The sequence below is a fragment of the Streptomyces sp. CB03234 genome, from assembly GCF_001905885.1.
In the GTDB taxonomy this organism is placed as follows: domain Bacteria; phylum Actinomycetota; class Actinomycetes; order Streptomycetales; family Streptomycetaceae; genus Streptomyces.
In genome coordinates this window covers 1,293,116-1,405,524 of sequence record NZ_LIYH01000001.1, presented here as the reverse complement: position 1 = coordinate 1,405,524, position 112,409 = coordinate 1,293,116, and the positions used below count along the sequence as shown (strand labels likewise).

105 protein-coding genes and 3 pseudogenes (2 of these 108 running past the window's edge) are annotated in these 112,409 nt (G+C 71.8%); 43 read left to right on the top strand and 65 right to left on the bottom strand.

Annotated elements, in window-relative coordinates; genetic code table 11:
- The 4 genes and pseudogenes from cobO to cobC form a co-directional block, all read left to right on the top strand.
- A protein-coding gene (cobO, locus tag AMK26_RS06335; RefSeq protein ID WP_073752760.1) for a cob(I)yrinic acid a,c-diamide adenosyltransferase crosses the window boundary here: on the top strand, positions 1-441 show its 3' portion. Its footprint begins 168 nt before the window's first position; the window shows 441 of its 609 coding nt (coding positions 169-609); its start codon lies off the left edge, out of view; it ends in the stop codon at positions 439-441.
- Entirely contained in the window at positions 435-1,772 is a 1,338-nt protein-coding gene (locus tag AMK26_RS06330; protein WP_073752758.1) for a cobyrinate a,c-diamide synthase, read from the top strand. Before cobO ends, AMK26_RS06330 begins: the two co-directional genes overlap by 7 nt.
- Positions 1,718-2,158: pseudogene (locus tag AMK26_RS37610) on the top strand (cobalamin biosynthesis protein); the annotation flags it as partial. The gene AMK26_RS06330 and the pseudogene AMK26_RS37610, both read left to right, overlap by 55 nt.
- Positions 2,159-2,266: 108 nt before the next feature.
- A complete protein-coding gene (gene cobC, locus AMK26_RS06325) occupies positions 2,267-3,322 on the top strand; it encodes an Rv2231c family pyridoxal phosphate-dependent protein CobC (RefSeq protein WP_241837798.1) in 1,056 nt (351 codons plus the stop codon).
- A gap of 99 nt (positions 3,323-3,421) precedes the next feature.
- On the opposite strand, the gene AMK26_RS06320 is transcribed toward cobC, so the two are convergent.
- The gene (locus AMK26_RS06320; protein ID WP_073752756.1) at positions 3,422-4,363 is read right to left on the bottom strand and encodes an SCO1860 family LAETG-anchored protein; all 942 of its coding nucleotides are present in this window, start codon (positions 4,361-4,363) and stop codon (positions 3,422-3,424) included.
- 335 nt (positions 4,364-4,698) lie between these two features.
- Here AMK26_RS06320 and AMK26_RS06315 point away from each other — a divergent pair, with 335 nt between their 5' ends.
- Positions 4,699-6,801 carry a penicillin acylase family protein gene (locus tag AMK26_RS06315; RefSeq protein ID WP_073752754.1) on the top strand — a complete coding sequence of 701 codons (2,103 nt, stop codon included), beginning with the start codon at positions 4,699-4,701 and terminating at the stop codon, positions 6,799-6,801.
- Positions 6,788-7,357, top strand: coding sequence for a GNAT family N-acetyltransferase (locus AMK26_RS06310; RefSeq protein ID WP_073752752.1), 570 nt, complete (start codon positions 6,788-6,790; stop codon positions 7,355-7,357). The genes AMK26_RS06315 and AMK26_RS06310 overlap by 14 nt, the downstream gene beginning before the upstream one ends.
- On the opposite strand, the gene AMK26_RS06305 is transcribed toward AMK26_RS06310, so the two are convergent.
- Complete coding sequence (locus AMK26_RS06305; RefSeq protein WP_073753107.1) at positions 7,354-8,439, bottom strand: amidohydrolase family protein; 1,086 nt, start codon at positions 8,437-8,439, stop codon at positions 7,354-7,356. The two genes, AMK26_RS06310 and AMK26_RS06305, sit on opposite strands and share 4 nt — an antisense overlap.
- A 73-nt stretch (positions 8,440-8,512) precedes the next feature.
- Here AMK26_RS06305 and AMK26_RS06300 point away from each other — a divergent pair, with 73 nt between their 5' ends.
- Entirely contained in the window at positions 8,513-9,616 is a 1,104-nt protein-coding gene (locus tag AMK26_RS06300; RefSeq protein ID WP_073752750.1) for an aminotransferase class V-fold PLP-dependent enzyme, read from the top strand.
- Positions 9,617-9,737: 121 nt separating this feature from the next.
- Here the strand turns inward: AMK26_RS06300 and AMK26_RS06295 are convergent, their stop codons facing one another.
- The gene (locus AMK26_RS06295; protein WP_241837797.1) at positions 9,738-10,850 is read right to left on the bottom strand and encodes a LysR family transcriptional regulator; all 1,113 of its coding nucleotides are present in this window, start codon (positions 10,848-10,850) and stop codon (positions 9,738-9,740) included.
- Between the two features lie 474 nt (positions 10,851-11,324).
- Between AMK26_RS06295 and ectA the strand changes: the two genes are divergently transcribed.
- From ectA to thpD, 4 genes are all read left to right on the top strand, one after another.
- On the top strand, positions 11,325-11,870 hold the full coding sequence (gene ectA, locus AMK26_RS06290) for a diaminobutyrate acetyltransferase (protein ID WP_198943995.1): 546 nt from the start codon (positions 11,325-11,327) through the stop codon (positions 11,868-11,870).
- A gap of 64 nt (positions 11,871-11,934) precedes the next feature.
- A complete protein-coding gene (gene ectB, locus AMK26_RS06285; protein WP_073752746.1) occupies positions 11,935-13,203 on the top strand; it encodes a diaminobutyrate--2-oxoglutarate transaminase in 1,269 nt (422 codons plus the stop codon).
- 32 nt (positions 13,204-13,235) lie between these two features.
- Positions 13,236-13,634 carry an ectoine synthase gene (locus tag AMK26_RS06280; RefSeq protein ID WP_073752744.1) on the top strand — a complete coding sequence of 133 codons (399 nt, stop codon included), beginning with the start codon at positions 13,236-13,238 and terminating at the stop codon, positions 13,632-13,634.
- Positions 13,635-13,637: 3 nt separating this feature from the next.
- Positions 13,638-14,498, top strand: coding sequence for an ectoine hydroxylase (gene thpD, locus AMK26_RS06275; protein WP_073752742.1), 861 nt, complete (start codon positions 13,638-13,640; stop codon positions 14,496-14,498).
- Between the two features lie 195 nt (positions 14,499-14,693).
- Here thpD and AMK26_RS06270 read toward each other — a convergent pair whose 3' ends face one another.
- Both AMK26_RS06270 and AMK26_RS06265 read right to left on the bottom strand, forming a co-directional pair.
- Positions 14,694-16,244, bottom strand: coding sequence for a glycoside hydrolase family 53 protein (locus AMK26_RS06270; protein ID WP_073752740.1), 1,551 nt, complete (start codon positions 16,242-16,244; stop codon positions 14,694-14,696).
- Positions 16,245-16,282: 38 nt separating this feature from the next.
- Positions 16,283-18,304, bottom strand: a complete 2,022-nt coding sequence (locus AMK26_RS06265; RefSeq protein ID WP_073752738.1) for a beta-galactosidase — start codon at positions 18,302-18,304, stop codon at positions 16,283-16,285.
- 214 nt (positions 18,305-18,518) lie between these two features.
- On the opposite strand from AMK26_RS06265, the gene AMK26_RS06260 reads away from it, so the two are divergent.
- From AMK26_RS06260 to AMK26_RS06245, 4 genes are read left to right on the top strand one after another with little or no spacing between them, the layout of a single operon-like run.
- On the top strand, positions 18,519-19,838 hold the full coding sequence (locus AMK26_RS06260) for an ABC transporter substrate-binding protein (protein ID WP_073752736.1): 1,320 nt from the start codon (positions 18,519-18,521) through the stop codon (positions 19,836-19,838).
- The gene (locus AMK26_RS06255; RefSeq protein ID WP_079277451.1) at positions 19,835-20,809 is read left to right on the top strand and encodes a carbohydrate ABC transporter permease; all 975 of its coding nucleotides are present in this window, start codon (positions 19,835-19,837) and stop codon (positions 20,807-20,809) included. Before AMK26_RS06260 ends, AMK26_RS06255 begins: the two co-directional genes overlap by 4 nt.
- Positions 20,806-21,723, top strand: a complete 918-nt coding sequence (locus AMK26_RS06250) for a carbohydrate ABC transporter permease (RefSeq protein ID WP_073752734.1) — start codon at positions 20,806-20,808, stop codon at positions 21,721-21,723. The genes AMK26_RS06255 and AMK26_RS06250 overlap by 4 nt, the downstream gene beginning before the upstream one ends.
- A 22-nt stretch (positions 21,724-21,745) precedes the next feature.
- Positions 21,746-22,774, top strand: coding sequence for a LacI family DNA-binding transcriptional regulator (locus AMK26_RS06245; protein WP_073752733.1), 1,029 nt, complete (start codon positions 21,746-21,748; stop codon positions 22,772-22,774).
- A gap of 10 nt (positions 22,775-22,784) precedes the next feature.
- Here the strand turns inward: AMK26_RS06245 and AMK26_RS06240 are convergent, their stop codons facing one another.
- Complete coding sequence (locus AMK26_RS06240) at positions 22,785-23,864, bottom strand: alkene reductase (protein WP_073752731.1); 1,080 nt, start codon at positions 23,862-23,864, stop codon at positions 22,785-22,787.
- A gap of 122 nt (positions 23,865-23,986) precedes the next feature.
- Between AMK26_RS06240 and AMK26_RS06235 the strand changes: the two genes are divergently transcribed.
- The gene (locus AMK26_RS06235) at positions 23,987-24,634 is read left to right on the top strand and encodes a MarR family winged helix-turn-helix transcriptional regulator (RefSeq protein ID WP_198943994.1); all 648 of its coding nucleotides are present in this window, start codon (positions 23,987-23,989) and stop codon (positions 24,632-24,634) included.
- Here the strand turns inward: AMK26_RS06235 and AMK26_RS06230 are convergent.
- Positions 24,586-25,629 carry an aminotransferase class V-fold PLP-dependent enzyme gene (locus tag AMK26_RS06230; RefSeq protein WP_073752729.1) on the bottom strand — a complete coding sequence of 348 codons (1,044 nt, stop codon included), beginning with the start codon at positions 25,627-25,629 and terminating at the stop codon, positions 24,586-24,588. The genes AMK26_RS06235 and AMK26_RS06230 overlap by 49 nt on opposite strands.
- A 154-nt stretch (positions 25,630-25,783) precedes the next feature.
- Between AMK26_RS06230 and AMK26_RS06225 the strand changes: the two are divergent.
- A pseudogene (locus AMK26_RS06225) lies at positions 25,784-26,414 on the top strand (class I SAM-dependent DNA methyltransferase).
- Between the two features lie 53 nt (positions 26,415-26,467).
- On the opposite strand, the gene AMK26_RS06220 reads toward AMK26_RS06225, so the two are convergent.
- Entirely contained in the window at positions 26,468-27,028 is a 561-nt protein-coding gene (locus tag AMK26_RS06220; protein WP_073752727.1) for a dihydrofolate reductase family protein, read from the bottom strand.
- A 100-nt stretch (positions 27,029-27,128) separates the two neighbouring features.
- Between AMK26_RS06220 and AMK26_RS06215 the strand changes: the two genes are divergently transcribed.
- A complete protein-coding gene (locus AMK26_RS06215; RefSeq protein ID WP_073752725.1) occupies positions 27,129-27,605 on the top strand; it encodes a DUF1877 family protein in 477 nt (158 codons plus the stop codon).
- Here AMK26_RS06215 and AMK26_RS06210 read toward each other — a convergent pair.
- Entirely contained in the window at positions 27,602-28,678 is a 1,077-nt protein-coding gene (locus AMK26_RS06210) for a class I SAM-dependent methyltransferase (protein ID WP_073752723.1), read from the bottom strand. The genes AMK26_RS06215 and AMK26_RS06210 overlap by 4 nt on opposite strands.
- A 98-nt stretch (positions 28,679-28,776) precedes the next feature.
- Positions 28,777-29,073 (bottom strand): annotated as a pseudogene (locus tag AMK26_RS06205) (helix-turn-helix domain-containing protein); the annotation flags it as partial.
- Positions 29,074-29,088: 15 nt separating this feature from the next.
- Between AMK26_RS06205 and AMK26_RS06200 the strand changes: the two are divergent.
- Positions 29,089-29,820, top strand: a complete 732-nt coding sequence (locus tag AMK26_RS06200) for an MFS transporter (RefSeq protein WP_443333142.1) — start codon at positions 29,089-29,091, stop codon at positions 29,818-29,820.
- Here AMK26_RS06200 and AMK26_RS06195 read toward each other — a convergent pair.
- Complete coding sequence (locus tag AMK26_RS06195; protein ID WP_073752721.1) at positions 29,759-30,370, bottom strand: DUF1349 domain-containing protein; 612 nt, start codon at positions 30,368-30,370, stop codon at positions 29,759-29,761. The two genes, AMK26_RS06200 and AMK26_RS06195, sit on opposite strands and share 62 nt — an antisense overlap.
- A 5-nt stretch (positions 30,371-30,375) precedes the next feature.
- Entirely contained in the window at positions 30,376-31,905 is a 1,530-nt protein-coding gene (locus AMK26_RS06190; protein ID WP_073752719.1) for an aldehyde dehydrogenase (NADP(+)), read from the bottom strand.
- A 107-nt stretch (positions 31,906-32,012) separates the two neighbouring features.
- On the opposite strand from AMK26_RS06190, the gene AMK26_RS06185 reads away from it, so the two are divergent.
- The 7 genes from AMK26_RS06185 (at position 32,013) to AMK26_RS06155 (ending at position 38,212) form a co-directional block, all read left to right on the top strand.
- A complete protein-coding gene (locus tag AMK26_RS06185; RefSeq protein ID WP_073752717.1) occupies positions 32,013-32,783 on the top strand; it encodes an IclR family transcriptional regulator in 771 nt (256 codons plus the stop codon).
- Positions 32,783-33,253, top strand: coding sequence for a GNAT family N-acetyltransferase (locus AMK26_RS06180; RefSeq protein ID WP_073752715.1), 471 nt, complete (start codon positions 32,783-32,785; stop codon positions 33,251-33,253). The genes AMK26_RS06185 and AMK26_RS06180 overlap by 1 nt, the downstream gene beginning before the upstream one ends.
- Positions 33,254-33,331: 78 nt before the next feature.
- Positions 33,332-34,267, top strand: a complete 936-nt coding sequence (locus tag AMK26_RS06175; protein WP_073752713.1) for a hypothetical protein — start codon at positions 33,332-33,334, stop codon at positions 34,265-34,267.
- Complete coding sequence (locus AMK26_RS06170) at positions 34,264-35,514, top strand: sensor histidine kinase (protein WP_073752711.1); 1,251 nt, start codon at positions 34,264-34,266, stop codon at positions 35,512-35,514. The genes AMK26_RS06175 and AMK26_RS06170 overlap by 4 nt, the downstream gene beginning before the upstream one ends.
- Positions 35,511-36,176: a response regulator transcription factor gene (locus tag AMK26_RS06165; RefSeq protein WP_073752709.1), complete on the top strand. Its 666-nt coding sequence runs from the start codon at positions 35,511-35,513 to the stop codon at positions 36,174-36,176. The genes AMK26_RS06170 and AMK26_RS06165 overlap by 4 nt, the downstream gene beginning before the upstream one ends.
- 77 nt (positions 36,177-36,253) lie before the next feature.
- Complete coding sequence (locus AMK26_RS06160) at positions 36,254-37,702, top strand: penicillin-binding transpeptidase domain-containing protein (protein ID WP_073752707.1); 1,449 nt, start codon at positions 36,254-36,256, stop codon at positions 37,700-37,702.
- Positions 37,703-37,813: 111 nt separating this feature from the next.
- Entirely contained in the window at positions 37,814-38,212 is a 399-nt protein-coding gene (locus tag AMK26_RS06155) for a hypothetical protein (RefSeq protein WP_198944010.1), read from the top strand.
- 3 nt (positions 38,213-38,215) lie between these two features.
- Here the strand turns inward: AMK26_RS06155 and AMK26_RS06150 are convergent, their stop codons facing one another.
- On the bottom strand, positions 38,216-39,649 hold the full coding sequence (locus tag AMK26_RS06150) for an NCS2 family permease (RefSeq protein WP_073752703.1): 1,434 nt from the start codon (positions 39,647-39,649) through the stop codon (positions 38,216-38,218).
- A 157-nt stretch (positions 39,650-39,806) separates the two neighbouring features.
- Between AMK26_RS06150 and AMK26_RS06145 the strand changes: the two genes are divergently transcribed.
- Entirely contained in the window at positions 39,807-40,835 is a 1,029-nt protein-coding gene (locus AMK26_RS06145) for a LacI family DNA-binding transcriptional regulator (RefSeq protein WP_073752701.1), read from the top strand.
- Here AMK26_RS06145 and AMK26_RS06140 read toward each other — a convergent pair.
- Together AMK26_RS06140 and AMK26_RS06135 are read right to left on the bottom strand one after the other, a co-directional pair.
- Complete coding sequence (locus tag AMK26_RS06140; RefSeq protein WP_073752699.1) at positions 40,795-41,271, bottom strand: hypothetical protein; 477 nt, start codon at positions 41,269-41,271, stop codon at positions 40,795-40,797. The genes AMK26_RS06145 and AMK26_RS06140 overlap by 41 nt on opposite strands.
- A 158-nt stretch (positions 41,272-41,429) precedes the next feature.
- Positions 41,430-42,146: a hypothetical protein gene (locus AMK26_RS06135; RefSeq protein WP_073752666.1), complete on the bottom strand. Its 717-nt coding sequence runs from the start codon at positions 42,144-42,146 to the stop codon at positions 41,430-41,432.
- A gap of 270 nt (positions 42,147-42,416) precedes the next feature.
- Here AMK26_RS06135 and AMK26_RS06130 point away from each other — a divergent pair, with 270 nt between their 5' ends.
- On the top strand, positions 42,417-43,565 hold the full coding sequence (locus AMK26_RS06130; protein WP_107420860.1) for a GH12 family glycosyl hydrolase domain-containing protein: 1,149 nt from the start codon (positions 42,417-42,419) through the stop codon (positions 43,563-43,565).
- A 193-nt stretch (positions 43,566-43,758) separates the two neighbouring features.
- Here the strand turns inward: AMK26_RS06130 and AMK26_RS06125 are convergent, their stop codons facing one another.
- From AMK26_RS06125 to AMK26_RS06045, 16 genes are all read right to left on the bottom strand, one after another.
- Entirely contained in the window at positions 43,759-45,666 is a 1,908-nt protein-coding gene (locus tag AMK26_RS06125) for a hypothetical protein (RefSeq protein WP_241837796.1), read from the bottom strand.
- Positions 45,667-46,101: 435 nt separating this feature from the next.
- A complete protein-coding gene (locus AMK26_RS06120; RefSeq protein ID WP_073752662.1) occupies positions 46,102-47,499 on the bottom strand; it encodes a glycoside hydrolase family 6 protein in 1,398 nt (465 codons plus the stop codon).
- A 92-nt stretch (positions 47,500-47,591) separates the two neighbouring features.
- Positions 47,592-49,745 carry a cellulase family glycosylhydrolase gene (locus AMK26_RS06110; RefSeq protein ID WP_274536107.1) on the bottom strand — a complete coding sequence of 718 codons (2,154 nt, stop codon included), beginning with the start codon at positions 49,743-49,745 and terminating at the stop codon, positions 47,592-47,594.
- Between the two features lie 180 nt (positions 49,746-49,925).
- The gene (locus AMK26_RS06105) at positions 49,926-51,209 is read right to left on the bottom strand and encodes a pectate lyase family protein (RefSeq protein ID WP_073753097.1); all 1,284 of its coding nucleotides are present in this window, start codon (positions 51,207-51,209) and stop codon (positions 49,926-49,928) included.
- Positions 51,210-51,217: 8 nt separating this feature from the next.
- Positions 51,218-52,027 carry a rhamnogalacturonan acetylesterase gene (locus tag AMK26_RS06100; RefSeq protein ID WP_073752660.1) on the bottom strand — a complete coding sequence of 270 codons (810 nt, stop codon included), beginning with the start codon at positions 52,025-52,027 and terminating at the stop codon, positions 51,218-51,220.
- A gap of 432 nt (positions 52,028-52,459) precedes the next feature.
- Positions 52,460-53,797, bottom strand: a complete 1,338-nt coding sequence (locus tag AMK26_RS06095) for an ABC transporter substrate-binding protein (protein WP_073752658.1) — start codon at positions 53,795-53,797, stop codon at positions 52,460-52,462.
- Between the two features lie 16 nt (positions 53,798-53,813).
- Positions 53,814-55,862, bottom strand: a complete 2,049-nt coding sequence (locus AMK26_RS06090) for a pectinesterase family protein (protein WP_073753095.1) — start codon at positions 55,860-55,862, stop codon at positions 53,814-53,816.
- 28 nt (positions 55,863-55,890) lie between these two features.
- Positions 55,891-57,438: a glycoside hydrolase family 43 protein gene (locus AMK26_RS06085; RefSeq protein WP_073752656.1), complete on the bottom strand. Its 1,548-nt coding sequence runs from the start codon at positions 57,436-57,438 to the stop codon at positions 55,891-55,893.
- Positions 57,435-58,265, bottom strand: a complete 831-nt coding sequence (locus AMK26_RS06080) for a PmoA family protein (RefSeq protein ID WP_073752654.1) — start codon at positions 58,263-58,265, stop codon at positions 57,435-57,437. Before AMK26_RS06080 ends, AMK26_RS06085 begins: the two co-directional genes overlap by 4 nt.
- On the bottom strand, positions 58,262-59,383 hold the full coding sequence (locus tag AMK26_RS06075) for a Gfo/Idh/MocA family protein (RefSeq protein ID WP_073752652.1): 1,122 nt from the start codon (positions 59,381-59,383) through the stop codon (positions 58,262-58,264). Before AMK26_RS06075 ends, AMK26_RS06080 begins: the two co-directional genes overlap by 4 nt.
- Positions 59,380-60,942 (bottom strand): pectate lyase family protein, encoded by a 1,563-nt coding sequence (locus AMK26_RS06070; RefSeq protein WP_079277450.1) that lies wholly within the window; start codon positions 60,940-60,942, stop codon positions 59,380-59,382. Before AMK26_RS06070 ends, AMK26_RS06075 begins: the two co-directional genes overlap by 4 nt.
- Before the next feature lie 107 nt (positions 60,943-61,049).
- A complete protein-coding gene (locus AMK26_RS06065; protein WP_073752649.1) occupies positions 61,050-61,961 on the bottom strand; it encodes a carbohydrate ABC transporter permease in 912 nt (303 codons plus the stop codon).
- Entirely contained in the window at positions 61,958-62,896 is a 939-nt protein-coding gene (locus AMK26_RS06060; RefSeq protein ID WP_073752648.1) for a carbohydrate ABC transporter permease, read from the bottom strand. Before AMK26_RS06060 ends, AMK26_RS06065 begins: the two co-directional genes overlap by 4 nt.
- Positions 62,897-62,991: 95 nt before the next feature.
- Positions 62,992-64,707 carry an L-arabinonate dehydratase gene (araD, locus tag AMK26_RS06055; RefSeq protein ID WP_073752646.1) on the bottom strand — a complete coding sequence of 572 codons (1,716 nt, stop codon included), beginning with the start codon at positions 64,705-64,707 and terminating at the stop codon, positions 62,992-62,994.
- Positions 64,704-65,606: a dihydrodipicolinate synthase family protein gene (locus AMK26_RS06050; RefSeq protein WP_073752644.1), complete on the bottom strand. Its 903-nt coding sequence runs from the start codon at positions 65,604-65,606 to the stop codon at positions 64,704-64,706. Before AMK26_RS06050 ends, araD begins: the two co-directional genes overlap by 4 nt.
- A 34-nt stretch (positions 65,607-65,640) precedes the next feature.
- Complete coding sequence (locus tag AMK26_RS06045; RefSeq protein WP_073752642.1) at positions 65,641-66,294, bottom strand: GntR family transcriptional regulator; 654 nt, start codon at positions 66,292-66,294, stop codon at positions 65,641-65,643.
- Between the two features lie 182 nt (positions 66,295-66,476).
- On the opposite strand from AMK26_RS06045, the gene AMK26_RS06040 reads away from it, so the two are divergent.
- Positions 66,477-66,803, top strand: a complete 327-nt coding sequence (locus AMK26_RS06040; RefSeq protein WP_107420882.1) for a hypothetical protein — start codon at positions 66,477-66,479, stop codon at positions 66,801-66,803.
- Positions 66,800-67,285, top strand: a complete 486-nt coding sequence (locus AMK26_RS06035) for a hypothetical protein (RefSeq protein ID WP_073752638.1) — start codon at positions 66,800-66,802, stop codon at positions 67,283-67,285. Before AMK26_RS06040 ends, AMK26_RS06035 begins: the two co-directional genes overlap by 4 nt.
- A gap of 39 nt (positions 67,286-67,324) precedes the next feature.
- Here AMK26_RS06035 and AMK26_RS06030 read toward each other — a convergent pair whose 3' ends face one another.
- Positions 67,325-68,503: a hypothetical protein gene (locus AMK26_RS06030; RefSeq protein ID WP_073752636.1), complete on the bottom strand. Its 1,179-nt coding sequence runs from the start codon at positions 68,501-68,503 to the stop codon at positions 67,325-67,327.
- Complete coding sequence (locus AMK26_RS06025) at positions 68,500-69,429, bottom strand: 5-dehydro-4-deoxyglucarate dehydratase (protein WP_073752634.1); 930 nt, start codon at positions 69,427-69,429, stop codon at positions 68,500-68,502. The genes AMK26_RS06030 and AMK26_RS06025 overlap by 4 nt, the downstream gene beginning before the upstream one ends.
- Before the next feature lie 249 nt (positions 69,430-69,678).
- On the opposite strand from AMK26_RS06025, the gene AMK26_RS06020 reads away from it, so the two are divergent.
- The 3 genes from AMK26_RS06020 (at position 69,679) to AMK26_RS06010 (ending at position 72,696) form a co-directional block, all read left to right on the top strand.
- Positions 69,679-70,488: an NAD-dependent epimerase/dehydratase family protein gene (locus AMK26_RS06020; protein WP_073752632.1), complete on the top strand. Its 810-nt coding sequence runs from the start codon at positions 69,679-69,681 to the stop codon at positions 70,486-70,488.
- A 78-nt stretch (positions 70,489-70,566) separates the two neighbouring features.
- Positions 70,567-71,763, top strand: coding sequence for a TerD family protein (locus tag AMK26_RS06015; RefSeq protein WP_198943993.1), 1,197 nt, complete (start codon positions 70,567-70,569; stop codon positions 71,761-71,763).
- A 165-nt stretch (positions 71,764-71,928) separates the two neighbouring features.
- Positions 71,929-72,696: an SDR family NAD(P)-dependent oxidoreductase gene (locus AMK26_RS06010; protein WP_073752628.1), complete on the top strand. Its 768-nt coding sequence runs from the start codon at positions 71,929-71,931 to the stop codon at positions 72,694-72,696.
- Positions 72,697-73,010: 314 nt separating this feature from the next.
- On the opposite strand, the gene AMK26_RS06005 is transcribed toward AMK26_RS06010, so the two are convergent.
- Positions 73,011-74,486, bottom strand: a complete 1,476-nt coding sequence (locus AMK26_RS06005; RefSeq protein ID WP_073752626.1) for a hypothetical protein — start codon at positions 74,484-74,486, stop codon at positions 73,011-73,013.
- Between the two features lie 197 nt (positions 74,487-74,683).
- On the opposite strand from AMK26_RS06005, the gene AMK26_RS06000 reads away from it, so the two are divergent.
- Complete coding sequence (locus AMK26_RS06000; RefSeq protein ID WP_073752624.1) at positions 74,684-76,540, top strand: endonuclease/exonuclease/phosphatase family protein; 1,857 nt, start codon at positions 74,684-74,686, stop codon at positions 76,538-76,540.
- Between the two features lie 48 nt (positions 76,541-76,588).
- Here AMK26_RS06000 and AMK26_RS05995 read toward each other — a convergent pair whose 3' ends face one another.
- The 4 genes from AMK26_RS05995 to AMK26_RS05980 form a co-directional block, all read right to left on the bottom strand.
- Positions 76,589-77,251: an antibiotic biosynthesis monooxygenase gene (locus AMK26_RS05995; RefSeq protein ID WP_073752622.1), complete on the bottom strand. Its 663-nt coding sequence runs from the start codon at positions 77,249-77,251 to the stop codon at positions 76,589-76,591.
- A gap of 173 nt (positions 77,252-77,424) precedes the next feature.
- Positions 77,425-77,730, bottom strand: a complete 306-nt coding sequence (locus AMK26_RS05990; protein ID WP_073753080.1) for a DUF4235 domain-containing protein — start codon at positions 77,728-77,730, stop codon at positions 77,425-77,427.
- 5 nt (positions 77,731-77,735) lie between these two features.
- The gene (locus AMK26_RS05985) at positions 77,736-77,993 is read right to left on the bottom strand and encodes a DUF3618 domain-containing protein (protein ID WP_073752620.1); all 258 of its coding nucleotides are present in this window, start codon (positions 77,991-77,993) and stop codon (positions 77,736-77,738) included.
- Positions 77,990-78,379: a phage holin family protein gene (locus AMK26_RS05980; protein WP_241837795.1), complete on the bottom strand. Its 390-nt coding sequence runs from the start codon at positions 78,377-78,379 to the stop codon at positions 77,990-77,992. The genes AMK26_RS05985 and AMK26_RS05980 overlap by 4 nt, the downstream gene beginning before the upstream one ends.
- Positions 78,380-78,523: 144 nt before the next feature.
- Between AMK26_RS05980 and dapA the strand changes: the two genes are divergently transcribed.
- Entirely contained in the window at positions 78,524-79,426 is a 903-nt protein-coding gene (dapA, locus tag AMK26_RS05975; RefSeq protein ID WP_073752616.1) for a 4-hydroxy-tetrahydrodipicolinate synthase, read from the top strand.
- On the opposite strand, the gene AMK26_RS05970 is transcribed toward dapA, so the two are convergent.
- From AMK26_RS05970 to AMK26_RS05905, 14 genes are all read right to left on the bottom strand, one after another.
- Positions 79,402-79,626 (bottom strand): hypothetical protein, encoded by a 225-nt coding sequence (locus AMK26_RS05970; RefSeq protein WP_073752614.1) that lies wholly within the window; start codon positions 79,624-79,626, stop codon positions 79,402-79,404. The two genes, dapA and AMK26_RS05970, sit on opposite strands and share 25 nt — an antisense overlap.
- A 112-nt stretch (positions 79,627-79,738) precedes the next feature.
- A complete protein-coding gene (dapD, locus tag AMK26_RS05965; RefSeq protein ID WP_073752612.1) occupies positions 79,739-80,722 on the bottom strand; it encodes a 2,3,4,5-tetrahydropyridine-2,6-dicarboxylate N-succinyltransferase in 984 nt (327 codons plus the stop codon).
- 143 nt (positions 80,723-80,865) lie between these two features.
- Positions 80,866-81,870 (bottom strand): hypothetical protein, encoded by a 1,005-nt coding sequence (locus tag AMK26_RS05960; protein WP_143608465.1) that lies wholly within the window; start codon positions 81,868-81,870, stop codon positions 80,866-80,868.
- On the bottom strand, positions 81,863-82,471 hold the full coding sequence (locus AMK26_RS05955; RefSeq protein ID WP_073752608.1) for an RNA polymerase sigma factor: 609 nt from the start codon (positions 82,469-82,471) through the stop codon (positions 81,863-81,865). Before AMK26_RS05955 ends, AMK26_RS05960 begins: the two co-directional genes overlap by 8 nt.
- Positions 82,472-82,532: 61 nt before the next feature.
- The gene (locus tag AMK26_RS05950; protein WP_073752606.1) at positions 82,533-83,090 is read right to left on the bottom strand and encodes a TetR/AcrR family transcriptional regulator; all 558 of its coding nucleotides are present in this window, start codon (positions 83,088-83,090) and stop codon (positions 82,533-82,535) included.
- Positions 83,090-83,410 carry a DMT family transporter gene (locus AMK26_RS05945; protein WP_073752604.1) on the bottom strand — a complete coding sequence of 107 codons (321 nt, stop codon included), beginning with the start codon at positions 83,408-83,410 and terminating at the stop codon, positions 83,090-83,092. Before AMK26_RS05945 ends, AMK26_RS05950 begins: the two co-directional genes overlap by 1 nt.
- Positions 83,411-83,525: 115 nt before the next feature.
- Positions 83,526-83,864, bottom strand: a complete 339-nt coding sequence (locus AMK26_RS05940) for a metal-sulfur cluster assembly factor (protein WP_073752602.1) — start codon at positions 83,862-83,864, stop codon at positions 83,526-83,528.
- Positions 83,861-84,325, bottom strand: coding sequence for a Fe-S cluster assembly sulfur transfer protein SufU (gene sufU / locus AMK26_RS05935; RefSeq protein WP_073752600.1), 465 nt, complete (start codon positions 84,323-84,325; stop codon positions 83,861-83,863). Before sufU ends, AMK26_RS05940 begins: the two co-directional genes overlap by 4 nt.
- Before the next feature lie 8 nt (positions 84,326-84,333).
- Complete coding sequence (locus AMK26_RS05930) at positions 84,334-85,590, bottom strand: cysteine desulfurase (RefSeq protein WP_073752598.1); 1,257 nt, start codon at positions 85,588-85,590, stop codon at positions 84,334-84,336.
- Positions 85,587-86,351 (bottom strand): Fe-S cluster assembly ATPase SufC, encoded by a 765-nt coding sequence (sufC, locus tag AMK26_RS05925; protein WP_073752596.1) that lies wholly within the window; start codon positions 86,349-86,351, stop codon positions 85,587-85,589. The genes AMK26_RS05930 and sufC overlap by 4 nt, the downstream gene beginning before the upstream one ends.
- Positions 86,352-86,358: 7 nt before the next feature.
- On the bottom strand, positions 86,359-86,676 hold the full coding sequence (locus AMK26_RS05920; protein WP_073752594.1) for a non-heme iron oxygenase ferredoxin subunit: 318 nt from the start codon (positions 86,674-86,676) through the stop codon (positions 86,359-86,361).
- Positions 86,676-87,857, bottom strand: coding sequence for a Fe-S cluster assembly protein SufD (gene sufD, locus AMK26_RS05915; protein ID WP_073752592.1), 1,182 nt, complete (start codon positions 87,855-87,857; stop codon positions 86,676-86,678). The genes AMK26_RS05920 and sufD overlap by 1 nt, the downstream gene beginning before the upstream one ends.
- A gap of 139 nt (positions 87,858-87,996) precedes the next feature.
- Entirely contained in the window at positions 87,997-89,412 is a 1,416-nt protein-coding gene (sufB, locus tag AMK26_RS05910) for a Fe-S cluster assembly protein SufB (RefSeq protein ID WP_073752590.1), read from the bottom strand.
- Positions 89,409-90,131 (bottom strand): helix-turn-helix transcriptional regulator, encoded by a 723-nt coding sequence (locus AMK26_RS05905; protein ID WP_073752588.1) that lies wholly within the window; start codon positions 90,129-90,131, stop codon positions 89,409-89,411. The genes sufB and AMK26_RS05905 overlap by 4 nt, the downstream gene beginning before the upstream one ends.
- Positions 90,132-90,428: 297 nt before the next feature.
- Here AMK26_RS05905 and AMK26_RS05900 point away from each other — a divergent pair, with 297 nt between their 5' ends.
- The 3 genes from AMK26_RS05900 to AMK26_RS05890 are packed head-to-tail and all read left to right on the top strand — an operon-like array spanning position 90,429 to position 93,134.
- Positions 90,429-91,355, top strand: coding sequence for an ABC transporter ATP-binding protein (locus AMK26_RS05900; protein ID WP_073752586.1), 927 nt, complete (start codon positions 90,429-90,431; stop codon positions 91,353-91,355).
- A complete protein-coding gene (locus AMK26_RS05895) occupies positions 91,352-92,119 on the top strand; it encodes an ABC transporter permease (RefSeq protein ID WP_073752584.1) in 768 nt (255 codons plus the stop codon). The genes AMK26_RS05900 and AMK26_RS05895 overlap by 4 nt, the downstream gene beginning before the upstream one ends.
- Before the next feature lie 34 nt (positions 92,120-92,153).
- Positions 92,154-93,134 (top strand): COX15/CtaA family protein, encoded by a 981-nt coding sequence (locus AMK26_RS05890; RefSeq protein ID WP_073752582.1) that lies wholly within the window; start codon positions 92,154-92,156, stop codon positions 93,132-93,134.
- Here AMK26_RS05890 and AMK26_RS05885 read toward each other — a convergent pair.
- The 3 genes from AMK26_RS05885 to AMK26_RS05875 form a co-directional block, all read right to left on the bottom strand.
- Positions 93,131-94,210, bottom strand: a complete 1,080-nt coding sequence (locus tag AMK26_RS05885; RefSeq protein WP_073752580.1) for an amidohydrolase family protein — start codon at positions 94,208-94,210, stop codon at positions 93,131-93,133. The two genes, AMK26_RS05890 and AMK26_RS05885, sit on opposite strands and share 4 nt — an antisense overlap.
- A 69-nt stretch (positions 94,211-94,279) precedes the next feature.
- On the bottom strand, positions 94,280-94,627 hold the full coding sequence (locus AMK26_RS05880) for a hypothetical protein (protein WP_073753078.1): 348 nt from the start codon (positions 94,625-94,627) through the stop codon (positions 94,280-94,282).
- A gap of 57 nt (positions 94,628-94,684) precedes the next feature.
- Complete coding sequence (locus tag AMK26_RS05875) at positions 94,685-95,626, bottom strand: heme o synthase (RefSeq protein ID WP_073753076.1); 942 nt, start codon at positions 95,624-95,626, stop codon at positions 94,685-94,687.
- Positions 95,627-95,988: 362 nt separating this feature from the next.
- Here AMK26_RS05875 and tkt point away from each other — a divergent pair, with 362 nt between their 5' ends.
- Genes tkt through pgl form a run of 5 tightly spaced genes read left to right on the top strand, consistent with a single transcriptional unit; the run spans position 95,989 to position 102,604 of the window.
- Positions 95,989-98,076: a transketolase gene (gene tkt / locus AMK26_RS05865; protein ID WP_073752576.1), complete on the top strand. Its 2,088-nt coding sequence runs from the start codon at positions 95,989-95,991 to the stop codon at positions 98,074-98,076.
- Between the two features lie 35 nt (positions 98,077-98,111).
- Entirely contained in the window at positions 98,112-99,230 is a 1,119-nt protein-coding gene (tal, locus tag AMK26_RS05860) for a transaldolase (RefSeq protein ID WP_073752574.1), read from the top strand.
- A gap of 4 nt (positions 99,231-99,234) precedes the next feature.
- Positions 99,235-100,767 carry a glucose-6-phosphate dehydrogenase gene (gene zwf, locus AMK26_RS05855; protein WP_073752572.1) on the top strand — a complete coding sequence of 511 codons (1,533 nt, stop codon included), beginning with the start codon at positions 99,235-99,237 and terminating at the stop codon, positions 100,765-100,767.
- Positions 100,764-101,825 (top strand): glucose-6-phosphate dehydrogenase assembly protein OpcA, encoded by a 1,062-nt coding sequence (gene opcA / locus AMK26_RS05850; RefSeq protein ID WP_073752570.1) that lies wholly within the window; start codon positions 100,764-100,766, stop codon positions 101,823-101,825. The genes zwf and opcA overlap by 4 nt, the downstream gene beginning before the upstream one ends.
- Positions 101,822-102,604 (top strand): 6-phosphogluconolactonase, encoded by a 783-nt coding sequence (pgl, locus tag AMK26_RS05845; protein WP_073752568.1) that lies wholly within the window; start codon positions 101,822-101,824, stop codon positions 102,602-102,604. Before opcA ends, pgl begins: the two co-directional genes overlap by 4 nt.
- 82 nt (positions 102,605-102,686) lie before the next feature.
- Here the strand turns inward: pgl and AMK26_RS05840 are convergent, their stop codons facing one another.
- From AMK26_RS05840 to AMK26_RS05795, 10 genes are all read right to left on the bottom strand, one after another.
- Positions 102,687-103,535: a poly-gamma-glutamate hydrolase family protein gene (locus tag AMK26_RS05840; RefSeq protein WP_073752566.1), complete on the bottom strand. Its 849-nt coding sequence runs from the start codon at positions 103,533-103,535 to the stop codon at positions 102,687-102,689.
- Positions 103,536-103,591: 56 nt separating this feature from the next.
- Positions 103,592-105,136, bottom strand: a complete 1,545-nt coding sequence (locus AMK26_RS05835) for a PH domain-containing protein (RefSeq protein WP_073752564.1) — start codon at positions 105,134-105,136, stop codon at positions 103,592-103,594.
- Positions 105,133-105,633 carry a PH domain-containing protein gene (locus AMK26_RS05830; protein ID WP_073752562.1) on the bottom strand — a complete coding sequence of 167 codons (501 nt, stop codon included), beginning with the start codon at positions 105,631-105,633 and terminating at the stop codon, positions 105,133-105,135. Before AMK26_RS05830 ends, AMK26_RS05835 begins: the two co-directional genes overlap by 4 nt.
- A gap of 3 nt (positions 105,634-105,636) precedes the next feature.
- Positions 105,637-107,289 (bottom strand): glucose-6-phosphate isomerase, encoded by a 1,653-nt coding sequence (gene pgi / locus AMK26_RS05825; protein WP_073753074.1) that lies wholly within the window; start codon positions 107,287-107,289, stop codon positions 105,637-105,639.
- Between the two features lie 173 nt (positions 107,290-107,462).
- Complete coding sequence (locus tag AMK26_RS05820; protein ID WP_003957010.1) at positions 107,463-107,798, bottom strand: RNA polymerase-binding protein RbpA; 336 nt, start codon at positions 107,796-107,798, stop codon at positions 107,463-107,465.
- Between the two features lie 110 nt (positions 107,799-107,908).
- Positions 107,909-108,139 (bottom strand): preprotein translocase subunit SecG, encoded by a 231-nt coding sequence (gene secG / locus AMK26_RS05815; RefSeq protein ID WP_064073089.1) that lies wholly within the window; start codon positions 108,137-108,139, stop codon positions 107,909-107,911.
- Positions 108,140-108,254: 115 nt separating this feature from the next.
- Positions 108,255-109,031 carry a triose-phosphate isomerase gene (tpiA, locus tag AMK26_RS05810; RefSeq protein WP_073752560.1) on the bottom strand — a complete coding sequence of 259 codons (777 nt, stop codon included), beginning with the start codon at positions 109,029-109,031 and terminating at the stop codon, positions 108,255-108,257.
- A gap of 6 nt (positions 109,032-109,037) precedes the next feature.
- A complete protein-coding gene (locus tag AMK26_RS05805; protein WP_073752558.1) occupies positions 109,038-110,249 on the bottom strand; it encodes a phosphoglycerate kinase in 1,212 nt (403 codons plus the stop codon).
- A gap of 113 nt (positions 110,250-110,362) precedes the next feature.
- Positions 110,363-111,367 (bottom strand): type I glyceraldehyde-3-phosphate dehydrogenase, encoded by a 1,005-nt coding sequence (gap, locus tag AMK26_RS05800; RefSeq protein ID WP_073752556.1) that lies wholly within the window; start codon positions 111,365-111,367, stop codon positions 110,363-110,365.
- Positions 111,368-111,599: 232 nt separating this feature from the next.
- Positions 111,600-112,409: the end of a M14 family metallopeptidase gene (locus tag AMK26_RS05795; RefSeq protein WP_073752554.1), read on the bottom strand. Its footprint extends 2,154 nt past the window's final position; only the last 810 of its 2,964 coding nucleotides appear in the window; its start codon lies off the right edge, out of view — the gene reads right to left on this strand; its stop codon occupies positions 111,600-111,602.

Below are 112,409 nucleotides of genomic sequence, written 5' to 3'. Positions count from 1 at the left end.
CAGTTCGTCAAGTCCGCCAAGTGGAAGGTCGGCGAGGAGAACGCCCTCAAGGCGCTCGGCGAGACCGGCAAGGGCGGGACCGTGACCTGGAACAAGATGGGCGAGGGCTGGTCCTGGATCCAGCGCGACCCCAAGGACGGAGAGCAGTCGCACGAGGACAAGGCGCGCGAGGGCTGGGAGCAGGTCAAGCGTGACCTCGCCGAGGAGAAGTACAAGTTCTACGTCCTCGACGAGTTCGCGTACCTGCTGCACTGGGGGTGGATCGACACCGCCGAGGTCGTCGAGGTGCTGAAGAACCGGCCCGGCCAGCAGCACGTGGTGATCACCGGTCGCAACGCGCCGCAGGAGCTGCTGGACTTCGCCGATCTGGTCACCGACATGTCGAAGGTCAAGCACCCGATGGACGCGGGTCAGAAGGGCCAGCGGGGCATCGAGTGGTAGCACGTCTCGTCATCGCCGCGCCGTCGTCGGGCGCGGGCAAGACCACGGTCGCGACCGGCCTGATGGCCGCGTTCGCCGGCCGTGGTCTCGCGGTGTCCCCGCACAAGGTGGGCCCCGACTACATCGACCCGGGCTACCACGCGCTCGCCACCGGCCGCCCGGGCCGCAACCTCGACGCGTACATGTGCGGTACGGGCCTGGTCGCGCCGCTCTTCGCGCATGGCGCGCGCGGGTGCGACCTGGCGGTCGTCGAGGGCGTGATGGGGCTGTACGACGGCGCCGCCGACCAGGGTGAGCTGGCGTCCACGGCACAGGTGGCCAAGTTGCTGAAGGCACCGGTGGTGCTGGTGGTGGACGCCTCGTCGCAGTCGCGGTCGGTGGCGGCGCTGGTGCACGGGTTCGCGTCCTGGGACCCGGAGGTGCGGATCGGCGGGGTGATCCTCAACAAGGTGGCCACCGACCGGCACGAGCACCTGCTGCGCGAGGCGCTGGGCGAGTCGGGCGTGCCGGTGCTGGGCGTGCTGCGGCGGGCGCCTGCCGTGTCGACGCCGTCGCGGCACCTGGGGCTGGTCCCGGTCGCCGAGCGGCAGGCGGCGGCGGTGGACGCGGTGGCGGCGCAGGCGGAGCAGGTGCGGGCGGGGTGCGACCTGGAGGGGCTGCTGGCGCTGGCGCGGTCGGCGCCGGAGTTGCGCGCGGAGGCGTGGGAGCCGGTGATCGAGCCCGTGGCGGGGCGGCCGGTCGTGGCTGTCGCGGGGGGTGCCGCGTTCACGTTCTCGTACGCCGAGCACGCCGAGTTGCTGACGGCGGCGGGCGCTCAGGTCGTGGCCTTCGACCCGTTGCGGGACGAGGAGCTGCCCGAGGGGACGAGCGGGCTGGTGATCGGCGGCGGGTTCCCCGAGATGTACGGGGCCGAGCTGTCGGCCAACGCACGGCTGCGGAAGGCGGTCGCCGAGCTGGCCGCGTCCGGGGCACCCGTCGCCGCCGAGTGCGCCGGACTGCTGTACCTGGCGCGCTCGCTGGACGGGCAGCCGATGTGCGGTGTCCTGGACGCGGACGCGCGGATGTCGCAGCGGCTGACGCTCGGCTACCGGGACGCGGTGGCCGTGAGCGACAGTCCGCTGGCGGCGGCCGGGACGCGGATGCGGGGGCACGAGTTCCACCGCACGGTGATCGAGCCGGGCGCGGGGCCGGTGGCCGCGTGGGGGCTGCGGCAGCCGGAGCGCCGGGTGGAGGGCTTCGTACAGGGTGGTGTGCACGCGAGTTACGTGCATACGCACTGGGCGGCCGTGCCGGAGACGGCGCGGCGGTTCGTGGAGTACTGCGCGCGGTGACGCTGGTGGTCGGTGTGGGGGCCGGGCGGGGCGTGTCCGCCTCGGCGGTGCTCGGGCTGATCGAGGAGACGCTGCGGGAGGCGGGGCTTTCCGTGTCCGAGGTGGGCGAGTTGGCGACGGTGGACGCCAAGGCGGGCGAGGCGGGGATCGTCGCGGTGGCGGCGCGGCTGGGCGTGCCGTTGCGTACGTACGCGGCACGCGAGTTGGCGCTGGTCGCCGTGCCGCACCCGTCGGAGGTGGTCGGGGCGGTGGCGGGGACGCCGTCGGTGGCGGAGGCGGCGGCGCTGGCGGGCGGGGGCGAACTCCTCGTACCGAAGCGGAAGTCGGGGAAGGGGCGGGTGACATGTGCGGTGGCGCGCAGGCGGTTGTTGAATGTGGGTCACGGGTACATCGCTGGGGAGACACCGGAGTGTTAGACCCTGGTCATGGAGCGCTACCGGGAGGCCGTAGGCCTCCCGTCCCCCACCCCCCACTTCACCCACACGCTGGCGGCCATGTATACGCACACCGACACTCACGATCTGCGGCACCACGGTGACGCGGAGGTCCGGGACGAGAAGCTGACCGATCTCGCGGTCAACGTCCGGACGAACACCCCGCCCGACTGGCTGCGGGAGCGCATCGCCGCTTCGCTGACCGGGCTCGCCGCCTATCCGGACGGGCGGGCCGCGCGGGCCGCCGTCGCGGCGCGGCACGATCTGCCGGCCGAGCGGGTGCTGCTGACGGCGGGCGCGGCGGAGGCGTTCGTGCTGCTGGCGCGGGCGCTGCCGGTGCGGCGGCCGGTGGTGGTGCACCCGCAGTTCACGGAGCCGGAGGCGGCGCTGCGGGACGCGGGGCACGAGGTGCGGCGGGTGGTGCTGCGCGAGGAGGACGGGTTCCGGCTGGATCCGGAGGCGGTCCCGGAGGACGCCGACCTGGTGGTGGTCGGCAATCCGACGAACCCGACGTCGGTGCTGCATCCGGCCGCGCTGCTGGCGCGGCTGGCCCGCCCGGGGCGGACGCTGGTGGTCGACGAGGCGTTCATGGACGCGGTGCCCGGTGAGCGGGAGGCGCTGGCGGGGCGGACGGACGTGCCGGGTCTGGTGGTGCTGCGCAGCCTCACCAAGACGTGGGGCCTGGCCGGGCTGCGGATCGGCTACGTGCTGGCCGATCCGGGCACGGTGACGGCCCTGGAGCGGGCGCAGCCGCTGTGGCCGGTGTCCACGCCGGCGCTCGCGGCCGCCGAGGCGTGCATGTCGCGGGCGGCGCTGGCGGAGGCGGAACTGGCGGCGCACCGGATCGCGGTGGAGCGTGCGCATCTGCTGGCGGGGCTGGCGGAGTTCGACGAGGTGCGGGCGGTGACGGCGGCGGAGGGGCCGTTCGTGCTGGTCCGCATGGAGGGCGCGGACGTGGTACGGGAGCGGCTGCGGTCGCTGGGCTTCGCGGCCCGGCGCGGCGACACGTTCCCGGGGCTGGGCCCCCAGTGGCTCCGGCTCGCCGTCCGGGACCGCGTGACGACGAACCGGTTCCTCCAGGCCCTGGACCAGGCGCTGGTGGCTGTGGGCCGCTGACGGAACCATGGTGGGGCGCCCAGGACGGTGTGCCGGGCGCCCCGGCCCGTTCACGCGTGGGCCGGGGCGCCCGGCACCCGGGAGCGGGGCGCCCGAGTGTCAGCCGCGCTCGCGGGTCGTGCGGGCGCGGCGGGTGAGGGCGAAGGTGGCCGCGCCGGCGGTGAGGAGGGCGAGGGAGCCGCCGGCCAGGTACGGGGTGAGGGAACTGCCGCCGGTTTCGGCGAGGTTGGCCTGCTGCGGTTCTCCGGCCGATTGGGGCTGTACGCCGGCGGACCTGGCCTCGGCGGGCTTCGGCGGGGCCGTGGGGGACTCGCAGGTGGCCTCGGCGAGGGTGACCGTGCCGGTGACGTCCGCGACGTTGGCCTTCAAAGGGTTCACCGACACCGTGAGCGCCAGGGCCGTGGCGGCGGCGGTGCGGGAGGTGGTGCGGGTCGTGGACAGGTCGAGCGTCACCTCGCCGACGCCCGGGACGTCGACCTTCGTCGGGCCGCCGGCCGTGAGCGTCACGCGCTTGCCGAGGACGGTGACGCGGCCGAGCAGGTTCGCCTCGGCGACCGGTTGCTCGCCGGCCTCGCAGACCGCGCGGGAGGTGACCTTCTCGACCTCGATCAGCGACAGCAGCGGCAGCCCGGGGACGTGCAGCGTGGCGTGGGCGAGGTTGGTGTGCCCTTCCGCGCGGCGCGCGTCGGCGGTGGCCTTCGCGGTGGCGACGTCGGCCGTGAGGACGCTGACCGGCCTGCCCTGCTCGACGCCGTCCAGGGTGACGGTGAGCGCGGTCTTCCGGGCGCTCGCGGGGGCCTGGACCTCGTTGAGCGTGGCCTTGAGCGGCACGTGCACGGTCTTGTCGAGCAGGGACACGTCCAGGTCGGTACGCAGGACGACCGCGCTCGCGCGCCCCTCTCCCCCGCCGGTGGCGTGCGCCATGGGCGCGGCGAGGAGCGCGGGCCCGGCGGCGAGCGCCACGGCGGCCGCGGCGGTGGAGAGGGCGCGGCGGCGCGCCGCGGGCAGGCGGGCGGGCAGGCGCACGGTGTTGCTGTTCACGGTGGTGGAACCCCCACAGGAGACATGGCGTCGCCGACCCCTGCCCATGGGGACACATGGGCGGCGGCGACGTGGGACACCGGAATCTTTACGCACGGAGAGTGAACCGACGTATGCCTGACGTGAGTTCACCCCAAAGTGGGCTTTCCGTTCCCATATTCGAATCTTTCGGCACGGGCGTTCGCCGAAATCCCAGCCGTTGCGGGAGAACGGCAAAAATGGTCAACGAGGGGAGGGCCCCGGCCGTCACGGGGCGTCAACACCACCCCCGGATTGCTTCTGGCACGACCGTGCTTTAAGTTAGGGCAGCCTAACCTAAAGAGATCGGGACAAGAGTGAGCATCGAGGTCTACCGGGACACCTGGGGCATCCCGCATCTCCGCGCCGCCGACGCGCACGAACTCGCCCACGCGCAGGGCCGCACCACCGCCCTGGACCGCGCCTGGCAGCTGGAGGTCGAGCGGCACCGTGCCCAGGGCACCACCGCCGCCTTCCTGGGCCCCGAGGCCGTCGGCTGGGACGTCTTCGCCCGCCGCTCCCGGCTGGCCGACACCGCCCGCCGCTGCTTCGACGCGCTGGACGAGCCGACCCGTACCTGGGTGTGCGCGTACGTGGACGGCGTCAACGACGGGCTGACGCGCGGCGCCCGCCGCTCGCCCGAGTTCGCCGCCACCGGACTCGCCCCCGGCCGGTGGGAGCCGTGGACGCCGCTCGCCGTGTGGCTGTCGACGCACATCCTCTTCGCGGGCTTCCCCACCAAGCTGTGGCGCGACCACGTCGTCCGGCACCTCGGCGAGGAGCACGCCGAGCTGTTCGCCACCGACGGCCCCGGCACCTCCGGCAGCAACGGCTGGCTGGTGACCGGCGAGCGCACCGCCACCGGCGCGGCACTCATCGCGGGCGATCCGCACCGGTTCATCGAGGCGCCCGGCGTCTACCAGCAGATCCGGCTGGCCTGCCCCGAGTTCGACGTGGTCGGGCTCGCCGTGCCCGGCGTACCCGGCCTCGCCCACTTCGGGCACACCGGCACGGTCGCGTGGGCGATCACCAACGCCATGGCCGACTACCAGGACCTGTACCGCGAGCGGCTGCGGCGCACCGACGAAGGCGGGGACGGGGACGGGGACGGGGACGGCGGCGTCGAGGCGCTGGGCCCGGACGGCTGGGCGCCCGCCCGCGTCCACACCGAGACCGTCGAGGTCAAGGGCGGCGACCCGGTCGTCGTCGAGGTCGTCGAGACCGAGCGCGGGCCGGTGATCATCGACGAGCCGGACGCCGTGATCAGCCTCCGCTACCCGCCGCGCGTCACCCACGAGCTCGGTTTCGCCACCCTGCCCGCGCTGCTCGCGGCCCGTACCGTCACCGACGTGGACCGGGCGTTCGACCGCTGGGTGGAGCCCGTCAACGTCGTCCAGGCCGCCGACACCGAGGGCGGCACCCTCCACCGGGTCGCCGGTCACGTCCCGCTGCGCCACCGCGACAACCGGCTGCGCGTCGTCCCCGCCTGGGAGCCCGGCCACGAGTGGACCGGCCACCACGACCCGATGCCCCGCGAACCGGTCGCCGACGTGGCGGTGATGGCGAACGCGCGCGGCCTCGCCTCCCCGCTCGGCGTCGAGTTCGCCGCCCCGCACCGGGCGAACCGTATCGCCCACCTGCTGAACGAGCGGAAGGGCTGGACCGCCCCCGACATGGCGGCCGTCCACACGGACACCCACCTGGCCTCCGCGCGGCCCCTGCTGGCCCTCGTCGCCGCCCAGCCCGACCTGGGCCTGGAGGCCCGCGAGGTACGCGACCGGCTGCTGTGCTGGAACCGCCGCATGACGGCCGACAGCACGGACGCGGCGCTGTTCGCGGCCGTACGCGGCGCGGTCGTGCGCCGCCTCGCCCAGCACCCGGCGCTCGCCGTGCTGGCCGAACCGCCCGCGTACCCCGCGCTGTTCCAGCCCTGGCTGGCCCTGGTGCCGCGGGTCGCCTACGCCCTGGAGACGCTGCTGACGGGCGGACCGGTACCGGAGGCCGACCGGCTGGCCGCGGTCCGCGCCGCCCTGGAGGAGGTGGCCGCCGCTCCCCCCGCACAGCCCTGGGGCGCCACGCACCGCCTGGCGCCCTGGGCGGCGCTGCCCGACCCCGGCCCCGACCCCGAGCACGACGCCGACTGGCCGGGCCTCGACGGCGACCACGACTGCGTCCTGTCCACGTCGTCCGTACCCGGCCTCACCGACCGCAGCGCCCGCGGCCCGGCCGCCCGCTACGTCTGGGACCTGGCCCGGCGCGAGGACAGCCTGTGGGTGGTGCCCTTCGGCGCCTCGGGCGTCCCCGGCGACCCGCACCGGCGCGACCAGCTGCCCCTGTGGCTACGGGGCGGGCTCGCCCCCGTCATCACCGACTGGAACCAGCTCACCGAGGAGCACGAGGAACACCATGACCACCGCTGAGTGCGTGTACGAGCAGACCGTCGACGGTTTCGGGACGGTCCGTATCGTCCGCGTCGACCCGGACCGGGACGCCGAGCTGCTGCACGGCTGGGTCAGCGAGGACCGGGCCCGGTTCTGGGGCATGCGGGAGACCACCGTCGACGACGTACGGGAGATCTACGCGCACCTGGACTCCCTCACCACGCACCACGGCTACCTGGTGCACCGGGACGGTGAGCCGGTCGCGCTGTTCCAGACGTACGAGCCCGGGGCCGACCGGGTCAGCGAGTGCTACGAGGCCCGGCCGGGCGACATCGGCGTGCACCTGCTGATCGCGCCGGCCGACACGCCCCGGCGCGGGTTCTCCTCGCACCTGCTGGGCGTGCTGACCCGGTTCGCGCTGAGCGGCGGCCGCGACCGGATCGTCGCCGAGCCCGACGCCGCGAACGACAAGGCGATCGCGCTGCTCGTCCGCAACGGCTTCGAGCCGGGGCCGGAGGTGGTCCTGCCGGAGGTCGTGCTGCCGGAGGTCCACATCGCGGAGAAGCGCGCGCGGCTGCTCTTCTTCACCCGCTAGTCGATGACGCGGCCGCGCAGGACCACCCGCCGCGGCGCCGCGAGCACGCGGACGTCCGCGCGCGGGTCCTCGTCGTAGACCACCAGGTCGGCCGGGGCGCCCTCCTCCAGGGCGGGCCGCCCCAGCCAGGCCCTGGCCCCCCATGTCGTCGCCGACAGGGCTTGCAGGGGCGGAATGCCGGCCCTGACCAGTTCGGCGACCTCGGCGGCGACCAGGCCGTGCGCCAGCGAGCCGCCCGCGTCGGTGCCGACGAAGACGGGGATGCCCGCGTCGTACGCGGCGCGCACGGTGTCGTACCGGCGCGCGTGCAGCCGCCGCATGTGGTCGGCCCAGCGCGGGAACTTGGCCTCTCCGCCGTCCGCGAGCTTCGGGAACGTGGCGATGTTGACGAGCGTCGGCACGATCGCCACGCCGCGCTCGGCGAACAGCGGGATGGTGTCCTCGGTCAGGCCCGTGGCGTGCTCGACGCAGTCGATCCCGGCCTCGACGAGGTCGGCCAGCGACTCCTCGGCGAAGCAGTGGGCGGTGACGCGCGCGCCGAGCCGGTGCGCCTCCGCGATGGCCGCCTCCACCTCGGCGCGCGGCCAGCAGGCGCCCAGGTCGCCGGTGCCCCGGTCGAGCCAGTCGCCGACGAGCTTGACCCAGCCGTCGCCGCGGCGGGCCTCGCGTCCGACGTACGCGACGAGGTCGGCGGGCTCGATCTCGTGGGCGTAGTTGCGGATGTAGCGGCGGGTGCGGGCGATGTGGCGGCCCGCGCGGATGATCTTCGGCAGGTCGTCGCGGTCGTCGATCCAGCGGGTGTCCGCCGGGGACCCGGCGTCGCGGATCAGCAGCGTGCCGGCGTCCCGGTCGGTGAGCGCCTGCTTCTCGCTGGTGGCCTCGTCGACGGCCCCGTGGGCGTCGAGCCCGACATGGCAGTGCGCGTCGACCAGTCCGGGCAGCGCCCAGCCCGTCACCGTCCTGACGTCCCGCGCGGCGGACGGCCGGTCGTAGGTGACCCGCCCGTCGACCACCCACAGCTCGTCGCGTACGTCGTCCGGGCCCGCCAGTACCCGCCCCGTCACATGCAGCACCACGCTCATGTCCAGCACTCTACGAGGGCGGAAGTACCCTCGGCGAAGCAGTCCGTACGTGAAGCGAGAAGAGAGCCGCCCCGTGTCGCACCCCCTCCTCGATCTGCCCCCGCTGACCGCCGACCGCTTCGCGGCCATCGAGCGGCGCGTGGCCGCGCTGCTCGCCACCGAGCAGGACGTGGTGATCACGCAGGGCGAGGCGCTGCTGCCGCTGGAGGGCTGCATCCGCGCGGGCGCGCGGCCCGGTTCGACCGCCCTGAACGTGATCACCGGGCCGTACGGGCAGACCTTCGGCAACTGGCTGCGCGACTGCGGCGCGACGGTGGTGGACCTGGAGGTGCCGTTCCACACCGCGGTGACGGCCGACCGGATCGGCGAGGCGCTGGAGCGGAACCCGGAGATCGACTTCGTGTCGCTGGTGCACGCGGAGGCGGCGACCGGCAACACCAACCCGGTCGCCGAGATCGGTGAGGTGGTACGGGCGCACGGCGCGCTGTTCCACCTGGACGCGGTGGCCTCGGTCGGCGCGGAGCCGGTGCTGCCGGACGCCTGGGGCGTGGACCTGTGCGTCATCAGCGCGCAGAAGGCGATGGGCGGCCCGGCGGGGGTCTCGGCGGTGTCGGTCAGCACGCGCGCGTGGGAGCGGTTCGCGGCCAACCCGGCCGCGCCGCGCCGCTCGTACCTCTCCCTGCTGGACTGGAAGGAGCGCTGGATCGACGCCGGCCGCACGGCGCTGCCGCACGCGCCCGCGCAGCTGGAGATGCTGGCGCTGGAGGCGTGCCTGGAGCGCATCGAGGCGGCGGGCCTGGACACGCTGATGGCCCGCCACGCGTCGGCCGCGGCGGCCACCCGCGCGGGTGCGCTCGCGCTGGGTGGCGGCCTGGAGCCGTACGTGTACGAGGCGAAGGACGCCGCCCCGGTCGCGACGACGCTGCGCGCCCCGGCCGGGGTGGACGCCGCCGAGCTGGTGGCCGCCGCCCTGGCCGCCGACCCGTCGCTCCCCCTGGCGGCGGGCGGCGGGGCGCTGGCCAAGGAGATGGTCCGGGTCAACCACTACGGGCCGGACGCCGACCGGGCCGTGGTGGAGGCCTCGCTGACGGCCCTCGGCGCCGCCTTGACCGAGCTGACCGGCTCGGCGGCGGACGTGCCGGCCGCCCGCCGGGCGGTCACCGCGACATGGACCTGACGGCGGCACCGGTCACCGCCCCGACGGGCACCGTCCGTGCGGTCACCGCACCGTGGACGTGACCGCCCCGGCGGCTGCCGTTACGGTGGGCGCCGCCGCGCGCGGGCGCCCGCCCCGGCGCTCAACGGACCGCAGACGTGACCGCCCCGGCCGGCGCCTTCCCCGTGGCCGTACCGGTGGGCGCCGTACCCGTGGGCACCGTACCCGTGGGCACCGTCCCCGTGGGCGCCGTACCCGTGGGCACCGTACCCGTGGGCGCCGAGCCCTTGGGGGGCGTCCCGGCAGGGGGTGGGGGCGTGGTGGTGGTTGCCAGGGCTTCCAGGAGGGCTTGGACCGGTGGGGTGGGTGGGCGGCCCGAGGGGATGGCCAGGGAGACCGGGACCGTGAGGTCCGGCAGCGTACGGAAGGTGATCCGGGGCATCGGCGGCAGCGGGCCCACCGGGTGGAACAGCGCCCACGACGGCTCCGGGTGGGCGGCCAGCTCGGTGAGCGTGTCCTGGAGCGTGGTGAACGGCGGCCCGGGCGTCCACTCCGGCAGCGCGGCCGTGACCAGGTCGTGCAGGGCCGGGTCGGCGGCGCGCGGCGCCAGCCGCAGGGGCAGCCGCGCCAGCCGGTCGAGGCTCGGGGCCTCGCCCTCCGCGAGGCCGAGCGCGAGCGCGTGCGAGGCGGGCAGCGCGGCGACCAGCGGCTCGGACCACAGCGGGTGCAGGGCCACGCCGTCGGCCCGCCGCAGCGTGCGTACGAGGGCGGCGTCGAACGTTCCGGAGCGTACGGCCGCGAGGCGGGCCTCCTGGGGCGCCCGCTCCAGCCGTACGCGCAGCCCCGGGCGGCGCGCGGCCAGGGTGTCGAGGGCGCGGTAGACGCGGTCGGCGAAGGCCCGGGTGGTGCCGAGCCGTACCAGGCCCTCCGTCCCCGCGGTGATCCCGGCGGCGGTGTCCCGCACCCGGGCGGCCGCGGCCAGCGCGGCACGGGCCTCGGGCAGCAGCCGCTCGCCGGCCGCCGTGAGGCGCACCCCGTGCCGTACGCCGTGCCGGTCCGAGCGGTCGAACAGCCGCAGCCCCAGCTCGTGCTCCAGCCGCGCGATCTGCCGGCTCACCGATGCGGGGACGGTGTGCAACCGCTCCGCGGCCCGTCCGAAGCCGAACTCCTCGGCGACCGCGACGAAGTACTCCAGCTGACGCAGCTCCACTCCTGGCCCCCACCCATCGCCGTTGATGATCACTGTGCTGGTCAACCGCTTCCCTGTCCCGTCTTCTTCCCGTACCGCCGTGGCGCCTACGCACATGTAGGCACAGGTACGGGGCAAGAGGCCGGAACGACTCAACCGGCGGGGGCGGCGGCCGAGCGGGAGCATCGCCGAAATGGCGAACACGGAATGGACCGGGAATACTTCACCGAATTCCTGGCACTGCTTTAGGGAGGGCACCTTCCCGGGCAGCTTGCCCCATTCTTCTGCCCCGTATCCCGGACCCTAAACGCAAAGATTTCATAAGGATTCGGCGGGCAATTCGGGCAGGTGTCAAGCCGGTTACTCCAGTGTGACCGACTCCACATCACGCCCGTTTTGCGCGTACATATCCGGGCAAATATCGGCGTTCGGCGAGCGGTCGCCCGTTGATCTCGCGCCCGCGCGATAACACAGGTCAGGCGCTCACCCAACCCCTCACCCCGATGCAATTTCAGAAATTGCTGGGTAAGTTCAATCCGCATGACCGCCGCACAAGCAGACCTTGCACGTGCCCGAAACGAATTCCGCCGACCGGCCACGCCGGCCATCGGTATCGACACCCCGCGAGTGGAGGACGGAGCCGCGATCTGGCGCATTGCCCGCGACTCCGAGGTCCTGGACCTCAACTCCTCGTACAGCTATTTGCTGTGGTGCCGCGACTTCGCCGCCACCTCACTGGTGGCGCGCGGCGCCGACGGAGAACCGATCGCCTTCGTGACGGGGTACATCAGGCCCCAGCGCCCGCACACCCTCGTCGTCTGGCAGGTCGCCGTGGACCACGACCACCGTGGCCAGGGGCTGGCCGGCGTGCTGCTCGACGCGCTGACGGCGCGCGTGGCCGGACAGGGCGTCCACACCGTGGAGACCACGATCACGCCGGACAACACGGCGTCGGACCGGCTCTTCACGGCGTACGCGGAGCGCCGTGGCGCGTCACTGGAGCGTGAGGTCCTCTTCAACGGGGGGCTGTTCCCCGAGGGGACGCACGAGCCCGAGGTGCTCTACCGCATCAGCCCCGTCGCCTGAACGCGCCACCGACCGAACGCCGCCCGACACGCCTGAGACACCCGCACCGAGGAGACGAACCGCTGTGACCATCACCCCGCCCGCCCTGAGTGTCTTCGAGACCCTTGAGTCGGAGGTGCGCAGCTACTGCCGCGGTTGGCCCGCCGTGTTCGACCGTGCGCAGGGCGCACGCCTCACCGACGAGGACGGACACACCTACCTCGACTTCTTCGCCGGCGCCGGCTCGCTCAACTACGGCCACAACAACCCCGTACTGAAACGCGCCCTGCTCGACTACCTGGAGCGCGACGGCATCACCCACGGCCTCGACATGGCGACGACCGCGAAACGCGCGTTCCTGGAGTCCTTCCAGAACGTGATCCTGCGGCCGCGCGACCTGCCCTACAAGGTGATGTTCCCGGGCCCGACCGGCACCAACGCCGTGGAGGCCGCGCTGAAGCTGGCCCGGAAGGTGAAGGGGCGCGAGTCGATCGTGTCGTTCACCAACGCCTTCCACGGCATGTCGCTCGGCTCGCTCGCCGTCACCGGCAACGCGTTCAAGCGCGCCGGGGCCGGTATCCCGCTGGTGCACGGCACCCCGATGCCGTTCGACAACTACCTCGACGGCCAGGTCCCGGACTTCCTGTGGTTCGAGCGGCTCCTGGAGGACCAGGGCTCCGGCCTGAACAAGCCGGCCGCCGTGATCGTGGAGACCGTGCAGGGCGAGGGCGGCATCAACGTCGCCCGCGCCGAGTGGCTGCGCGCGCTGCGGGCGCTGTGCGACCGCCAGGACATGCTGCTGATCGTCGACGACATCCAGATGGGCTGCGGCCGCACGGGTGCCTTCTTCTCCTTCGAGGAGGCGGGCATCACCCCGGACATCGTCACCCTGTCGAAGTCCATCAGCGGCTACGGCCTGCCGATGTCGCTCTGCCTGTTCATGCCGGAGCTGGACGTGTGGGGCCCCGGTGAGCACAACGGCACCTTCCGCGGCAACAACCCGGCCTTCGTCACGGCCACCGCCGCGCTGGACACCTACTGGGCCGACGGTCAGATGGAGAAGCAGACCATCGCGCGCGGCGAGCAGGTCGAGCAGGCGCTGCTGGCGATCTGCGACGAGAACTCCGCCTACGGCGCCCACTTCCGGGGCCGCGGTCTGGTGTGGGGCATGGAGTTCACCGACAAGTCGCGTGCCGCGGCGGTCTGCGCACGCGCCTTCGAGCTGGGGCTGCTGGTGGAGACGTCGGGCCCGCAGAGCGAGGTCGTCAAGCTGCTGCCGCCGCTGACGGTCACGCCCGACGAGCTGGACGAGGGGCTGCGGACGCTGGCCCGCGCGGTCCGCGAAACCGCCTGAATCTTTCCCGTACGAAAGGAAGTTGCACCACCGTGATCGTCCGATCGTTCAAGGACATCGAGAACACCGAGCGCCATGTGAAGGCGGCCTCTGGCACCTGGGAGTCCAAGCGCATCGTGCTCGCCAAGGAGAAGGTCGGCTTCTCCCTGCACGAGACCGTGCTGTACGCGGGGACCGCGACCTCCATGTGGTACGCCAACCACATCGAGGCCGTGCTGTGCGTCGAGGGCGAGGCCGAGCTGACCAACGACGAGACGGGCGAGACGCACTGGATCGAGCCGGGCACGATGTACCTGCTCGACGGCCATGAGCGCCACACCCTGCGCCCGAAGACCGACTTCCGGTGCGTGTGCGTGTTCAACCCTCCTGTCACCGGACGGGAGGACCACGACGAGAACGGTGTGTACCCGCTGCTGACCGAGGAGGGCTGAACAATGCAGGATCTCTACCCCACCCGAGGCGCGTCCGAGGTCGTCACCCCGCGCCAGGACCCGGTCGTCTGGGGGCCGGTGTCGTCGCCGGAGCTGGCGTCGTTCGAGCGTGACGGCTTCCTCGCCGTCGACCAGCTGATCACGGACGACGAGGTCGCCGTCTACCGGGCGGAGCTCGACCGGCTGGTCACCGACCCGGCGGTCCGCGCCGACGAGCGCTCGATCATCGAGCCGAAGTCCCAGGACGTACGGTCGGTCTTCGAGGTCCACCGGATCAGCGAGGTGTTCGCCCGGCTGGTGCGCGACGAGCGCGTGGTGGGCCGGGCCCGCGAGATCCTCGGCTCCGACGTGTACGTCCACCAGTCGCGGATCAACGTGAAGCCGGGCTTCGGCGCCTCCGGCTTCTACTGGCACTCGGACTTCGAGACGTGGCACGCGGAGGACGGGCTGCCGCGGATGCGGACGGTGTCCGTGTCGATCGCGCTGACCGAGAACCTCGACACCAACGGCGGCCTGATGATCATGCCGGGGTCGCACACGTCGTTCCTGGGCTGCGCGGGCGAGACGCCGAAGGACAACTACAAGAAGTCGCTGCAGATGCAGGACGCGGGCACGCCCTCGGACGAGGCGCTGACCAAGTTCGCCGACGCGCACGGCATCCGGCTGTTCACCGGCAGGGCCGGCTCGGCGACCTGGTTCGACTGCAACGCGATGCACGGCTCGGGCGACAACATCACGCCGTACCCGCGCAGCAACGTCTTCATCGTGTTCAACAGCGTGGAGAACACGGCGGTGGAGCCGTTCGCGGCCCCGGTCCGGCGACCGGAGTTCATCGGCGCGCGGGACTTCACGCCGGTGCGGTGACCCCGCTGCCGGGGGTCCGGGGGTCGTCCCCCGGGAGACGCAGCATCGGCGCGCGGGACTTCACGCCGGTGCGGTGACGCGTCCGGCACACACGCGGAGGGGCGGGACCGGGGTGCGGTCCCGCCCCTCGCGGGTGCGTCGGCGCGGTGCTGTCCGCAGGGGTGCCGTCAACGCGGCGCCCTCGGCGGCGTGCCGTCAGCGGTGGCGGAACCAGTTCGCGGCCGGCAGCAGCCTGCCGTCGTAGTCGAACACGGCCTGGTTCTCCCAGGCGTTGCCCGACGCCGGGTCGGCCGGGTCCCAGCCGCTGCCGGTCACCGCGGTCCAGGCGGGCTCCCAGTAGACGACGCCGAGGCCCCGGCCGTTCGGCACGGCCTCGACGACGTTCATCACGTCCCGCAGGTTGGCGGCCTGGCCCGCCGGGGTCGCCGGGTAGCCGGGGGCCAGAGTGTCGGCGGTGGCGACGTTGTTCTCCAGGAAGTCGTCGTTGGCGAGCGTGTGCGCGTACGCCGTCTCCGCGACCAGCACGGGCTTGCCGTACCGGGCGGCGGTGTCGTCCAGGTTGGCCTGGAGGCCCGAGAGCGGGCCGTGCCAGTAGCCGTAGTACGACAGGGCGATGACGTCGAAGGGCACCTTGTACGCGACGGCCTGGTCGAACCACCAGCGGGTGCCCGCGTTGTCGCCGCCCTTCGCCAGGTGCAGGGCGACCTGCGTGGAGGACGAGACGGCCTTGGCGGCGTTCGCGCCGGAGGTGACCAGCCCGGCCAGCTGCGACCAGTTCGACGTGCGGCCCTCCTCCCACAGCATCCCGGCGTTCAGCTCGTTGCCGATCTGGACCATGTCGGCCGTGGTGCCCTGCGCCTTGAGGGCGCCGAGGACGTCGTACGTGTGGTCGTACACGTCCTTCCTCAGCTGCTCGTACGTGTGCGAGGACCAGGCCGCGGGCTTGTACTGCTTGCCGGGGTCGGCCCAGGTGTCGGAGTAGTGGAAGTCCACCAGGACCTTCATGCCCTGGGCCTTGGCGCGCTTGGCCATGGCGAGGACCTTCGCCTTGTTGTTGTAGCCGTCGGCGGGGTTCACCCACACCTTGAGGCGTACGTAGTTCATGCCGGCCGCCTTGAGGATGGCCATCGCGTCGCCGCTCGTGCCGTTCGCGTACCGGTAGGACGCCCCGTACGCCTCGTTCTTCGGGAGCGTCGACAGGTCGCCGCCCTTGATGGCGAGGCCGGTCGTCCCGGGCGTGAAGGTGACGTCGTCGAAGTTGGCCCACTGGCCCGCGTGCGCGTCGGAGTTGAAGCTCACCGTGCACTGGCCGCCGGTGACCTTGACGGAGGTCACGATCCGTATCCAGGCGCCGTTCGCGGTGGGCGGCAGGTCGGTGCGCTGCTCGGGGCTGCCGCAGTTGCGCAGCGCGATGTACGCGGCGTTCTGCCCGCCGCTGGAGCGGACGCGGGCGCTCAGTGTGTACGTACCGTCCGTGAGACCGGACAGGTACTGGTAGGTCTCCACCTTGTAGGCGCCGGAAGCCCAGTGGGAGAGGCGGGTGCTGCCGCTCGCCCCGCCGGCCTCGGTGAACGAGGCGCTGTTCTGGCCGGTGGCGGAGTAGGTGGACCAGCCGGTGGCGCCGCTTTCGAAGCCGGGGTTGGTGAGCGTGGCCGCGGCGTCGGCCGTGGTCGCGGGCAGCCCGGCGAGGAGCAGGCCCGCGGCGGCGATGACGGCGGCCGTGGCCGCTCTGGTGGTGCCGTACATGTCGCGTCCCTTCGACGATGTGTGTGGCGTTGCGGGGGTTACGCGAGCCGGACGACGCAGACCGCGCCCGCCGGGACGGCGAGGTGGCCGGCGACGGGCTCGCCGCTGAGGAGTTCGGTGCCGGGGGCGTCCAGCGGCACCTTGGCGTCGTGCGCGGTGTGGTTGAGGGCGAACAGGTAGGTGCCGCTGTCGCCGGTGCGGCGCACCACCTCGACGTCGCGGGGCAGGTCGGTGCGTGGCGCGATGCCCGCGTCCTCGCAGGCCGCGCCGATGACCGCGTCCAGGGCGGGCGGGGCGAGGCGGGTGGAGACGTACCAGGCGGTGCCCTTGCCCAGGCGGTGGCGGGTGACGGCGGGGTGGCCGGCGGCCGGGCCGTCGGCGTACGTCCAGATGGTCTCGGCGCCGCGCGGGACGACGAACTCGGTCCACACGTCGCCGGTCAGCGCCCCGTCCCCGGCCGCCTCCGTGATCCGTACCGTCTCGCCCTCGCCCAGCGGCGACCACTCCTCCACCGTGAGGCCGAGGACGTCCCGCAGGGCGCCCGGGTACGCACCGGGGTGGACGGCGTCGTGCTCGTCGACGATGCCGGAGAAGTAGGAGACGACGAGGGTGCCGCCGTTCTCGACGTAGGCGCGCAGATTGCGGCCCGCGGCCTCGGTGGTGAGGTACAGAGCGGGGACGACGACCAGGGGGTGGGCGGACAGGTCGGCCTCGGGGTGGGCGAAGTCGACGGTGAGGTGCCGGTCGTAGAGGGTCTCGTAGAAGCTGTCGGCGCGCTCGCGGGCGTCGTGGTCCCGGCTGGGGCGCCACTCCAGGTTCTGCGCCCACCAGGAGTGCCAGTCCCACACCATGGCGGCGTCCGCGACCGTCCGCGTACCGCGCAGCTCGGCCAGGGCACCGAGGTCGGCGCCGAGCTGGACGACCTCGCGCCAGACGCGGGAGTCGGTTCCGGCGTGCGGCACCATCGCGGAGTGGAACTTCTCGGCGCCGCGCCGGGACTGGCGCCACTGGAAGAACATGGCGCCCTCGGAGCCGCGTGCGATGTGGGCGAGGGAGTTGCGGGCCATCTCGCCGGGGCGCTTGGCGGGGTTGCGCGGCTGCCAGTTGACGCCGCTGGTGGAGTGCTCCAGCAGCAGCCAGGGGGCGCCGCCGGCGACGGAGCGGGTGAGGTCGGCGGCCATGGCGAGGTTGACGTGCGTACGGCGGCCGTCGGTGATCAGGTAGTGGTCGTTGGTGACCAGGTCGACCTCACGGCCCCAGGCCCAGTAGTCGACGCTGTCGCACTGGCTGAGCGCGGTCATGAAGTTGGTGGTGACGGGGACGCCGGGGGACAGCCGGTGCAGGATGTCCCGCTCCATCGAGAAGTTCTCGCGCATGGTGGCGTCGGCGAAGCGGCGGTAGTCGAGCGCTTGGGCGGGGTTGCCGACGGTGGGCGTGGCGCGGGGCGGGTCGATCTGCTCGTACGCGGTGTAGTGCTGGCCCCAGAAGGCGGTGCCCCAGGCGTCGTTGACGGCGTCGATCGAGCCGTAGCGGGCGTCCAGCCAGCGGCGGAAGTGGTCGGCGCAGGTGTCGCAGTAGCAGGCGCTGACCGGGACGCCGTACTCGTTGTGGACGTGCCACAGGGCGAGGGCGGGGTGGGCGCCGTAGCGGCGGGCGAGCTGTTCCGTGATGGTCGCGGCGGCGGCGCGGTACGCCGGTGAGCTGTGGCAGATGGCGCCGCGCGAGCCGAAGGCGTACCGCGTGCCCTCGCGGGTGACGGGCAGCGCGTCGGGGTGGGCGCGGTAGAACCAGGCGGGCGGGACGACGGTGGGCGTGCCGAGGTCGGCGCGGATGCCGTGCTCGTGGAGCAGGTCCAGGAGCCGGTCGAGCCAGCCGAAGTCGTAGGCGCCGGGCTCGGGTTCGAGCCCGGCCCAGGAGAAGATGCCGACGCTGACCATGGTGACGCCGGCCTCGCGCATCAGCCGGACGTCCTCCTGCCAGATGCTTTCCGGCCACTGTTCGGGGTTGTAGTCCCCGCCGTAGGCGAGCCGGCGCAGGCCTCTGGGAGTGGTCTCCGGCATGGGGTTTCTCCTGGTTCCTCGGGAAAGCTTCCCACCGCGTTCCGAACAAGTGGGAACGTGCACACACTCGGCGTGCCGTCGGAACGCAACATAACCGCACAGCAACAACCATTGACAAGTGTCTGGGATGTTTCTCTACTGTGAACGCTCACAGAAGCATGGCAGGCCTCCCACTACGGCGGAGGCCGCCCCCCTCGGTCAGGGAGAAGCCCCCATGCCGCACGCGCTGCACCGCCGCGTTTCCGCCATCGCCATCGCCACCGCCGTCGCCCTCGGCGCGACCGCCCTCACCGGGTGCGGGTCGTCCTCGGACGACGGCGGGGGCGCCGCATCCGGCCCCGTCTCGCTCACCTACTGGGCCTGGGCGCCCGGCATGGACAAGGTCGCCGCCCTGTGGAACAAGAAGCATCCGGACATCACCGTCACGGTGAAGAAGCAGGCCTCCGGCGACGACCTGGTCACCAAGATCATCACGGCGGCCAAGGCGCACCAGGCCCCCGACCTCGTCCAGGCCGAGTACCAGGCGCTGCCGACCCTGGTCAGCAATGACGCCCTCGCCGACATCTCCAAGGAGGCCGGCGACGCCGAGAAGGCGTACGCGCCGGGCGTCTGGCAGCAGGTCACGCTCGGCACGGACGCCGTGTACGCGCTGCCCCAGGACTCCGGGCCGATGATGTTCTACTACCGGGCCGACCTGTTCAAGCAGTACGGGCTGACCGTCCCCACCACCTGGGACGAGTTCGCCGCCACCGCCCGCGCCCTGAAGAAGAAGGCCCCGGACAAGGCGCTGACGACCTTCTCCTCCAACGACTCCGGGCTGTTCGCCGGACTCGCCCAGCAGGCCGGCGCGAAGTGGTGGACGACCGAGGGCGAGAAGTGGAAGGTCGGCATCGACGACGCCGCCACCAGGAAGGTCGCCGGCTTCTGGGGCGGCCTGGTCAAGGAGGGCGCCATCGACAACCAGCCGATGTACACCCCGGCGTGGAACAAGGCGCTCAACACCGGCAAGCAGATCGCCTGGGTGAGCGCGGTGTGGGCGCCCGGCACCCTCACCACCGCCGCGCCCGACACCAAGGGCAAGTGGGCCATGGCCCCCCTCCCCCAGTGGACCGAGGGCACGAACACCACCGGCAGCTGGGGCGGCTCCACCACCGCCGTCACCACCGACTCGAAGCACAAGGCCGCCGCGGCCAAGTTCGCCACCTGGCTGAACACCGACCCCGAGGCGCTGGCCGCGCTGGTGAAGGAGAGCGGCATATACCCGGCCGCCACCGCCGCCCAGACCGGCGGCGCGCTCGCCACCGCCCCCGCGTTCTTCGCCAACCAGCCGGACTTCTACACCCGCGCCGCCGAGATCGCCGAGGGCACCGCGCCCGCCGCCTGGGGCCCGAACGTCAACGTCGCGTACACCTCCTTCAAGGACGAGTTCGGCAAGGCCGCCAAGGCCAGGTCCGGCTTCGACGCGGCCCTGACCGCGATGCAGCAGGCCACGGTCGCGGACCTGAAGAAGCAGGGCTTCGAGGTCGCCCCGTGACCAGCACGCGCCGGAAGGCGTACGGGGTGCAGGGCGCCCCGTACGCCCACCCGTCTCCCACCACCACCCTGAAACGAGCGCGAAGCGCCCCCTATCTTTTCCTCCTCCCTGCCACGGTCCTCTTCACGCTCTTCTTCGCCCTGCCCATCGGCTACGCGGTCTGGCTCAGCCTGCACAAGATCGAGGTCCAGGGGCTGGGCCTCGGCAGGGGCGCCCGCGAGGAGGTCTGGGCGGGCCTGGCCAACTACACCGCCGCGCTCACCGACTCCGAGCTCGGCCGAGGCGCGCTGCGCATCCTCGGGTACGGCGCGATCGTCGTCCCCGTGATGCTCGGCCTGGCGCTGCTGTTCGCGCTGCTGCTGGACACCGAGCGGGTGCGGGCGCGGTCCTTCTCGCGGCTCGCGATCTTCCTCCCGTACGCCATCCCCGGTGTCGTGGCGGCGATGCTGTGGGGGTTCCTGTACCTGCCCGACGTCAGCCCGTTCCACTACGTACTCGACGCTCTCGGCCTGCCCCGGCCGGACCTGTTGGACGGCGGGCCGCTGTTCCTGGCGCTGTCGAACATCGCCGTGTGGGGCGGCACCGGGTTCAACATGATCGTGATCTACACGTCGCTGCGGTCCATCCCGGCGGAGGTGTACGAGGCGGCGAAGCTGGACGGGGCCACGCCGCTCCAGATCGCGCTGCGCATCAAGGTCCCGATGGTGGCGCCGTCGCTCGTACTGACCTTCTTCTTCTCGATCATCGCGACGCTCCAGGTCTTCAGCGAGCCGACCACCCTGCGCCCGCTGACCAACGGCATCCCCACCACCTGGAGCCCGCTGATGAAGGTGTACAACGACGCCTTCGTGGGCGGGAACGTGTACGCGGCCTCGGCGACCGCCGTCGTCCTCGCGGTGGCGACGTTCGTGCTGTCGTTCGGCCTTCTGAGGGCCTCCAACTCCGGAAGGAAGCAGGGACGTACCCGATGACCGACCTCACCGCTCCCCCGCTACGCACCGCGCCCCCGGCCGCCGGAACGTCCCGGGGCCGGCCCGTCCCCGGGGCCTCGCGCCCGCGCCGGACCGCCCTGCTGCCCACCGCGGCGCTGCTGCTCGGCGCGCTGTACTGCCTGCTGCCGGTCGCCTGGGTGGTGGTGGCGGCCACCAAGTCGGGTACGGAGCTGTTCTCCACCTTCACCTTCCTGCCGGGCAGCGGCTTCGGCGACAACCTGGCCGACCTGGACGCGTACCGGGACGGGATCTACTGGCGGTGGATGGCCAACTCGGCCTTCTACGCGGGCTTCGGCGCCGTCCTGTCCACGGTCGTGTCGGCCGTCTCGGGGTACGCGCTGGCGATCTACCGGTTCCGCGGACGCGAGGCGGTCTTCAACGTCCTGCTCACGGGCGTACTGATGCCGCCGGTCATCCTCGCCATCCCGCAGTACCTGCTGCTGGCGAAGGCCGGTATGGCGGACACGTACCTGTCCGTGCTGCTGCCCCTGGTCCTGTCCCCGTACGGCGTCTACCTCGGCCGGATCTACGCCGAGGCGGCCATCCCCATGGAGCTGGTCGAGGCGGGCCGGATGGACGGGGCGGGCGAGTGGCGGATCTTCTGGCGGATCGCGGTCCCGATGATGTCGCCGGGGCTCGTCACGATCTTCCTCTTCCAGTTCGTGGCGATCTGGAACAACTTCCTGCTGCCGTACATCATGCTCGGTGACGACGAGAAGTTCCCGATGACGGTGGGGCTCTACACCCTGCTCGCGCAGGGCTCCGCGACGCCGGCGCTCTACACGCTGGTGATCACCGGTGCCATGCTGGCGGTCGTCCCGCTCATCGCCCTCTTCCTGGTCATCCAGCGGTTCTGGAGCCTGGACCTGCTGTCCGGGGCCGTAAAGTCCTGATGACACGAGGGGAACGCAGAGCATGAGCCGCAGCACCGAGGGCAGGCGTCGGCCGCCGACCATCCATGACGTGGCCCGGGAGGCGGGGGTCTCCCGCGGCACCGTCTCGCGCGTCCTCAACGGCGGGCACTACGTCAGCCCCGCCGCCCAGGACGCGGTCAACGCCGCGATCCGCAAGACCGGTTACGTCGTGAACCGGCACGCCCGCTCGCTGATCACCGGCAAGTCGGACTCGGTGGCGTTCCTGCTGACCGAGCCGCAGGAGCGGTTCTTCGAGGACCCCAACTTCAATGTGCTGCTGCGGGGCTGCACCCAGGCGCTGGCCGACCAGGACATTCCGCTGCTGCTGATGATCGCGGGCACGGCCGACGAACGCCGGCGCAACCTGCGGTACATCGAGGCGGGCCATGTGGACGGGGTGCTGCTGGTGTCCAGCCACTCCGGCGACCCGGTGGTGACGCAGCTGCGCCGGGCGGACGTTCCGCTGGTGGCGTGCGGGAAGCCGCTCGGCCAGACGTCGAAGGTCAGTTACGTCGCGGCCGACGACCGGGAGGGCGCGCGGGAGATGGTGCGCCATCTGTACGCGACGGGCCGCCGCCGCATCGCCACGGTGACCGGCCCGCCGGACACCCCGGGCGGGGTGGAGCGGCTCGCGGGGTACCGGGAGACGCTGGCCGAGTGCGGGCTGCCGGCCGACGAGGGGCTGATCGTGCCGGGCGACTACAGCCGGGCGAGCGGCGAGGCGGCGGCCGGGCTGCTGCTGGAGCGGGCGCCGGACGTGGACGCGGTGTTCGTGGCGTCGGACCTGATGGCGCAGGGTGTGCTGGACACGCTGGCGCGGGCGGGGCGGCGAGTGCCGGAGGACGTGGCGGTGGGCGGTTTCGACGACTCGCCGGCCGCGGTGGCGTCCCGGCCACCGCTCACCACGATCCGCCAGCCGTGGGACCGGATCAGCGCCGAGATGGTGCGGATGCTGCTGGCCCGCATAGGCGGGGAGGAAGCCGCCGCGGTCATCCTCCCCACCGAGCTGGTACGCCGCGAGTCGGCGTGAGGCTTCGGGCTCAGCCGACCAGCGCCGGGTAGTCCGTGTACCCGCGGTGGTCGCCGCCGTAGAAGGTGGCGGTGTCCGGGGTGTTGTACGGGCCGTTGGCCTTCAGGCGGGCCGGCAGGTCGGGGTTGGCGAGGAACAGGGCGCCGAACGCCACCATGTCGGCCGTGCCGTTCTCGATCAGCGCGAGGTCCTCGGCGCTGGTCGGGCCCTCGGTGGCCGGGTTGAGGACGAGGGTGCCGGAGAACCGCTTGCGCAGGCCAAGGGTGAGCTCCCGGGAGGCCGGGGAGCTCTCCAGGACGTGCAGGTAGGCGATCCCGAGCGGCTCGAGGGCTGCCACCAGCGCGGTGTACGTCTCCTCCGGCTCGGGCTCGTCGATGTCGTTGAACGGGTTCCCGGGCGAGATCCTGAGGCCGGTGCGCTCGGGACCGATCTCGGCGGCGACGGCCGTGACGACCTCGACGGCGAAGCGGATGCGGCCCTCGGCGGAGCCGCCCCAGGCGTCGGTGCGCACGTTCGTGTTCGGTGCCAGGAACTGGTGGATGAGGTAGCCGTTGGCGCCGTGCAGCTCGACGCCGTCGAACCCGGCGGCCACGGCGTTGCGGGCGGCGGCGACGAAGTCGGCGATGGTGTCCCGTACCTCGGCGTCGGTGAGCTCGCGCGGGGTGACGAAGTCCTTGGGGCCGTCGGCGGTGTAGACCTGGCCCTGGGCGGCGACGGCGGAGGGGGCGACCGGGTGGAGGTCGCCGGGCTGGTCGGCGAGCAGGTCGGGGTGGCCGATGCGGCCGGCGTGCATCACCTGGGCGAAGATCCGGCCGCCCTCGGCGTGCACGGCGTCGGTGACCTTGCGCCAGGCGGCGGTCTGCTCGTCGCTGTGCAGGCCGGGGGTGTCGGGGTAGCCCTGGCCGACCGGGGAGGGCTGGACGCCCTCGGTGATGATCAGGCCGGCCGAGGCGCGCTGCGCGTAGTACTCGGCGGTGAGGTCGGTCGGGACCCGCCCGGCACCGGCCCTGCTGCGGGTCATCGGGGCCATGGCGATGCGGTTGGCGAGCTGCGTACCGGACAGGTCGATGGGGTCGAAAGCAGTAGTCATCGTAAGGCTCCCAGAACATATGTGGTCGGCCAAGCATTTCTGCCTGACGCCACTGTAGCGCATTCGTTGGCCGACCAAGGTAAAATTGGAATCGTCATCCGGACGCCCACAAGGAGACCCCGATGTCAGCCCCCCAGCACTCCGAGGCGGGCGCCGAGACCGCCGCCTGTACCGACGCGCTGCCCCCCGGCGCGCTGTCCCCCGACGCACTGCCCCCTGAGGCACTGCGGCCCGACGCACTGCGGCCGGACGCGCTGTGCCCCGACGCGCTGCCCTCGGCGGCACGCGGCGGCCCCATCAGCCACACCCTGGCGCGGGTGGCCCGGCTGCACCGCATCACGGCCGGCAAGTTCCTGAAGGCGGCCGGGATCTACCCGGGCCAGGAGTTCGTGATGATGTACCTCTGGGACGCGGGGCCGGTCCGCCAGTCGGAGCTGATCAAGGTCGTGGACCTCGACCCGTCGACGGTCACCAAGATGCTCCAGCGGCTGGAGCAGACCGGACACGTACGCCGCTCACCCGACCCCGCCGACCGGCGGGCGGTCCTCGTCGAGGCCACCGGCGCCAGCTGCTCGCTGCACGCGCAGGTCAGCGGCGCCTGGGCCGGCCTGGAGGAGCACACGCTCGCCGGGCTCGACGCGCCGGAGCGCGCCGAGCTGGCACGGCTGCTGGGCAAGGTGGAGGCCAACCTGTGCGGCGAGGCCGCCGGCTGTCCCGGCACTCAGGACAGGACGTCCAGCACGCGGTCCACGTCGGCGGCCGAGTTGTAGAGGTGGAAGGCGGCACGGAGGTTGCCGGCGCGGGCCGAAACGGCGACGCCCGCCGCCGCCAGCTCGGGCTGCCGCCCACCCAGGCCCGGGACGGCGACGATGGCCGACTCGCCCGGCACCGGGTGGTGGCCGAGGCGGACCAGGCCGTCACGGAAGCGGGCGGCGAGCGCCGTGTCGTGGGCGTGCACGGCGTCGACGCCGATCTCGCCGAGGAGCGCCAGAGACTGCTCGGCACCGTGGTACGACAGGAACGCGGGCGGCTCGTCGAAGCGGCGGGCGGTGTCGGCGAGCCGGGCGGCCGGACCGTACGGATCGCTCAGGTCGTCGGCGGCGAACCAGCCCGCGTGGATGGGCACCAGGGACTCCTGGGCCTGCTCGGTGACGGTGAGGAACGACGCGCCCCGCGGGCACATCAGGAACTTGAACGCCCCCGTCACGGTGTAGTCGTACGCCCCCGCGTCCAGCGGCAGCCACCCGGCCGCCTGGCTCGCGTCGACAAGCGTGCGGGCCCCGTGCGCGGCCGCCGCCTCCCGTACCGCGGCCAGGTCGGCGACGCGCCCGTCCGCCGACTGGACGGCCGAGAAAGCAACGAGCGCCGTCCCGGGCCGTACCGCGTCCGCCAGGTCCTCCAGCGGCACGAACCGCGCCTTGAGGTCCCCGCGCACCGCGAACGGCGTGATCAGCGAGCCGAAGTCGCCGTCCACGAACAGCACCTCCGCCCCGGCCGGCAACGAGTTCGCCACCAGCCCCACATGGACGGCGACCGAACTGCCCACCGCGACCCGGTCCACGCCCACCCCCACCACCCGCGCGAACCCGCGCCGCGCCCCGTCCACGGCCTCGAAACTCCCCGACCCGCCCGCCGTCCCCGCGGCGACCCCCTCCGCCAGTGCCGTCACGGCGGCCACGGTACGCCGGGGCAGCAGCCCGCAGCGGGAAGTGTCCACGTACGTCTGCGCGGGCGCGAACTCGTCGCCGCCGAGAGGGGTTTCCATGCCCCTACCCTGCGCGCGGGCAACGCCCGGGTCAACACGCCCCGTCCACACCACAGCCCGCCACCGCCCCCACGTCGCCGTGTGACGACAAGGTCCCCGACTGCCGCTGATCCGGCATTGATGTTCCTGCCACCCCCACAGCCAGGAAAGCCCGTTGCCCGCACGACACGACATCGACGCCGAACGCGAACTCTGGGACGCCTTCGCCGAGAGCACGAAGAACACGATGTTCGAGCCCGACCCCGTGTTCTGCTGGACCCAGTACTCCGGCCACGGCCCGGGCCCGAAATTCTCGGCACGCCGACAACCGCCCTCGAAATCGGATGCGGCACCGGGCGGGCACTCGCCTACCTGGCACAGCAGGGGGTCAAGATGACCGGCCTGGACCTCTCGCCCTCATGGTGGCGAACGCCATCGAGCGGTGGGGACCGTTGGGGGCGCGATTCGTATGTGCCGAAGTCCTGGACCATCTCCGCGAGAGCACCGAGACGTACGACGCCATCCATTCCGTCTTCGGCGCGGACTGGCTCGCCGATCCCGCCAAGCTCCTGCCGCTCGTCGCGCAGCGACTCAACCCCGGTGGCATCTTCGCGTTCTCCCACCCGCCCGCCATTCCCGGGGCGTACGGCCCACAGGGCATGTACAGGTATCGGTAGGGCTACACCCCGCGCAGGTGGGCCGGCTTCCTGCTCGAAGCCGGGTTCACGGATCCGGACGTACAGATCCTCGACGCTCCCACGCCCGGTCACATCGGCACCCTGATCGCTCGCGCCACCAGGCCGTAGCCACTGCCCCTTCGCCCCGTCCAAGCGGTCTCCCCGAGCCGCGTGGGCGGGGATCATTCCCGCTCGTACCTCAGGAGCACCACCCCGTTGCCGAAGGCCCGCGTCTCGACGAGCCGCAGGCCGGTCTCGGTGTCCGCGTCCTGGAACAGGGGCTTGCCCCGGCCGATGAGGACGGGGTGGACGTAGACGCGGTACTCGTCGATCAGGTCGTGCCGCCTGAACGCGGCGGCGAGGTCGGCGCCGCCGAGCGCCAGGCCGCCCGGATGGTGCGTTTTCAGCGCCGCGATGTCCTCGGGGTCCACGTCCCGGATGACGGTGGCGTTCCCGCCGGCCTCCTGCAGGGTGCTGGAGAACACGTACTTGGGCTTCTCCCGCCAGATCCCGGCGAACTCCCGCATGGGCCCGGTGATGGCGGGATCGGAGTCGGCCGTCGACCAGAACCCCTCCATCAGCTCGTAGGTGACGCGCCCCTCGACGAAGGCGCCCATGCCCGCGAGCTGCTCGTTGAAGTGGCTGTGCAGTTCGTCGTCGACCCGGTGCCAGTCGAGCTCACGGTGCGGCCCCTCCATGAAGCCGTCCAGGGACACCGACATGAACAAGACGATCTTTCCCATCGCGATACCTCGCCTCCTGTGCTTGCGGATTGCGTACGGATGCGCACGCGGTGTCAGTGGTGGCCGATACGGTCGGTGTACTGATCGAAAGGGCGCTGCCGTGAGCTATCACCTGCATTTCCGTGCCGTGCCGGAAGGCGATGTACGGGACGACCTCGCCTGGCTGGAGTCGTTCATGTCCGCGGCCTGGGACGACCATCCCGCCGAGTACCGGGCGGGCCTCGCCACGTCCATCGAGAAGGACTTCGGCCTTGTCGACCAGCTCTACGCCACGGCCGGGTGCGTGGACCGGGAGCTGCCCGTATACGGCGGCCGCCCGGTCGAGTATCCCGACGGTGACCGGCCACCCTTCCTCGTCCTCCCGCCGGACCAGGTGCGGTCGGCGGCGGACTTCCTCGCCGGTGCGTCGTTCGAGGCCCTGTGGGAGACGGCCGGGGACAAGATACGCGCGGTGTTCGCCGGGTGGGACGAGGCGGTGGTGAAGGAGATACTCCTCGGCCACCACCGGGACCTGTGCGCCTTCTACCGGCGCACAGCCTCGGCCGGCCATGCCGTGGTCAAGGCCGCCTGGTTCTAGGCGGGGGCGGTGGTGGCGGTGGTGGCCACGTAGTAGACGTTGAGCGGGTCCCCTTCGACCGACCGGACCTGGATGTCCGTGAAGCCCGCCTCGCCCAGCATGCGGCGGGCGGTCTGCTCGCCCCAGACCGTGCCGAGGCCGGCGCCGCCGGTGCTCAGGGAGGTGGTCATGCAGTAGAAGACGGAGAAGCCGAAGAGGGCGGGTCCGAAGGGGTGGTCGACGTTCTCCTCCAGGTTGCTGGAGGCGGCGATGTCGCCCATCAGGAAGGTCCCGCCGTCGCGGAGGGACGCGGCGATGGCGTCGAGGGTCTGCTGCGGCCGGGCCAGGTCGTGGATGACGTCGAAGGCGGTGATCAGGTCGTACCGGCCGGGGATCTCGGTGGAGTCGGCCACCGTGTAGCGGAGATTGTCCAGGGAGAGCCGCTCGGCCTCCCGGCGGGCGGCCGCGATGCCGTCCTCCGACCGGTCGAGGCCGTGGAAGCGGCTGCGTGGGAATGCCTGGGCCAGGACGAGCGGGGCGTGGCCCTGGCCGGTGCCCACGTCCAGGACGTCGATGCCGTCGCGCAACCGCTCGGTGAGGCCCGGGACCAGCGGGACGATCGTGTCGACGAGGGCCGCGTCGTACACACGGGCCGTCTCCTGGGCCTGGAGCGCCTGGAAGCGGGGGTACGCCTCGTACGGGACGCCGCCGCCGTCGCGGAAGGACGCGACGACCTGCTGCTCCACCTCGCCCATCAGGGCGATGTAGGGCATCATCCCGGCGAGGTTGTCGGGCCCGGCGGCCGTGGTGAGCGAGGCGGCGTGCTCGGGCGGCAGCGTGTACGTCGCGCCGTCCGGCTCGTACTCCACGATGCCGCCGACGACCATCCCGCCGAGCCACTCGCGTACGTACCGCTCGTCGAGGTCCGCCGCCTGGGCGATGCCGGCGCTGGTGGCGGGAGGCAGGGCGCTCATGGTGTCGAACAGGCCGGTCTGGTGGCCGACGCTGATGAGGAGGGCCAGCACCCCCTTGTTCAGCACGTCGACCATCAGCTCGGTGAAGGCCTCCTGGCGGGCAACGTCCGGGGTCGTCATGGTCCTCCTCAGAAAGGCACGCTTTAATCTTGTTCGTCACGTTACGCCGCGATCGGGCCCGGAACCTCACGGCGCGGTGACGGCGAGCCGGAGCGCCACTACCGGGGCCCGGGGGTGGTTGCGAGGCGGGTGAAGGTGGCGCGGTAGGCGCTCGGGGTCAGGCCGGTGCGGCGCACCATGTGGGCGCGCAGCGAGTCGGCGGTGCCGAGGCCGCACGCCCGGGCGACCTGGTCCATGGGGAGTTCGGTGGTCTCCAGGAGTTCCCTGGCGCGCTCGACGCGCTGGTGGAGCAGCCACTGCAGGGGGCTCATGCCGCTCTCGGCGTGGAAGCGGCGAGTGAGGGTGCGGACGCTGACGCCCGCGTGCCGTGCCAGGTCGTTCAGGGTGAGCGGCCGCACCCGCATCCGGTGGTGCCGCTGGGGCTGTTCCGGTCCACGACGGTGGCGGTGGCGGTGGCGGCCGGGTCGGCGGCGAGCGTCGCCTTCTACGGCATGGTGTTCGTCTTCAGCCTCTTCTTCCAGCAGGTGCGGGGGCTTTCACCGCTGGGCGCGAGGCTGATGTCCCTGCCGATGACGGGGCTCCTCGCGGCCGTGAACGTGCTGTCCGCGAAGGTCGCCGCGCGGCACGGTGCCCGGCTGCCGATCGTGGCGGGCCAGGTCGTCGCGATCACCGGGATGCTGCTGCTCCCGCTGTACGTGGACGACGCCACGCCCCTCGCCCTGGTGGCCGTGCTGCTGGTGCCCCTCGCGCTGGGCTGCGGCCTCGCCCTGCCACCGCTGATCGCCGCGATGATGGAAGCGGTCCCCGCGGAACGGGCGGGTACGGCGGCCGGGTTGCTGAACGCGGTGCGGCAGACGGCGGGGGCCTTGAGCATCGCGGTGTTCGGGTCGCTGGTGGCAGGGGGGTTCGTGCACGGGATGCGTGTCAGTCTCGTCCTGAGCGTCGTACTGATGACGCTCACCGCGCTCGCGTCCACCCGCCTCGCGCCGGGTTCCGGTACCGGCCGGGAGCGGTCCGGTACCGGCCGGGGGCCGTCCGGTACCGGCCGGGGGCCGTCCGGTACCGGCCGGGAGGCATGGGTCAGGAACCGTCGCGCAGGCCGTCCGGCCAGCTCGGGCGGTACGCGATCCGGTCGAAGGTGACCACGCACCCCTCCCCCACCGGCGACTGGGCCATGAACCCGACCAGCGCCGCGCCCGCCCGCTCCTCGTCGCCGAGGGCGAAGATCCGGACGAAGGTCCAGTGCTCGCCGTCCGTCGAGGCGTGGAACGCGAACGCCCTGCCCGTGCGGCTGACCCGCAGCCACACGCTGTCGCCCTCCACCACGAAGGAGTTGGCGTCGTCGGAGTGGCCCCGGGTGACGACCGTGCAGACGGTCGGCCGGTCCGGGGACAGCTCCAGGCAGAGCTTGGCCCACTCCCGCTCCCCGACGTGGACGTACAGCACGCCCGCGTCGAAGGCGGCCGCCAGGTCGGCCCTCACGCGGGCGATCAGCTGGAAGTCGCCCTCCGGCGCCGCGCCGAGCAGGCGCGGCGCGTCGGAGACCGGGTCCAGCGCGTCGCCCGTCGGGGGGACGAAGCGGTCCTGGCGGGGGCCGGCCCAGCCGGTGAGCACCCCGTCCTCGTAGGACCAGCCGGCGTCGGGGCCGTACGCCCGTAGCGGGAAGGGGAGTTCGGGCAGCTTGAGATCCATGGGGGTCAGTGTTCCAGCCGCCCGTCGACGCGGCGGGGAAGACCGAGCGGGTTGTCGTCGCGCAGCTCGGGCGGGAGCAGCGCCTCGGGGGTGGACTGGTAGGTGACGGGCCGCAACCAGCGTTCGACGGCGGTGGAGCCGACGGAGGTGGAGGTGGAGGTGGTGGCCGGGTAGGGGCCGCCGTGGTGCTGGGCGGGGGCGACGGCGACGCCGGTGGGCCAGCCGTTGACGAGGACGCGGCCGGCGAGCGGGGTGAGTTCGGCGAGGATCTCGGCGCCGCGGCCCGCGCCGGAGGCCTCCTCCGAGGAGAGGTGGACCGTGGCGGTGAGGTTGCCGGGGAGGCGGGACAGGACGGCGGCGACCTCGTCGTCGCCGTCGTACCGGGCGACGACCGTGACGGGGCCGAAGCACTCCTCCAGCAGCAGGTCGTGCGCGCCCTCGGTGGCCAGCCTGGCGGCGGGCACGGTCAGGAACCCGGGGCTGACGGTGTGCTCGTCGCCGGCGCCGGGGGCGACGGGGGCCTCGACGTCGGGGAGCGCGGCGCGCTCGGCGACGCCCGCGACGAAGTTGTCCCGCATGCGGTGGTCGAGGAGCACCCCCTGGGCTACGTCCTTGACCGCGCCGGCGAGGGAGGTGACCAGTTCGTCGCCGTCCGCGCCGGTGGGCGCCAGCACCAGGCCCGGCTTGACGCAGAACTGGCCCACCCCGAGCGTCATCGACCCGGCGAGCCCGGTCCCGATCTGCTCGGCGCGCTCGGCGGCGGCCGCCTCGGTGACCACGACCGGGTTGAGGGAGCCGAGTTCGCCGTGGAAGGGGATGGGCACGGGGCGGGCGGCCGCCGCGTCGAAGAGCGCCCGCCCGCCGCGTACCGAGCCGGTGAATCCGGCGGCCGCGATCAGCGGGTGCTTCACGAGCGCGACGCCCGCGTCGAAGCCGTGGACGAGGCCGACGACGGCCTGCGGGATGCCGTGGTGTGCGGCGGCCTGACCGAGGACGGCGGCGACCAGCTCGGAGGTGGCCGGGTGGTCGGGGTGGGCCTTGACGACGACGGGGCAGCCGGCGGCGAGCGCGCTGGCGGTGTCGCCGCCGGGCACGGAGAAGGCGAAGGGGAAGTTCGAGGCGGAGTACACGGCGACGACACCGAGCGGCACCTTGTAGCGGCGCAGGTCCGGGATGGGCGGGGTGGCGGTGTCGTCGGGGTGGTCGATGATCACGCCGAGGAAGGCGCCCTCGTCGACGATGTCGGCGAAGGCCCGCAACTGGAAGCAGGTACGGGCCAGTTCGCCGGTCAGGCGGGGGGTGCCGAGTGCGGTCTCGGCGTCGGCGGCCGCCACCAGCCGGTCCCTCGCGCCGTCGAGCAGATCGGCGGCGGTACGCAGGAAGGCGGCGCGCACCGCGCGGTCGGCGAGGGCGCCCCGGGCGGCGTGCGCGGCGCGTACGGCGCGGTCGACGTCCTCGGCCGTGGCTTCGACGGCAACCTCTTCACGCCGCTTCCCGGTTCGGGGGTCGACACTCCAGACTTGTGCTGCTGACACCGCTACGTCCTTCCCGCCTTGCGTGGTTGTTCGGTATTCTGAACAGCGTTCCTGATGATGAATGGGACTCTATTAACGGGCGCGGCGTGTTTACAAGAGGGGTGCTGATGCCAGCTACCGAATCCGGCGGGGCACAGGTCAAGTCCGCCGTCCGCACGGTGGAACTGCTCGAATACTTCGCGGGCAGTCCCGGCATGCACTCGCTGGCCGCCGTGCAGGAAGCCGTCGGCTACCCCAAGTCCAGCCTGTACATGTTGCTGCGCACCCTGGTGGAGCTCGGCTGGGTGGAGACGGACGCCACGGGCACGCGGTACGGCATCGGCGTGCGCGCGCTGCTGGTGGGCACCTCGTACATCGACGGTGACGAGGTCGTCGCCGCCGCCCGCCCCACCCTGGACCGGCTCTCCGACGACACCACCGAGACCATCCACCTGGCCCGGCTGGACGGCACCAACGTCGTCTACCTCGCCACCCGCCAGTCCCAGCACTACCTGCGTCCCTTCACCCGCGTCGGCCGCCGGCTGCCCGCCCACTCCACCTCGCTCGGCAAGGCGCTGCTGGCCACGTACGGCGACGAGCAGGTCCGCAAGATGCTCCCGGAGACGCTGCCGGCGCTCACCGAGCACACCATCACGGACCGCGAGAAGCTCATCGAGGAGCTCCACACCGTCCGCGAGCAGGGGTACGCCGTGGACCGCGAGGAGAACACGCTGGGCCTGCGCTGCTTCGGCATCGCGATCCCGTACCGCACCCCGGCGCGGGACGCCATCAGCTGCTCCGTGCCGGTCGCCCGGCTCACCCCGGCACACGAGCAGATGATCAAGGATGCGCTGTTCGACGCCCGCGACCGGCTGACGCTCGCCACCCGACGGCTCTGATGGACGTGACCTTGCGGAACGTACGGGAGAGCGACCTGCCGGTGTTCTTCTCCCACATGAGCGACCCCGAGGCCGGCCGGGTCGCGGCCTTCACCTGCGAGGACCCCACCGACCGGGCGTACTTCGACGCCCACTGGGCCCGGGTCCTCGCCTCCGACGCCGTCGTACGGACAGTGCTCGCCGACGGGCGGGTCGTCGGCCACGCGGCGGTGTACGGGCCGCCGGACGAGCGGGAGGTGACGTACGTCATCGGCCGCGCCCACTGGGGGCGGGGCATCGCGACCGCCGCCCTGCGCGCCCTGCTCGGCGTCGTACCGGTGCGGCCGCTGCACGCCCGCGCCGCCGCCGACAACACGGGCTCGATCCGGGTCCTGGAGAAGTGCGGCTTCACCGTCGCCGGCCATGACCGGGGCTTCGCGCACGCCCGGGGCGAGGAGACGGACGAGGTGGTCCTCATCCTGCCCGCCTGACCGTCTCCGCCGCGCGGCGGAGACGGTTCGCCGTCGGGCAGGAGGCGCGGGTCCCGCCCCGGACGGGAGCGTGGGGGCATGACAACGACCTCGCCCACCAGGGTCCGCCGGGTGCTCCGCGCCCTCGCCATCGCCTCATGCGTCCCGTACGTCTCGCTCAAGATCGCCTGGCTGTCCGGCAGCCGCGTCGGCATCCCCGACGGCAGCGCGTTGCTGGACAACCCGGACATCATGGCCGCGCTCAACGCGGCGACGGTGCTGATGGACGCGGCCGTGGTCGTCCTGGCGCTGCTGTTCACCCAGCGCTGGGGCCTCCGGATCAGGCCGTGGCTGACGGCGTTCCCCATGTGGGTGGCCACCGGACTGCTCGGGCCCATCATGGTGGGCTTCCCTGCCCAGTTGGTGGCCGGGCGGAACGCGGCCCCCGAGGAGCCGTTCCTCGACGCGTGGGTCTTCTCCGTCGTCTACGGCGGTTTCATCGTCCAGGGCCTCACCCTCGGCACCCTGTTCGCGCTGTACGCCCGGGACCGCTGGAGCCGGGTGTGGCGGGGCAGCGTGCGGGAGTTGTCCCCCGCGCTGTTCCGGCCCGTCGACCGGGTGACGGCCGTGGCCGCGGCCGCGCTCCTGCTGGCGCCGTCCGCGCTGCGTGTGCTGTGGATCTCCGGCTCGACGCACGGGCTGCCGGCGGGGCGGATCGCGGAACGCTCCAGCGACTTCGCCATCCTGGAGGGCGTACGTCTGCTCTTCGCGGCCGCCGCCATGGCGGGTGTGCTGATGCTGGTGTTCCGCCTGGGACGGGCGCTGCCCGTGAAGGTGCCGCTGGCGCTCGCCTGGACCGGGACCGGCGGTGTCGGGTGCTGGGGGGGCTGGCTGCTGCTCTCCGTACTGGTGCCGCAGACCGATCCCGCCAACGAGCCGACGGCACCGATGACCCTGGCCTACGCTGGCGAGATGATCACGGGCGTGTTGCTGGCCTGCCTCGTGGCCGCCTTCCTGCGGCGGCGAGGCGCGTGAAGGCCCTGGGTACGGCGCTGCTCGGGCGCCGCGCACGGCTGCGGTGGGTGCATCTGATCCTCGGCGGCGCGCTGCTGATGCCGTACTGGCTGCTCGGCACGCTGGTCGTCGCGCCCTTCGTGGACGGGGCCGGGATGTTCACCGCCTCCCCGGTGGTGCAGTTCGGGGCGTACGGCGTGGCCCTGCCGCTCGCCGCCGTGACGGCACTGTTCCCGCTCGCCCGGCCCATGTCGGTGGCGGCGGCGCGGACGCTGTGCGGGGTTCCGGCGGAGCGGTTCGCGGACGGGCCGGCGAGGTCGCGGGCGGCGAGGGCGCGCACAGCCGGGTGGTTCACGTTGCATGTGGGGCTGGGCGGGCTGCTCAGCGGGGCGTCGCTGGCGCTGCCGCCGTTCGCGGTCACCGTGATGGTGGTGCCCCTCTCGCCCGCGCTGCGGGAGTCGGCGCTCGCCGCGTTCTGGTCGCTGGACCAGCGGTGGCTGGTGTACGGCGGGGTGCCGGCGGGGCTCGCGATGCTGGTCGCGCTCGCGGCGGCGGCCGCCGGGGCCGGGGCGCTGCTGGCCCGGCAGGCGCCGCTGCTGCTCGGGCCGACGCCCGCGGACCGGCTGGCGGCGGCCGAGCGGCGCGCCGCCGAGCTGGCCGTACGCAACCGGCTCGCCCGGGAGCTGCACGACTCGGTGGGGCACGCCCTGAGCGCCGTCACGCTCCAGGCGGGCGCGGCGCGCACGGTGCTCGACAGCGATCCCGGCTTCGTACGGGAGGCGCTGGCGGCGATCGAGGAGACGACGCGCCGCACGGTCGGTGAACTGGACGCGGTGCTGGGCCTGTTGCGGCAGGGTGAGGACGACGGGGAGCTGACGGGGCGGCCGGGCCTGGAGACGCTGGACGCGCTGCTGGCCGCGACCGGCCGGCATGTGTCGCTGACCGTCGAGGGCGGCGACGTGACCGGCGTACCGGAGCCGGTGTCCCGCGAGGCGTACCGGATCGTGCAGGAGGGGTTGACCAACGCGGCCCGGCACGCGGCGGGCGAGCCGGTGTCGGTGACCATCGTGCGGTACGAGGACGAGGTGGAGATCACCATGGAGAACCCCCTGCCCACCCGGCCCCCGGTGGCCCGCCCCGGCGGCGGCCTGGGCCTGCGGGGCGTCGGCGAACGGGCCAGGCTGCTGGGCGGCACCGCCGGGGCCCGCCCGGTGGACGGCGTGTGGCGGCTGACGGCCCGCCTGCCGCTGGGGAAGGCCGACCGATGATCCGGATCGTCCTGGCGGACGACGAGCGGATGGTGCGTACCGCGCTGCGCGTCATCCTGGACGCCGAGCCGGACCTGGAGGTGGCCGGCGAGGCGGCGACCGGTGCCGAGGCCGTGTCCGTGGTGCGCGAGGTGCGGCCGGACGTCGTCCTGATGGACGTACGGATGCCGGAGGTCGACGGGATCCGCGCCACCGAGCGGATCCTCGCCTCCGTGCCCGAGCCGCGCCCCCGGATCGTGGTGGTGACGACCTTCGAGAACGACAGCTATGTGTACGACGCGCTGCGCGCCGGGGCGGCCGGGTTCCTGCTGAAGCGGGCGGCGGCGGAGGACCTGGTGGGCGCGGTCCGGCTGGTCTCGCGCAGCGACTCGCTGCTGTACCCGGCGGCGCTGCGGGGCCTGGCGGCCGCGTACGCGCCCCGCCGCCCGGCGGCCGCCCCGCCGTGGGTCGCGCGGCTGACCGAGCGGGAGGCGGAGGTGCTGCGGCTGATGGCGACGGGCCTGACGAACGCGGAGATCGCCCGGCGGATGGGGGTCGGCCCGGCGACGGCGAAGACGCACGTGGCGGCGGTGCTGGCCAAGACCGGGGCCCGGGACCGTACGCAGGCGGTGATCGCGGCGTACGAGTCGGGCTTCATCACCTCGGCCGGCTCCCCTCGATGAACGCCCGGATGAACGTTTCCTGAGAAACAGGGCGTCCTGGAACCCGCCCCTCCCCCTCACTCGTCCTTGTGTGCGGGATGAACAAGACGATCAGAAGAGCCGCCGTCTTCTCCCTGCTGCTGGTGTTCGCCCTGCTGCTCCGGGCGACCTGGGTGCAGGCGTACGAAGCCAAGGCGCTCGCGGACGACAAGCACAACCGGCGGAACGTCATGGAGCAGTACGCCCATCCGCTCGGGGACATCGTCGTGGCCGGTTCGCCGGTCACGGGCTCGAAGGAGACGAAGGGCGGCGACCTCCGCTACAAGCGCACGTACAAGGACGGCGCGCTGTACGCGGCCGTGACCGGTTACAGCTCGCAGGCGTACGGGTCGAACCAGCTGGAGGGCATCTACTCCTCCGTGCTGGACGGGACGGACCCCCGGCTGAAGAACCCGCTCGACGCGCTCACCGGCAAGCGGACCGGGCCGGGTGATGTGCTCACGACGATCGACCCGGCGGTGCAGAAGGCCGGGTTCGAGGCGCTGGGTGATGTGAAGGGCGCGGCCGTCGCGATCGACCCGAAGACGGGGCGCGTCCTGGGCATGGTCAGCACCCCGTCGTACGACCCGTCGACGATCGCCGGGATGACGGACGGCGACGCCTGGAAGAAGCTGACCGACGACGAGGACAAGCCGCTGGTGAACCGGGCGATCCGGCAGCCGGTGGCGCCGGGCTCGACGTTCAAGCTGGTCGTCGCGGCGGCCGCGCTGGAGAACGGTCTGTACGCATCGGTCGACGAGCCGACGAGGAGCGAGAACCCGTACCGGATGCCGGGCACCGTCACGGACCTGGAGAACGAGAACCCGTCCGCGCCCTGCGAGAACGCCTCGATCCGGGTCGCCCTCCAGTACTCCTGCAACAACGTCTTCGGGAAGATGGCCGTCGACCTGGGCAAGGACAAGGTCCGGGCGATGGCGGAGAAGTTCGGCTTCAACGACGACGAGCAGGACGTGCCGGTGCGCGCCTACGCGAGCGTCTACCCGTCCGCGATGGACAAGGCGCAGACGGCGCTGTCCGGCATCGGCCAGTTCGATGTGACGGCCACGCCGCTGCAAATGGCCATGGTGTCGGCCGCCATCGCCAATGACGGGATGCTGGCGGCGCCGCACATGGTGTCCAAGGTCGTGGACGCGGACGGCGAGACCCTGGAGTCGTACGAGGACGGGGAAGCGCGGCGGATCGTGTCGTCGTCCACCGCCGAGCAGCTGCGCAGCGCGATGGTCACGGTCGTCGAGGACGGCACGGGCTCCAACGCCAAGGTCGACGGCGCGGAGGTGGGCGGCAAGACGGGCACGGCGCAGCGCGGTGTGGAGAACAGCGAGAAGCCGTACGCCTGGTTCACCTCGTACGCCAAGGACGCCGGGACCGGCAAGGAGGTCGCGGTCGCGGTGCTGATCGAGGACTCCAACGCCGAGCGCGCGGAGGTCAGCGGCAACGGGCTGGCGGCGCCGGTGGCACAGAAGATGATGGCGGCGGCGCTGAAGTAGCCCCCGGTGGGCGGTGGTTGGTGGCCGCACGGTATGCAGGTCCCGACCCTGTGCGTAGGAGGACCCGCCGTGCGACCGCTGCCCCGTCCGCGTTCCCTGTCCGGCTGGACCATGGCGGTCTTCGGGCTGCTCGCCACGGCGCTCGGCGCGGTGGGCCTGGCCTCCCCCGACGCGCTGCTGGCGGTCATGGGCTTCGCACCCATACCGGACGCCCGGCGCGCGGAGGGGGACCACACCCTGGCGTTCCTGACCGCCTCGTCCATGGCGGCGGTCAATATGGGCGTCTACTACCTGCTGGCGGCGCTGGCCGACTGGAAGGCCTTCTTCCGCTGGACGGTCCCCTTCCGCCTCCTCACCTGCGCGGTGTTCACCCTCGCCGTCGTCACCGGGCGCGCCCCGGCCGGGTTCCTGGGCGTGGGCCTGTGGGAGGGCCTGGGCGCGGTGGTGACGGGGGCGGCGCTGCGGTACGAGCGGAACGCGTCCCCGCGCGCCGGGCGCCGGCACGCCTGACGCCTACGCGCCGAGCAGCCGCTCGACCGGGTCGATCGCGAAGTACACCGCGAACAGCGCCGCCGCGCCCCACAGCAGCGGGTGCACTTCGCGGGCCTTGCCCAGGACGGTCTTGATGACGACGTACGCGAGGAACCCGGCGCCGATGCCGTTGGTGATGGAGTACGTGAACGGCATGACCGCCACCGTCAGGAACGCGGGGATGGCGATCTCGTACCGCTCCCAGTCGATGTGGCGCACCTGGGCCATCAGCAGGAAGCCCACCGCGACCAGCGCGGGCGCGGCGGCCTGGGCGGGGACGACGGTGGCGAGCGGGGTGAGGAAGAGCGCCACGGCGAACAGGCCGCCGGTGACGAGCGAGGCGAAGCCGGTGCGGGCGCCTTCGCCGACACCGGCCGCCGATTCGATGTACGAGGTGTTGGAGGACGAGGAGGCCGCGCCGCCCGCGACCGCCGCCGCGCCGTCGATGAGCAGGATCCGGCCGATGTTCGGGACCCTGCCCTTCTCGTCGAGGAGCCCGGCCTCGCTGGAGACGCCGACGACCGTGCCCATGGTGTCGAAGAAGTCACTCAGCAGGAGAGTGAACACCAGCAGCACCAGGGTGACGGCCCCCACCTGCTCGAACGCGCCGAAGAGGCTGAAGGAGCCGACGAGGCCGAAGTCCGGGGCGGCGACGACGTCGTCGGGGATGACGGGGACGGTCAGGCCCCAGGAGAGCGGGTCGATGTCGGCGAGTTCGTTGATGACGATCGCGACGCCCGTCATCGTGACGATGGAGATCAGGATCGCGCCGCGCATCTTGCGCGCCATGAGCGCGATGGTGAGCAGCACGCCGAGGCAGAAGACCAGGACCGGCCAGCCGGCGAGCCGTCCGGTGGCGCCGAGCTGGACGGGGACGGTGCCGGTGTCGCCGGGGACGCGGGTGACGAAACCGGCGTCGATGAAGCCGATGAACGCGATGAACAGGCCGATGCCGACGCTGATGGCCTGCTTGAGCGCTTGCGGGATGGCGTTCATGACCGCCTCGCGCAGCCCGGTGACGACCAGGACGCAGATGAGGATGCCTTCGAGGACGACCAGGCCCATCGCGTCGGCCCAGCTCATCAGCGGCGCGAGCTGGAAGGCGACGACGGCGTTGAGGCCGAGTCCGGCGGCGAGGGCGAGCGGGAGGTTGCCGCCCAGCCCCATGACCGCGGTCATCACCGCCGCCACCAGGGCGGTGACGGTGACGAGCTGGGGCCCCGACAACTGCGTACCGAACTTGTCCTCGACGCCGCCCAGGATGATCGGGTTGAGGACGAGGATGTACGCCATGGTGAAGAAGGTGGCGAACCCGCCGCGGACCTCGCGTGCGAAGCTCGATCCGCGTTCGCTGATGCGGAAGTAGCGGTCGACGGCGTGTGCCGCCGTCTGTGCCGCGGCCTGTGCTGCCGGCATGGGACTCCTCGTCGGACGGGGTGGGGGGATCGGCGGGTGGGTGGACCGATTGTGGCCGGGGAGCGGGCGGTTCCAGGTTTACGGCGTGTAACACATGTGATCAACGGGTGGGGCGTGGCCGTGTCCGGTGATTCGATGGAGCCTTGGAGGTCACGGGATGGTCGGACGAGGACGGGTGGGCCCGCCCACGCTGGAGGAGGTCGCCGCGCTCGCGGGCGTGGGGCGGGGCACGGTGTCGCGGGTCGTCAACAACGCGCCGGGGGTGAAGGAGGCGACCCGGCTGCTGGTCCAGCGGGCGATCGCCGAGCTCGGCTACGTACCGAACCGTGCCGCCCGCGCCCTGGCGGGCAGCCGGGCCGACGCGGTGGCGCTGGTGATACCGGAGAGCGCGCGGCGGTTCTTCGCCGAGCCGTTCTTCTCCGACATCGTCCACGGGGTCGGCGCGGGCCTCGCCGACACCGAGATGCAGTTGCTGCTGACGCTGGTGCGCACCGACAAGGAGCGGCAGCGGTTCGTGCAGTACGCGCGGGCGGGCCGGGTGGACGGGGTGCTGCTGGTGTCGGTGCACGACAGCGAACCGCTGCCGGACCTGCTGGCGGAGCTGGAGGTGCCGACGGTGCTCAGCGGGCGGCGCCGCAGCGACGAGCCGGTGTCGTACGTCGACTCGGACAACGTCGGCGGGGCGCGGGCGGCCGTGCGGCACCTGGTGGGGACGGGGCGGCGCGCCATCGCGACGATCGCGGGCCCGCTCGACATGTACGGGGCGCAGTGCCGGCTGCGCGGGTACCGGGAGGAGATGCGGGAGGCGTTCGGGGTGGTGGACCCGGAGCTGACCGCGCAGGGCGACTTCACGGAGGAGAGCGGGCGCCGGGCGACGCGGGAGCTGCTGGCGCGGCGCCCGCGGCTGGACGCGATCTTCGCGGCGTCGGACGTGATGGCGGCGGGCGCGCTGCACGTGCTGCGGGCGGCGGGGCGGCGGGTGCCGGAGGACGTGGCCGTGGTGGGGTTCGACGACTCGCCGATCGCCCAGCACACGAACCCTCAGCTGACGACCGTGCGCCAGCCGGTGGAGGAGATGGGCCGGGCGATGGCCCAGGTGCTGCTGGAGGCCGTCCAGGAGGGCGGCGCGGCCTCCTGGCGGCACGTCATCCTGCGGACGGAGCTGGTGGAGCGGGCGTCGACGTGAGGCCGCACCGCTGAGCCGGGGGCGTCGCGACGCGCCACCGCCCGTCCTCGTACACCATGCGCAGGGTGCCGGAGGCTCCGCCGCCCTGCCAGTCGACGTCGACCGTGCGGTCGTTCACGGGGACGGCGCGGGCCGTCTGGAGGGGCACGGCGAGCAGCGGGTGGCAGGCCTGGCCGGCGCGTACGTAGGTGGCGCGCGGCACCCGCTGCTTGGCGTCACTGCTCCAGCCGTCCCAGGCGCCGGACCAGTCGCCGCCGGAGAGCAGGCCGAGGTGGTTTTGGGCGGCGGACCTGGCGGCCTCGGAGGCGGTGGCGCCTCCCCTTCCGGTGGCGCCGGAGGCCTCGGGGGTGCCGTCCTGGGCTCGGCTGACGAACGCCATGGCGAGGAGGGCGACGAGCACCGTGACGAGCAGCGGCAGGCGGGAGTTTCGGCGCATGGGGCCTTCCGGGCGTACGGGCTTGCGGGCGTACGGGCGTACGGCTTGCGGGCCCGCGGGCGTACGGGTTTGCGGGGTGCGGGCCGCGTGGCCGGGGGGCAGGCACCCGGCCACGCGGCCCTGTGGGAGATGGTCGGGAGACCGTCGGTTGGCGACCGTCAGTTGGCGTAACGGGTGGTGCCGTACTTCTTCACCAGGTCGGTGTTGGAGGAGACGGTCAGGTCCGCGGTGAAGCGGATCGAGTCACGGGTGGTCTCCAGGCTCACGGCGCCCTGGTTCGGGCCGCCGAGCTTGTAGACCCAGGTGTGGCCGGGGTCGATGCCGCGCTGGGGCAGCGCCACGTCGTGGAAGCCGAGGCGGGCGATGTAGTACGACGTGCCGTCGCCGCGCTTCACCTCGACGAAGTCCTGCTGCGGGTGGCCGAACGGCTGCGAGGCGCCGTAGTGGTGCTGGTCGGAGCCGGACGGGGCGAGGAAGATCAGGACGCCGCAGTCCAGGTGGACGGGCTTGCTGGAGCGGTTGGTGAAGACCAGTTCGCGCAGCCCGTAGCCGGTGGTGCTGTCGGCGCGGACGCTGACGGACAGCGGGACGTTGGAGGTGAAGGACCTGGTCAGCGGCTCGTCGAGGATGGGGTTGCGGCCGGAGAGCGGGTAGCTGGGGCTGGTGTGGCAGCGCTCCAGCGGGGTGGTGTACTGCGAGGCCCCGCCGGTTGGGAGCGCTTGCGTGAAGGTCTCGGGGCCGCCGTTGACGGCCGTGGTCTGGCCGGCGGCGGCGGTGGCCGGGCGGGAGACGCCCAGCTGGACGGCGATCGCGGTGACGACGAGTGCGAGCGCGGCGAAGGCGGCCAGGGCTAAGCGTGCGGTGGGTCGGCGCATCGGGGGTTCCCTCCTGGGGATGGAAGGCGGCACGGCGGAGGAGATCGGCGTTCTCCGCCGCCGCGCCACCGGAGTGAGGGCGGCAGGTTTTGGGAGCGCTCCCGCCCTCGTCCACCACTGTGCTGACGTGATGGGCTCACGTCAATGCACGCGTCCGATCTCTTGTCACCCACTCCTGTGGCTCCTACAGTCCCATTACGGACGCAGGAATGGGAGCGCTCCCAAATCGGACCCCCTCATACCGCTCATCCGGAAGGGACCCGCACCCGTATGAAGAGCCTCATCCGCCGCGCCCGCCACCGCGCCCGCTCCCTGCGCACCGCCGCGACCGCGGCCCTGCTGACGCTGGGCTCACTGACCGCCCTCGTCACGGCGACCGCCCCGGCGCGGGCCGACACGCTGATCTGCGACCAGTTCGGCTCCACGACCATCCAGGGCCGTTACGTCGTCCAGAACAACCGCTGGGGCACCAGCGCGACGCAGTGCGTCAACGCGACCGCCACCGGCTTCGAGCTCACCCGCGCCGACGGCTCCGTCCCGACGAACGGGGCGCCCAAGTCGTACCCCTCGATCTACAACGGCTGTCACTACACGAACTGCTCCCCCGGCACCAACCTGCCGATGCGGGTCGACGCCATCAGCAGCGCGCCGTCCAGCATCTCGTACGGGTACGTCAGCAACGCCGTCTACAACGCCTCGTACGACATCTGGCTGGACCCGACGCCCCGCACCGACGGCGTGAACCGCACCGAGATCATGATCTGGTTCAACCGGGTCGGCCCGATCCAGCCCATCGGCTCACCCACCGGTACCGCCACGGTGGGCGGCCGGTCCTGGGAGGTGTGGACCGGCAGCAACGGCGCCAACGACGTCATCTCCTTCGTGGCGCCCTCCGCCATCAGCAGCTGGAACTTCGACGTGATGGACTTCGTCGACCAGGCCGTCGCCCGGGGCCTCGCACAGCCGTCCTGGTACGTCACCAGCGTCCAGGCGGGCTTCGAGCCCTGGCAGAACGGCGCCGGGCTGCGCGTGGCCTCCTTCTCCTCCACCGTCAACGCCGGCGGCACCGGCCCCGGCGACCCGGGCGGCCCCGGCACCCCCTCCGCATGCCGGGTCACCTACGCCACGAACGTCTGGCCGGGCGGCTTCACCGCCAACGTGACCGTGGCCAACACCGGCTCCGCCCCCGTCAACGGCTGGCGGGTCGCCTTCACCCTCCCCGCCGGCCAGAGCGTCACCAACGCCTGGAACGCCACCCTCACCCCCTCCTCCGGCGCGGTGACCGCCACGAACACCCCCTCCAACGCCCAGATCCCGGCGAACGGCACCCAGTCGTTCGGCTTCCAGGGCACCTACACGGGCACGTTCGCCAGGCCCGCGCAGTTCAGCCTCAACGGAACGGCGTGCGCGGTGGCGTAGCCGGCGTCGGCCGCCCTCGTCGGTGAACGCCCCACCGGCGAGGGCTCACGTCCCCACCCGGCGCCCCGCGGCGGCCTCGTCGACGAGGCGGTCGGCCGCGAGGAGTCTCACCGCTCTCCACCCCGGCGGACGCCCCCCCCGCCGCAGGTACGCCCTGAGCGAGACCTGAGGCCGGTCGCCACCTGCGGTCCGGTCACAGCAGAAGCAGCACCGCCACGCCCCACAGCACGGACAGGGCCACCAGCGGCGGCCCGACCGGCATGCCCTGCCGACCCGTCGGCGCCTCCTCCAACGGCCGCAGTTCCGGGTGGAGCAGCAGCGCCCGCAACTCCTCGGCGGCGCGCACCGCACGCGGCTCGCGGCCCAGGCGGCGCTCCAGCCACGCCCAGCCGGTGGGGGTCAGTTCGACGGGGGAGTCCTTGGCCCGGTCGACGCGGATGCCGTCGTCGGAGTGCCGCACGGACGTGATCACGTTCCACGGGACCCGCCGTACGCGCCACGCCCCCGTCACCCACAGCCCGTCACGGTCGGCGGCGATACGCCAGGTGAGCGCCGTCGCCACGGCCGTCACCAGCCACGGCAGACCCACGGCCAGCCACAGCCAGCTCCACGACAGCCCGTCGTCGAGAGCGGCCCACATGCCGCCGCCCTGGACCAGCAGCAGGCTGAAGCCCACCGCGCGAGAGAAGCCGTGCGCCGTCCACACCCGCGGGGCCGCCGTGGGTGTCATGCCGACGGCGATCTCGTCGCAGGGACGCCGCGAGCTTGCCCGCTCACGGCGCCGCGGCCCGCGCTCCACCAACCCCGGAACGGCCGGCTTCACCGCGGTGACGCTGCACTCCACCGACACCTCGGCGTCGTCCGCGCCGTCGCGCGCGACGAAGGCGACTTCGGCCCCGACGAAGGGGACGCCGTACAAGACGGCCTCCCGCAGCGGCGGGGGAGGGTCCTCGCCGTTGACAATCTCCATGACCTTACCGAGTTCGACGACGGCTGCGGGGCCGTCGCCCGCGTCGCCGCCGTCCTCATCCTCGTCCGCGTCCTCGTCCGCGTCCTCGTCCTCGTCCTCGTCCTCGAAGGCGTACAGCGAGTGAAAGTGCAGGATCGGCCGAAGGCCCTCCGGGTCGTCGGCTGCGAACACCCAGGTGCGGCCGTCGTCGTGACCCTCGCGCACCAGTACGCGCAGCACCGGCTGCGGCTCGAGCCGCAGCCGCTTCGAACGTGTCCGCCCGTCCACGCCGTTCGCGAGGAACGCCAGCCCCGCGACGGAGCCGACCAGCACCAGCAGCTCCCAGCCGAAGGAGTCAAACGGCTCCGCGACCAGCGCCGCCCAGTCGCCGTCCACGACGACGTCGACCCGGCTGTCCACGGGGAAGTCCTCCGGGTAGGCCGTCTCGAAGCGATGGGTACGCCCGTCGGCCTCCACCTTGAGGATGTCGACGTCGCCGTCCCGCTCCAGGGCCGTGACCCGCCCGGACAGGTGTGCGGCTCCCGCGGCCCGCTCCTCGTACGCGTCGACGACCTGCTGGACCTGCCAGCAGCCGAACCCGGCGACGGCCAGCAGCAGCGCGGCCAGGACGAAGGAGAGCCGGCCACGGCGGAACGTCCGCGCGGCGGCGGGCAGCGGCTGTGCGACCGGCCCGGCCGCCTCCAGGGCCCGCGCCCGCTGCCGCCCCACGACGGCCAGCCGGTGGATGAGCCCGGCGGTGGTGAACGCGGCGGCCATGAGGAACGCGAGCGCGGATGGTTCCCCCAGCGCCGCCGTGAAGCCGCCCTCCACGGCGAACCCCGCCAGCGTGGCCGCGAGCCCCGCGAGCGCGAGCCGCGGCTGCCGCCACACCCAGTACAGGGTCAGCACCAGCACGATGGCTGTCCCGAGGCCCAGCCAGTCGGTGCCGCACGGGTCGGCGGACGTGCAGGGGGCGACGGGAGCCGCCACCACGTCCCACACCAGCGAGGCGACCAACGCCAGCAGCGCCCACAGAGGGTGTGCCCATCGGCCGGGCACGGCGGCGAGCCAGCGCTGGGCGTCGGGAGTCCGCCAGGCGGCGGTGCCGGGCGGTATGTGTTCGGCGGGCACCGGCAGAGGAGGTCTGGTCACCCGCGCATTATCACCAACGCGCGAAGTACCGGACGACTGTAGGCCCTGTGCAGTCGAAGCGGGTCCGGCCGTCCCCCCGTGGGCACGGCCGGCCGCTTCGTGTGGCTCAGTGGTGGTGGACCATGCAGCTCAGTTGTGGCGTGGTGGGCGGGGGCGCCGCCCGTGGCGGTGAAGCCGTAGGTGGTCGTGGCGCCGGGGGCGAGCGAGCCGTGCCGCCGCTCCAGGCGTTGACCGTGCGCTGGGTGGCCGCGCAGACGCCGGTCGGGGTACGGCTGCCCGGCTGGGCATCATCGCGCCGTGCGCGGCGGCCGGGCTCCCCGACATCACCACCATGAGCAGCGCGGGCAGTACGGCGAGCAGGCTCAGCAGGGACAGGGGGGTGCGTAGGCGCCGTCCGACGCGTGACCTCTCCTCATGACCTTCTCCTTCCAGGGATCACTTCAGCGGGATCGCCGGGTGGGCGTTGGTGACGAGCATCCGGAACTGGTCGTGGAACCAGTGGCCGGCCAGCGGCGCGTCCGGCAGCGCGCCGGGCGTCGTCTCCGCGTCGCACATCGGGTCCGGGCGCTTGCCCTCGTCGTTCGGGATGTCCTTCCCCGCCCCGTCCGACTCGCCCGGCGGCTTGACCCACAGGAAGGCGTCCAGGTGCGAGTCCGGGTACCCGGCGGGTGCGGCCTGCGGCGGCTCGCCCAGGCCGGCGCCGCTCACGTTGCACCACAGCCCGCGCTGCGGCCGGCGGTCCGCCTTGGATTCGGTGACGTATGTGTCGAGGGTGGTGCTGGTGCTCTCCGCGGTGGGCCGGCCGGGGCCGCCCCAGCCGTTGCGGGAGGTGTCGATGACCATTCCGGTGCTCTCGGGCCAGCCCTGGGCGACCAGTTCGCGGTGGATGGCCCGGGTGAAGTCCGCCTCGTCGAACTGCGGGTTCCACCCGTAGAACGCGCTCGACTTGACCGGGGCTCCGCCCACCACCCGGTCCGGGTCGGTGAGGAACGGCTCGGCGAGCGGCGTGTAGTTGGAGACGTTGGTGACCAGCCCGTCCACGCTCGCGAGGCCCGCGGCCGTCCCCTTGACGACGTCCGTGTACAGCTGCGCGGTCTGCGCCAGGTTGCTGTCCCAGCCGAGCCAGCCGGCGTGCGCGAAGTCCATGTACGTGTACACGTTCGGGATGGCGTGCAGCCTGTCGAGCGCGTACCGGATGGCCTCGACCTGGATGCCGCTGCTCTGCGCCTGGGCGCATTCCGGGTCGGCGAGGTTGGTGACCAGGTTCGGCAGGCCGTCGGGCTCGATGACCGTGGTGATGCGGACGTCGCGGTACTTGGGGCGGGCGAGGACCTTGGCGATGGCGTCGATGTACTCGGTGCGGTAGCGCTCCAGGCCGGCCTGGGTGAGCGGCAGTTCGCCGTTGGAGGCCTGGGCGGCGCAGTCGCGGCCGGGGAGGTCGTACACCACGAAGGTGGCGACGACCGGCCTGCCGGGCTTCTTCTGGGCGAGCGCCAGGTCGAGGTGCTGGGCGAGGCTCTTGCGGCCCCCGTTGGCGGCGCCGCCGTGGATCGCGGCGATACGGTCCAGCCAGACGGCCGTCGGGTAGCGCTTGACCGTCCTCATCTTCGCCCGGACGGCCGGGTCGGCGGCCTTGGCGATGGACCCCTCGACGAGGCGGGCGTAGTCGGGGTTGACGTAGAACGACGCGCCCGCGAAGGGGTTGTCCACGTGGGTGGGGGCCCTGTCGGTGGCGGCCGGTGCCGCGCCGAGCAGTGCGGCGGCGGTGGCGGCTGCGGCCAGGGCGGCGGCGAACCCTCGCCACCTGCTTCCGCGGCGGTACGGGGTGGTCACGTACGGCTCCTTGTTCGGGGAGGGGGTCGGGAGGGGTTCCGGGAGCGCTCCCGTTCAAGGGCGCGCTCCCGGTGGGGATCTCCGGGCAAGGCTCAGGCGGCCGGCGGCGCGCCCCAGGCCAGGGTGGTGCCGCTGTACGCCGGGATCGCCGGGGCGTCGGCGTACGCGGTCCACGCCGTACGGCTGTAGTCGTTGGCCTCGTTGAAGTTGGACCAGTCGGACTTGCTCATCCGCAGCTGGATGTCACCGGTGTCCCTGCCGGCCGCGAGCGACCCGCCGGAGAAGGTGACCTCCAGGTAGGCGTCCGCGCCCGTGACCGGCGTGGTCAGGGGCACGACCCGGAGCTTCACCTGGGCGCAGCCCACCGCCGCGTAGTCGCACCAGGCGCTGACGGAGGGGGAACCACCGTCCCGGGTGAAGTAGTACCGCGCGGACACGGTGCGCAGGTCCAGCGCGGACGAGCCGGTGTTGACCACCTGGAGCCCCGGCCGGATGGCGTTGTCGGTCGCCGAGGCGTCGTTGTTCTTGTACCGGACCTTCACCCCGCCCGACGGGCTGCTGCCCGCGTCGGTCGTGACGCTCAGCACCGCGGACGGCGCCGACACATTGCCCGCCGCGTCCCGGGCGCGTACCGAGTAGCTGTACGCGGTGGAGGGCGTGAGCCCGGTGTCGGTGTACGTGGTGCCGGTCACCGGCGCCGCGTTCACCTTCACCGTGCCCCGGTACACGTCGTACCCGGTCACCCGTACGTTGTCGGTCGCCGCCGTCCACGACAGGGACACGCTGGTCGACGTCTTCGCCGTGCTGGTCAGGCCGGCCGGGGCGGTGGGCGCGGTGGTGTCCACCGGGTCGGGGTCGCCGCCGCCGTCTCCGTACACGTCACGCAGACTGATGCCCGTGGTGCTCCCGGCGCCGCCCAGCGGCACCTCGTGGTCCAGGCTGACGAACTTGCCGCCGTGCTGCCACAGGGCGGGCTTGAGCAGCGCGTACTTCTGCTCGTCCCACGACTTCCAGTCGCCGAGCAGCAGGCCGCCGGTGTCGCCGGAGTTGGGGTTGATGCACCAGAAGGTCTGGTGGATGCGGTGCTCGACGATGAGGTCGCGCAGCGCGGTCATCCACTTCTGGTTCGGGCCGCCGTCGAGGAAGCCGCCCCACTCACCGATGAGGAGCGGGGACTTGTTCTCCTTGTGGAGGTAGAGCCAGTTGGGGTCCCAGACGTCCCGTTCGAGGGTCGTGCGGTTCCAGTCGCCCGTGAACCAGGGCTGGGCGTACACCAGCGGCCCGTAGTCGTGCGGGGAGTACACCAGCTGATCGTTGTTGGCCCCCAGATCCACGGGGTGGTCGCGGACGCCGCGCAGGTTGCCGCCCCACCAGGTGGAGTAGTAGTCGGTCGGGGTGGTGGACGTCCAGCTCACGCCCGCCTTGGGGTACACCTCGATGCCCTCGCACAGCACCAGCAGGTTCGGGTTGATGGCGAGGATGCGCTTGCCCGCCGTCTCGCAGGCGTACTTGAAGTTGTCCTGGTCGGTCGAGCCGTCCCACTTGGCGCGCGGGGTCTCGTTGGCCTTGCCGTGCGGCTCGTTCTTGACGTCCATGGCGACGAGGGTGTCGTCGTTCCTGTACCGCGCGGTCACCCACTCCCAGGCGCTGTAGAACTGCTCGGGCGTGATCGAGCCCTTCCACCACACCGGGTACACATGGCCGGAGTTGTCGGCCTCCGCGCTGTGCACGTCGAGCATGACCTTGATGCCGTACTGCTTGCACAGGGCCAGCCAGAAGTCGAAGATCTCCAGGGACGTCTTGCCGGCGATCTCGGGGTTGGCGTGGGTGTTGACGTTCGGGACGGTGGCCTGTCCGTTCTTCCATTCCAGCAGCAGCTGGGTGGAGATCGGTACGCGGACCATGTTGATGCCCCGGTCGGCCATGGATTTGGTGATGCCGGTGATGTTGCCGGACCACAGGCCGTGGAAGACCCGCTCGGAGGCGTTGAAGCCGAACCAGTTGGCGCCGGTGAGCCACACCTCGTCGCCGTTCGCGTCGACGATCTTGTTGCCTCTGGTGTGCAGCCAGTCGTCGCCGGGGGCGGCGACGGCGGCCACCTCCGGGGCGGCGGCCTGCTGTGCGGCGGCCTGGGTCAACGGGCCGGCGGTGGCCAGGAGCCCGGCGGTGATCGCCCCGGCCACCAGCGCCCGCAGGCGCCGGAGCGGCCCACGGGGCCGGTGCTCAGGTGTTCGTGACTGTCCCACTGTGTGCCCTTCTGTCGTTTCGGGAAACGAGAAGCACGTTCAGTTGTGGGAGCGCTCCCAATTCGCGATGTTCATGAAGCCAGGCGTCACCGGAGCTGTCAACCTCCCCGACAGGATCGGATGAGTCCGGCCGGCCCTCTGCTCCGGCCGGCCGGCCGGAGCAGAGGGAGGGCGCCCGGCTCAGCAGACCTTTCCGGCGCCGGCCCGCTGCCCGACGAGTCCCGGCACCGCACGCGGATCGTCGACCCTGGCCCGCAGAGCGGGGGTCCAGCCCGCCCCGGACTGCAACGGGTTGCCCGGGTTCAGGGCGTTGTGTTCGGCGATGAGGTCGACCGTACGGCCATTGACCCGGTTGCCCACGGCGGTCAGCGGCGCCTCCTTCCACTTCTTCAGGATCTTCCCGGCGCCGACCCCGTCGGGCAGGGTGAAGGCGTTCTTCTCGGCGTACAGGCGCGACTCGAGACCGATGCCGAAGGAGTACCCGTAGCTCTGCCCCTCCTTCACCACGAAGTGGTTGTTGTACGCGTCGACCTGGCCGAACCGCACGCGCGGGGCGCGCTCCACGACACCGGTGAAGAGGTTGTGATGCAGCGTCACCTTGAGCTTGCCCGCGTCCGTGGCGGCCGCGCTGTCACTGTTGCCGATCATCAGCGTCTTGTCGTGGTCGGCGAACACGTTCCAGGACGCGGTGACGTGGTTGGCACCACGCACGATGTCCAGCTCGCCGTCGTGCTGCTGATAGATCTCGCCGTAGTACCGGGGCAGCGAACTGTCGGGATACCGCCCGTCCGTGAAGGTGTTGTGGTCGATCCACACATGCGTGGAGCCGTACACGACCATCGCGTCGTACTCGGAGTTCCAGGCGCCGGTCGAACCGTCCGTCGGATCCCACTGCGGGAAGCAGTCGAGCGGGCTCTCCACGGTCAGGTTGCGGACGATGACGTTGTCCACGCCCTGGATCTGGAGGCTGCCCCCCGTGATCCCGGCGTGCTTGCCCACGCCGACGATGGTCGTGTTGGCGGGGACGTACGCCTTGATGGAGGCGGCCTGCTTCTTCGCGGAGGCCGCACGCAGGTCCTCCTGCGGCCCGCTCACCGGGGTGTCGTACCCCCACACGGCGGGGTCGTAGTCGGCGAGGTACCGCGTGAAGTCGTAGCCGTCGGCCTCGAACGCCTCACAGCCGCCTTCGGTGGCGTTGAGGGTACCCACCACCCGAATGATCTTCGGGGCGGTTCCGCCGGCCGCGAGCGCGGCCTTGAACTCGGCCCAGGTTCTGACCGTGTGGGTGTGCGCGGCATCCGCCGCGGCACCACCCGTGGTGCCCGCGCCCTCGGACGCCCAGCCGTCGCCAGCGGCGAGGGTCTGGCGCCCGAGGTCGGGCGACGTCGCGTGAGCAGGGGCGGTAAGGGACAACACCAGAACGGTGCATCCGACGAGCGAGGTACCTATGACTCGGGTACGCATGGCGACTCCTATCGTGGTGGCCAGCTGATCCATGCGGCCGGGACGGGCTCCTCCAGCCGCCGTACATCGCGGGCGGCCAGCACCCCGCGCTCCCGCAGGCCGCCCGCCACCAGCCGCGCCACCTCGATGGCGCCACGCGGCCGGAAGTGGGTGTTGTCCTGCTCGCCGTCCGGGTAGTTGGGCGACTCGCCCGGCGCCAGCCAGTTGAAGTACGCCTTCGACGGCTCGGGCCCGAGCCGCTGCCACTCGGCGAGCGACGCGGCCTGTACGTCGACGAGCGGTACGCCCTCCTCCTCGGCCAGCGCCCGCATCGCCGCCGGGTACTCCCCGTGCGTCGGCACGGCGCTGCCCCCGGCGTCGAACCTGCGCCGCTCGACCGACGTGAGCAGCACGGGCAGCGCCCCCCGCTCCCGCGCCCCCGCCACGTACCGGAGCAGGTGCTCCTGGTAGGTCGTCCACGGCTCGGTGTACCGGGCGGGGTCGGACGCCTTCTGGTCGTTGTGCCCGAACTGCACGAGCAGCAGGTCACCGGGGCGTACGCCGCCGAGCAGGGCGTCGAGGCGGCCCTCGTCGACGAAGCTCTTCGAACTGCGCCCGTTCATCGCGTGGTTGGCCACGGCCAGACGCGAGGCGAGGAAGAAGGGCAGGGCCATCCCCCACCCCGTCTCGGGCGCCGCGTCGGCGTACTTCTGGGCGGCGGTGGAGTCACCGGCGATCCAGACCGTGCGTGTGCGCGGCCGCGCGGTGGCGGTACCCGAGGGGACGAGCGGCAGGGCGGCGGCGAGTGCCGCCACGGTCCGTCTACGGCTCAGGGACATGCGGGACCTCTCGTACGAAGGAAAAGGAGTGCCGACCCGCAACCGGGCGACGAGCGGGGCGGGGCCGTGCCGGGTCGCCCCCGCAGAGGCTGGCGGCGAGACGTGGGCTCCCTTGGCCGGCGCCCAAGGCCGCCGGCCTCGAGGAGGTGAGCCCGGAGGGGCCACGCCCCCACCCACCGGGGGAAGCCGCCCGCCCGGCCGGGCGCCGGGTAAGGGCACCGCCCCGGGGCGAACCGAGGACGGGCGCCGCCCCGGGGCGAACCGGGAACGGGCGCCGCCCCGGTTCCGTTGTGCCCACCCTCCCCCAAGCTCTCGGCTTCGCTCGAGCAGGGGGAACCCCCATCGCCCTGCGGAACGATTGCCCACAACGGAGGGGCGGGCCCGTCCGGGACGACTGCCCACAACGGGGGGCGGGCCCCAGAGGGGAACGGGTCAGGACTTGTTCTGCTCGTTCCACTCGGCCTGGGCCTCGTTGAGCTGCTCGGCGAGCGTGTCGAGGAACTCCTTCGCCGTCATCGCGCCCAGCAGCACCTTCTGGAAGTTCGGCTCGTTCTCGGCCTTGCTGATCTTGTTCCAGTCGGGCAGGTAGTACGGCAGCTCCACGATCTTGGTGGAGCCGTCCGTGAGCGCCTTCGCGCCCAGCTTGGTGGCCTCGGCCTCGTTCATCCACGGGTCGGCCGCCGCATCCGTGTTCGCCGGTATGGCGCCCGCCGACTCGTTCCACTTGCTGTTGGACTCGTGCGAGACGGCGAACTCGATGAACTTCCACGCCGCGGCCTTGTTCTTGCTGCTCTTGAAGAGGCCGAGCCCGTCGACCGGGTTGGACACCTGGACACGCGTACCGCTGTCGCCCACCGGGTTCGGGATGCCGGCGAACTTGTCCTTGCCGAGGGCCTTCACATGGTCGGTGTACGAGCCGAGGTTGTGGCTCAGCATGCCGATGGTGCCGGTGTCGAACTGGGCGACCATCTTCTTGAAGTCGTTGTTGACGTCCGCCTCGGGCGTGGTCCTCTTGAACAGCCCGACGTACTTCTCCAGCGCCGCCACGTTCTTCGAATCGTTGACGGTGGTCTTGTCGCCGTTCCAGAAGGACGTGATGCCGGACTGCCCGTACATGGCGTCCAGCGCCTGGGCGATGGAGCCCGCGCCACCCCGGATGGTGTAGCCGAACTTGTTGTTCTTGGCGTCCGTCAGCTTGGTGGCCGCCTCGTAGAACTTCGCCCAGGTCGTCGGCGCGTCCAGGCCCGCCGCCTTGAACAGGTCGGTGCGGTAGTACAGGGTGCCGTTGCTGGCTGAGGTGGGCACCGAGTACATCTCGTCGCCCCGCCCCCCGGCCGACTTGACCGACGCGACCATGCTCGGGACCAGCTTGCCCTTGAGGGCGGAGTCCTCGATCCGGTCGCCGACCGGCTCCAGCGCGTCCTGCGCGACGATGTTGGCGAGGTACGCTGCGCCGACGCCGCCGACGTCCGGCAGGCCGCCGCCCGCGATGGCGGTGTCGTACTTCGACTGGACGTCCTCGCTGGGGATCGGGACGTACGTGACCTTGATGTCGGGGTTCTTGGCCTCGAAGTCCTTGATGATCTCCTGCCAGATGGCGGTGCGCACACCGCCGTTGTTGTCCCAGAAGGTGATGGTGCCCTTGCCGGAGCCCTCCTCGCCCGCTGCGGCGGTGCCGTCGTCACCGCACGCGGTGGCGGTCAGGGCGAGCACGGCGGCCAGGGACACGGCGACCGTCGTACGACGCCGTCTGTTGTGGTCGTTGTTCATGATCGGCTCTTCTCTCTCAGTTGGTGCGGGAGTGGTGCGGGGCCCAGCCGTCCCGGCCCGCGAGGTAGTCGGCGACCTCGTGGCGGGTGGCGTCGGCGTCGGACATCTGGGGGCGGTCGGCGGTGACGACGGCGCCCGGGCCGTAGGTGCGGTACTCGCTGAAGCGGGCGTCCTTCCACGAGAAGCCGCCCATGTCGGTCCAGGGCGACGCCTTGATGGCGGCGGGCAGCTCGGTCTCGCGGATGAGCACCTGGCCGATGGCGTCCGGGTTGCCGCCCGGGTGCCAGGGCCGGCCGAGGTGGAAGGAACCGGCCGGGGCGTCGCTGACGATCCGGGACCCGGTGATCAGGAAGCCGTACGGGTTGTCCTTCCAGGTGCTGGCGGCGGTGACGTACCCGTTGTTGGTGGCGGAGCCGCGGCTGAGCGCCCGGATCAGCGAACGCTCGATGACGGTCGTGGCCCGCCCGTAGACGAAGTCGACATCGCCCTCGATGTACGAGTCGCGGATGTAGACCCGGCTGATGGCGTCCAGTCGGGGGCTGTCGGTCATCAGGGTGTCCTGGTTGCCCTTGAAGGCGGTGTTCTCGAAGACGATCCGGTCGCCCGTCGTCTTCATCGCCAGCGCCTGCTCGGCGTTCAGCTCGACCGCCGCCTCGTCGAAGTCGTTGACGAAGGTGAGGTTGCGGGCGGTGACGTCGGAGGCGGCGATCAGGACGGTGGCGCTGGCGTTGGACCCTCCGTACGCGTTCGGCGTGTCGTACACGATCACGGTGTCGTCCCGGCCGGCGCCCGTGCCCTGCAAGGCGATCCTGGGCTTGTCGGCGGGGATACGGACCTTCTCGCGGTACGTCCCGGGCGCGATCCGCACCGTGACGAGCCCGTCGTTGCCCGCCGGGACGGCGTCGACGGCGGCCTGGACGGAGGGGTACGCGGCGGGAACATCCAGCACCACGTCCGTGCCGATCGTCCTCTGCGGCCCGGAGAAACGCTTCACCAGGGCGGGTACGGCGGCGGCCGGGTCGAGCCGGTACGCGTAGAAGTCACGCGGTTCGAAGGCGGTACCCCACTCGTCGTGGCGGCCCGTCGTCCCCCGCAGGATGGACCCGCGCTCCACCAACTCCGCGGTGGGGTCCGCCTGGTAGGGGTGCTGGACGTCCTCGTAGTAGCTGTTCTCGATGACCATCCGGGTCCTGCCGCGCGCCCAGTTGCCGTACGACCAGACCGGGTCGCCGTCCGCGACCTGGGCGGACAGGTAGTTGTTGTAGAGGTGGGCGTAGGCGCAGTTGTCGGCGGACGGGTTGCGCTGCTTGGTGCCGCTGAACCAGTTGTGGTCGATGGTGATCTGGGTGGTGACGTTCTCCGTCCACCCGATGCCGAACGCCTTGTTGTGGGTGTCGAAGCGGTTGTACGAGACGGTGACGTACTGGCTGTCCTTGCGGACGTCGAGCAGCCCGTCGCCCATGCGCGTGAAGCGGTTGTGGTCGATCCAGACGTGGTGGACGGAGTCCATCTGGATGGCGTCGAAGTCGGTGGTCTTGCCGTCCCAGTCGCCCTCGACGTACGAGTCGCGGATGGTGAGGTTGCGGATGATGACGTTGTGGGTGCCGGGCTTGAGCTGGAGCTCGCCGTGGACGATCTCGCCGCTCGTGCCCACGCCGACGATGGTCTTGTCGGAGGCGACGGTGATCGAGGACCCGAAGGGCTCCACGTCGATCGCGCCGGCGACGCGGATGATGTAGGGCTCGGCGGCGCCCGCGTACTTCGCCAGGTCGGCCTGGGTACGGACGGTGACGACCTTGCCGCCCTTGCCACCGGTGGTCCCGCCGGCGAGGGAGGCGAATCCATGCGGCTGGTCGGTCCACTTGCCGCGTGCGGCGGCAGTGGTGACCTCCTGGGCCTCCTGGATGTCCTGGGCCTCCTGGGTCTCCTGGGTCTCCAGGCTCTCCCGGGTCACAGGCGCGGCCCCGGCGGCCGGGGCGACGACGCCCAGGCCGAGCGTGGCCACGAGGGCGGTGACCGCTGCCAGGACCCTGCCTGGCAAGCGCTTGCTATGGCGGTACGGCATGGCGGCTCCCATCGGTGTACGTAATCGGTCAGTTGACGTGGAACTCGGTGAACGTGGCCGTCCCGGCGCTCCCCTGTCCCTCGGGGGCCACCGCGAACAGGCCGAGCAGGGCGCCGACCCAGCGCCAGGGCGTGGCGGCGAAGACCGGCCCCGAGGCCTGCCACCCCTCCCCCGCGTCGTACGAGAACCGGCAGCGGGCGCCCGCCGACACCTCGACGCGCAACCGCACCCGTGCGCCCGCCCGGGAATCCGGCACCACGCGCGCGTGGGCCGCGTCCCGCTCCCGCTCGGCGACCGCCTCGGCGAACCGGTGGACCAGCCGGACGCGGCCGTCCGCGCCCCGCTCCAGCCCGATCCACGAGAAGGCGTCGCCCAGGACGGCGAGCCCCGCACGGGCACCGGCCTCGGTGGAGTCCAGTACCAGGGCCACCTCCACGGTGAACGTCTCGGCGGGCAGCCGCTGGGTGAGGACGTTCGGCAGGAGGCGCAGGTCGTGGGCGTGGGCGTCGGCGGTCCGTACGCAGGCCAGCCGCAGCCCGTCACCGCCGTGTTCCACCGTCCAGCCCGCACCCGGGTTGGCGGTCCACTGCCACTGCCGCCCGTACCGCCCGCCCGGGAACGCGTCGTCCGTCGCGGGCGCCTCCACGGGCTGCGGCGGGGCGGCCGGTTTGCGGTGGACGCGCACGGGCTCGCCGCCGTCACCGAGCACGGGCCAGCCGTCGGCGTCCCACGCCATCGGCTGGAGGTGGACGACGCGCCCGTACGCCCCGCGCGCCTGGAAGTGCAGGAACCAGTCCTCGCCCGCCGCCGTGCGCACCCAGCCGCCCTGGTGGGGGCCGTTGACGTCGGTGGAGCCCTGCGCGAGGACGACCTTCTCCTCGTACGGGCCGAAGAAGTCCCGCGCCCGGAAGGCGCCCTGCCAGCCGGTCTCCACTCCCCCGGCCGGGGCGAGGATCCAGAACCAGCCGCCGTGCCGGTACAGCTTGGGCCCCTCCAGGGTGAACCAGCCGGGGATGCGGTCCCCGTCGACGATGACCTTGCCCTCGTCGAGGAGGGTGCGGCCGTCGCGGCTCATCCGGTGGCCGGTGAGCCGGTTCTTCACCCCTGACCGGGACTTGGCCCAGGCGTGCACCAGGTAGGCCTCGCCGGTCTCCTCGTCCCACAGGGGGCAGGCGTCGATGAGCCCCTTGCCGGCCTTCAGCAGGTGCGGCTCGCTCCACGGGCCCCGGATGTGCTCGGCGTGCACCTGATAGATGCCGTGGTCCGGGTCGCCCCAGAAGATCCAGAAGCGGCCGTCGGCGTGGCGCAGGGACGGCGCCCACACGCCGCAGTCGTGGCGGGGCACGGCGAAGTCGGCGGCCGACTCCAGCCGCTCCAGGGCGTGCCCGATGAGCGACCAGTTGACCAGGTCGCGGGAGTGCAGCAGGGGCAGCCCGGGGGCGCGGCCGAAGCTGGAGGCGGTGAGGTAGAAGTCCTCGCCGACGGCGACGACGTCCGGGTCGGACCAGTCGGCGTTCAGGATCGGGTTGCGGTAGGTCCCGTCGCCGAGGTCGGCCGCCCATACCGGTGGTGTCATGACAGGGCCTTTCGTACGAGGGCGGCGGCTTCGCCCCGGTCCAGGGCGCCGTCGGCGACGACGGTCACCACGCGGCGCACGACGGTGTCGCCCGCCGCGATGTCCAGGCGCTCCTCCCAGGCGAGGGCGGAGCCGACGCCGGGGTACTCCCCGGTGCGGACGAACCAGGGGTCGCGCCGTGTTTCGTCGGTGGCGCCGGCGAAGACGAGCGTCCAGTCCGTGCCCATAAGGGCCAGCCAGTCGGCGGTCCGCCCGTGCACGGTTGCTTCCCCGTCCGCGTCCTCGGTGAAGGCGGCGGGCGGGGCGGCCTCCTTGGGGGCGCGCCAGAAGAAGCCTCCGTAACCGGCGCCATGGCGGCCGTTCGTGGCGGGGGACCCTATGGAGAGGGTTTCGGGGCCGGGGTTGGTGAGCGAGAAGGTGAAGTCCAGCGCCCAGGCGGTGGAGGCCAGTTCGGTGGCGGCGACGGTGCGGCGTTCGCGCAGCAGCTCCCGGCCGCCGGCGCGCCAGGACAGGTCCTCGACGAACCCGTCCGGGTCGCGCAGCTTCCAGCCGTCGTGGAGCTGGACGCCGTGGTTGTCCAGCTCGGTCGGTCCCTGGTCGCGTACGAAGGTGCGCCCGCCCCAGAAGTTGTGGCCCGCCACGTCCGGGACGGCGACCGAGACGCCGAGGTGGTGGAGGTGGTCCTCGGGCCGCTCCTCGGTGACGGGGGTGCCCTTGAGGGTGGTGACGGGGTGGAGGTACGGGCGCGGGGAGAGGCGGGCCGCGAGGTCGGGCCGGGTGAGATAGCGGCCGACGGGGCGTCCCGCGCAGCGCAGGAGGAGGTTCATGGGGAGCTCTCCAGTTCGGAGAAGAGGGAGAGGGTGTCGGCGCTGGCGTGGACGAGCCCGTCGATGCCCTTGACCACACGGCGGTCGCCGTCCGCGTACCAGCTCCCCTCGGGCAGCCGGCGCGGTTCGGGGGCGGTGCGTACGGCTTCGACGAGCCGCATGAAGGCGTCGGTGCGGTCCGGCGGTACGAGCAGGTTCTCGCCGTCGCGTACGTGCGCGATCAGGTTCTCCAGCAGGTCCGTCCGGCCGTGGACGGTCTCCATGGGGCCGTGTCCGGCCCGCTGCACCAGGACCCGGTCCTGCTTGTACCAGAGCGTGATGCGGCCGTGGCTGCCGTGGACGACGACGTACGGCTCTCCCGGCTGTTCGGCGCAGAGCGTCACGGCGACGGTGACGGGCGTGCCGCGTGCCGTGGTGATCCGTACGCAGGAGGTGTCGTCGGCCTCGATGTCGTTGGCCCGCGCGAGTTCGAGTTCGATGCCCGTCACGTCGTCGGCGCGGGCGCTGCCGTCGAGGGCGAGGGCGGTGGCCACGGCGTGTGCGAGCGGATTGGTGAGGACGCCGTCGACCACGTCGGTGCCGTCGTCGAGGCGGCGTTTCCCGGCCCATGGGGAGCGCCGGAAGTACGCCTCGTCCCTGGCCCATGCACCGGCCGCCCCGATGCCCGTGACCTCGCCGATGGCGCCGCCCGCGATGAGGTCGGCGATGGCGGGCAGGGCGTGCGAGCCGAGCGACTGGAAGCCGATCTGGCAGGCGGCGCCGGCCTCCCGTACCCCGTCGGCCATGCGCCGGAACTCCGCGTAGGAGGGCGCGGGCGGCTTCTCCAGCAGGATGTGCGCCCCGCGCCGGGCGGCGGTGAGCGCCAGCGGGGTGTGGGTGTCGATGGGCGTGCAGATGACGGCGATACGGGCGCCGGTGGCGTCCAGGAGGGCCGCGAAGTCGGCGGACTGGGCCGGACTGTCGAAACCGTCGAGTTCGTGGGGGTCGAGCGGCCGCAGCTCGCAGACGCCCGCGAGCCGGACCAGGCCCTGCTGTTGGAGGCGCCGGATGTTGTCCAGGTGCCAGCGGCCGTGGCCGCGGGCGCCGGCGAGGACGACCGGGATCGGGCCGGCGGTCATGGGAGCCTCCCGGCGCCGGCGCCGCGCGCCACGTCCTGTGCCGCCTGGCGCGCGGTGTCGACCCGTCCGTGGAGGGTGGGGGTCCAGCCGGCGTCGGGGGTGAGGTCGCGTTCGCTGCCGGAGTTGTAGGCGTTGTGGATGGCGAGCAGGTCGACCGGGAAGCCGTTGAACTCGGTGCCGGTCTGCTGCAGGGCGGTGCCGTTCCAGCTCTTGACCAGGTCGGCGGCCTCGATGTGGCCGGGGGTGGTGAAGGAGTTGTTCTCGGCGACGATGCGCGACTCGGTGGAGACGCCGAGGGAGTAGCGGTACCGGCCGCCCTCGGGAATGTCGTAACGGTTGTTGTAGAGGTGGACCTGTCCGAAGCGGACACGCGGGGCGCGCTGGACGATCGACTCGAACCGGTTGTGGTGGAGGGTGACGCGCAGCTTGCCCCGGTCGGTGGTGACGTTGTCGCCGTTGCCGATGAGCATCGCCTTGTCGTGGTCGGCGAACCGGCTCCAGGAGACGGTTATCAGGTCGGAGCCATTGGTGATGTCCAGCAGGCCGTCGTGGCGGAGGTGGTTGCGGCCGAAGTGGGTGGGCTCCCGGTCGTCGGGGTGGCCCTTGTCGCTCGCCGTGACGTGGTCGATCCACACGTGGGTGGCGCCACGCAGCCATAGGGTGTCGTACGCGCTCTTCCAGTCGCCGAGTCCGCCGGTGTTGGGCTGCCAGGCCGGGAAGCAGTCGTAGGCGTCGCGCAGTTCGAGGTTGCGGATGATGACGTTGTCCGCGTCCTTCACCTGGAGGCTCGCGCCTTTGAGTACGGCGTCGGCGCCCACCCCGACGATCGTGGTATTCGACCCGACCGCGAGCTCGACGCGGGCGGCCTGCCGGGCGGCGGACGCCTTGCGGGCGTCCTCCTGCGGACCCGCCGGCTTGGCCCCGCCCCAGGTGCGCGGGTCGTACGCGGCGAGGTAGGCGGCCAGGTCGTAGCCGCCGGTGGCGTAGTCCGCGCAGGTGAGGCGGCGGCCGTGGTCGTCGGTGTTGGCGTCGATGGTTCCGGCGATCCGGATGATCTTGGGCGTGGCGCTGCCGCCGTCCAGCGCCCGGACCAGCTCGGCGCGGGTGCGTACGGTCACGTCGTGCGCGGTGTCGGCGGCGGCCCCGCCGGTGGTGCCCGCGCCCTCGGCCGCCCACCCGTCCCGGGGCGCCAGCACCTCGCGCCCGATGTCCCGCCCGGCGGACGGGCGTTCGCCCGACCCCGCGCGGTCGCCCCCGGGACGCGCACCGGTACGGACGCCGGTTCCCGCGTACGCGGCCGGGTCCGCCTGCGCGGTGCGGGCGTCGTGCGGGGCGCCGGTTCCCGCGTACGCGGCCGAGTCCGCCCGCCCGGCGGCAGGGGCGCCCTGCGGGCCCACGGGCCCGGCGTACGCGGCCGGGTCCGTCCGCACGGCGGCAGGGGCCGTCAGCGCCGCCAGGGCCGTCAGCAGCGCGACCGTGCCGACGGTCCGCGCGGCCCGGCGGGGCCGGAGGCCGGGCCTCGCGGGATGCGGGTGCCGGCTGTCGGGCTCGGCTCTCATGTGTCGTCCTCCTCGACGTTCGGTTTCGGCCGGTACGGCCAGGGCCCAGGACCGGGCGCGGCACCCCGGGGCCGGGCGGCGGCCCGGGTCGCCCGAGGCGCGGGGCGTCAGCCCTTCACCGCCCCGGCGCTGAAGCCGGTGATGAGCCACTTCTGGATGAACGCGAAGACGATCACCACGGGGACGGCCGCGACGACCCCGCCCGCCGCCAGCGCGCCCAGGTCGACGCTGTCCGAGCCGATGAGGGTGTTGAGGCCGACGGGGATGGTCTGCCTGTCCTGCCGGCTGAGGAACATCAGGGCGAACAGGAAGTGGTTCCAGCTGTGGACGAAGGCGAAGGAGCCGACCGCGATCAGCCCGGGCCGCAGCAGCGGCAGGACGACCGCGCAGAAGGCGCGGAAGCGGGAGCAGCCGTCCACCCAGGCGGCCTCCTCCAGGGAGACCGGCACGTTCTTGATGAACCCGCTGATCAGGATGATCGACAGGGGCAGCTGGAAGACCGTCTCGGCGATGATGACGCTGCCCAGCGAGTTGATCATCCGAAGCTCGCGGAAGATCTCGAACAGCGGGACCAGCATCAGCGCGCCCGGGATGAACTGGGAGCACAGCAGCGCCAGCATGAAGCCGTTCTTGATCCGGAAGTTGAACCGGGCCAGGGCGTACCCGCCGGTCAGGGCGATGAGGGTGGTCGTCACCAGCGTGGCGACGCCGACGAGCATGCTGTTCTGGAAGAAGACGCCGAAGCTGCGCTCGTTCCAGACCTTGTCGAAGTGCTCGAAGGTCAGCGGCCACGGCACCAGCGAGGTGGACCCGGCGGGCCGCAGCGCGAACAGCAGCATCCAGTAGAACGGGACGAGCGTGAACAGCAAGTACAGCCCGAGGGGGACGTAGATCTGCCAGCGCGGTACGTCGTCGAAGGCGCGCTCCCGCTTCGGTGTGCGCGACCCGGACGGGGGCAGCGGCGGCTGGGGCGTGGGCACGCGCGCGTGGGTGCCCTTTTCCGCGAGTGCGGCGGTCATGTGCGGTCGCCTCCGAACTTGCTCAGGCGCAGATAGAGGATCGAGCAGAAGAGGAGGATCACGAACGCGACGGTGGTCAGCGCGGAGGCGTAACCGAAGTCGTGGCCCTCGATACCGGTGTTCGCGATCATCAGGGGCAGCGTCGTGGTGACTCCGGCGGGGCCACCGCCCGTGAGGGTGTAGAGCAGGTCGACGTTGTTGAACTCCCAGACGCCGCGCAGCAGCGTGGAGAGGATGATCGCGTCCTTGAGGTGGGGCAGCGTGATGTGGAAGAACTGCCGCAGCCGGCCCGCCCCGTCCACCGACGCCGCCTCGTACAGGTCCCTGGGGATGGACTGGAGGTCGGCGAGGATGAGGATGGCGAAGAAGGGGACTCCTCGCCACAGTTCGGCGACGACCGCCGCCCAGAAGACGGTGCCCGTGTCGGACAGCACGGAGGTGCCGTACGAGCCGATGCCGATGTCGGCGAGGTAGCGGCTCACGCCCGTGGAGGGGTTGTAGAGCAGCATCCAGATGGTGGTGGTCAGGACGCCGGAGACGGCCCACGGCGAGAAGACCAGGGCGCGGGCGACGGCCCGGCCGACGAACGTCTGGTTGACCAGCAGCGCCAGTACGAGCCCGAGGGCGAGTTGGAGGCTGACCTGGACGATGACCCACTTGGCGCTGAAGCCGAGCGTGGACCAGAAGAGGGGGTCCTCGGTGAAGACGCGGGTGAAGTTGTCCAGGCCCGCGTAGCCGTTCTTCCACGGCTTGGTGACGTTGTAGTGCTGCAGGCTGTAGTAGAAGACGCTCAGTACCGGGTAGGCGATGAAGCCCAGCATCAGCAGCCCGGCGGGCGCGATCAGCAGGTACGGCAGGCGGCGTGGTTCGGCTCCGGTCCCCGTGCGGCGCCGGCCGGCCCGGGGGTGTTTCGCCACGGCTGCGGCTTGGGCCATGACATGTCTCCGTTCGTCATTGCGTGGGGTGAAGCGCTTACCGGATCGTGTTCGGTATGCCGAACACGGCGACTCCGGTCAGGAGAGGAAGCGGTTCAGCCCGCGTAGGGGTCCGGGACCTCGCCGGCCCTGGCGAGGAACGCGAAGTCGCAGCCGGTGTCGGCCTGGGTGATGTGCTCGCTGTAGAGGGCGCCGTAGCCGCGCCCGTACCGGGCGGGCGGCGGGGTCCACTCCGCCCTGCGCCGCTGAAGCTCCTCGTCGCCCACGTCCAGGTGGAGCGTGCGCGCCTCGACGTCGAGGGTGATGAGGTCGCCGGTGCGGACGAGGGCCAGGGGCCCGCCGACGTACGACTCGGGCGCGACGTGCAGCACGCACGTGCCGTAACTGGTGCCGCTCATCCGGGCGTCGGAGATCCGCACCATGTCCCGGACGCCCTGCTTGAGCAGGTGGTCGGGGATCGGGAGCATCCCGTACTCCGGCATCCCGGGGCCGCCCTTGGGCCCGGCGTTGCGCAGCACCAGCACATGGTCGGCGGTGATGCCGAGGGCCGGGTCGTTGATGGTGCGCTGCATGGTCCGGTAGTCGTCGAAGACGACGGCGGGCCCGGTGTGCTTGAGCAGGTGCGGCTCGGCGGCGATGTGCTTGATGACGGCGCCGTCGGGGCAGAGGTTGCCGCGCAGGACCGCGACACCGCCCTCGTCGGCGAGCGCCCGGTCGCGCGGCCGGATCACGTCGTCGTTGTGCACCAGCGCGCCGTCGAGCTGTTCGCGCAGGGTGGCGTGGGCGACGGTCGGCCGGTCCAGGTGCAGCAGGTCGGTGATGCGGGAGAGGAACCCGGGCAGTCCGCCGGCGAAGTGGAAGTCCTCCATCAGGTACCGCCCGCCCGGGCGGAGGTTCGCGAGGACCGGCACGGTCCGGGCGATCCGGTCGAAGTCGTCGAGCGTGAGCGCGACTCCGGAGCGGCCCGCCATGGCGATCAGGTGGATCACGGCGTTGGTCGACCCGCCCAGCCCGAGGACGGTCGTCACGGCGTCCTCGTACGCCTCCCTCGTCAGGATCCGGGACAGTCTCAGGTCCTGGCGTACGAGCTCGACGATCCGCATCCCGGAGGCGGCGGCCATCCGGTCGTGCCCGGAGTCGACGGCCGGGACCGAGGAGGCGCCCGGCATGGTGACGCCCAGCGCCTCGGCGGCGGCCGTCAGCGTGGAGGCGGTGCCCATGGTCATGCAGTGGCCGGGCGAGCGGGCGAGTCCGTTCTCCAGCTCGGCCATCTCGCAGTCGCCGATGAGCCCGGCGCGCTTGTCGTCCCAGTACTTCCACATGTCCGTGCCGGAGCCGAGGACCTCACCGCGCCAGTGGCCCGGCAACATCGGCCCGGCCGGTACGAAGACGGCGGGCAGGTCGGCGGAGGCCGCGCCCATCAGCAGCGCCGGTGTCGACTTGTCGCAGCCGCCCATCAGCACCGCCCCGTCGACCGGGTACGAGCGCAGCAACTCCTCCGTCTCCATCGCCAGGAGATTGCGGTAGAGCATCGGCGTCGGCTTCTGGAACGTCTCCGAGAGCGTGGCGACCGGGAACTCCAGCGGGAAGCCCCCGGCCTGCCACACCCCCCGCTTCACGGCCTGCGCCCGGTCACGCAGGTGGACGTGACAGGGGTTGATGTCGGACCAGGTGTTGAGGATCGCGATGACCGGCTTGCCCAGGTGCTCCTCGGGGAGGTAGCCGAGCTGGCGGGTGCGGGCGCGGTGGCTGAACGAGCGCAGGCCGTCGGTCCCGTACCACTGGTGGCTGCGGAGCTCTTCCGGCTTCATATGGACCAGCTCCCGACCATCGCGGCGATCTCGGCGCGGCGCGCCTCGGGGAGCAGGCGGCTCGGCGGGCGCACGTCGCGGCGGCACAGGCCGAGGGCGTCCAGCGCCTCCTTGACGACCGTGACGTTGTCGGCGGACTGGTCGGCGGCGCGCAGGTCCTCGAAGGGGCGGATCTGCTCCCACACCTTCGCGGCGGCCTGCTGGTCCCCGGCGCGCAGCGCCTCCAGCATGGCGAGCGAGACGGCCGGGGCGACGTTGACCAGCCCGGAGGTGAAGCCGGTGGCGCCCATGGCCCAGTAGGCGGGCGCGTACAGCTCGGCGAGGCCGGCGATCCACACGAACCGGTCGAGCCCGGCGTCGCGGGCGACGGCGCCGAAGCGGGCGGCGTCGGGCACGGCGTACTTGACGCCGATGACGTTGGGGCACAGCTCGCCGAGCCGGGCGATGGTGGCGCCGTCGAGGAGCGGGTTGCGGATGTACGGCACGACGCCCAGCTCGGGGACGGCGTCGGCGATCTCGCGGTGGTACGCGATCCAGCCGTCGCGCGAGACGTACGGGTGCACGGGCTGGTGGACCATGACCATGCCGGCGCCGAGGTCGCGGGCGTGCCGGGCGGCGGCGGTCGCGGTCGGCAGGTCGTGTCCGACGCCGACGAGGACGGCGGCGCGGTCGCCGGTCTCCTCGACGGTCAACTCGGTCATCAGGACCCGCTCCTGGGGGGTGAGGGCGTAGAACTCGCCGGTGTTGCCATTGGGGGTGACAGCCCGTACGCCGCCGTCGAGCATCCGGCGCAGCACGGCGCGGTAGGTGTCGCGTTCGACGCCGCCGTCGGCGCCGAAGGGTGTCACGGGGATCGCGACGACGTCCGCGAGAGCCGCCCTCAGCGATGCGTGGTCCATACGGCTGTCCTTTTCCGTGGTCACTGGGCGTTGGTCACTGGGCGTCGTCGTCGCCGGGGAAGGCGCGTGCGACGAACGAGGCGATGTGGTCGTGCAGGGCGCGCGCGGCGCCCTCGGCGTCCCCGGCCAGCGCCAGGCTCAGGATCTGCCGGTGCTCCTCGGCCTCGTGCCGCCAGGAGGGCTGGGCGCTCCAGGCGACGGTGGACACGAGCGCGGCCTGGTCGCGCACCTCGTCGAGCATCCTGGCGAGCAGCGGGTTGCCGCAGGGCAGGTAGAGGGCGCGGTGGAACTCCCGGTTGGCGAGGGAGCGTTCGGCCTGGTCGGCCGCCCCGTCGGCGTCGGCGAGCGCCTGGCCGGCGGCGTCGAGCGACGCGCCGCGGCCGATGGTGCGGCGCAGCGCCTCGGGCTCGAGGAGCAGGCGTACGTCGTAGACCTCGCGCGCCATGGCGGCGTCGACGGTGCGGACGGTGGCGCCCTTGTACTGGCTCATGACGACGAGGCCGGTCCCGGCGAGGGTCTTCAGGGCTTCCCGTACGGGGGTCTTGGACACCCCGTACTGCGCGGCCAGTTCGGTCTCCACCAGGGCTTTGCCCGGGGGCAGTTGCCCGGTGAGGATCGCGTGCTTGATCGCCTCCAGGACGTACTGGGTGCGGGAGGGGATGGGACTGGGGGCGGCGGCGAAGGCCATAAGGGCGGGCTCTCATATCTCGCGTATCGCGTCTCATATATGACGTACGAAGTACGACGCGATGAAGCTAGGGCGGTGGCGCGCGTTCGTCAACGCTTATGACAAAACTCGTGGGGACTCCGACGGCCCCGACCAGCGAAGGCTCGTTTGACCAGGCGTATTACGCGTCATACGCTGGGGTGGTGGCAAAGACCAGGATCAGCATCAGCCTCGAGCAGGAGCAGGCGGTACGCATCAAGCGGCACGCCGAGCGCGCGGGCATGGACGTCTCGGCGTACCTGGTGCATGCCGCGACGCGGCAGATGGCGGAAAGCGAAGCCATAGAGGAACAGTTCGCCGGGGTGGACTCGCTCATCGCGGCGGCGGAGGCGGAGGCGGCGGCGCTTCCGGGAGGGCGGGAGGTCGCGGCCGGGGAGCTCACTGACAGTGAGCAGCGGGAAGTGGAAACCGCGCTCGACCTGGTCTACGGAGCCCATCAGGACGGGGCCCGCCCTGGGCACGCCGCGTGAGCGCGAGAGTCCCGGTGTACGACACGGGGATGCTGATCGCGCTCGCCGATCGGAAGACCAAGGCGGTCCGGCTGCACGAGGGCCTGAAGGCGACACCGCATCGCGCCTTGGTGCTGGGGCCGGTCCTGGCGCAGGTGTGGCGCCCCCAGCCGGCCCTGGTGCACGCGCTGGCCGGCATCCTCAAGGACTGCTCGGTACCGCAGGCGAGGAACTCGGAACCAGCGATGCGGGAAACGAGAGCGGGGCTGCCGGAGTGCATCGCCTGCAGTTCCGGCCCCGACCTCATGGACTGGCGGCGGGTGGGCACCGCACTGGGTGAAGCGGCCCTGCCGCCCAAGAAGCGGCCGGACGCCGTGGACGCCTGGGTGGCGCTGGCCGCCGCCAAGCACGGCAGCGCGGTGGTCTTCACCAGCGACCCGGACGACATGGCCGCCTACCTGGCGGTGCTGAACCCGGCGGATGTGCACGTCGTCGCCGTCTGAGCCGACGGTGCCGGGCCAGGGCACGCATGGACCCGCGTGTCACCGCAGGGCGAGCAGCGCCTCCCTGACCGTCGCCAGGTCCTGGTCGGAGGCGAGGCCCGCGTGGTACAGGCGCAGTTCGGTGGCGCCCAGTTCCCGGGCGTGGGCGGCGTCGGCGGCGAGGGTGGACGGGGACCCTCCCATGCCGGTCACCACCGTGAGGTTGGCCGCCAGGACGGTGTCCACGCGCGCGTGGGCGGCGAACGGGGGCAGCACCGTGTCCGCGCCGCCGCCCGTGCAGGGCAGGACGACGCCGTCCGCGACGGACAGGATGTGCGCCGGGTCCACCCCGGGGTTGGCGCCCGTGCGGTACGGGGCGGGGTCGGCGTGCAGCAGGATCCGGAACGCCGGGTGGGCGGCCGCCCGTACCGCCGCGACGGCGGCCTCCTGGAGGGCCCGGGCGGCGTGGGCGCGCCACGCGAGGGTGGCCGCGGCGAGGCCGGCACCCAGCAGCTTCTCCACGGCGGGCCACCCCGCGTCGGCCGAGCCGCCCGCGCTCCACACCGGCTCCAGGGCGCGGCGCACGCACGCGGCCAGCTCGTCCGGGTCGGCGCCCTGCCCCGCGTACCCTTCGCGGCACGCGGCGCAGAAGCACAGGGACATCAGGTACTGCGCGGCGTCCCCGAGGACGACGCCCGCGATCTTGTCGTGGGCGTGCAGGTGGGCCATCCCGTACCAGCCGCACGACTCCAGTTCGGTGCCGCGCGCCCCGGGGCGTACCGCCGCCTCGGCGGCCAGGTCCACCAGATAGGCCCGCACCTCGGGGCGGGCGACGCAGGGCGCCCACGGGTAGCGGTCGCCGTAGGCGTTGACCACCGAGGTGCCGGGGTGCTCGGCGCCGAGGCGGGAGCTGTGCGCGAGGACGACCCAGCTGTGGACGTCCAGCCCGGCGGCCTCCAGCGCCAGGGCGGCCGCCCCGTACGCGTCGCCGGGTGCCCAGTCCCCCGCCTCGTACGGCGCCAGGTCCCGCCCGGCCCAGCGGGAGCGGTCCGGCGGGTAGAGGACGGCGGCGTACTCGGCGGTGACGAGGCGGTGGGCCGGGTGACGCGGGGTCAGGGCGCGGGTGGAGTGGTACGCGGAGGCGAGGGTGACCTGCTCGACGCCGAGGTCCGCGATCCGCGCGGCGGCGTCCGGGTCGCCGATGACGTCCCAGGGGTAGACGAAGGCGGAGGTCCTCACCGCTGGTCCCCCAGCAGGGCGCGGCCTCGCTCGACGATCCCGGCGAGTTCCTTGATGTGGGCGGGCGCCGGTTCGCTGAGCGGCGGGCGGACCTCGCCGACGTCCAGGCCGCCCATCCGGACGGCCGCCTTGACCAGCGAGACGGCGTATCCCCGGCCCTGGGCGCGCAGTTCGACCAGCGGCCGGTAGAAGCCGTCGATGAGCCGGTTCGCGGTCGCGTCGTCGCCGCTGTTCAGCGCGCGGTGGAAGGCGAGGGCGATGTCGGGCGCGAAGCAGAAGACGGCGGAGGAGTAGAGCGAGACGCCGATGCCCCGGTAGGCGAGGCCGGTGAGTTCGGCGGTGGGCAGGCCGTTGAAGTACAGCAGGTCCAGCCCTTCGGAGCGTACGGCGCTGACGACGCGCTGCATCAGGTCCAGGTCGCCGTGGCCGTCCTTGAGGCCGATGACGCCGTCGACACGGGCGAGTTCGACGACCGTCTCCGGTGTGAGGATCGCGTTGTCCCGCTGGTAGACGATGACGTCGAGCCCGGTGGCCCCGGCCAGGGCGGTGTAGTGGCGCAGCAGCCCCTCCTGGTCGGCGACGACGAGGTAGGGCGGCATGGCGAGCAGCCCGTCGGCGCCCGCCTCCTCGGCGAGCTTCGCGTACTGGATCGCGAGCGCCGTGCCGTACCCGGCGCCGGCCACGACCGGCACCCGCCCGGCGGTCTCCTCGACGGCGGCCGCCACGCAGGCGTGGAACTCCTCGGGCGTGAGGGCGTGGAACTCCCCCGTGCCGCAGCAGGCGAACACCGCGCCGGCACCGGCCTCGACCCCGGCGCGCACGTGCGCGCGGAACGCGTCCAGGGCGAGCGCGCCGTCGGGTCCGTAGGCGGTGACGGGGAAGAAGAGCAGGCCGTCGAGTCGGCCGGCGAGCGGGGCTGGGGTCACGGGCGCTCCCTGGGCAAGACGTCGTACACAACTATGATCGGTATCCACATCCATGAACACGACCACGCTAGACCGGCCCCCTTGGGCCGGTCAAGGCGGAGGCCTGCCGAAAAGTTGGCAGAAAACCGCAATTCACAGGCAGAGTCGACCGCCCGCCACCACACTTGACGGTGTTCGGAGTCCCTCTCTAGCGTGTCCACGCATGTGAATGCGACCTATGTACATGAGCCCCAGCAAGGAGATCCGCCCATGCCCGCTCCCCGTACGGTCCTGCTCACCGGAGCCGCCGGCGGCCTCGGCACCCTGATGCGGGGGCTGCTGCCCGCGTACGGATACGAGCTGCGCCTCTTCGACGCCACCCCCATCGAGGGCGAACCGGACGCGATCACCGCCGACCTCGCCGACAAGGAGGCGCTGCGCGAGGCCGTACGGGGCGTCGACGCGATCATCCACCTGGCGGGCATCTCCCTGGAAGCCCCCTTCGAGAAGATCCTGCGCGCCAACATCGAAGGCACGTACAACCTGTACGAGGCGGCCCGCGAGCAAGGCGTGCGCCGGATGCTGTTCGCGTCCAGCAACCACGCGGTCGGCTTCACGCCGCGCCCCCACGAGGGCGACCCGCTCATCCCGGTCGACACCCCGCGCCGCCCCGACACGTACTACGGGCTGTCCAAGTGCTTCGGCGAGGACCTGGCCCAGCTCTACTGGGACCTGCACGGCATCGAGACCGTCTCCGTACGCATCGGCTCCTGCTTCATGGAGCCCACCTCCGTGCGGATGCTGTCGGTCTGGATGAGCCCCGGCGACTGCGCCCGCCTCTTCCACGCCGCCCTCACCGCCGAGGACGTGAAGCACACCGTGGTGTACGGCTCGTCCGCCAACACCCGCCTGTGGTGGGACCTCTCCACCGCCCGGGCGCTCGGCTACGAGCCGCGGGACGACTCCGAGCAGTACGCCGAGAAGCTCATCGCCGAACAGGGCGAACTGGACGACGCCAACCCGGACCACGCCCACCTGGGCGGCCACTTCTGCACCAACCCGCCGCAGTGGCCGTACTAGGCCCGCCCGCGATCACCACGTAACCGGAGTGGCCCAAGGTAAGGGAACGGCAAAGCGGCCTCGGTCGTTACCTCAGGCATGACAGCTATGACCCCCGGCTCGAACATCCCGCTTCCCGTCACCCGTGTGGCGGTGGACGTCGCCGCGCCCGTGCGGCTCGACGTATCGGGCCTGCTGCTCACCGCCGACGGCAAGGTGCGCTCCGACGACGACTTCATCTTCTACAACCAGCCGTCCGGCCCCGGCGTGACGTACCGGTCGGGCGGCGGCACGGCACCCGACGCGATCATCGTGGACACGGCCGCGGTGCCGCCCGGCATCGAGAAGATCGTCGTCACCGCGAGCCCGGACGCCGCGGGGCAGACGTTCCAGGGCATCGAACCCACCGCGACCATCCGCAACGCTGACGACGGCAGCGCGCTCGCCACGTTCACCCCGCCGCGGCTCGGCACGGAGACCGCACTGGTCGTGGTCGAGGTCTACCTCAGGGGCGGCGCCTGGAAGGCCCGCGCCGTCGGGCAGGGGTACGCCAACGGGCTGGCCGGCATCGCCACCGACTTCGGCGTCTCGGTCGACGAGGAACCGGCGCAGGCCGCCCCGGCGCCCACTCCCACTCCCGCTCCGGTGACGCCCGCCGCTCAGGCCGCGCCGCCCGCGCCCCCGGCCCCTCCCACCATGGCCCCGGCCGCCGCCCCCGGGAAGATCAACCTCGACAAGGGCCGGGTCAATCTCCAGAAGAACCAGACCGTCTCCCTCGTCAAGGGCGGCCGCCCCCTGCTCTCCCAGGTCAAGATGGGCCTCGGCTGGGAGCCCGCGTTCCGCGGCAAGGACATCGACCTGGACGCCTCCGTCATCGCGTACGGCCCCCAGCGCAACCACCTGGACAGCTGCTACTTCGGCAAGCTGTCCATCCTGAGCGGAGCGATCAAGCACTCCGGCGACAACCTGACGGGTGAGGGCGCGGGCGACGACGAGGTGATCGTGGTCGACCTGGGCCGGCTCCCGGCCGACGCCACCGGACTGGTCTTCACCGTGAACTCCTTCTCCGGACAGAAGTTCACCGAGGTCGCCAAGGCGTACTGCCGCCTGATGGACGCGGCGACCGGCGAGGAACTGGTCCGCTTCGACCTGACCTCCGCCGAGCCGCAGACGGGCGTCATGATGGCCAAGCTCGTCAAGCAGTTCTCGGGTGAGTGGGAGATGACCGCGATGGGCCAGTTCGTGAAGTCGCGGACCGTGCGGGGCATGGTCAAGCCGGCCGCCCAGGCCCTGTAGGACCGCTCCGTAGACGTCCTCCACCTAGCGCCCGTCCGCGACGAGGCCGTCCAGCCGGGCCCGGGCCGCCTCGTCGTCGGCGCCCGGCGCGGGCCGCACCACCGGCCCGTCCCGGGCGCGACGTATGGCCTCACGCACCTTTCCCGAACAGAGAGTCGTCGCCCCATGAACCTCCCCGCCACCGGCCGTCGCGTCCTCGTCAGCGGCGCCTCCCGGGGCCTCGGCCGCGCCGTCGCGCAGGCCTTCGCCGCGAACGGCGACCGGGTCGCGGTGCACTACGGCTCCCGCGCCGACGAAGCACGCGCGACCCTCGACGCCCTCCCGGGCACGGGCCACGCCCTCGTGGGCGGTGACCTCACCGACCCGTCGGAGGCCGTCCGCGTCGCGGACACCGCCGCCTCCGCGCTCGGCGGCCTGGACGTCCTCGTCAACAACGCGGCCGTGAACACCCCGCACCCGCTTCCCGAGACCCCGTACGAGGAGTGGGTACGGATCTGGCAACAGCACGTCGCCGTCAACCTGCTCGCCACCGCCAACCTCAGCCACCTGGCCGCGCGCCGCATGATCGACCAGGGCACCGGCGGACGCATCGTCAACGTCGGTTCCCGGGGCGCCTTCCGCGGCGAACCGGACCACCCCGCCTACGGCGCCACCAAAGCGGCCGTCCACGCCCTGGGCCAGTCCCTCGCGGTGTCCCTCGCACCGCACGGCATCGCCGTGGCCTCGGTCGCTCCCGGCTTCTTCGCCACCGAACGCGTCACGCCCCGCCTGACCGGCCCGGAAGGCGACACGATCCGCGCCCAGAGCCCCTTCGGCCGGGTGGGCACCGCGGAGGAGATAGCCGCGGCGGTCCTCTGGCTCGCCTCCCCGGCCGCTGAATGGTCCTCCGGCACCATCCTCGACCTCAACGGCGCGTCCCACCTCCGCACCTGACCCACCGGGCACGGGTCAGATGGCGCAACCTCTGCGCGCGGCCACGACCACTCCGGCGGCAGTGATCAGGAGGGCTGCGCCCGGGCGCCGATGAGCACAGGACGGGTGGGCGGGGATCGTCCTTCGCGGCCGGCGTCTCTTCCCTCCCGGCTGCGGCGGAGGCCGGCGGGCCGGTGCTGGAAGGCCGGCGGCGTACGTATCCGACCGGCCCGGGGCACCCAGTCGACGGGGAGAGGAGTCCGAGCCGGGACATCCAGGCCGGACCCGCGCACCCCCCGGGTGACAGACCGGGGCCACGGGGGCGCGAGCCGCCGTCAGTCGCCCGTCCGCGAGCGGGCCTTGAACGCGGCTTTGCGGGCCTCCTTCGCCACCCGCTTGTCCCGGTGCAGCCGCCCCATCGCCTCCAGCACCTCCGGCGTCGCCGGGTGCTGCACCCGCCACGCCGCGTCGAAGAAGCCGCTGTGCTGGCTCGTCAGGCCCTCCACCAGTTCCTGGAGTTCGTCCAGGTCGCCGCCGCCCGCCGCGTCCAGCTGCGCCGCGATCGTGTCGACGGCCAGCCAGAAGATCATGGGCTCCGGCGGCGCCGGCACGTCCGCCGCGCCCCGCTCCGCGAGCCAGACCCGCGCGAGGCCGCCCAGCTCCGGGTCGTCCAGGACCTCCCGTACGGCGGGTTCCGCGTCCGCGCCCACCAGCGACAGCGCCTGCTGGCAGTGGAGCCGGCGCAGCGGCGAGCCGGCGTCCGTGCCCTTCGCCGCTGCGAGCAGCTCGCGCGCCGCGGGCAGCGGCTCGCGGCGGGCCAGCCACCGTTGCGTCTCGGCGCGCGCCGACGCCTCCGGGTAGTGGGCCACCCCGTCCAGCAGCGCGTCCGCACCCTTGTCGGTGAGGTCACCGACGGCCGGCGCGTCCAGGCCGGCCTCCAGCATCCGGGCGCGGACGCCGTACAGCCCGAGAGGGGTCAACTTCACCATCCCGTACCGCGACACGTCCTCGTCGTCGCCCATCGCGACCGGCTCCGAGTCGCCCTCCTCCGCCATCAGCGCCTCGTCGACCGGCTGGTACTCGACCAGCCCGATCGGCTCCAGCACCCGGAACTGGTCGTCCAGCCGCATCATCGCCTCGGACACCTGCTCCAGGATGTCGTCGGTCGGCTCGCCCATGTCGTCGGGCACGATCATCGACGCGGCGAGCGCGGGCAGCGGCACCGGCGCGTCACCGGCGCCGCCCTCCGTGACGGTCAGGAGGTACAGGTTGCCGAGGACGCCGTCGAGGAACTCGGCCTCCCGCTGCGGGTCCCAGTCCAGCGACTCGAAGTCGAGGTCGCCGTCCTCGTCGAGTACGTCCGCGAGGTCGTCGAGCAGCGGCGCGGTCGCGTCGGCGAGCGCCGTCTCCAGGGCGTCCAGCCACAGCGCCAGGACGTCCTGCGGCGCCCCGCCGGTGACCAGCGCGAGCTGCCCGCCCGCCTCGACAAGGCCACCGTCGCCGTCGCCGCCGTCCTCGTCGCCCTCGCCGTCCTGCGGGTCGTCGACCACGACGAGCCCGGTGTCGACGGCGACCCGCCACGCCTCGCTCGCGTACGCCGCGCCGTCGTCGTCCGGCGTGAGCCCGAGCGCCTCGGCGGCGGCCGGCAGCTGCTCCTCGACGAGCTCGCCGCCGGCGCCGACCCGGGTCTGCGGCCCGGCCCAGCGGGCGAGCCGGACGGCCCTGGCCAGCAAGGGGGTGACGAGCGCGTCCCGCGCCAGCTCCGCGTCCGAGGGCAGCCGCACCGGCGGCAGGGTGGGGCGGTCCGACATCTGGGGTCTCTCCTCGGCGCGTACGTGGGGGTCGGGCGGCCCCCAGCGTAGACGCATTCGGGCGCATGCCTGGCAGTTCATGTACCGGTCAAAGCCCGTACATCCGTGAACCCTTGACAAGTGCGGTGCTCAGCCAAGAGATTGACGCGCGTAGAGCTACCGCTCAGTACCTCCCACGACCTCATCGGAGCCCAGTGATGCCTTCCTCCCTGCCGAGAACCGCGCCGAGAACCGCCGCCGTCTCGGCCGTCGTCGCCACCGCCCTCGCCGCCGGGCTGCTCGCCGCCGGAACGGCAACCGCCACGGCCGACGAGGCCACCGCCACCGCGATACGCATCCACGACATCCAGGGCACCACCCGCATATCCCCCCTGGCCGGGCAGCAGGTCAGCGGAGTGTCCGGCATCGTCACCGGCGTACGGACGTACGGCTCGCGCGGCTTCTGGTTCCAGGACCCGCAGGGCGACGACAACCCTGCCACCAGCGAGGGCGTCTTCGTCTACACCGGCTCCGTCCCGACCGTCGCCGTCGGTGACGCGGTCACCGTCTCCGGCACGGTCACCGAGTACGTCCCTGGCGGCACGTCCTCCGGCAACCAGTCGCTCACACAGATCACCAGGCCCACCGTCACCGTCACCTCCTCCGGCAACCCGCTCCCCGCGCCCACCACCATCACCGCCCGCTCGGTCCCCTCCGCGTACGCCCCCGAGGGCGACCCGGCGGCCGGCGGTTCCATCAACGGCCTCACCCTCCAGCCGGGTTCGTACGCCCTGGACCACTACGAGTCCCTGGAGGGCACCAACGTCCGCATCGGCTCCTCCCGGGTCGTCGGCGCGACCAGCAGGCACCACGAGCTGTGGGTGACGGTGAAGCCGCACGAGAACGACAACCGGCGCGGCGGCACGGTCTACGGCTCGTACACCTCCCAGAACACCGGCCGCCTCCAGATCCAGTCGCTCACGCCGATCGCCCAGCAGCCGTTCCCGAAGGCGAACGTGGGCGACTGGCTGACCGGGACGACCGAGGGCCCGCTGGACTTCAACCAGTTCGGCGGCTACACCCTCACGGCCCGTACCCTCGGCACGGTCGCCGACCGGGGCCTGGAGCGCGAGACGACCGAGAAGCAGCAGCGCGGCGAGCTGGCGGTGGCGACGTACAACGTCGAGAACCTCGATCCGTCCGACCCGCAGGGGAAGTTCGACGCGCTCGCGAAGGCGGTCGTGGACAACCTGGCCTCGCCCGACATCGTCGCCCTGGAGGAGATCCAGGACAACAACGGCGCGAAGAACGACGGTACGGTCGCCGCCGACCAGACGCTGAAGAAGTTCACGGACGCGATCGTCGCGGCCGGCGGCCCTGCGTACGAGTGGCGCACCATCGACCCGGTCAACAACAAGGACGGCGGCGAGCCTGGCGGCAACATCCGCCAGGTCTTCCTCTTCAACCCCGAGCGCGTGTCGTTCACGGACCGCGCGGCCGGTGACGCGACGACGGCGACCGGTGTCGTACAGGAGAAGGGGCGGGCGGCGCTGACCCACTCCCCCGGCCGGATCGACCCGGCGAACCCGGCGTGGGACAACAGCCGTAAGCCGCTGGCCGGCGAGTTCACCTTCCGGGGCCGTACGGTCTTCGTCATCGCGAACCACTTCGGCTCCAAGGGCGGCGACGAGTCGCTGGTCTCGCACCGCCAGCCGCCGAACCGTTCCTCCGAGGTCAAGCGCCTCCAGCAGGCACAGGCCGTCAACGCCTTCGTCAAGGACATCCTGCACGTCCAGCGCACCGCCGATGTCGTCGTCCTCGGCGACATCAACGACTTCGAGTTCTCCGAGACGACGAAGGCGCTGACGGACGGCGGCGCGCTCCACGCGGCGGTCACCTCGCTGCCGCGCGGCGAGCGCTACTCCTACGTCTACCAGGGCAACAGCCAGGTGCTGGACCAGATCCTGACCAGCCCGTCGATCCGCCGCTTCGAGTACGACAGCGTCCACATCAACGCCGAGTTCGCCGAGCAGAACAGCGACCACGACCCGCAGGTGCTGCGCTTCCGCCCGTGAGCCCGTGAGCCCGTGAGCCCGTAGGCCGTGAGCCCGTAAGGCCCCTCGTCACGCGCCCGCGCTGAAGCTCAGCGCGGGCGCGTACCGCTTCACGGCGCCACCGACGACGCCGGGGTACGTCCGCACCTTCCGCCACTGCGGTGTCGCCGACCCGACCCCGTCGCCGGGCGCGGCGAGCGCCTCGATGTGGGCCTCGGCGCTCTCCCACTCGGCGTAGTTGAGGACGCGGGTGCCGTCGAGGCTGACGTGGAAGTGCGCGGAGATCCCGCCGGGGTGCGGGCTCGGATCGGTCTCCAGGGCCTCGAACACCGCGTCCACCCACGCCCGTTGCCGGTCGGCGTCCGGTCCGTCGAACTCGACGTCGACGATCACCACGCAGCCGGGTACGCGGGTGTCGCCGGGGTTCAGCCGGCCGCTGCGGTAGAGCTCGTACGAGTGCAGTCCTGCCCGCTCGATACCGGGCACGGCGGCGTCGGTCTCGCGGTTCCGGTCGTCCCGGTGGGACCGGAAGAACTCCTGGTACGCCTCCTCGCTCGTCCACCGCGAGTAGTGCAGCAGGGTGTCCCCGTCCTCACCGGTGTACACGCTGTACGAGAGCGGCCCCACGTCCGGCCAGTCCCGTCCCGCCCAGGTCTTGGCGATGGCGTCGACGGCGGCCCGCTGCCGCTCCGGTGTACCGACGCGCCAGGTGCTGACCTTGATCACGGTCATGTCATGCCCTCCTCGGATGCCGCACCCCCGTGTGGCGCGGCCGCATGACCATGCTCGAATCCCAAGCGCGGTTGAGGTCAAGAGGCGCCGGGCACGGGTGCGCGGCTGCGCGCCGGCCTGTTGACGAGCAACAGGGAGCGCACAGCCGCGCACCGGCCTCCGGGGCCGGTCCGTCAGGCCGGCCAGGTGCCGGTCAGCCGGCGGACACCGACCGCGCCGCTGCGGTCCACCGCGGCCTTGACCACCGCGAAGATCGCGCCCTGCACGGCCGCCGCCAGCAGGATCTCCTTCCACTCCCGTTCCTCGTCCATGGCGTCCGGGGCGTCACCGCTGCCGATCATCGCCCAGGCGCGGGAGAACAGGGCGCTGGCCGCGGCGCCGCTCGCCATGCCGAGCAGGATGCCGACCGGCCGGTAGAGGATCTTCTGCTTCTTCTTCTTTTTCTTCTTCTGGTCCTTCTGGTCCTTCTGGCGCGTCATCGGCGTCACCCCCACTTCCCGGTGCGCCGCAGCTGCCAGAGCACCACGCCCGCGACGACGACCGCGGCGACCGCCGCGAGGAGCCGGCGCGGATGTTCGCGTACCGGTTCCGGGGTCTTGTCGTGCACCAGGTGGGCGGCCCGCGCCTTCACGTCCGTCTTGGCCATCAGCTGGTCGATGGTCTCGCCCAGTTCCTGCCGTTTGCGTGCCGCCTGAAGGCGGAGTTCGTCAGGTCCCGGGCTGTGGGGCGTGTCCCGTGTCATCGGTGGACCCTCTCCTTGATCTCGTGGACGTCCGAACGCACACCGTCGATCGCCCGCTCCGGCTTGGGCGGCACCGCGCGTTTCAGCTGCGTACGGCCCAGCAGGGCGAGCACCCCGGCGACCGCCAGGAACAGGACGGTCGCGATGAGCACGGCGAGCCAGACGTCGAGCGGGATCGCCAGCGCGGCGGCCACGCTGGCCCACACGCCGATCAGCCCGACGTAGCCGACGGCCGCCGCGGCCCCCAGCATCCCGCCGCCCTTGCCCGCCCGTTTCCCCTTCTGCATCATCTCGGCCTGCGCGGTGCGCATCTCGGTCTTCACCAGGTCGGAGAGCTGTTCCGACGCCTGCTTCACCAGCTCGCCGACCGACGGTTCTCCGGCCACGCGGATCGCCTCCCATCTCGTACGGGAAGCTCCGGGTACCCCGCCGAGCGGTGCCGGAACCAGCGGGATACTTCAGCAAGACTTGCCATTCACCCAAAGAAGAACTAAGTAGTCCTACACCTTCCTGTGCCGCACACTGCGGCCATGACCCTCACCACGTCACCTCCCCGCCCCTTCGGCCGCGCCCTGTGCGCCATGGTCACGCCCTTCACCGCCTCCGGCGCCCTCGACCTGGACCGGGCACAGAAGCTGGCCGCCGGCCTGGTGGCCCAGGGCTGCGACGGCCTGGTGCTGAACGGGACGACAGGAGAGTCCCCGACCACCACGGACGCCGAGAAGGCGGCACTGTTGCGGGCGGTGCGGGACGCGCTCGGTCCGGGCACCCCGCTCGTCGCGGGCGTGGGTACCGCGGACACGGCGCACACGGTGGAGCTGGCCCGCCAGGCGGAGCGGGCGGGCGCGGACGGCCTGCTGGTGGTCCCCCCGTACTACAGCCGCCCGCCCCAGGCGGCCGTCGAGGCCCACTTCCGGCGGGTGGCGGACGCGACGGGCCTCCCCCTGGCGCTGTACGACATCCCCGCCCGCACCGGCACGCGCATCGAGCCGGAGACGGTGCTGCGGCTGGCCGAGCACCCGCGGGTCGTGGCCGTCAAGGACTGCGCGTACGACCTGCTCGGCTCCACGAAGGTCCTGGCCCGCACGTCACTGGCGTACTACTCGGGCTGCGAGGAGATGAACCTGCCGCTGTACGCGATCGGCGGCGCGGGCTTCATCAGTACGGTGGCCAATGTGGCGCCCCGTCGGATGCGCGCGGTGCTGGACGCGTTCGACGCGGGCGACACCGCGCGGGCCGCCCGGCTCAACCAGCTCACCATGCCACTGGCGGAGCTGATGATGGCGTCGGGCCTGCCGGGCACGGTGACGGTGAAGGCGCTGCTGGACGCGGGCCCGGTCCGGGAACCGCTGCAGCCCGCCGACCGGGAGGCGGTCGACGGGCTGCGGGCGGCGTACGAGGAACTGGTTCAGGAGCCGACGACCTTGTTGTGACCGAGGATGGCGACGTGCTCCAGCACGTCCTCCATCGGGTCGTCGACCTGACCGATCGACAGCAGGGAAATGCGGTGTCCGTTGTCGGAGCCGTGGTGCGTCTCGTCCGCGTACGCGACGCCCGACGGCAGCGCGACCACAGCCGGAAGGACCGCGCCCAGCGCGAGCACGCCCAGAGCGATCAGCCTGCTGGTGTTCATATACGTTCCTCGCCTTGCCGGGTTGCCGGTTAGCCCGTTTGCCCGTTCGTGTGACTGTGCGCAACCTGCTTATCCACCCGACTGGCGGAAAGGTTACGCACAATCACACGAATCAGTTGTGGCTGTGGAGGATGTCGTTGAGGCCGCCCCACACCGCGTTGTTCGGCCGGGCCTCGACGGTGCCGGTGACCGAGTTGCGGCGGAAGAGGATGTTGGAGGCGCCGGACAGCTCACGGGCCTTGACGATCTGCCCGTCCGGCATGGTCACCCGCGTGCCCGCCGTGACGTACAGACCGGCCTCGACGACGCACTCGTCGCCGAGCGCGATGCCGACGCCCGCCTCGGCGCCGATCAGGCAGCGCTCGCCGATGGAGATGATGACGTTGCCGCCACCGGAGAGGGTGCCCATGGTGGAGGCGCCGCCGCCGATGTCGGTGCCGTCGCCGATGACGACGCCCGCGGAGATGCGGCCCTCGACCATGGAGCTGCCGAGCGTGCCGGCGTTGAAGTTCACGAAGCCCTCGTGCATGACGGTGGTCCCGGAGGCGAGGTGCGCGCCGAGCCGCACGCGGTCGGCGTCGGCGATGCGTACGCCCTTGGGCGCGACGTAGTCCGTCATGCGCGGGAACTTGTCGATGCTGGTGACCTGGAGGTGCAGGCCCTCGGCGCGGGCGTTCAGCCGGACCTTCTCGATGTCGTCGACGGCGACGGGCCCGAGGCTGGTCCACGCCACATTCGCCAGCAGCCCGAAGATCCCGTCCAGGCTCTGGCCGTGCGGCTTGACGAGCCGGTGGCTGAGCAGGTGCAGACGCAGGTAGACGTCGTGGGTGTCGAGCGGCTTGTCGTCGAGCGAGGCGATGACCGTGCGTACGGCGACGACCTCGACGCCTCGGCGGGCGTCGACCCGGATGGCCTTGGCGGCGCCTTCGCCGAGGAGGTTCACGGCCTGGTCGGAGGTGAGCCGCTCGGTCCCCGAGGGCCCGGGCTCGGCGACGAGCTCGGGAGCGGGGAACCAGGTGTCGAGAACGGTGCCGTCGCCGGCGATGGTGGCAAGGCCGGCGGCGACGGCGCCGGTGGTACGAGGTGCAGAAGTCATGCCAGAAACCTAACCGCCGCGCCACCGTCCGAGCGAACCGGTCTCACCTCCCGGTCGCCCCGGCCGTGAGCCCCGGCCGTAAGCCCCGGATCGGTCGCCCGCCCCGGACCCCCGTGCCGGGGCGGGCGACCGATCCGGGTGGATCAGGGGCGCGCGCCGTGCGCGTCGACGACCTTGGTCGCGAGGCGCATGGCAGTGGCGAGAACGGTGCCCTTGGCCACGTAGGGACCGCCGGACTTCTTGCCGCCGACGTAGTAGCCGATCCCGGCCACGAGCCGGAAGCCCCGGAACGCCTGGGTCTCCGGGTCGAACAGCACCTCGAAGGTGTTCCGCTCGTAGGAGTAGTCGCGGTAGTTGCCCTCGACTCCCAGCGCCATGAGGGCCTCCTTCCCGCCCGGCACGACGGTGGACGTCACCTTGGCCCCCGGCAGCTCTTGGGCGGTGCGGATCAGCAGCCTCCCCTTGTCCTCGGGCATCGAGGTCGCCGTCGCCAGGACCTCCGCGATCTCCGCGAAGTCGCGCTGCGCCTGGGTCAGCCGCCACGCGCTGGTCACCCGGTCGGGGATGGACCGCTTCCGGATCAGGACGAGGGCGCCATCGGTGTCGTCCGGCAGGTCCTCCACGAGCGCGTCCGACTGCCGGGGCGTGAGGATGTCGGTCCCGCCCCACCCGTAGGCGGCGCCCGACGGGGTCTGCGCGGGAGGGACGTGCGAGCCCATGTCCTCGGTCCAGCCGTCGTACCGCCCCCATGCCTCCTCCGTGCGGGACAGCAGGCTACGCAGGTCACAGGACTCTCCCTCCTTCCTGTAGTGGAGGTTCACGCTGAGCATCTCCATGCCGTCGCGGCCGCTTGCTCCGAAGCCGCAGTTCACCATCCGCCACTCGGTCTTGCGGTAGATCCACTGGTCCGCCCGCGGCTTGGCCGCCGGTTCCTCCGGCTCCTGCCCGGCCGGCAGCAGCGTGGCGAGCGTCGCCACCGCGGTGACCGCCGCCACCGCGCCCGCCACCGCGAGGAGCCGGCCGGCCCGGAGGCGCCGCCGGGGGCGGGCGGCCTCGTCGAGGAGGCGCTGGCGGCCGGGGGCGAGGCGGGCGCGGTCGGGAGCGGGGGCGTCCGCGCGGAAGTCCTGGAGCGTCCGCATCTCATCCATGGGTGACCTCCGCAGCGAAGTCGTGTTCGAGGGTGGGGTCACAGTCGCCGAGCGCGGCCCGTACCTTCTTGCGCGCCCGGTTGAGCCGTGAGCGGACCGTCCCGACGGGGATGGAGAGCGCCTCGGCGACCTCCTGGTACGTCAGGTCCGCCCAGGCGACCAGCAGCAGCACGTGCCGGTCGCCGCCCGGCAGGGACGCCAGCGCCCCGGCGAGGGGGCCGTGGGCGGCCTGGGCGGTGACCCGGTCGTCGGCGTGGTCGACCCACGACTCGGCGACCGGGTCGTGGCCGGTGCGGGCCAGCGCGTTGAGCGCGCGGACCTCGGTGCGGCGCTGCTTGCCGATCAGGTTGGCGGCGATGCCGTACAGCCAGGGGCGGGCGTTGGCGCGGCCCTGGTCGTAGCGCGCGCGGCCCCGGAAGGCGGCGAGGAAAGTGTCGGCCGTGATGTCGTCGGCGGCCGCGTCGCCGAGCCGCCGGGTGGCGTACCGGTGGATGTCGGCGGCGTACCGGTTGTACAGCTCGGCGAAGGCCTCCGGACGGTCCAGGGAGTCGGCTATGACGGTGGAGTCGTCGTCGCCGTCGGTGCCGGGCGGGCCGTTCACGGAGTCTCCGTCTCTGGCGGATGTGGTCACACCCTCTGTTCCCCGCAGGGGCCGAGGGGGTTCACGCGAGCAGCCGGCCCAGCATCTCGCGCGCGTACTCCTCGTCGTACACCGCGTCCGTCAGCAGCACCTGGAGGCAGATCCCGTCCATCAGGGCGACCAGCGCGCGGGCGGTGGCCGGGTCCGTCCTCGCGGACAGGGCGGCCACCACGCCGTCGGTCCACTCGGCGGCCACGGGGCGCAGTGCCGGGCGCCGGAGGGCGGCGAGGTACAGCTCGTACTCCAGCTCCACGCCCGTGCGCTCGCCGCCGAGCCACCGCCCGGTCAGCCGGGCGAGCTCCGCCGCGAGGTCCGCCTCGGGGTCGGTGAGCGCCCCGCTGTCGCGGAGGGCCCCGGCGAACCCCTCGCCCGCCTGGCGCAGCGCGGCGACGAGCAGCTCGTCGAGGGAGGCGAAGTGGTACGTCGTCGAGCCGAGCGGCACGTCCGCCTCGGCCGCCACCGTGCGGTGGCTGAGCCCCGCGATGCCGCCCCGCCCGACGACGCGGATGGCCGCGTCGATGATGCGGCGGCGCCGGTCGGGGTCGTACCGGCGGGGCGCGCGGGGCGCGCCGGGCGCCATCAGTGGGCCCCGCCGAGGTTGAGGACGACCACGCCGGCGATGACGAGGGCGATGCCCGTGACCTTGACCAGGCTGGTCGACTCTCCCAGGAACAGCATCCCGATCGCGGCGACGGCGGCGGTGCCGATGCCCGCCCAGATCGCGTACGCGGTGCCCACGGACAGCGTCTTGAGCGTCTGGGCGAGCAGGGTGAAGGCGAGCAGGTAGCCCGCGACGGTGATCAGCGAGGGCCACAGCCGGGTGAAGCCCTCGCTGTACTTCATGGCCGTCGTGCCGGCCACCTCCGCCGCGATGGCCGCGGCCAGCAGTCCGTATCCCATATGTACGAGCGTACACATCAGCCGGCCCGAGGGCGGGCACGGAAAACGGTCATGCCCTCCCCTGCTCATCGAGCAGGGGAGGGCATGACCGTCACACCCGGTACGGGAGGGAACCTCAGACGTTGAAGCCGAGCGCGCGCAGCTGCTCCCGGCCGTCGTCGGTGATCTTGTCCGGGCCCCACGGCGGCATCCAGACCCAGTTGATCTTCAGCTCGCTGACGATGCCCTCCGTCGCGGACTTCGCCTGGTCCTCGATCACATCGGTCAGCGGGCAGGCCGCGGACGTCAGCGTCATGTCCAGGGTCGCGACGTTGGAATCGTCGATGTGGATGCCGTAGATGAGGCCGAGGTTGACGACGTCGATGCCCAGCTCGGGGTCGACGACGTCGTACAGCGCCTCGCGGACCTCCTCCTCGGACGCCGGCTTCATGGCAACCGTCTCGTTCTCGCTCATGCCGTCTTCCTCTCCGCGCCGTCACCCATCGCCTGGGCCGTCGCGTCCTTCCAGGCCATCCAGCTCAGCAGGGCGCACTTCACCCGGGCCGGGTACTTCGAGACACCGGCGAACGCGACCGCGTCCTCCAGCACCTCCTCCATCGCGTCGTCGGGCTCGATCCTGCCCTTGGACTGCATCAGCTCCAGGAAGGTCGCCTGGATCTTCTGCGCCTCGGCGAGTTCCTTGCCGACGAGCAGTTCATTCAGGACCGAGGCGGATGCCTGGCTGATGGAGCAGCCCTGCCCCTCGTACGACACGTCCGCGATGCGCGACCCGTCGTACTTGACGCGCAGCGTGATCTCGTCGCCGCACGTCGGGTTGACGTGGTGCACCTCGGCGTCGCCGTCCCGCAAGCCCCGCCCGTGCGGGTGCTTGTAGTGGTCCAGGATGACGTCCTGGTACATCGAATCCAGCTTCACACCCGCTCCTAGCCGAAGAAGTTCCGGACGTGCTCCAGGCCGTCGACCAAGGCGTCGACCTCGGCCGGCGTGGAGTACAGATAGAACGACGCCCGCGTGGTCGCAGGAATTCCGTACCTGAGGCAGACGGGCCGCGCGCAGTGGTGACCGACCCGGACCGCGATGCCCTGCTCGTCGAGGACCTGGCCCACGTCGTGCGGGTGGATGTCGCCGAGGACGAAGGAGATCGCCGCGCCGCGGTCCTCGGCCGTCACCGGGCCGATGATCCGCAGGTCCGGGACCTCCTGGAGGCGGCGGACCGCGTACTCGGTGATCGCGTGCTCGTGGCGCGCGATGTTCTCCATGCCGATCGAGGTGAGGTAGTCCACCGCCGCGCCGAGACCGACGGCCTGCGCGATCGGGGGCGTACCCGCCTCGAACTTGTGCGGCGCCGGGGCGTACGTCGACGAGCTCATCGACACGGTCTCGATCATCTCGCCGCCGCCGAGGAACGGCGGGAGGTCCTCCAGCAGCTCCTGACGGCCCCAGAGCACACCGATGCCGGTCGGGCCGCACATCTTGTGGCCGGTGAAGGCGACGAAGTCGGCCTGGAGGGCCTGCACGTCCAGTGGCATGTGCGGGGCGGCCTGCGAGGCGTCGATCAGCACCAGGGCGCCGACGTCCTGGGCGCGGCGCACTATCGCCTCGACCGGGTTGACGGTGCCCAGGATGTTGGAGACCAGCGTGAAGGAGACGATCTTCGTCTTCTCCGTGATGATCTCGTCGATGTTCGACAGGTCGAGGCGGCCGTCGTCGGTGAGGCCGAACCACTTCAGCTTCGCGCCGGTGCGCTGCGCGAGCAGCTGCCACGGAACGATGTTGGAGTGGTGCTCCATCTCCGTGATGACGACCTCGGTCTCGTGGTCGACCCGGTAGGGCTCGTCGGCCCAGCCCAGCATGTTGGCGACGAGGTTGAGCGACTCCGAGGCGTTCTTGGTGAAGATCACCTCGTCCCGGCTGGGCGCGTTGATGAAGGCGGCGACCTTGTCGCGCGCTCCCTCGTACAGCGCCGTGGCCTCCTCGGCCAGCACATGCACGCCGCGGTGCACATTGGCGTTGTGCCGCTCGTAGTACTCGCTGACGGCGTCGATGACCTGGCGCGGCGTCTGCGACGTCGCCGCGTTGTCCAGGTAGACGAGCTTCTTGCCGTCGTGGAGCACCCGGTCGAGAATCGGGAAGTCCTTGCGGAGCGCCTCGGTGTCGAGGAGGCCCGGCAGCTGTGTCACGCGGATACGCCACCCTTCGTGTAGGACTCGTAGCCCTCGTTCTCCAGCTTGTCGGCGAGCTCGGGGCCACCCGACTCGACGATCCGGCCGGCGGAGAAGACGTGGACGTGGTCCGGCTTGATGTAACGGAGGATGCGCGTGTAGTGCGTGATCAGCATGGTGCCGACCTGGCCGCTCTCGCGGACGCGGTTGACGCCCTCGGAGACGATGCGCAGCGCGTCGACGTCCAGGCCGGAGTCGGTCTCGTCGAGGATCGCGACCTTCGGCTTGAGGAGCTCCAGCTGGAGGATCTCGTGGCGCTTCTTCTCACCGCCGGAGAAGCCCTCGTTGACGTTGCGCTCGGCGAAGGAGGGGTCCATGTTGAGGCGCTCCATGGCCTCCTTGACCTCCTTCACCCAGGTGCGCAGCTTGGGGGCCTCGCCGCGGATGGCCGTGGCGGAGGTGCGCAGGAAGTTGCTCACCGAGACGCCCGGGACCTCGACGGGGTACTGCATGGCCAGGAAGAGGCCGGCACGGGCCCGCTCGTCGACGGACATCGCGAGGACGTCCTCGCCGTCGAGGGTGACGGTGCCGCTGGTGATCGTGTACTTGGGGTGACCGGCGAGGGAGTACGCGAGCGTCGACTTGCCGGAGCCGTTGGGGCCCATGATGGCGTGGGTCTCGCCCTGCTTCACGGTCAGGTCGACGCCCTTGAGGATCTCCTTCGTGGCGTTGTCGGCCTCGACGGAGACGTGCAGGTCGCGGATTTCAAGCGTAGCCATGGGTGACTCAGGACTCCTGGGTGACGGAGACGAGCACATCGTCCCCTTCGATCTTGACGGGGTATACGGGGACGGGGCGCGTCGCGGGAAGGCCGGACGGCTTGCCGGTACGAAGGTCGAAGGCTGAACCGTGCAGCCAGCACTCGATCTGGCAGTCCTCGACCTCGCCCTCCGACAGCGAGACGTTCGCGTGCGAGCAGATGTCGTGGATCGCGAACACCTCGCCCTCGGTCTGGACGATGGAGATGGGCGTGCCGTCGAGTTCCACCCGCTTCGGGGTGTCCTCCTCCAGCTCGCTCAGCCCACAGGCTCGGACGAAGGGCATCAGAGGGACGCCTCCAGCTCGGCCTCGATCTTGGCGATGAGGCGCTCCTCGACGTCCGGCAGACCGATCTGCTGGACCAGCTCGGCGAAGAAGCCGCGGACGACGAGGCGGCGGGCCTCGATCTCCGGGATGCCGCGAGCCATCAGGTAGAAGAGCTGCTCGTCGTCGAAGCGGCCGGTGGCCGAGGCGTGACCGGCACCGGCGATCTCGCCGGTCTCGATCTCCAGGTTCGGCACGGAGTCGACGCGGGCGCCGTCCGTGAGGACCAGGTTGCGGTTCATCTCGTAGGTGTCGGTGCCCTCGGCGGCGGCCTGGATGAGGACGTCACCGATCCACACGGCGTGGGCGTTGTCGCCCTGCAGCGCGCCCTTGTAGGCGACGTTGGACTTGCAGTGCGGGGTGTTGTGGTCGACGAGGAGACGGTGCTCCTGGTGCTGGCCCTGCTCGGTGAAGTACAGGCCGAACAGCTCGGCCTCGCCGCCGGTCGCCGCGTACTTCACGCGCGGGTGGAGGCGGACGAGGTCACCGCCGAAGGTGACGACGATCGACTTGAAGGACGCGTCGCGGCCGATCAGCGCGTTGTGCTGGCCGACGTGGACGGCCTTCTCGTCCCAGTCCTGGATGGAGACGACGGTGAGCTTGGCGCCGTCGCCGAGCAGGTAGTCGACGTTGGCGGCGAGCACCGCGTCACCAGTGTGGTCGATGACCACGACGGCCTCGGCGAACGCGCCGAGCTCGACGACCTGGTGGCCGAAGGCGGTGCCGCCCTCGCCGTGCACGGAGATGCGGACCGGCTCGGTGAGCACGGTCTCCTTGGGCACGGTGACGACCGAGGCCTTCTCGAAGGCGGAGTACGCCTGGGCGGCGACCCGGTCCACCGGGGTGCCGGCCTTGCCGAGCCGCGCGTCGTCGCGGCCGACGGTCTCGACCGTGACGCCCTCGGGCGCCTCCACCTCGACGCGTACGCCGTCGCCGGTGGCGACCGCGGTGCCGTCGTGGAGCCCGCGCAGCCGCTCCAGCGGCGTGAACCGCCACTCCTCCTCGCGGCCGTGCGGAACGGGGAAGTCCGCGACGTCGAAGGACGGGGGTGCGCTCATGCGGGTCGCGACGGTGGACTCGGCCGCCACCGCGATGGAGCCGGCGGTGGTGGAGCCCGCCGGGAGATTCTGGGCCTCAGCCATGGCTGTCGGTCTGCTCGCTTTCTGCGTTCGGTGCGTTCGCTGCCCGCGGGGCGGCCCCGGCCGTGGCCGGGCGCCCTGCGGGCGGCTCGCTGGACTCACCGGGTGAGCCCGGGGACGTGATCGATACGGCCGGGGGCTGCTAGCCCACCGCGCCTTCCATCTGCAGCTCGATCAGCCGGTTGAGCTCGAGCGCGTACTCCATGGGCAGCTCCTTGGCGATCGGCTCGACGAAGCCTCGCACGATCATCGCCATGGCCTCGTCCTCCGACAGGCCGCGGCTCATCAGGTAGAAGAGCTGGTCCTCGGAGACCTTGGAGACGGTCGCCTCGTGGCCCATGGACACGTCGTCCTCGCGGACGTCCACGTACGGGTACGTGTCCGAGCGGGAGATCGTGTCGACGAGCAGCGCGTCGCACAGCACGTTCGACTTGGAGCCCGGGGCACCCTCGCCGATCTCGATGAGACCGCGGTAGGAGGTGCGGCCGCCGCCTCGCGCCACCGACTTGGAGACGATGTTGGAGGAGGTGTTCGGGGCCATGTGGACCATCTTGGCGCCGGCGTCCTGGTGCTGGCCCTCGCCCGCGAAGGCGATGGACAGCGTCTCGCCCTTGGCGTGCTCGCCCATCAGGTAGACGGCCGGGTACTTCATCGTCACCTTGGAGCCGATGTTGCCGTCGACCCACTCCATGGTCGCGCCCTCGTAGGCCACGGCGCGCTTGGTGACCAGGTTGTAGACGTTGTTCGACCAGTTCTGGATCGTCGTGTAGCGGCAGCGGCCGCCCTTCTTGACGATGATCTCGACGACGGCGCTGTGCAGCGAGTCCGAGGAGTAGATCGGGGCGGTGCAGCCCTCGACGTAGTGGACGTAGGCGTCCTCGTCGACGATGATCAGCGTTCGCTCGAACTGGCCCATGTTCTCCGTGTTGATACGGAAGTAGGCCTGGAGCGGGATCTCGACGTGCACGCCCTTGGGGACGTAGATGAACGAGCCGCCGGACCACACCGCGGTGTTCAGCGACGCGAACTTGTTGTCGCCGACCGGGATGACCGTGCCGAAGTACTCCTGGAAGAGCTCCGGGTGCTCCTTGAGCGCGGTGTCGGTGTCGAGGAAGATGACGCCCTGCTCCTCCAGGTCCTCACGGATCTGGTGGTAGACGACCTCCGACTCGTACTGGGCCGCGACACCGGCGACGAGGCGCTGCTTCTCCGCCTCGGGGATGCCGAGCTTGTCGTACGTGTTCTTGATGTCCTCGGGCAGGTCCTCCCAGGAGGCCGCCTGCTTCTCGGTGGAGCGTACGAAGTACTTGATGTTGTCGAAGTCGATGCCCGACAGGTCGGAGCCCCAGTTCGGCATGGGCTTCTTGTCGAAGAGGCGCAGACCCTTCAGCCGCAGCTTCAGCATCCACTCGGGCTCGTTCTTCTTCGCGGAGATGTCGCGGACGACGTCCTCGGAGAGACCGCGCTTGGCAGCGGCTCCGGCGGCGTCCGGGTCGGCCCAGCCGTACTCGTACCGACCCAGGCCCTCGAGCTCGGGGTGGCTGATCTCGGTGGTCATGCGGGGTTCCTCCCGGCCGTGCTTGCAGATGCTGATGATGTGGTGTGCGGGATGTACGTCGTGCAGACCCCGTCGCCATGGGCGATGGTCGCCAGTCGCTGCACGTGCGTTCCGAGCAGACGGCTGAAGATCTCGGTCTCGGCCTCGCACAGCTGCGGATACTGCTCCGCGACGTGCGCGACCGGGCAGTGGTGCTGGCACAGCTGCTGTCCGACCGGCGCGTTGCGCGCCGTCGCAGCGTACCCGTCGGCGCTCAGGGCCTTGGCGAGCGCCTCGGCACGCTCTTCCGGCGCCGCCGCCTCGACCGCCTCGCGGTACGCCTCCGCCTGGGCCTCGATCCGGTCCCGGGCGAACGCGGCGACGGCTGCCTCACCGCCCGCGTTCCGCTCGATCCAGCGCAGCGCGTCGACGGCGAGCGAGTCGTACGACTGGTCGAAGGCGTCCCGGCCGCAGTCCGTCAGGGCGAACACCTTGGCCGGGCGGCCACGGGTGCGGGCGCCGTAGACGCGCTGCTCGCGCGGGGCGACGACGTCGTCGGCGACCAGCGTGTCGAGGTGCCGGCGGACGGCGGCCTGAGTGAGGCCGAGCCGCTTGGCGAGCTCGGCCACGGTGGACGGGCCGTGATCCAGGATGGACCGCGCGACCCGGTTGCGCGTGGAGCGCTCCCCGGTCGCGAGTTCCTCCGCTGGAGCCGCGGGAGCCTCACCGACGTTTTTCACAACGCCATTGTTGCGTAATTCCTCAGAGCCTGACAAGCGACGTCCTGACAGGTGGACGGTGCTGTGCATCACTAAGGGAAACCTAACCTGACCTGCGGAAACGATCAGCGTCGGCGTGCTGCGTGCCCGCCGCCCACCGGGCCTGACCTGCCCGTTTTGCCCGGTGGCCGGCTGGGGCGCCGCCCTCGCGGAGCACCTGCCGAGGAGTCCCGCCGCGCCCCTTTCCGGCCGTTTCACCGATACCGGACGCCACCCGCCGAACGGGGTGCCCCGCCCGGCTCTCTAGACTGCCTTGCCATGCGATACGAGTCCGTCGTCCAGGTCCGGGGCCTGGTCAAGCGGTACGGGACCAAGACCGCGGTGAACGGCCTCGACCTCGACGTCCGGGCGGGCACGGTCACCGCCGTCCTGGGCCCCAACGGGGCCGGCAAGACCACCACCGTCGAGACCTGCGAGGGCTACCGCCGCGGCGACGCCGGCACCGTCCGCGTCCTCGGCCTCGACCCGGTCGCCGACGCCGCCCGCCTCCGTCCCCGCATCGGCGTGATGCTCCAGTCCGGCGGCGTCTACTCCGGCGCCCGCGCCGACGAGATGCTCCGCCACATGGCCACCCTGCACGCCCACCCGCTCGACGTGGACGCCCTGATCGAACGCCTCGGGCTCGGCTCCTGCGGCCGGACGACGTACCGGCGGCTCTCCGGCGGCCAGCAGCAGCGCCTGGCCCTCGCCATGGCCGTCGTCGGCCGGCCCGAGCTGGTCTTCCTGGACGAGCCGACCGCCGGCCTCGACCCGCAGGCCCGCCGCTCCACCTGGCAGCTGATCCGCGAGCTGCGCGCCGACGGTGTCACCACCGTCCTGACCACCCACTTCATGGACGAGGCGGAGGAGCTGGCCGACGACGTCGCGATCATCGACGCCGGCCGGGTCGTGGCCCAGGGCAGCCCCGAGGAACTGTGCCGGGGCGGCGCCGAGAACACCCTCCGCTTCACCGGCCGCCCGGGCCTGGACCTCGGCTCCCTGCTGAAGGCCCTCCCGGACGGCACCGCGGCCGCCGAGCTGACGCCGGGCGCGTACCGCATCAGCGGCACGGTCGACCCGCAGCTGCTGGCCACGGTCACCACGTGGTGCGCCCAGCACGGGGTGATGCCGGACGGCATCGCGGTCGAGCGGCACACCCTCGAAGACGTCTTCCTGGAACTGACCGGCAAGGAGCTGCGTTCATGAGTGCCGGGACCTACACCCCCAAGCCCGGCGCGGCGCCGGTCGGGCGGATGATCGCCGCGCAGGCCGCGTTCGAGACGAAGATGCTGCTGCGCAACGGGGAGCAGCTGCTGCTCACCGTGATCATCCCCTCGCTCCTCCTCGTCCTGTTCTCGACCGTCGACATCATCGACACCGAGAGCGACAAGGCCGTGGACTTCCTGGCCCCCGGCGTCCTCGCGCTCGCCGTGATGTCGACGGCCTTCACCGGCCAGGCCATCGCGACCGGCTTCGAGCGGCGGTACGGGGTGCTCAAGCGCCTGGGTGCCTCACCGCTGCCCCGCTGGGCGCTGATGACGGCCAAGACCGCCTCGGTCCTGGTCACCGAGGTCCTCCAGATCGCGCTGCTGACGGTGATCGCGCTGGCGCTCGGCTGGTCGCCGCAGGGCGGCGCCCTCTCCGTACTCCTGCTCCTCCTGCTCGGTACGGCGGCGTTCTCCGGGCTCGGTCTGCTGATGGCCGGCACACTGAGGGCGGAGGCGACGCTGGCCGCCGCGAACCTGGTGTTCCTGCTGCTCCTGGTGGGCGGCGGGGTGATCGTGCCGCTGGAGAAGTTCCCCGGCGCGGTGCGGGCGGTGCTGGAGCTGCTGCCGATCTCGGCGCTGTCGGACGGGCTGCGGGACGTGCTCCAGGGCGGCGCGCCGATGCCGTGGGGCGCGGCGGGGATCCTGACCGTGTGGGCGGTGCTCGGCCTGGGCGCGGCGGCGCGCTTCTTCCGCTGGGAGTGACCCTCGTGAACGCGTGCACAAGCGGGCACCTACGATGGAGCCCGTGTTGACCCCCCTCGCCTCTATCGCCCAGCGCTGGACACCCTCCCCCAAGACGGTCCGGCGTGCCGCACTCTCCGCCGTCGTCATGACGGTCGTCATCATCGTGACGGGCGGTGCTGTCCGGCTGACCGGTTCCGGCCTCGGCTGCGACACCTGGCCCAAGTGCACGGACGACAGCCTGTTCACCACGTCCGAGCAGGGCATCCACGGCGCGATCGAGTTCGGCAACCGGATGCTGACGTACGTGGTGTCGGCGGCGGTGGGCTGGTTCATCGTCGCGGCGCGCTGCGCCAAGCCGTGGCGGCGGGAACTGAGCCGCCTGGGCTGGCTGCAGTTCTGGATCGTGGCGCTCAACGCGGTCATCGGCGGCATCACCGTGCGCCTGGAGCTCAACCCCTGGACGGTGGCCGTCCACTTCCTCGCCGCCAACGCGCTGCTGACGGTCACCACGATCAGCTGGCTGCGCACCCGCGAGGGCGACGGCGCGGCCCGCCCCCGTGTGCCGGGGCCGGTGCGCAAGCTCGGCTGGGCGCTGGTGGTCGTCGCGGGGCTGCTGGTGGCGGCGGGCACCACGGTGACGGGCTCGGGCGAGCACGCGGGCGACAGCAGTGACGTACCGCGCATGCCGTTCGACTACGCCTCCGTCGCGCAGGTCCACGCGCTCTTCGCCTGGGCGGTGTGCGCCCTGGCGCTCGCCGTGTTCTTCGTGCTGCGCGTGGTGGACGCCCCGGACGACACCCGGGCGCGCGCCCGTGACCTGCTGCTGGTGCTGCTGGCGCAGGGCGGCATCGGGTACGTGCAGTACTTCACCGGCGTCCCCGAGATCCTGGTCGGCCTGCACATGCTGGGCTCGTCCCTGATGTGGATCGCGGTGCTGCGCCTGGCGCTGAGCCTGCGCGAGCGGCCCCTCGCGGCGCCGGGCACCGGGATTCCCGCGCAAGCGCCGGACGCGGCGCTGAGCCCCACCGCCTAGCCGAGCCGGTACACCCGCCGGGCGTTCCCCGCCGCGATCATGTCGGCGACCCGCTGGGCGTCGGTACGGGACCAGGAGCCGTCGCAGACCCAGTCGGCCAGCACCCGTGTGAGCGCCTCGCGGAACACCCGCGCGCCCACCACGTGCAGCTCGGGCAGCCCCCGGGCGCCGCTGGAGAACAGCAGCTTGCCGAACGGCGCGAGCTCCAGGGTCTCGGCCAGCACGGCCGCCGCCCGCGCGCCCGTCCGCGCGAGCGCGGGGCCCAGGTCGGCGTACACGTGCGGGAACACGCTCGTCAGGTGCGCGGCCTGCCGGTGGTACGGGTAGCCGTGCAGCAGCACCAGGTCGGTGCCGAGCCCGGCGGTGGCCGCCGCGAAGTCCCCGAGGCTCATGGGGTCGTCCACGCCCACGTGCAGCTGGAGCGGCCGCCCGGACGCCACGGCGATCCACAGCAGGTGCCGCAGCAGTACGGGGTCGGTGAGCGCCCCGCCGACCTGGCGGCGGGCCAGCCAGCGTCCTGCCGCGCCCCGTACCTCACCGGGTCCCGGCGGCGCGGGCGCCAGGGCGAGCCCGTGGCGTACCGCCGCGACGGAGGTGAACGCCACGGCGGAGACGGCCGCTCCGTGCACGGCCTCGGCGAGGTTGGCGAGCAGGGCGTCGACGGTGCCGGACGTGTCGGCGACCTGCTCGGCGAGCAGTTCCAGGCGGACGATCTCGTGGGCCCGGGCGTCGCCCGCGGCGGCGATCTCGACCGGTCCGGTGAGGTCGCCGGGCAGTCCGGTCTCCACCAGGTAGGTGGAGATCCCGGTGGCGCGCAGCAGCCGGCGGCCGGACTCCAGGACGCCGAGCTCGCGGCGGCGGGCCAGGTAGCGGGCGGGCGGGCAGTGCGGTTCGAGGCCGAGCAGCGGCGGGCACCAGCGGCGTACGGCGAAGCCGGTCTGGGTGTCGAAGAAGGTCGTACCGGCCGCGGGCGGCCCCTCGGCCCGGCCGAGCAGGGTCTCGAAGGTGCCCAGGCCCAGCTCCGTACGGAGCACCCCGTGGCAGTACTGGTCCACCAGCGTCGGGGTGTCGATCATTGCGGGGGCTCCCTGCGGCGGATGGACCTTTACAGGTCCTAACGGGTGACCCCCGCCCAAGGTGTTGCCTCAGTCGTTCGAGGGGCCGCCGACCTGGATGCCCGCCATGCGGGTCCACTCGTACGGGCCCGTGCGGACCTTGGCCGCGAGGTCGCCGTCGAAGGAGTCGTGGAGGGTGAGGCCCGCCTTCTCGGCGGCGCTCTTCGCGACCTCGTGCGTGGGCGCGACCAGGTCGCCCCAGCCGCCGTCCTCGCCGACGAGGACGATGCGGGTGCCCATCTGGCCGAGGTAGGCGAGCTGGCCCTCGGCGCCGCCGTGCTCCTTGGAGAACGCCTGGATCTGCTTGGCGAGCTTCGCGGCCTTGCGCTCGGCCTTGCCCTCCGCCTGCTGGGTGTCGCCCTGCTTGGTGTCTGCCATGAACAGGATGCTACCCATCGGTAGTAAAACCCGCCAGAGCCTGCCGGGTCCGGCCGGCTACCGCAGGAACGGGTCCACCGCCACCGCCACGAACAGCAGCGAGACATAGGTGATCGACCAGTGGAACAGCCGCATCTCCTTCAGCTTGCCGCCCGTCTCCCCGGCCTTCGCGCGGTTCTGCAGGGCATGCGCCTCCCACAGCCACCAGCCGCCGGTCGCCAGCGCCACCGCCGTGTAGAACCAGCCGGTGTAGCCGAGCGGCGTCAGCAGCAGGGAGACGGCGACCATCACCCAGCTGTAGAGGACGATCTGGCGGGCCACCACCTTGTTGGAGGCGATGACGGGCAGCATGGGCACGCCCACGCGCGCGTAGTCCTCCTTCACCTTCATCGACAGCGGCCAGTAGTGCGGCGGCGTCCAGAAGAAGATGACGAGGAAGAGGATGACGGCGGCCCAGGACATCGAATCGGTGACGGCGGACCAGCCGATGAGGACCGGCATACATCCGGCGATGCCGCCCCACACGATGTTCTGCGAGGTGCGGCGCTTGAGGATCATCGTGTAGACGACCACGTAGAAGAGGAGCGCGCCGAGCGAGAGCCAGGCGGACAGCCAGTTGACGAGCAGCCCGAACCAGAGGGTGGAGACGACGGCGAGGGTGAGGCCGAAGACCAGCCCCTCGCGCGGCGAGACCATGCCGGTGACCAGCGGCCGCTGTGACGTGCGGTCCATCAGGGCGTCGATGTCACGGTCGATGTACATGTTCAGCGCGTTGGCGCCGCCGGCCGAGAGGTAACCGCCGAGGCAGGTGTTGAGCACCAGCCACAGGTCGGGCACGCCCTGCTCGGCCAGGAACATCACGGGGACCGTGGTGATGAGGAGCAGCTCGATGATGCGCGGCTTGGTCAGCGCCACGAAGGCCTTGACGCGGGCCCCGAATGGCCGCTTTCCCGTGCTCGTCCCGAGCACACCCGCCGGACGGGATTCGACGGCCGTCACGCACACCCCTGACAGAGACATCCCAGCGAGCAGCACCGGACGGAAGGAGGTGAAGGCCCGGTAAAGACTCGCGCGTACCACGCCACTCTAGACGTTGCCCATACCTCGCCCTTCGCGGGGGTGGGTCGTGTTGAGAGGGGCACCGCAAAGGGTGGTTTCCACGCTCGGATGAGCGATCGGATGAGCGCCTCCGTATTCACTTGCCGAAAGCCGTAGGGCCCAGTCAGGAGGCGGATCCCGGCCGATCCCGGCAGTCTGGAATGACTCGAAAAAATGCACGTTCTCACGGGGGTAGGCTCGACAACGGCCGGTGGGATCTACGTCACCGGCATTCGACATGTGGAGAGGAGCCCTGACCCAGGGTGAGCACCAAGCCGACCACCACAGACCTCGAGTGGACCGAGTTGGACCAGCGGGCCGTCGACACCGCCCGCATCCTGGCCGCCGATGCCGTACAGAAGGTCGGCAACGGCCATCCCGGTACGGCCATGAGCCTGGCCCCGGCCGCGTACACCCTCTTCCAGAAGGTGATGCGGCACGACCCGGCGGACGCCGACTGGACCGGGCGCGACCGTTTCGTGCTGTCCGCCGGACACTCGTCCCTGACGCTGTACATCCAGCTGTACCTGGCCGGGTTCGGCCTGGAGCTGGACGACCTGAAGGCGTTCCGGACCTGGGGCTCCAAGACCCCGGGCCACCCGGAGTACGGCCACACGGTCGGCGTCGAGACGACCACCGGCCCGCTGGGCCAGGGTGTCGCCAACGCCGTGGGCATGGCCATGGCCGCCCGCTACGAGCGCGGCCTGTTCGACCCCGAGGCGGCGCCCGGCACCTCGCCGTTCGACCACTTCGTCTACTGCGTCGCCGGTGACGGCTGCCTCCAGGAGGGCATCTCCGCGGAGGCGTCCTCGACGGCCGGGCACCAGAAGCTGGGCAACCTGATCCTGCTGTGGGACGACAACCACATCTCGATCGAGGGCGACACCGAGACCGCCGTCTCGGAAGACACGATGCAGCGGTACGAGGCCTACGGCTGGCACGTCCAGCGCGTGGAGCCCAAGGAGAACGGCGACCTCGACCCCGAGGCCCTCTTCCGTGCCCTCCAGGCCGCCAAGGCCGAGACCACCCGCCCGTCGTTCATCGCGATGCGCTCGATCATCGCCTGGCCGGCGCCCAACGCGCAGAACACCGAGGCCGCCCACGGCTCGGCGCTCGGCGACGAGGAGGTCGCGGCCACCAAGCGCGTCCTGGGCTTCGACCCCGAGAAGTCCTTCGAGGTGTCGGACGAGGTCATCGGCCACACCCGGCAGGCCCTGGACCGCGGCCGTGAGGCCCGTGCCAAGTGGGAGAAGCAGTTCCAGGAGTGGCGTGCCGCCAACCCGGAGCGGGCCGCCGAGTTCGACCGCATCGCCGCGGGCGAGCTGCCCACCGGCTGGGAGGAGAAGCTCCCGGTCTTCGAGACCGGCAAGGGCGTCGCCACCCGCGCCGCCTCCGGCAAGGTGCTCCAGGCGCTGGGCGCGGTCATCCCCGAGCTGTGGGGCGGCTCCGCCGACCTGGCCGGCTCGAACAACACGACGATCGACAAGACGTCGTCGTTCCTCCCCGAGGGCAACCCGCTGCCCGAGGCGAACCCGTACGGCCGCACCATCCACTTCGGTATCCGTGAGCACGCCATGGCCGCGGAGATGAACGGCATCGCGCTGCACGGCAACACCCGCATCTTCGGCGGCACCTTCCTGGTGTTCTCCGACTACATGCGCAACGCCGTCCGCCTCTCCGCGCTGATGCACCTGCCGGTGACGTACGTGTGGACGCACGACTCCATCGGCCTCGGCGAGGACGGCCCGACGCACCAGCCGGTCGAGCACCTGGCCTCGCTGCGCGCCATCCCGGGCCTGAACATCGTGCGCCCGGCCGACGCCAACGAGACGGCGATCGCCTGGCGCGAGATCCTCCGCCGCTGGACCAAGGAGTTCGGCAAGGGCGCCCCGCACGGTCTGGCGCTCACCCGCCAGGGCGTTCCGACGTACGAGTGGAACGACGACGCCGCCCGCGGTGGCTACGTGCTGTTCGACGCCGAAGGCGGCGAGCCGCAGGTCGTGCTGATCGGTACGGGTTCCGAGGTGCACCTGGCCGTCCAGGCCCGTGAGCAGCTCCAGGCCGCCGGCATTCCGACGCGGGTCGTGTCGATGCCGTCCGTGGAGTGGTTCGAGGAGCAGGACCAGGGGTACCGGGATGCGGTGCTGCCGCCGTCGGTGAAGGCGCGCGTCGCGGTCGAGGCCGGGATCGGTCTGACCTGGCACCGGTACGTCGGTGACGCGGGTCGCATCGTCTCGCTGGAGCACTTCGGTGCTTCGGCCGACGGCAAGGTCCTCTTCCGTGAGTTCGGCTTCACTGCCGAGGCGGTCGCCGCCGCCGCCAAGGAATCGATCGAAGCCGCCGCGCGCTGACGCCGGTATACGAACTAGTAGGAGATGCAATTCTCATGACAGACGCACTCAAGCGCCTCTCCGACGAAGGCGTCGCGATCTGGCTGGACGACCTGTCCCGCAAGCGGATCACCTCCGGCAACCTGGCCGAGCTGATCGACCAGCAGCACGTGGTGGGTGTCACCACCAACCCGTCGATCTTCCAGAAGGCGATCTCCGAGGGCCACGGCTACGACCAGCAGCTGTCGGACCTCGCCGCCCGTGAGGTCACGGTCGAGGAAGCCATCCGCATGATCACGACGGCGGACGTCCGGGACGCCGCCGACATCCTGCGCCCGGTCTTCGACGCGACCCAGGGCCTGGACGGCCGGGTGTCGATCGAGGTCGACCCGCGCCTGGCGCACAACACCAAGGCGACCGTCGCCGAGGCGAAGCAGCTGGCGTGGCTGGTGGACCGGCCGAACACGCTCATCAAGATCCCGGCCACCAAGGCGGGTCTGCCGGCGATCACCGAGGTCATCGGCCTCGGCATCAGCGTCAACGTCACGCTGATCTTCTCGCTGGAGCGCTACCGCGCGGTGATGGACGCCTACCTGGCCGGTCTGGAGAAGGCCAAGGAGCGCGGCCTGGACCTGTCGAAGATCCACTCGGTGGCGTCCTTCTTCGTGTCCCGCGTGGACACCGAGATCGACAAGCGGCTGGACTCCCTCGGCACCGACGAGGCCAAGGCGCTGCGCGGCAAGGCCGCCCTCGCCAACGCCCGCCTGGCGTACGAGGCGTACGAAGAGGTGTTCTCCGGCGAGCGCTGGGCGGCGCTGGACAAGGCGCAGGCCAACCGGCAGCGTCCGCTGTGGGCCTCGACGGGCGTCAAGGACCCGGCGTACAAGGACACGCTGTACGTCGACGAGCTGGTCGCCCCGGGCACGGTGAACACCATGCCGGAGGCCACCCTGGAGGCCACCGCCGACCACGGTGAGATCACCGGCAACACCATCGCGGGTACGTACGACCAGGCGCGCGCCGACCTGGCGGCCCTCGAGAAGCTCGGCATCGGCTACGACGACGTCGTGCAGCTGCTGGAGGACGAGGGCGTCGACAAGTTCGAGGCGTCCTGGAACGACCTGCTCAAGTCGACCGAGGCGGAACTCAAGCGCCTCGCCCCTTCGGAGGCGTAAAACCTTGAACGCAGTTCATGGAGCGAATCCGCTCCGTGACGCCGCAGACCGACGGCTCCCGCGCATCGCGGGGCCGTCGGGCCTGGTGATCTTTGGCGTCACGGGCGATTTGTCCCGTAAAAAGCTGATGCCTGCCGTGTATGACCTGGCCAACCGGGGACTACTCCCGCCGGGTTTCTCGCTGATCGGGTTCGCCCGTCGCGAGTGGGAGGACGAGGACTTCGCCGACGAGGTGTACCAGGCCGTCAAGCAGCATGCCCGTACGCCCTTCCGTGAGGAGGTGTGGCAGCAGCTCAGCCAGGGCATGCGGTTCGTCCAGGGCAACTTCGACGACAACGAGGCGTTCGAGACCCTGAAGAAGACGATGGAGGAGCTCGACCAGGCGCAGGGCACCGGCGGCAACTTCGCGTTCTACCTCTCCGTACCGCCCAAGTTCTTCCCCGTCGTGGTCCAGCAGCTGAAGAAGCACGGGCTGGCCGACGAGAAGGGCGACTCCTGGCGGCGCGCGGTCATCGAGAAGCCGTTCGGGCACGACCTGGCCTCCGCCAAGGAGCTCAACGAGATCGTCCACGAGGTCTTCTCGCCCGACCAGGTGTTCCGGATCGACCACTACCTGGGCAAGGAGACCGTCCAGAACATCCTGGCGCTGCGGTTCGCCAACACGCTCTTCGAGCCGATCTGGAACCGGTCGTACGTCGACCACGTACAGATCACGATGGCCGAGGACATCGGCATCGGCGGCCGCGCCGGGTACTACGACGGCATCGGCGCCGCCCGGGACGTCATCCAGAACCACCTCCTCCAGCTGCTGGCGCTGACCGCGATGGAGGAGCCGGCCTCCTTCGACGCGGACGCGCTCGCGGCCGAGAAGACCAAGGTGCTGGGCGCGGTTCGGCTGCCCAAGGACCTCGGCAAGTCGACGGTGCGCGCCCAGTACGCGGCCGGGTGGCAGGGCGGCGCGAAGGCCGTCGGCTACCTGGAGGAGGAGGGCATCGACCCGCAGTCGAAGACCGACACCTACGCCGCGATCAAGCTGGGGATCGACAACCGCCGCTGGGCGGGCGTCCCCTTCTACCTGCGCACCGGCAAGCGGCTCGGCCGCCGCGTCACCGAGATCGCGGTCGTCTTCCAGCGGGCGCCGCACTCCCCGTTCGACCACACGGCGACGGAGGAGCTGGGGCGGAACGCCCTGGTCATCCGCGTCCAGCCGGACGAGGGCGTGACCATGCGGTTCGGCTCGAAGGTACCGGGTACGTCGATGGAGGTCCGGGACGTGTCGATGGACTTCGCGTACGGCGAGTCCTTCACGGAGTCCAGCCCCGAGGCGTACGAGCGGCTGATCCTCGACGTCCTGCTCGGTGACGCCAACCTCTTCCCGCGCACGGAGGAGGTCGAGTTGTCCTGGAAGATCCTGGACCCGATCGAGCAGTACTGGGACCGGCACGGCAAGCCCGCGCAGTACCAGTCCGGAACCTGGGGTCCGGTCGAGGCGGACGAAATGCTCGCACGAGACGGACGGAGCTGGCGCCGGCCATGAAGATCGACCTTACGGACACCACATCCAGCAAGATCAACAAGGCGCTGGTGCAGGGGCGGCGGGCCATCGGCACGCCTGCCATCGGCATGGTGCTCACCCTGGTCATCGTCACGGACGAGGAGAACGCGTACGACGCGCTCAAGGCCGCCAACGAGGCGTCCCGGGAGCACCCCTCGCGCAAGCTCATCGTCATCAAGCGGGTCTCGCGGTCGCCGCGGGACCGCGCCCAGGCCCGCCTGGACGCCGAGGTGCGGGTGGGTACCGCCGCCGGGACCGGTGAGACGGTGGTGCTGCGGCTGTACGGCGATGTCATCGACCACGCCCAGTCGGTGGTCCTGCCGCTGCTGCTGCCGGACGCCCCGGTGGTGGTCTGGTGGCCGGTGGGCGCGCCGACCGACCCGGCCAACGACCCGCTGGGCACCCTCGCGCAGCGGCGTGTCACTGACTCGTACGCCTCCGAGCACCCGGTGCAGGAGCTGGTCGCGCGCGCCGCCGCCTATACACCGGGCGACACGGACCTGTCCTGGACCCGGATCACGCCGTGGCGTTCGATGCTCGCGGCGGCCCTGGACCAGGTGACGTGCGAGGTCACGTCGGCCGAGGTGGAGGGCGAGGAGTTCAACCCGAGCGTCGAGCTGCTGGCCATGTGGCTGGCGGACCGGCTGAAGATCCCGGTGAAGCGTTCGACGTCGGCGGGGCCGGGTCTGACGGCCGTACGGATGGAGACGAACTGCGGCCCCATCGTGCTGCACCGGCCGGACGCCTCGCTGGCGACGCTGTGCATCCAGGGGCAGCCGGACCGCGCGGTGGCGCTCAAGCGCCGTGAGACGTCCGAGCTGATCGCGGAGGAGCTGCGGCGCCTCGACCCGGACGAAACCTACGCGTCGGTGCTGCGGTACGGCGTGGAGCGGCTGGGCCAGGCGGAGAAGGCTGAGAAGGCTGAGAAGGCGGCGAAGCCGGCCGGCCAGGAGCCTGTCGCGGAGGGATCCGCGGACGAGCCCGCCGCGGACAAGCCCGCCGCGAAGAAGGCCGCGGCCAAGAAGGCGGCGGCGAAGTGAGCGCTCCGCAGCTCGTCGTCCACCGCGACAAGGAGCTGATGGCGCAGGCCGCGGCGGCCCGGCTGATCACGAAGATCGTGGACGCCCAGGCCGCCCGCGGCTCCGCCTCGGTGGTCCTGACCGGTGGCCGCAACGGCAACGGGCTGCTGGCCGCACTGAGTTCGTCCCCCGCCCGGGACGCGATCGACTGGTCGCGCCTGGACCTGTGGTGGGGCGACGAGCGGTTCCTCCCGGAGGGCGACCCCGACCGGAACGACACCCAGGCCCGCGAGGCGCTGCTCGACAGCGTCCCGCTCGACCCGGCGCGGCTGCACACCATGCCGGTGGCGGGCGGCGCGTACGGCGTGGACGCGGACGCCGCGGCCGCCGCGTACGCCGACGAACTGGCCGTCGCGGCCGGGCCGGAAGACCATGGCCCGGTGCCGACGTTCGACGTCCTGATGCTGGGCGTCGGCCCGGACACGCATGTCGCCTCCCTCTTCCCGGAGCTTCCGGCGGTGCGGGAGACGGAGCGCACGGTGGTGGGCGTGCACGGCGCGCCCAAGCCGCCGCCGACCCGTATCACGCTGACGCTCCCGGCGATCCGGGCGGCGCGTGAGGTGTGGCTGCTGGCGGCGGGCGAGGACAAGGCGCAGGCGGCGGCGATCGCGCTGTCGGGCGCGGGTGAGGTGCAGGCCCCGGCAGCCGGCGCGCACGGCAGGTCGCGGACGCTGTGGCTGCTGGACCAGGCGGCGGCGGCGCGGCTGCCGCGGGCCCTGTACCCGCCGGCGATTCCCTGACGGGTACGCGGTTCTGCTGGGCGCAGGCCCGGTTCACCCTGCGGTGAGCCGGGCCTTCGGCATCTCTTCGACGCCGGCGGGGTCAGAGGATGACCTGGTCCGCGTCCTTCTCCAGGGTGGCGATCGCGGCCCGGCAGGCCCGGACGAACCGGTCGTAGACCTCCGTGGTGCTGCCGGCCCGCCCGGCGCGGGTGTTGACCGAGAACATCGCGGCCCGCAGCTCGGTGGTGAGTTCCAGCTGGCCGCCCTTGGCGAGCATGGTGCGGTTGCAGGGGTTGTCCGGGTTGACGCCGGCCAGATCGCGGACCTCGGGGTCGTTGCCGTCGCGCCACGCGATGCCGGCCTTGCCGAACTCCGTCTTCAGGAGCGTCTTGAACCGTTCGTTGAGCCCGCCGACGACCACGGCCTGCGGGTTGGCGGTCCCTGCCTGCGCCGCCGTGCAGCCGTGCAGGCTCAGGACGTTGAGGCTGCCGGCGGCCATGGATATGGCGACGTGGTCGTCGTTGTTCTTGGCCGTGACGTGCAGTTCCCGGTTGTTGGAGGAGCGCAGGCCCTCGAACATCCAGTAGTCGTGCGACCCGTAACCGTCCTGGAGCGGTGCGAGGGTGGCGGGGTGGTACCCGGCGATGCCGAGGCACAGCTCGGAGGTGCCGGTCTCGATGCCGCCACCGTGCATGGCCATGATGGTGGTGCGGTGGTAGGGGTATCTCTCGCCGAGGCTGCTGTCGAGGTGCTCATGCCGCTTGTAGCGGCGGGCGAAGTCGATGCCTTCCTTGCCGGCCAGCTTGGTGTAGAGGTCGGTGTTGGAGGTGTAGAGGTCGAACTCGTCGGTGGCGTACGCCGGGGAGGCGGCCACGCCGCCCAGCAGCGGGCCGCTGACGGCAGCGGTGGCGAGGGCGGTGAGGACCGTACGACGGCTGGTGGATGTCATGCCCTCATGATCACCGCACCCGTCGGGCACACGGACCGCCGACACTGTGCCGTGCGTCACTGGTCCCGCGGTGCGCCGCGCTCCAGGAATGGTTCGAGGAGCCCCGGAACCGCCCCTTCCGCGAAGCGGAGGCCCTCGCTCTCGTCCGCGTCGTGGACGTGGTACGCGCCCGCCCCGGCCGCCGTCGTCGCGGTCAGCGTGAGAAGGCCCGCGCGGCGCTGGAAGTACGACTGCTTGACCGTCCAGCCGATGACGCCGCCCCGGTGGAGGGCGACGGTGGCGCGGCGGGCGGTGCCGGAGCGGGCGACCAGGTAGTCGCCGCTGGTCCCGTGGCCCAGGCTGCGGTACGCGTCCAGGGCGAGGAACACCGCGAGCGGCAGCAGCACCAGGGCGCTGGTTCCGGCGGCGTACAGCAGGACGTCGGTGAGTACGGCGCCGAGGACGGCGAGGACCACGACGGGCAGCAGCGCGGCCCCCACGGCCCGGCGCAGTCGCCGGGTGCGCGCCGCGCGGGGGTGGGCGGTGAGCGGCGCGCCGGTCGGGGAGACCTCCTCCCGGAGGACCCGCGCGGCCACCTCGTCCGCCACGGCGCGGGGCACGGCGGGCAGCAGCGTCCTGTGGTCGGCGTGCTGGTCCTCCTCGGCCTTGGCGAGGCCGGTGGCGACCGCGTCGACCCTGGCCGCGCGGGCCAGCCGGACGCCGAACGGCTCGACCAGTTCCACGCCGCGCAGGCGCCGCTCCTCGATGGAGAGGGAGCGGGTGGTGAACAGGCCGCGCCGCACCCGGAGCGTGCCGCCCGGCTCGCGCTCCAGCCGGTAGTTCCACCACATCTCGACCCAGAGGCCGAGCGCGCCGACGGCGCCCGCGAGCAGGGCGACGAGGGCGAGTGCCAGGACGACCCACACGACGGGTGTGTCCCTGAACCGGTCGCCCACCCAGCCGATGACCTCGTCCTGCGCGCCGAACCAGTCGCTGACCTGCATCACGGCGCCCGCCGCCGCGCCGCCGAGCAGCGGGGCGACGAACGACAGGGGGGCGTAACGGATCCAGCGGGAATCCAGTACGGCCAGCTCACCGTCGCGGTGACCGGCTCCGGCCGGCGCCGGGGGCCGGTCGAGCAGTGCGCGGCGCAGCCGCTCGCCCTCGGCCCTGCTGACGGGGTGCAGCTCCAGCGTGGACTCGCCGCCGCCGGTGTGCTCACCGGTGCCTATCCGGACCTTCACCAGACCGAGGAGGCGCAGCAGCGGACTGGCCGTCAGGTCGACGCTGCGGATGCGTTCCCGGGCCAGGGACCGGCGTTTGACCAGGAGCAGCCCGCTGTGCAGCTCGGCGCGCTCCGGCCCGATGCGGTAGCGCGTGCGGCTCCAGCGCACGTACTCCACCGCCGCCCCGCCCAGCACGAGTGCCACGCCCCCGGCGAGCAGCAGGAGGATGCCGGTGCCCCGCCGCGGCCCGTCGCCGAACCAGGCGCCGCCGCTCAGCCCGAACAGCACCGGCACGCAGGCACCGCCGGCGACTCCGGCCATGACGAGGGCGGTGACCAGCACGGCCCGCTTGTCGAGCCGCTGCCACCCGTCGCTGTCCGCGCCGGGGTCGCTCATGTGGCGTCCCCGGGGGTGGCCTGGGTGATGCGGGTCAGCCGCTCGGCGAGGTCCGCGGCCAGTTCGTGGTCGAGGCCCTCGATCCGGATGGCGCCCTTGGCGGACGCGGTGGTCACGGTGACCGTGGCGAGCCCGAACGCCTGCTCCAGCGGTCCGCGTACGGTGTCCACGGTCTGGATCCGGGACATCGGCGCGATCCGCCACTCCTGCCGGAGGGCGCCGGTCCGGACGTAGACGGCGTCGTCGGTGACCTCCCAGCGGTGGACCCTGAACCACCAGCGGGGGAAGAACGCGGTGCAGGCGAGCCCGGTCACGGCCAGGATCCCGGCGGTCCACCACAGCCAGGGCCTGGCCGGCCCGATCAGCGCCCCCAGCACGGCCGGCACCAGCACGGGCGCGGCGGTCAGCAGCAGCCACTGGGTGCGCCACCAGCCGATGGCCCGCTCGTTCAGCGTGTTGTCCGGCGGCCGCAGCCGCACCGCGTCCTCCCCCGTCATCGGTCAGCGGCCCCGCAGCGTCCGGTACCGCTCGGCGAGCGCGGCGGTCGAGCTGTCGAGCTGCTCGCCGCCCTCGCCCCCGGTCAGTACGGGCTCGATCTTCTTGGCCAGCACCTTGCCGAGTTCGACGCCCCACTGGTCGAAGGAGTCGATGTTCCAGATGGCGCCCTGGACGAACACCTTGTGCTCGTACAGGGCGATCAGCTGGCCCAGCACGGACGGGGTCAGCTCGTCGGCGAGGATGGTGGTGGTGGGGTGGTTGCCGGGGAAGGTCTTGTGTGGGACCAGTTCCTCCGCCACGCCTTCGGCCCGTACCTCGTCGGGCGTCTTGCCGAAGGCGAGCGCCTGGGTCTGGGCGAAGAAGTTGGCCATCAGCAGGTCGTGCTGGCCGACCAGCCGGGGCTCCAGGTCGGCGACCGGCTCGGCGAAGCCGATGAAGTCGGCCGGGATGACCTTGGTGCCCTGGTGGATCAACTGGTAGTAGGCGTGCTGCCCGTTCGTACCCGGGGTGCCCCAGACGACCGGTCCGGTCTGCCAGTCCACCGGGTTGCCTTCGCGGTCCACGGACTTTCCGTTGGACTCCATGTCGAGCTGCTGGAGGTACGCCGTGAACTTCGACAGGTAGTGGCTGTAGGGCAGGACGGCGTGGGACTGGGCGTCGAAGAACGCCCCGTACCAGACGCCCAGCAAACCGAGCAGCAGCGGCGCGTTCTCCTCGGGCGGGGCCGTACGGAAGTGCTCGTCGACCAGGTGGAAGCCGCCGAGCATCTCCCGGAACCGGTCCGGTCCGATGGCGATCATCAGGGAGAGGCCGATGGCGGAGTCGTACGAGTACCGGCCGCCGACCCAGTCCCAGAACTCGAACATGTTGGCCGTGTCGATGCCGAATTCCTCGACCTTGCCGGCATTGGTCGACAGCGCCACGAAGTGCTTGGCCACGGCCTCCTGACCGGCGTTCAGCCCGGTGAGGAGCCAGTCGCGGGCGGAGGTGGCATTGGTGATGGTCTCGATGGTGGTGAACGTCTTCGACGCGATGATGAAGAGCGTCTCGGCCGGGTCCAGGTCGCGGATCGCCTCGTGCAGGTCGGCGCCGTCCACGTTGGAGACGAAACGGAACGTCAGGTTCCGCTGGGTGAAGGAGCGCAGCGCCTCGTACGCCATCGCCGGGCCCAGGTCGGAGCCGCCGATGCCGATGTTGACGACGTTCTTGATCGGCTTGCCGGTGTGACCGGTCCACTCACCGGAGCGGATCCGCTCCGAGAAGGCCGACATCCGGTCGAGCACCGCGTGCACGCCCGGCACCACGTTCTCGCCGTCGACCTCGATCACGGCCTCGCGCGGGGCGCGCAGCGCCGTGTGGAGGACCGCCCGGTTCTCGGTGGTGTTGATCTTGTCGCCGCGGAACATGGCGTCCCGCAGCTCGGCCACCCCGGTCGCGGCGGCCAGCTCGCGCAGCAGCCGCAGCGTCTCGTCGGTGACCAGGTGCTTGGAGTAGTCCAGATACAGGTCGCCGACCCGCAGCGTGTATGCGGTGCCGCGCGCCGGGTCGGCGGCGAACAATTCGCGCAGATGCGTCTGCCCCAGCTGCTCCCGGTGCTTGCCGAGGGCCGTCCACTCGGGCATCCGGTTGAGCCTCGTGCGGCTTTCTGCATTCATCTCGGACATCAGCCCACTTCTTCTCGTACCTGCCTGCTTGCCCCGCTGCCCCTCCAACCTAATTGATCTGGGGCACCGGCGAGGCGACGGCAAGCGCGGACCGAGCATCGGCGATGCCACGCGCAACAAAGCGGGCCCTGTCGGTGGAATCCACCTGCAGGGCCCTCGTGTGCTCAGATCTCGCCGCGGAGTTTGGCCAGCGCCTCGGCCAGGATCGCCTCGCCGTCCGCGTCGCTGCGCCGCTCCCGTACGTACGCGAGGTGCGTCTTGTACGGCTCGGTGCGCGGCGGGTCCGGCGGGTTGTCCCGGTCCTGGCCGGCCGGGAACCCGCAGCGCGGGCAGTCCCAGGTGTCGGGGACCTGCGCGTCACTCGCGAAGCTCGGCTGCGTCTCGTGCCCGTTCGAGCACCAGAAGGAGATGCGGAGTCGCGGCGCGGACTCGCCCCGCTCGGCCTCCCCCATCGGCCCCGCGCCGACCCGGCTTCCCCGGATCGCGTTGCCACTTGCCACGGTTGTAACTCCCTGCGTGATGGTGCTCGAAGATGCCCCAGTCTACGTAAGGCCCAACGCGCGTCCAGTGATTGGAGTTACACCCCTCCCCGGGACGCGGAACCGAGACGTCAGTTGTCCAGCTTGATCAGAAGAGCAAGTACGACAATGCACGCGAACCACAGCAGACCGACGACCACGGTGATGCGGTCCAGGTTGCGCTCGGCGACCGACGAGCCGCCGACGGACGACTGCATGCCGCCACCGAACATGTCGGAGAGGCCGCCGCCCTTCCCCTTGTGCATCAGCACCAGCAGCATCAGCAGCGCGCTGAAGACGATGAGGGCGATCGAGAACCCCATAACCACGGCTGGACCCTACTTCCTGGCAATTCTCGGACTACACGGACGACGGGGACCGGGCTCGGAAAGAGCCCCGGCCCCCGCAAGGGTACGACGGATCCGCCCTACCGCATACTCACTGGTCGCGGAACCGGACGATCTTGACGAACTCCTCCGCGTCCAGCGCCGCGCCACCCACCAGGGCGCCGTCCACATCGGGCTGCGCCATGATCGCGGCCACGTTCGAAGCCTTCACGGAGCCGCCGTACTGGATGCGGACCTTGTCGGCCAGTTCCTTGGAGTACAGCTCGGCGAGCCGTCCGCGGATCGCCCCGCAGACCTCCTGGGCGTCCTCGGGCGTGGCGACCTCGCCGGTGCCGATGGCCCACACCGGCTCGTACGCGATCACGATGGTCTCGGCCTGCTCGGCCGGGATGTCCTTCAGGCCGCCGTCGAGCTGCGCGAGCGTGTAGGAGACCTGGTCACCGGCCTTGCGGATGTCCAGGCCCTCGCCGACGCAGAGGATCGGGACCAGGCCGTTGCGGAAGGCGGCCTTGACCTTGGCGTTGCAGATCTCGTCCGTCTCGGCGTGGTACTGCCGGCGCTCGGAGTGGCCGACGGCCACGTAGGTGCACTTCAGCTTGGACAGCATCACACCGGAGATTTCACCGGTGTACGCACCGGAGTCGTGCGCCGAGATGTCCTGGGCGCCGTACTTGATCTTCAGCTTGTCGCCGTCGACGAGGGTCTGGACGGACCGCAGGTCGGTGAAGGGCGCGAGGACGGCGACCTCGACGGCCTCGTAGTCCTTGTCGGTCAGGGCGAAGGCGAGCTTCTGGACGTGGGCGATGGCCTCGAGGTGGTTGAGGTTCATCTTCCAGTTGCCCGCCATCAGCGGGGTACGGGCGGTCATTGAGGGTCAGTCCTCCAGTGCGGCGAGGCCGGGAAGCGTCTTGCCTTCGAGGTACTCGAGGCTCGCGCCGCCGCCGGTCGAGATGTGGCCGAATGCGTCCTCGTCGAAGCCCAGGATCCGGACGGCCGCGGCGGAGTCACCACCGCCGACGACCGAGAAGGCCGGGGAGTCGACGAGCGCCTGGGCGACGGCCTTGGTGCCCTCGGCGTAGTCGGGGTGCTCGAAGACGCCCATGGGGCCGTTCCAGAAGACGGTGGCCGCGTCGGCGAGCTTCGATGCGTACAGCTTGCGGGTCTCGGGACCGATGTCCAGACCCTCCTGGTCGGCCGGGATGGCGGTCGAGGCGACCAGGGTCGGTTTGGCCGGGGCCTTGGTCTTCAGGTCCGGGAATTCGGCCGAGACCAGCACGTCGACGGGGAGCACGAACTCCACGCCCTTCTTCTCGGCCCGCGCCAGGTACTCCAGGCAGGCCGGGATCTGGTCCTCCTGGAGCAGCGAGATGCCGACCTCGTGGCCCTTGGCCTTGAGGAAGGTGTACGCCATGCCGCCGCCGATCAGGATGCGGTCGGCCTTCTCCAGCAGGTGGTCGATGACGCCGAGCTTGTCGGAGACCTTGGCGCCGCCCAGCACGACGACGTAGGGGCGCTTGACGTCGTCGGTGAGCTTCTTGAGGACGCCGACCTCGGTGGCGATCAGGTAGCCGGCGTAGCTCGGCAGCAGGCGCGCCAGGTCGTAGACGGAGGCGTGCTTGCGGTGCACGGCGCCGAAGCCGTCACCGACGTACACGTCCGCGAGGGCGGCGAGGCGGGCGGCGAACTCGGCGCGCTCGGCGTCGTCCTTGGACGTCTCGCCGGCGTTGAAGCGCAGGTTCTCCAGGACGGCCACCTGGCCGTTGTCCAGGCCGGCGACGGCCGAGTGGGCCTCGGAGCCGATGGTGTCGCCGGCGAAGGCGACGGGGCGGCCGAGCAGTTCACCGAGCCGGGAGGCGGCGAAGCGCAGCGTGAAGGCGGGGTCGGGCTCGCCCTTGGGGCGGCCGAGGTGCGAGGCCACGACGACCTTGGCACCGGCTCCGGTCAGCGCCTTGATGGTCGGCAGGACGGCGCGGATGCGGCCGTCGTCCGTGATGGTGGTGCCGTCCTGCGGCACGTTGAGGTCGGCGCGGACGAATACCCGCTTGCCCTCGACCCCTTGGCGGAGAAGTTCGTCGATCGTCTTCATCTGTCCTGTTGCTCCTTGGAAATTCCACGCAAGCGACAGGGCTCGTACAGCGCGGCGTTGCGCTGCCCGAGCCCTGTGCTCACATCGAGGTGCCTGCCCTTGTGCCCAATTGCCTAGAGCTGGCCGCCCACGAATACGGTGAGGTCGACGAGGCGGTTCGAGTAGCCCCACTCATTGTCGTACCAGCCGACGACCTTGACCTGCTTGCCCTGGACCATCGTCAGCAGCGAGTCGAAGGTGCAGGAGGCCGGCCAGTTGACGATGTCCGAGGAGACGATCGGGTCCTCGGTGTACTCCAGGATGCCCTTCAGCTGGCCCTCGGCGGCCTTCTGGAACGCGGTGTTGATCTCGTCCTTGGTGACCTCGCGGTCGAGCTCCAGGACGAGGTCGGTGACCGAGCCGGTCGGGACCGGGACGCGCATGGCGATGCCGTCCAGCTTGCCCTTGAGCTGCGGGAGGACCAGGGCGGTGGCCTTGGCGGCACCGGTCGAGGTCGGAATGATGTTCTCCGCGGCGGCGCGGGCGCGGCGGAGGTCCTTGTGCGGGAAGTCCAGGATGCGCTGGTCGTTGGTGTACGCGTGGACCGTCGTCATCATGCCCTTGACGATGCCGAAGTTCTCGTCGAGAACCTTGGCCATCGGCGCCACACAGTTGGTGGTGCAGGAGGCGTTGGAGATGACGTGGTGGTTGGCCGCGTCATACTTGTCCTGGTTGACACCCATGACGATGGTGATGTCCTCGTCGGTGGCCGGAGCCGAGATGAGGACCTTCTTCGCGCCACCGGCGATGTGCTTCTCGGCGTCGGCCTTCTTGGTGAAGATGCCGGTCGACTCGATGACGATGTCGACGCCCAGCTCACCCCACGGGATGTCGGCCGGGTTGCGCTCGGACAGCACCTTGATGGTGTGGCCGTCGACGGTGATGGTGTCGGCGGTGTGGCTGACCTCGGCCTTGAGACGACCCAGAATGGTGTCGTACTTCAGGAGGTGCGCCGTGGTCGCGGTGTCACCCAGGTCGTTGACAGCCACGATCTCGATGTCTGCACCCTGCTCCAGCAGCGCGCGGAAGTAGTTACGACCGATGCGGCCAAAGCCGTTGATGCCTACGCGGATCGTCACGAACCGATCTCCTCGTTAGGTACGCCGGTTTTCGACGCCGGCGAGATGTATTGGGATGTCCCCGACCGCTTACGACCCTACCTCCCTCCAGGCGGCGGAGTGACATCGAGCGCACCCGTACGAGCCCGGTGGACCGGGGCCTTCGACCTACTGGACAGTATGGTCCACCGGGGCATTCGTCCGGCTACCGAGCGTCAGCGGTGGAGCGCTCATCGGCGCGGTGGAGCGCTCCTCAGTGACGGAGTGCGCCGAGCGCCGTGCCGAGCAGCCGCTTGCGCTGTGCGGGATCGGGTACGTGCTCGAGTCCGAACCCGAGCAGCACGGTGTCGCGGGTCGTGACGGCTGCCCGGGAGTGGAACAGCGCGGGCGAGCGGGCCCAGTCGGTGGCGTTGCCCCGGCTGCCGGCCGGCGGGCCGGGGACGGTCCAGGCGCCGAGTGAGGTCTCGAAGCCCTCGCTGTCCCGTGCGCCGCCGGTGGTGACGAGTTTCGTGTCGTCGACGAAGGCGCCCGTCCCGCCGGTGCCGGGGTCGGTGATGTACGAGACGGACAGCTCGACCCGCTTGCCCGCGTAGGCGCTCAGGTCGACGGAGACCGGCTGCCAGCCGCCCGAGGTGCCGGTGAAGGCGTGCCAGGCGCCGGTGGTGCCGGTGGCGGTGCAGCCGGTGCCGCCGAGGGTCAGGTAGTGCGCGAGGAAGGGGTGCCCGGCGAGGTAGTAGCCCTCGGCGCAGTCCGCCGGGACCTCGCTGGAGGAGCGCCCGTTCGTATCGGGCAGGGTCGTCCAGTCGTCCTCGCCGACGGTGTGCGCCTCGACGACCACGTTGTCGTAGCCGGGCTCGGTGTCGTGGCTGAGCCGGAACTGGAGCGTGGGCTTCGCCGCGGCGTCCGTGCCGGTCAGGTCGACGGTCCGGGTGAGCCGCATCCAGGCGTTGTCGGCGTGCCGGGCGGCGGCGAAGGTCTCGCCCTCGTACGGCTCGAAGGGCGTGCGTACGCCGGGGTAGTCGCCCGCGGCGGCGCTGCGGAACTGCGGGAACCGGTCCGCGGG

What these genes read in the sequence shown, in the direction of transcription:
- cobC (WP_241837798.1), top strand. Translation starts at nt 2,267, where the DNA reads ATGTATACGCACACCGACACTCACGATCTGCGGCACCACGGTGACGCG.
- AMK26_RS06310 (WP_073752752.1), top strand. Translation starts at nt 6,788, where the DNA reads ATGACCACCGCTGAGTGCGTGTACGAGCAGACCGTCGACGGTTTCGGG.
- AMK26_RS06305 (WP_073753107.1), bottom strand. Translation starts at nt 8,439, where the DNA reads ATGAGCGTGGTGCTGCATGTGACGGGGCGGGTACTGGCGGGCCCGGAC.
- ectA (WP_198943995.1), top strand. Translation starts at nt 11,325, where the DNA reads ATGACCGCCGCACAAGCAGACCTTGCACGTGCCCGAAACGAATTCCGC.
- thpD (WP_073752742.1), top strand. Translation starts at nt 13,638, where the DNA reads ATGCAGGATCTCTACCCCACCCGAGGCGCGTCCGAGGTCGTCACCCCG.
- AMK26_RS06270 (WP_073752740.1), bottom strand. Translation starts at nt 16,244, where the DNA reads ATGTACGGCACCACCAGAGCGGCCACGGCCGCCGTCATCGCCGCCGCG.
- AMK26_RS06265 (WP_073752738.1), bottom strand. Translation starts at nt 18,304, where the DNA reads ATGCCGGAGACCACTCCCAGAGGCCTGCGCCGGCTCGCCTACGGCGGG.
- AMK26_RS06260 (WP_073752736.1), top strand. Translation starts at nt 18,519, where the DNA reads ATGCCGCACGCGCTGCACCGCCGCGTTTCCGCCATCGCCATCGCCACC.
- AMK26_RS06250 (WP_073752734.1), top strand. Translation starts at nt 20,806, where the DNA reads ATGACCGACCTCACCGCTCCCCCGCTACGCACCGCGCCCCCGGCCGCC.
- AMK26_RS06245 (WP_073752733.1), top strand. Translation starts at nt 21,746, where the DNA reads ATGAGCCGCAGCACCGAGGGCAGGCGTCGGCCGCCGACCATCCATGAC.
- AMK26_RS06240 (WP_073752731.1), bottom strand. Translation starts at nt 23,864, where the DNA reads ATGACTACTGCTTTCGACCCCATCGACCTGTCCGGTACGCAGCTCGCC.
- AMK26_RS06235 (WP_198943994.1), top strand. Translation starts at nt 23,987, where the DNA reads ATGTCAGCCCCCCAGCACTCCGAGGCGGGCGCCGAGACCGCCGCCTGT.
- AMK26_RS06230 (WP_073752729.1), bottom strand. Translation starts at nt 25,629, where the DNA reads ATGGAAACCCCTCTCGGCGGCGACGAGTTCGCGCCCGCGCAGACGTAC.
- AMK26_RS06220 (WP_073752727.1), bottom strand. Translation starts at nt 27,028, where the DNA reads ATGGGAAAGATCGTCTTGTTCATGTCGGTGTCCCTGGACGGCTTCATG.
- AMK26_RS06210 (WP_073752723.1), bottom strand. Translation starts at nt 28,678, where the DNA reads ATGACGACCCCGGACGTTGCCCGCCAGGAGGCCTTCACCGAGCTGATG.
- AMK26_RS06195 (WP_073752721.1), bottom strand. Translation starts at nt 30,370, where the DNA reads ATGGATCTCAAGCTGCCCGAACTCCCCTTCCCGCTACGGGCGTACGGC.
- AMK26_RS06185 (WP_073752717.1), top strand. Translation starts at nt 32,013, where the DNA reads ATGCCAGCTACCGAATCCGGCGGGGCACAGGTCAAGTCCGCCGTCCGC.
- AMK26_RS06180 (WP_073752715.1), top strand. Translation starts at nt 32,783, where the DNA reads ATGGACGTGACCTTGCGGAACGTACGGGAGAGCGACCTGCCGGTGTTC.
- AMK26_RS06175 (WP_073752713.1), top strand. Translation starts at nt 33,332, where the DNA reads ATGACAACGACCTCGCCCACCAGGGTCCGCCGGGTGCTCCGCGCCCTC.
- AMK26_RS06165 (WP_073752709.1), top strand. Translation starts at nt 35,511, where the DNA reads ATGATCCGGATCGTCCTGGCGGACGACGAGCGGATGGTGCGTACCGCG.
- AMK26_RS06160 (WP_073752707.1), top strand. Translation starts at nt 36,254, where the DNA reads ATGAACAAGACGATCAGAAGAGCCGCCGTCTTCTCCCTGCTGCTGGTG.
- AMK26_RS06155 (WP_198944010.1), top strand. Translation starts at nt 37,814, where the DNA reads ATGGCGGTCTTCGGGCTGCTCGCCACGGCGCTCGGCGCGGTGGGCCTG.
- AMK26_RS06150 (WP_073752703.1), bottom strand. Translation starts at nt 39,649, where the DNA reads ATGCCGGCAGCACAGGCCGCGGCACAGACGGCGGCACACGCCGTCGAC.
- AMK26_RS06145 (WP_073752701.1), top strand. Translation starts at nt 39,807, where the DNA reads ATGGTCGGACGAGGACGGGTGGGCCCGCCCACGCTGGAGGAGGTCGCC.
- AMK26_RS06140 (WP_073752699.1), bottom strand. Translation starts at nt 41,271, where the DNA reads ATGCGCCGAAACTCCCGCCTGCCGCTGCTCGTCACGGTGCTCGTCGCC.
- AMK26_RS06135 (WP_073752666.1), bottom strand. Translation starts at nt 42,146, where the DNA reads ATGCGCCGACCCACCGCACGCTTAGCCCTGGCCGCCTTCGCCGCGCTC.
- AMK26_RS06130 (WP_107420860.1), top strand. Translation starts at nt 42,417, where the DNA reads ATGAAGAGCCTCATCCGCCGCGCCCGCCACCGCGCCCGCTCCCTGCGC.
- AMK26_RS06105 (WP_073753097.1), bottom strand. Translation starts at nt 51,209, where the DNA reads ATGCGTACCCGAGTCATAGGTACCTCGCTCGTCGGATGCACCGTTCTG.
- AMK26_RS06100 (WP_073752660.1), bottom strand. Translation starts at nt 52,027, where the DNA reads ATGTCCCTGAGCCGTAGACGGACCGTGGCGGCACTCGCCGCCGCCCTG.
- AMK26_RS06095 (WP_073752658.1), bottom strand. Translation starts at nt 53,797, where the DNA reads ATGAACAACGACCACAACAGACGGCGTCGTACGACGGTCGCCGTGTCC.
- AMK26_RS06090 (WP_073753095.1), bottom strand. Translation starts at nt 55,862, where the DNA reads ATGCCGTACCGCCATAGCAAGCGCTTGCCAGGCAGGGTCCTGGCAGCG.
- AMK26_RS06085 (WP_073752656.1), bottom strand. Translation starts at nt 57,438, where the DNA reads ATGACACCACCGGTATGGGCGGCCGACCTCGGCGACGGGACCTACCGC.
- AMK26_RS06080 (WP_073752654.1), bottom strand. Translation starts at nt 58,265, where the DNA reads ATGAACCTCCTCCTGCGCTGCGCGGGACGCCCCGTCGGCCGCTATCTC.
- AMK26_RS06075 (WP_073752652.1), bottom strand. Translation starts at nt 59,383, where the DNA reads ATGACCGCCGGCCCGATCCCGGTCGTCCTCGCCGGCGCCCGCGGCCAC.
- AMK26_RS06070 (WP_079277450.1), bottom strand. Translation starts at nt 60,942, where the DNA reads ATGAGAGCCGAGCCCGACAGCCGGCACCCGCATCCCGCGAGGCCCGGC.
- AMK26_RS06065 (WP_073752649.1), bottom strand. Translation starts at nt 61,961, where the DNA reads ATGACCGCCGCACTCGCGGAAAAGGGCACCCACGCGCGCGTGCCCACG.
- AMK26_RS06060 (WP_073752648.1), bottom strand. Translation starts at nt 62,896, where the DNA reads ATGGCCCAAGCCGCAGCCGTGGCGAAACACCCCCGGGCCGGCCGGCGC.
- araD (WP_073752646.1), bottom strand. Translation starts at nt 64,707, where the DNA reads ATGAAGCCGGAAGAGCTCCGCAGCCACCAGTGGTACGGGACCGACGGC.
- AMK26_RS06050 (WP_073752644.1), bottom strand. Translation starts at nt 65,606, where the DNA reads ATGGACCACGCATCGCTGAGGGCGGCTCTCGCGGACGTCGTCGCGATC.
- AMK26_RS06045 (WP_073752642.1), bottom strand. Translation starts at nt 66,294, where the DNA reads ATGGCCTTCGCCGCCGCCCCCAGTCCCATCCCCTCCCGCACCCAGTAC.
- AMK26_RS06020 (WP_073752632.1), top strand. Translation starts at nt 69,679, where the DNA reads ATGCCCGCTCCCCGTACGGTCCTGCTCACCGGAGCCGCCGGCGGCCTC.
- AMK26_RS06015 (WP_198943993.1), top strand. Translation starts at nt 70,567, where the DNA reads ATGACAGCTATGACCCCCGGCTCGAACATCCCGCTTCCCGTCACCCGT.
- AMK26_RS06010 (WP_073752628.1), top strand. Translation starts at nt 71,929, where the DNA reads ATGAACCTCCCCGCCACCGGCCGTCGCGTCCTCGTCAGCGGCGCCTCC.
- AMK26_RS06005 (WP_073752626.1), bottom strand. Translation starts at nt 74,486, where the DNA reads ATGTCGGACCGCCCCACCCTGCCGCCGGTGCGGCTGCCCTCGGACGCG.
- AMK26_RS06000 (WP_073752624.1), top strand. Translation starts at nt 74,684, where the DNA reads ATGCCTTCCTCCCTGCCGAGAACCGCGCCGAGAACCGCCGCCGTCTCG.
- AMK26_RS05995 (WP_073752622.1), bottom strand. Translation starts at nt 77,251, where the DNA reads ATGACCGTGATCAAGGTCAGCACCTGGCGCGTCGGTACACCGGAGCGG.
- AMK26_RS05990 (WP_073753080.1), bottom strand. Translation starts at nt 77,730, where the DNA reads ATGACGCGCCAGAAGGACCAGAAGGACCAGAAGAAGAAAAAGAAGAAG.
- AMK26_RS05985 (WP_073752620.1), bottom strand. Translation starts at nt 77,993, where the DNA reads ATGACACGGGACACGCCCCACAGCCCGGGACCTGACGAACTCCGCCTT.
- dapA (WP_073752616.1), top strand. Translation starts at nt 78,524, where the DNA reads ATGACCCTCACCACGTCACCTCCCCGCCCCTTCGGCCGCGCCCTGTGC.
- AMK26_RS05970 (WP_073752614.1), bottom strand. Translation starts at nt 79,626, where the DNA reads ATGAACACCAGCAGGCTGATCGCTCTGGGCGTGCTCGCGCTGGGCGCG.
- dapD (WP_073752612.1), bottom strand. Translation starts at nt 80,722, where the DNA reads ATGACTTCTGCACCTCGTACCACCGGCGCCGTCGCCGCCGGCCTTGCC.
- AMK26_RS05960 (WP_143608465.1), bottom strand. Translation starts at nt 81,870, where the DNA reads ATGGATGAGATGCGGACGCTCCAGGACTTCCGCGCGGACGCCCCCGCT.
- AMK26_RS05950 (WP_073752606.1), bottom strand. Translation starts at nt 83,090, where the DNA reads ATGGCGCCCGGCGCGCCCCGCGCGCCCCGCCGGTACGACCCCGACCGG.
- AMK26_RS05945 (WP_073752604.1), bottom strand. Translation starts at nt 83,410, where the DNA reads ATGGGATACGGACTGCTGGCCGCGGCCATCGCGGCGGAGGTGGCCGGC.
- AMK26_RS05940 (WP_073752602.1), bottom strand. Translation starts at nt 83,864, where the DNA reads ATGAGCGAGAACGAGACGGTTGCCATGAAGCCGGCGTCCGAGGAGGAG.
- sufC (WP_073752596.1), bottom strand. Translation starts at nt 86,351, where the DNA reads ATGGCTACGCTTGAAATCCGCGACCTGCACGTCTCCGTCGAGGCCGAC.
- AMK26_RS05920 (WP_073752594.1), bottom strand. Translation starts at nt 86,676, where the DNA reads ATGCCCTTCGTCCGAGCCTGTGGGCTGAGCGAGCTGGAGGAGGACACC.
- sufD (WP_073752592.1), bottom strand. Translation starts at nt 87,857, where the DNA reads ATGGCTGAGGCCCAGAATCTCCCGGCGGGCTCCACCACCGCCGGCTCC.
- sufB (WP_073752590.1), bottom strand. Translation starts at nt 89,412, where the DNA reads ATGACCACCGAGATCAGCCACCCCGAGCTCGAGGGCCTGGGTCGGTAC.
- AMK26_RS05900 (WP_073752586.1), top strand. Translation starts at nt 90,429, where the DNA reads ATGCGATACGAGTCCGTCGTCCAGGTCCGGGGCCTGGTCAAGCGGTAC.
- AMK26_RS05895 (WP_073752584.1), top strand. Translation starts at nt 91,352, where the DNA reads ATGAGTGCCGGGACCTACACCCCCAAGCCCGGCGCGGCGCCGGTCGGG.
- AMK26_RS05890 (WP_073752582.1), top strand. Translation starts at nt 92,154, where the DNA reads ATGGAGCCCGTGTTGACCCCCCTCGCCTCTATCGCCCAGCGCTGGACA.
- AMK26_RS05885 (WP_073752580.1), bottom strand. Translation starts at nt 94,210, where the DNA reads ATGATCGACACCCCGACGCTGGTGGACCAGTACTGCCACGGGGTGCTC.
- AMK26_RS05880 (WP_073753078.1), bottom strand. Translation starts at nt 94,627, where the DNA reads ATGGCAGACACCAAGCAGGGCGACACCCAGCAGGCGGAGGGCAAGGCC.
- tal (WP_073752574.1), top strand. Translation starts at nt 98,112, where the DNA reads ATGACAGACGCACTCAAGCGCCTCTCCGACGAAGGCGTCGCGATCTGG.
- opcA (WP_073752570.1), top strand. Translation starts at nt 100,764, where the DNA reads ATGAAGATCGACCTTACGGACACCACATCCAGCAAGATCAACAAGGCG.
- AMK26_RS05840 (WP_073752566.1), bottom strand. Translation starts at nt 103,535, where the DNA reads ATGACATCCACCAGCCGTCGTACGGTCCTCACCGCCCTCGCCACCGCT.
- AMK26_RS05835 (WP_073752564.1), bottom strand. Translation starts at nt 105,136, where the DNA reads ATGAGCGACCCCGGCGCGGACAGCGACGGGTGGCAGCGGCTCGACAAG.
- AMK26_RS05830 (WP_073752562.1), bottom strand. Translation starts at nt 105,633, where the DNA reads ATGACGGGGGAGGACGCGGTGCGGCTGCGGCCGCCGGACAACACGCTG.
- pgi (WP_073753074.1), bottom strand. Translation starts at nt 107,289, where the DNA reads ATGAATGCAGAAAGCCGCACGAGGCTCAACCGGATGCCCGAGTGGACG.
- secG (WP_064073089.1), bottom strand. Translation starts at nt 108,139, where the DNA reads ATGGGGTTCTCGATCGCCCTCATCGTCTTCAGCGCGCTGCTGATGCTG.
- tpiA (WP_073752560.1), bottom strand. Translation starts at nt 109,031, where the DNA reads ATGACCGCCCGTACCCCGCTGATGGCGGGCAACTGGAAGATGAACCTC.
- AMK26_RS05805 (WP_073752558.1), bottom strand. Translation starts at nt 110,249, where the DNA reads ATGAAGACGATCGACGAACTTCTCCGCCAAGGGGTCGAGGGCAAGCGG.